The organism is Paenibacillus sp. FSL R10-2778, assembly GCF_038593035.1.
GTDB lineage: Bacteria > Bacillota > Bacilli > Paenibacillales > Paenibacillaceae > Paenibacillus_AQ > Paenibacillus_AQ odorifer.
On sequence record NZ_CP151956.1, the window covers coordinates 2,018,367 to 2,133,709 of the forward strand.

At 43.9% G+C, this 115,343-nt stretch carries 115 protein-coding genes (1 of these 115 only partly in view); 77 read left to right on the forward strand and 38 right to left on the reverse strand.

Annotation, left to right across the window (positions count from 1 at the left end; genetic code table 11):
- Positions 1–15 precede the first annotated feature (15 nt).
- Complete coding sequence (locus tag NST40_RS08590; protein WP_036684355.1) at positions 16–543, reverse strand: hypothetical protein; 528 nt, start codon at positions 541–543, stop codon at positions 16–18.
- A gap of 214 nt (positions 544–757) precedes the next feature.
- Here NST40_RS08590 and NST40_RS08595 point away from each other — a divergent pair, with 214 nt between their 5' ends.
- From NST40_RS08595 to sufB, 7 genes are all read left to right on the forward strand, one after another.
- A complete protein-coding gene (locus NST40_RS08595) occupies positions 758–1,060 on the forward strand; it encodes a DUF1805 domain-containing protein (RefSeq protein WP_036684352.1) in 303 nt (100 codons plus the stop codon).
- Between the two features lie 239 nt (positions 1,061–1,299).
- Positions 1,300–1,761: a Dps family protein gene (locus NST40_RS08600; protein WP_036684350.1), complete on the forward strand. Its 462-nt coding sequence runs from the start codon at positions 1,300–1,302 to the stop codon at positions 1,759–1,761.
- Positions 1,762–2,040: 279 nt separating this feature from the next.
- Positions 2,041–2,823, forward strand: a complete 783-nt coding sequence (gene sufC / locus NST40_RS08605; RefSeq protein WP_036684347.1) for a Fe-S cluster assembly ATPase SufC — start codon at positions 2,041–2,043, stop codon at positions 2,821–2,823.
- 26 nt (positions 2,824–2,849) lie between these two features.
- On the forward strand, positions 2,850–4,151 hold the full coding sequence (sufD, locus tag NST40_RS08610; protein ID WP_036684344.1) for a Fe-S cluster assembly protein SufD: 1,302 nt from the start codon (positions 2,850–2,852) through the stop codon (positions 4,149–4,151).
- Complete coding sequence (locus tag NST40_RS08615) at positions 4,148–5,374, forward strand: cysteine desulfurase (RefSeq protein WP_076219340.1); 1,227 nt, start codon at positions 4,148–4,150, stop codon at positions 5,372–5,374. Before sufD ends, NST40_RS08615 begins: the two co-directional genes overlap by 4 nt.
- On the forward strand, positions 5,361–5,792 hold the full coding sequence (gene sufU, locus NST40_RS08620; protein WP_036684339.1) for a Fe-S cluster assembly sulfur transfer protein SufU: 432 nt from the start codon (positions 5,361–5,363) through the stop codon (positions 5,790–5,792). The genes NST40_RS08615 and sufU overlap by 14 nt, the downstream gene beginning before the upstream one ends.
- 24 nt (positions 5,793–5,816) lie before the next feature.
- A complete protein-coding gene (gene sufB / locus NST40_RS08625) occupies positions 5,817–7,214 on the forward strand; it encodes a Fe-S cluster assembly protein SufB (RefSeq protein WP_036684335.1) in 1,398 nt (465 codons plus the stop codon).
- Positions 7,215–7,359: 145 nt separating this feature from the next.
- Here sufB and NST40_RS08630 read toward each other — a convergent pair whose 3' ends face one another.
- The gene (locus NST40_RS08630; protein ID WP_076191066.1) at positions 7,360–7,800 is read right to left on the reverse strand and encodes a hypothetical protein; all 441 of its coding nucleotides are present in this window, start codon (positions 7,798–7,800) and stop codon (positions 7,360–7,362) included.
- Between the two features lie 171 nt (positions 7,801–7,971).
- Positions 7,972–8,514, reverse strand: coding sequence for a hypothetical protein (locus NST40_RS08635; RefSeq protein ID WP_340977076.1), 543 nt, complete (start codon positions 8,512–8,514; stop codon positions 7,972–7,974).
- Between the two features lie 452 nt (positions 8,515–8,966).
- Here NST40_RS08635 and NST40_RS08640 point away from each other — a divergent pair, with 452 nt between their 5' ends.
- The 3 genes from NST40_RS08640 (at position 8,967) to NST40_RS08650 (ending at position 13,011) form a co-directional block, all read left to right on the forward strand.
- Positions 8,967–10,727: an ABC transporter ATP-binding protein gene (locus tag NST40_RS08640; protein WP_076219338.1), complete on the forward strand. Its 1,761-nt coding sequence runs from the start codon at positions 8,967–8,969 to the stop codon at positions 10,725–10,727.
- A gap of 26 nt (positions 10,728–10,753) precedes the next feature.
- Complete coding sequence (locus NST40_RS08645) at positions 10,754–12,592, forward strand: ABC transporter ATP-binding protein (protein WP_036684176.1); 1,839 nt, start codon at positions 10,754–10,756, stop codon at positions 12,590–12,592.
- A gap of 122 nt (positions 12,593–12,714) precedes the next feature.
- The gene (locus tag NST40_RS08650; protein ID WP_076277535.1) at positions 12,715–13,011 is read left to right on the forward strand and encodes a hypothetical protein; all 297 of its coding nucleotides are present in this window, start codon (positions 12,715–12,717) and stop codon (positions 13,009–13,011) included.
- Between the two features lie 13 nt (positions 13,012–13,024).
- Here the strand turns inward: NST40_RS08650 and NST40_RS08655 are convergent, their stop codons facing one another.
- The 3 genes from NST40_RS08655 to NST40_RS08665 all read right to left on the reverse strand — a co-directional run bounded on the left by NST40_RS08655 (position 13,025) and on the right by NST40_RS08665 (position 16,017).
- Positions 13,025–13,273, reverse strand: a complete 249-nt coding sequence (locus NST40_RS08655) for a hypothetical protein (RefSeq protein ID WP_076124783.1) — start codon at positions 13,271–13,273, stop codon at positions 13,025–13,027.
- A gap of 912 nt (positions 13,274–14,185) precedes the next feature.
- Positions 14,186–15,226: an HD-GYP domain-containing protein gene (locus tag NST40_RS08660; RefSeq protein WP_076219643.1), complete on the reverse strand. Its 1,041-nt coding sequence runs from the start codon at positions 15,224–15,226 to the stop codon at positions 14,186–14,188.
- Between the two features lie 77 nt (positions 15,227–15,303).
- Positions 15,304–16,017: a molybdenum cofactor biosynthesis protein MoaE gene (locus NST40_RS08665; protein WP_342410593.1), complete on the reverse strand. Its 714-nt coding sequence runs from the start codon at positions 16,015–16,017 to the stop codon at positions 15,304–15,306.
- 137 nt (positions 16,018–16,154) lie between these two features.
- Between NST40_RS08665 and NST40_RS08670 the strand changes: the two genes are divergently transcribed.
- The 14 genes from NST40_RS08670 (at position 16,155) to NST40_RS08735 (ending at position 29,266) form a co-directional block, all read left to right on the forward strand.
- Positions 16,155–17,594, forward strand: coding sequence for a bifunctional UDP-sugar hydrolase/5'-nucleotidase (locus NST40_RS08670; protein WP_076187091.1), 1,440 nt, complete (start codon positions 16,155–16,157; stop codon positions 17,592–17,594).
- A gap of 72 nt (positions 17,595–17,666) precedes the next feature.
- Positions 17,667–18,494: an undecaprenyl-diphosphate phosphatase gene (locus tag NST40_RS08675; protein WP_076124791.1), complete on the forward strand. Its 828-nt coding sequence runs from the start codon at positions 17,667–17,669 to the stop codon at positions 18,492–18,494.
- A 144-nt stretch (positions 18,495–18,638) separates the two neighbouring features.
- On the forward strand, positions 18,639–19,751 hold the full coding sequence (locus NST40_RS08680; RefSeq protein ID WP_076187093.1) for an HD-GYP domain-containing protein: 1,113 nt from the start codon (positions 18,639–18,641) through the stop codon (positions 19,749–19,751).
- Between the two features lie 221 nt (positions 19,752–19,972).
- Entirely contained in the window at positions 19,973–21,109 is a 1,137-nt protein-coding gene (gene yfkAB, locus NST40_RS08685) for a radical SAM/CxCxxxxC motif protein YfkAB (protein WP_036684078.1), read from the forward strand.
- 20 nt (positions 21,110–21,129) lie between these two features.
- Positions 21,130–22,488 carry a hemolysin family protein gene (locus tag NST40_RS08690; protein WP_076135925.1) on the forward strand — a complete coding sequence of 453 codons (1,359 nt, stop codon included), beginning with the start codon at positions 21,130–21,132 and terminating at the stop codon, positions 22,486–22,488.
- A gap of 164 nt (positions 22,489–22,652) precedes the next feature.
- Entirely contained in the window at positions 22,653–23,333 is a 681-nt protein-coding gene (locus NST40_RS08695; protein WP_341001880.1) for a response regulator transcription factor, read from the forward strand.
- Positions 23,330–25,084, forward strand: a complete 1,755-nt coding sequence (locus NST40_RS08700; protein WP_342410594.1) for a HAMP domain-containing sensor histidine kinase — start codon at positions 23,330–23,332, stop codon at positions 25,082–25,084. The genes NST40_RS08695 and NST40_RS08700 overlap by 4 nt, the downstream gene beginning before the upstream one ends.
- 42 nt (positions 25,085–25,126) lie before the next feature.
- On the forward strand, positions 25,127–25,651 hold the full coding sequence (gene pssA / locus NST40_RS08705; RefSeq protein WP_076219640.1) for a CDP-diacylglycerol--serine O-phosphatidyltransferase: 525 nt from the start codon (positions 25,127–25,129) through the stop codon (positions 25,649–25,651).
- Positions 25,652–25,658: 7 nt separating this feature from the next.
- Positions 25,659–26,153 (forward strand): DedA family protein, encoded by a 495-nt coding sequence (locus tag NST40_RS08710; protein WP_076100017.1) that lies wholly within the window; start codon positions 25,659–25,661, stop codon positions 26,151–26,153.
- A 47-nt stretch (positions 26,154–26,200) separates the two neighbouring features.
- A complete protein-coding gene (locus NST40_RS08715) occupies positions 26,201–27,226 on the forward strand; it encodes an AI-2E family transporter (protein ID WP_076277533.1) in 1,026 nt (341 codons plus the stop codon).
- A 208-nt stretch (positions 27,227–27,434) separates the two neighbouring features.
- On the forward strand, positions 27,435–27,653 hold the full coding sequence (locus NST40_RS08720) for a spore coat associated protein CotJA (protein WP_036684070.1): 219 nt from the start codon (positions 27,435–27,437) through the stop codon (positions 27,651–27,653).
- A 3-nt stretch (positions 27,654–27,656) separates the two neighbouring features.
- Positions 27,657–27,923, forward strand: a complete 267-nt coding sequence (locus NST40_RS08725; protein WP_036684069.1) for a spore coat protein CotJB — start codon at positions 27,657–27,659, stop codon at positions 27,921–27,923.
- Between the two features lie 50 nt (positions 27,924–27,973).
- A complete protein-coding gene (locus NST40_RS08730) occupies positions 27,974–28,543 on the forward strand; it encodes a manganese catalase family protein (protein ID WP_036684067.1) in 570 nt (189 codons plus the stop codon).
- A gap of 114 nt (positions 28,544–28,657) precedes the next feature.
- Positions 28,658–29,266 (forward strand): hypothetical protein, encoded by a 609-nt coding sequence (locus NST40_RS08735; RefSeq protein WP_076219041.1) that lies wholly within the window; start codon positions 28,658–28,660, stop codon positions 29,264–29,266.
- Between the two features lie 200 nt (positions 29,267–29,466).
- Here the strand turns inward: NST40_RS08735 and NST40_RS08740 are convergent, their stop codons facing one another.
- A complete protein-coding gene (locus NST40_RS08740; protein ID WP_076219042.1) occupies positions 29,467–30,096 on the reverse strand; it encodes a LysE family translocator in 630 nt (209 codons plus the stop codon).
- Positions 30,097–30,364: 268 nt separating this feature from the next.
- Between NST40_RS08740 and NST40_RS08745 the strand changes: the two genes are divergently transcribed.
- Together NST40_RS08745 and NST40_RS08750 are read left to right on the forward strand one after the other, a co-directional pair.
- A complete protein-coding gene (locus tag NST40_RS08745; protein ID WP_076135812.1) occupies positions 30,365–30,745 on the forward strand; it encodes a metalloregulator ArsR/SmtB family transcription factor in 381 nt (126 codons plus the stop codon).
- Between the two features lie 6 nt (positions 30,746–30,751).
- Complete coding sequence (locus tag NST40_RS08750) at positions 30,752–31,345, forward strand: NAD-dependent epimerase/dehydratase family protein (RefSeq protein ID WP_076219044.1); 594 nt, start codon at positions 30,752–30,754, stop codon at positions 31,343–31,345.
- Positions 31,346–31,461: 116 nt separating this feature from the next.
- Here NST40_RS08750 and NST40_RS08755 read toward each other — a convergent pair whose 3' ends face one another.
- Complete coding sequence (locus NST40_RS08755; protein WP_076124810.1) at positions 31,462–31,797, reverse strand: potassium channel family protein; 336 nt, start codon at positions 31,795–31,797, stop codon at positions 31,462–31,464.
- Between the two features lie 218 nt (positions 31,798–32,015).
- On the opposite strand from NST40_RS08755, the gene NST40_RS08760 reads away from it, so the two are divergent.
- The gene (locus NST40_RS08760; protein WP_076277531.1) at positions 32,016–32,354 is read left to right on the forward strand and encodes a hypothetical protein; all 339 of its coding nucleotides are present in this window, start codon (positions 32,016–32,018) and stop codon (positions 32,352–32,354) included.
- Positions 32,355–32,370: 16 nt separating this feature from the next.
- Here NST40_RS08760 and NST40_RS08765 read toward each other — a convergent pair whose 3' ends face one another.
- Positions 32,371–33,060, reverse strand: coding sequence for a Crp/Fnr family transcriptional regulator (locus tag NST40_RS08765; protein WP_076277530.1), 690 nt, complete (start codon positions 33,058–33,060; stop codon positions 32,371–32,373).
- 80 nt (positions 33,061–33,140) lie between these two features.
- Between NST40_RS08765 and NST40_RS08770 the strand changes: the two genes are divergently transcribed.
- Positions 33,141–33,893 carry an HAD-IIB family hydrolase gene (locus NST40_RS08770; protein WP_076277529.1) on the forward strand — a complete coding sequence of 251 codons (753 nt, stop codon included), beginning with the start codon at positions 33,141–33,143 and terminating at the stop codon, positions 33,891–33,893.
- 321 nt (positions 33,894–34,214) lie between these two features.
- Here NST40_RS08770 and NST40_RS08775 read toward each other — a convergent pair whose 3' ends face one another.
- The 3 genes from NST40_RS08775 to NST40_RS08785 all read right to left on the reverse strand — a co-directional run bounded on the left by NST40_RS08775 (position 34,215) and on the right by NST40_RS08785 (position 37,176).
- The gene (locus tag NST40_RS08775; protein ID WP_076104606.1) at positions 34,215–35,414 is read right to left on the reverse strand and encodes an MFS transporter; all 1,200 of its coding nucleotides are present in this window, start codon (positions 35,412–35,414) and stop codon (positions 34,215–34,217) included.
- Between the two features lie 66 nt (positions 35,415–35,480).
- A complete protein-coding gene (locus NST40_RS08780) occupies positions 35,481–36,098 on the reverse strand; it encodes a sugar O-acetyltransferase (protein ID WP_076277527.1) in 618 nt (205 codons plus the stop codon).
- A gap of 37 nt (positions 36,099–36,135) precedes the next feature.
- Positions 36,136–37,176, reverse strand: a complete 1,041-nt coding sequence (locus NST40_RS08785) for an ROK family protein (protein ID WP_256719068.1) — start codon at positions 37,174–37,176, stop codon at positions 36,136–36,138.
- A gap of 171 nt (positions 37,177–37,347) precedes the next feature.
- On the opposite strand from NST40_RS08785, the gene NST40_RS08790 reads away from it, so the two are divergent.
- From NST40_RS08790 to NST40_RS08830, 9 genes are all read left to right on the forward strand, one after another.
- Positions 37,348–37,659, forward strand: a complete 312-nt coding sequence (locus tag NST40_RS08790) for a sigma factor (RefSeq protein ID WP_342410595.1) — start codon at positions 37,348–37,350, stop codon at positions 37,657–37,659.
- A complete protein-coding gene (locus NST40_RS08795) occupies positions 37,595–37,753 on the forward strand; it encodes a sigma factor-like helix-turn-helix DNA-binding protein (protein ID WP_256721863.1) in 159 nt (52 codons plus the stop codon). Before NST40_RS08790 ends, NST40_RS08795 begins: the two co-directional genes overlap by 65 nt.
- Before the next feature lie 778 nt (positions 37,754–38,531).
- Complete coding sequence (locus NST40_RS08800; RefSeq protein WP_076219050.1) at positions 38,532–39,062, forward strand: RNA polymerase sigma factor; 531 nt, start codon at positions 38,532–38,534, stop codon at positions 39,060–39,062.
- Positions 39,059–39,883 (forward strand): hypothetical protein, encoded by an 825-nt coding sequence (locus NST40_RS08805; RefSeq protein WP_076277526.1) that lies wholly within the window; start codon positions 39,059–39,061, stop codon positions 39,881–39,883. The genes NST40_RS08800 and NST40_RS08805 overlap by 4 nt, the downstream gene beginning before the upstream one ends.
- Positions 39,873–40,736, forward strand: coding sequence for an ABC transporter ATP-binding protein (locus tag NST40_RS08810; RefSeq protein WP_076187118.1), 864 nt, complete (start codon positions 39,873–39,875; stop codon positions 40,734–40,736). The genes NST40_RS08805 and NST40_RS08810 overlap by 11 nt, the downstream gene beginning before the upstream one ends.
- Before the next feature lie 5 nt (positions 40,737–40,741).
- Complete coding sequence (locus NST40_RS08815; protein ID WP_342410596.1) at positions 40,742–41,878, forward strand: hypothetical protein; 1,137 nt, start codon at positions 40,742–40,744, stop codon at positions 41,876–41,878.
- Between the two features lie 190 nt (positions 41,879–42,068).
- Positions 42,069–43,292 (forward strand): S-layer homology domain-containing protein, encoded by a 1,224-nt coding sequence (locus NST40_RS08820; RefSeq protein ID WP_342410597.1) that lies wholly within the window; start codon positions 42,069–42,071, stop codon positions 43,290–43,292.
- A gap of 143 nt (positions 43,293–43,435) precedes the next feature.
- Complete coding sequence (locus NST40_RS08825) at positions 43,436–43,927, forward strand: RNA polymerase sigma factor (protein WP_036684055.1); 492 nt, start codon at positions 43,436–43,438, stop codon at positions 43,925–43,927.
- Positions 43,924–44,925 carry an anti sigma factor C-terminal domain-containing protein gene (locus NST40_RS08830; protein WP_076219054.1) on the forward strand — a complete coding sequence of 334 codons (1,002 nt, stop codon included), beginning with the start codon at positions 43,924–43,926 and terminating at the stop codon, positions 44,923–44,925. The genes NST40_RS08825 and NST40_RS08830 overlap by 4 nt, the downstream gene beginning before the upstream one ends.
- A gap of 661 nt (positions 44,926–45,586) precedes the next feature.
- Here NST40_RS08830 and NST40_RS08835 read toward each other — a convergent pair.
- Positions 45,587–45,931: a helix-turn-helix domain-containing protein gene (locus NST40_RS08835; RefSeq protein ID WP_036684053.1), complete on the reverse strand. Its 345-nt coding sequence runs from the start codon at positions 45,929–45,931 to the stop codon at positions 45,587–45,589.
- Positions 45,932–46,105: 174 nt separating this feature from the next.
- Here NST40_RS08835 and NST40_RS08840 point away from each other — a divergent pair, with 174 nt between their 5' ends.
- From NST40_RS08840 to NST40_RS08860, 5 genes are all read left to right on the forward strand, one after another.
- Positions 46,106–47,038 (forward strand): aldo/keto reductase family protein, encoded by a 933-nt coding sequence (locus tag NST40_RS08840; RefSeq protein WP_038569620.1) that lies wholly within the window; start codon positions 46,106–46,108, stop codon positions 47,036–47,038.
- 31 nt (positions 47,039–47,069) lie between these two features.
- The gene (locus tag NST40_RS08845) at positions 47,070–47,918 is read left to right on the forward strand and encodes an NAD(P)-dependent oxidoreductase (protein ID WP_076191106.1); all 849 of its coding nucleotides are present in this window, start codon (positions 47,070–47,072) and stop codon (positions 47,916–47,918) included.
- Between the two features lie 35 nt (positions 47,919–47,953).
- Positions 47,954–48,976, forward strand: coding sequence for an SDR family oxidoreductase (locus tag NST40_RS08850; protein WP_076219055.1), 1,023 nt, complete (start codon positions 47,954–47,956; stop codon positions 48,974–48,976).
- A gap of 152 nt (positions 48,977–49,128) precedes the next feature.
- On the forward strand, positions 49,129–49,788 hold the full coding sequence (locus tag NST40_RS08855; RefSeq protein WP_342410598.1) for a class I SAM-dependent methyltransferase: 660 nt from the start codon (positions 49,129–49,131) through the stop codon (positions 49,786–49,788).
- Positions 49,789–49,872: 84 nt separating this feature from the next.
- On the forward strand, positions 49,873–50,925 hold the full coding sequence (locus tag NST40_RS08860) for a CapA family protein (protein ID WP_256719067.1): 1,053 nt from the start codon (positions 49,873–49,875) through the stop codon (positions 50,923–50,925).
- A 597-nt stretch (positions 50,926–51,522) separates the two neighbouring features.
- On the opposite strand, the gene NST40_RS08865 is transcribed toward NST40_RS08860, so the two are convergent.
- On the reverse strand, positions 51,523–52,356 hold the full coding sequence (locus NST40_RS08865) for a carbohydrate ABC transporter permease (protein WP_036684045.1): 834 nt from the start codon (positions 52,354–52,356) through the stop codon (positions 51,523–51,525).
- Positions 52,356–53,246 (reverse strand): sugar ABC transporter permease, encoded by an 891-nt coding sequence (locus tag NST40_RS08870; protein ID WP_036684044.1) that lies wholly within the window; start codon positions 53,244–53,246, stop codon positions 52,356–52,358. Before NST40_RS08870 ends, NST40_RS08865 begins: the two co-directional genes overlap by 1 nt.
- Before the next feature lie 197 nt (positions 53,247–53,443).
- On the opposite strand from NST40_RS08870, the gene NST40_RS08875 reads away from it, so the two are divergent.
- The 4 genes from NST40_RS08875 to NST40_RS08890 all read left to right on the forward strand — a co-directional run bounded on the left by NST40_RS08875 (position 53,444) and on the right by NST40_RS08890 (position 60,589).
- Positions 53,444–55,306 (forward strand): histidine kinase, encoded by a 1,863-nt coding sequence (locus tag NST40_RS08875; protein WP_342410892.1) that lies wholly within the window; start codon positions 53,444–53,446, stop codon positions 55,304–55,306.
- Positions 55,299–56,945 (forward strand): response regulator, encoded by a 1,647-nt coding sequence (locus NST40_RS08880; protein WP_342410599.1) that lies wholly within the window; start codon positions 55,299–55,301, stop codon positions 56,943–56,945. Before NST40_RS08875 ends, NST40_RS08880 begins: the two co-directional genes overlap by 8 nt.
- Positions 56,946–57,066: 121 nt before the next feature.
- The gene (locus tag NST40_RS08885; protein ID WP_342410600.1) at positions 57,067–58,377 is read left to right on the forward strand and encodes a sugar ABC transporter substrate-binding protein; all 1,311 of its coding nucleotides are present in this window, start codon (positions 57,067–57,069) and stop codon (positions 58,375–58,377) included.
- Between the two features lie 130 nt (positions 58,378–58,507).
- A complete protein-coding gene (locus NST40_RS08890) occupies positions 58,508–60,589 on the forward strand; it encodes a glycoside hydrolase family 36 protein (protein WP_076276446.1) in 2,082 nt (693 codons plus the stop codon).
- 66 nt (positions 60,590–60,655) lie between these two features.
- Here NST40_RS08890 and NST40_RS08895 read toward each other — a convergent pair whose 3' ends face one another.
- Entirely contained in the window at positions 60,656–61,447 is a 792-nt protein-coding gene (locus NST40_RS08895; protein WP_081387445.1) for a GHKL domain-containing protein, read from the reverse strand.
- A complete protein-coding gene (locus NST40_RS08900) occupies positions 61,444–62,193 on the reverse strand; it encodes a LytTR family DNA-binding domain-containing protein (protein WP_342410601.1) in 750 nt (249 codons plus the stop codon). Before NST40_RS08900 ends, NST40_RS08895 begins: the two co-directional genes overlap by 4 nt.
- 182 nt (positions 62,194–62,375) lie before the next feature.
- On the opposite strand from NST40_RS08900, the gene NST40_RS08905 reads away from it, so the two are divergent.
- From NST40_RS08905 to NST40_RS08940, 8 genes are all read left to right on the forward strand, one after another.
- Positions 62,376–64,103: an ABC transporter ATP-binding protein gene (locus NST40_RS08905; protein WP_076219788.1), complete on the forward strand. Its 1,728-nt coding sequence runs from the start codon at positions 62,376–62,378 to the stop codon at positions 64,101–64,103.
- A gap of 77 nt (positions 64,104–64,180) precedes the next feature.
- Positions 64,181–64,360, forward strand: a complete 180-nt coding sequence (locus tag NST40_RS08910; protein ID WP_036684027.1) for a CLI_3235 family bacteriocin precursor — start codon at positions 64,181–64,183, stop codon at positions 64,358–64,360.
- Positions 64,361–64,400: 40 nt separating this feature from the next.
- A complete protein-coding gene (gene ccpM / locus NST40_RS08915; protein ID WP_218640429.1) occupies positions 64,401–65,858 on the forward strand; it encodes a Cys-rich peptide radical SAM maturase CcpM in 1,458 nt (485 codons plus the stop codon).
- 11 nt (positions 65,859–65,869) lie between these two features.
- Positions 65,870–66,979: a TIGR04066 family peptide maturation system protein gene (locus NST40_RS08920; RefSeq protein WP_076276435.1), complete on the forward strand. Its 1,110-nt coding sequence runs from the start codon at positions 65,870–65,872 to the stop codon at positions 66,977–66,979.
- A 16-nt stretch (positions 66,980–66,995) separates the two neighbouring features.
- The gene (locus NST40_RS08925; protein ID WP_036684022.1) at positions 66,996–67,280 is read left to right on the forward strand and encodes a hypothetical protein; all 285 of its coding nucleotides are present in this window, start codon (positions 66,996–66,998) and stop codon (positions 67,278–67,280) included.
- A gap of 1 nt (position 67,281) precedes the next feature.
- Positions 67,282–67,917 (forward strand): DUF6033 family protein, encoded by a 636-nt coding sequence (locus NST40_RS08930; RefSeq protein ID WP_076219791.1) that lies wholly within the window; start codon positions 67,282–67,284, stop codon positions 67,915–67,917.
- Positions 67,918–68,010: 93 nt separating this feature from the next.
- Positions 68,011–69,531, forward strand: coding sequence for a S8 family serine peptidase (locus tag NST40_RS08935; RefSeq protein WP_081387442.1), 1,521 nt, complete (start codon positions 68,011–68,013; stop codon positions 69,529–69,531).
- Between the two features lie 597 nt (positions 69,532–70,128).
- Positions 70,129–70,386, forward strand: coding sequence for an AbrB/MazE/SpoVT family DNA-binding domain-containing protein (locus NST40_RS08940; RefSeq protein ID WP_036684015.1), 258 nt, complete (start codon positions 70,129–70,131; stop codon positions 70,384–70,386).
- 104 nt (positions 70,387–70,490) lie between these two features.
- Here the strand turns inward: NST40_RS08940 and NST40_RS08945 are convergent, their stop codons facing one another.
- Both NST40_RS08945 and NST40_RS08950 read right to left on the reverse strand, forming a co-directional pair.
- On the reverse strand, positions 70,491–71,000 hold the full coding sequence (locus NST40_RS08945; RefSeq protein ID WP_036684013.1) for a PadR family transcriptional regulator: 510 nt from the start codon (positions 70,998–71,000) through the stop codon (positions 70,491–70,493).
- A 96-nt stretch (positions 71,001–71,096) separates the two neighbouring features.
- Positions 71,097–72,260, reverse strand: coding sequence for an ABC transporter permease (locus NST40_RS08950; protein WP_076276434.1), 1,164 nt, complete (start codon positions 72,258–72,260; stop codon positions 71,097–71,099).
- A gap of 193 nt (positions 72,261–72,453) precedes the next feature.
- Between NST40_RS08950 and NST40_RS08955 the strand changes: the two genes are divergently transcribed.
- Entirely contained in the window at positions 72,454–73,179 is a 726-nt protein-coding gene (locus tag NST40_RS08955) for an HAD hydrolase-like protein (protein ID WP_076276445.1), read from the forward strand.
- A 697-nt stretch (positions 73,180–73,876) separates the two neighbouring features.
- On the opposite strand, the gene NST40_RS08960 is transcribed toward NST40_RS08955, so the two are convergent.
- The 5 genes from NST40_RS08960 to NST40_RS08980 all read right to left on the reverse strand — a co-directional run bounded on the left by NST40_RS08960 (position 73,877) and on the right by NST40_RS08980 (position 80,935).
- Positions 73,877–74,428 carry a glutathione peroxidase gene (locus NST40_RS08960; RefSeq protein ID WP_076276432.1) on the reverse strand — a complete coding sequence of 184 codons (552 nt, stop codon included), beginning with the start codon at positions 74,426–74,428 and terminating at the stop codon, positions 73,877–73,879.
- A 390-nt stretch (positions 74,429–74,818) separates the two neighbouring features.
- Positions 74,819–76,351: a DUF3502 domain-containing protein gene (locus tag NST40_RS08965; protein ID WP_076276431.1), complete on the reverse strand. Its 1,533-nt coding sequence runs from the start codon at positions 76,349–76,351 to the stop codon at positions 74,819–74,821.
- 141 nt (positions 76,352–76,492) lie between these two features.
- Positions 76,493–77,377, reverse strand: a complete 885-nt coding sequence (locus NST40_RS08970; protein WP_038569639.1) for a carbohydrate ABC transporter permease — start codon at positions 77,375–77,377, stop codon at positions 76,493–76,495.
- 12 nt (positions 77,378–77,389) lie between these two features.
- Positions 77,390–78,370 (reverse strand): ABC transporter permease subunit, encoded by a 981-nt coding sequence (locus NST40_RS08975; RefSeq protein WP_081383729.1) that lies wholly within the window; start codon positions 78,368–78,370, stop codon positions 77,390–77,392.
- 321 nt (positions 78,371–78,691) lie between these two features.
- Positions 78,692–80,935 carry a helix-turn-helix domain-containing protein gene (locus tag NST40_RS08980; protein ID WP_076276430.1) on the reverse strand — a complete coding sequence of 748 codons (2,244 nt, stop codon included), beginning with the start codon at positions 80,933–80,935 and terminating at the stop codon, positions 78,692–78,694.
- A gap of 202 nt (positions 80,936–81,137) precedes the next feature.
- On the opposite strand from NST40_RS08980, the gene NST40_RS08985 reads away from it, so the two are divergent.
- Both NST40_RS08985 and NST40_RS08990 read left to right on the forward strand, forming a co-directional pair.
- Positions 81,138–82,703, forward strand: a complete 1,566-nt coding sequence (locus NST40_RS08985) for a glycoside hydrolase family 43 protein (RefSeq protein WP_076276429.1) — start codon at positions 81,138–81,140, stop codon at positions 82,701–82,703.
- Positions 82,704–82,722: 19 nt separating this feature from the next.
- A complete protein-coding gene (locus NST40_RS08990; protein WP_076276428.1) occupies positions 82,723–84,177 on the forward strand; it encodes a glycoside hydrolase family 28 protein in 1,455 nt (484 codons plus the stop codon).
- Between the two features lie 7 nt (positions 84,178–84,184).
- On the opposite strand, the gene NST40_RS08995 is transcribed toward NST40_RS08990, so the two are convergent.
- On the reverse strand, positions 84,185–85,066 hold the full coding sequence (locus NST40_RS08995) for an AraC family transcriptional regulator (protein WP_076179655.1): 882 nt from the start codon (positions 85,064–85,066) through the stop codon (positions 84,185–84,187).
- A 73-nt stretch (positions 85,067–85,139) separates the two neighbouring features.
- On the opposite strand from NST40_RS08995, the gene NST40_RS09000 reads away from it, so the two are divergent.
- From NST40_RS09000 to NST40_RS09010, 3 genes are read left to right on the forward strand one after another with little or no spacing between them, the layout of a single operon-like run.
- The gene (locus NST40_RS09000) at positions 85,140–86,030 is read left to right on the forward strand and encodes a pectinesterase family protein (RefSeq protein ID WP_076276427.1); all 891 of its coding nucleotides are present in this window, start codon (positions 85,140–85,142) and stop codon (positions 86,028–86,030) included.
- Entirely contained in the window at positions 86,005–87,066 is a 1,062-nt protein-coding gene (locus tag NST40_RS09005; RefSeq protein WP_256718967.1) for an alpha/beta hydrolase family protein, read from the forward strand. Before NST40_RS09000 ends, NST40_RS09005 begins: the two co-directional genes overlap by 26 nt.
- 47 nt (positions 87,067–87,113) lie before the next feature.
- The gene (locus NST40_RS09010; RefSeq protein ID WP_076219910.1) at positions 87,114–88,241 is read left to right on the forward strand and encodes a glycoside hydrolase family 88 protein; all 1,128 of its coding nucleotides are present in this window, start codon (positions 87,114–87,116) and stop codon (positions 88,239–88,241) included.
- Positions 88,242–88,308: 67 nt separating this feature from the next.
- On the opposite strand, the gene NST40_RS09015 is transcribed toward NST40_RS09010, so the two are convergent.
- Positions 88,309–88,629 carry a cupin domain-containing protein gene (locus NST40_RS09015; protein ID WP_076276426.1) on the reverse strand — a complete coding sequence of 107 codons (321 nt, stop codon included), beginning with the start codon at positions 88,627–88,629 and terminating at the stop codon, positions 88,309–88,311.
- Between the two features lie 26 nt (positions 88,630–88,655).
- The gene (locus NST40_RS09020; RefSeq protein ID WP_076276425.1) at positions 88,656–91,196 is read right to left on the reverse strand and encodes a heparinase II/III family protein; all 2,541 of its coding nucleotides are present in this window, start codon (positions 91,194–91,196) and stop codon (positions 88,656–88,658) included.
- Between the two features lie 236 nt (positions 91,197–91,432).
- Here NST40_RS09020 and NST40_RS09025 point away from each other — a divergent pair, with 236 nt between their 5' ends.
- From NST40_RS09025 to NST40_RS09045, 5 genes are all read left to right on the forward strand, one after another.
- Positions 91,433–92,329: a sugar ABC transporter permease gene (locus NST40_RS09025; protein WP_076219913.1), complete on the forward strand. Its 897-nt coding sequence runs from the start codon at positions 91,433–91,435 to the stop codon at positions 92,327–92,329.
- A gap of 87 nt (positions 92,330–92,416) precedes the next feature.
- On the forward strand, positions 92,417–93,238 hold the full coding sequence (locus NST40_RS09030) for a carbohydrate ABC transporter permease (RefSeq protein ID WP_254847647.1): 822 nt from the start codon (positions 92,417–92,419) through the stop codon (positions 93,236–93,238).
- A 45-nt stretch (positions 93,239–93,283) separates the two neighbouring features.
- Entirely contained in the window at positions 93,284–95,053 is a 1,770-nt protein-coding gene (locus NST40_RS09035) for a sensor histidine kinase (protein ID WP_076276424.1), read from the forward strand.
- Positions 95,054–95,060: 7 nt separating this feature from the next.
- Complete coding sequence (locus NST40_RS09040; protein ID WP_256717495.1) at positions 95,061–96,677, forward strand: response regulator; 1,617 nt, start codon at positions 95,061–95,063, stop codon at positions 96,675–96,677.
- Positions 96,678–96,770: 93 nt separating this feature from the next.
- Positions 96,771–98,156, forward strand: a complete 1,386-nt coding sequence (locus NST40_RS09045; protein ID WP_038569657.1) for a sugar ABC transporter substrate-binding protein — start codon at positions 96,771–96,773, stop codon at positions 98,154–98,156.
- Positions 98,157–98,232: 76 nt separating this feature from the next.
- Here the strand turns inward: NST40_RS09045 and NST40_RS09050 are convergent, their stop codons facing one another.
- From NST40_RS09050 to NST40_RS09075, 6 genes are read right to left on the reverse strand one after another with little or no spacing between them, the layout of a single operon-like run.
- A complete protein-coding gene (locus tag NST40_RS09050) occupies positions 98,233–99,363 on the reverse strand; it encodes a YheC/YheD family protein (RefSeq protein ID WP_076276423.1) in 1,131 nt (376 codons plus the stop codon).
- Positions 99,345–99,863: a GNAT family N-acetyltransferase gene (locus NST40_RS09055; protein ID WP_076124882.1), complete on the reverse strand. Its 519-nt coding sequence runs from the start codon at positions 99,861–99,863 to the stop codon at positions 99,345–99,347. The genes NST40_RS09050 and NST40_RS09055 overlap by 19 nt, the downstream gene beginning before the upstream one ends.
- 26 nt (positions 99,864–99,889) lie before the next feature.
- A complete protein-coding gene (locus NST40_RS09060) occupies positions 99,890–101,002 on the reverse strand; it encodes a YheC/YheD family protein (protein WP_076124884.1) in 1,113 nt (370 codons plus the stop codon).
- On the reverse strand, positions 100,999–102,372 hold the full coding sequence (locus NST40_RS09065) for a YheC/YheD family protein (RefSeq protein ID WP_036683976.1): 1,374 nt from the start codon (positions 102,370–102,372) through the stop codon (positions 100,999–101,001). Before NST40_RS09065 ends, NST40_RS09060 begins: the two co-directional genes overlap by 4 nt.
- Positions 102,373–103,539: a YheC/YheD family protein gene (locus tag NST40_RS09070; RefSeq protein ID WP_076276422.1), complete on the reverse strand. Its 1,167-nt coding sequence runs from the start codon at positions 103,537–103,539 to the stop codon at positions 102,373–102,375. It lies immediately after the preceding gene.
- Between the two features lie 10 nt (positions 103,540–103,549).
- Positions 103,550–104,917, reverse strand: a complete 1,368-nt coding sequence (locus NST40_RS09075) for a YheC/YheD family protein (RefSeq protein ID WP_036683975.1) — start codon at positions 104,915–104,917, stop codon at positions 103,550–103,552.
- 305 nt (positions 104,918–105,222) lie between these two features.
- On the opposite strand from NST40_RS09075, the gene NST40_RS09080 reads away from it, so the two are divergent.
- Positions 105,223–105,561 (forward strand): YlbF family regulator, encoded by a 339-nt coding sequence (locus NST40_RS09080; RefSeq protein WP_036683973.1) that lies wholly within the window; start codon positions 105,223–105,225, stop codon positions 105,559–105,561.
- Positions 105,562–105,716: 155 nt separating this feature from the next.
- Here NST40_RS09080 and NST40_RS09085 read toward each other — a convergent pair whose 3' ends face one another.
- Positions 105,717–106,292 (reverse strand): hypothetical protein, encoded by a 576-nt coding sequence (locus NST40_RS09085; protein ID WP_076124891.1) that lies wholly within the window; start codon positions 106,290–106,292, stop codon positions 105,717–105,719.
- Positions 106,293–106,488: 196 nt separating this feature from the next.
- On the opposite strand from NST40_RS09085, the gene NST40_RS09090 reads away from it, so the two are divergent.
- Positions 106,489–106,770, forward strand: coding sequence for a hypothetical protein (locus NST40_RS09090; protein ID WP_036683968.1), 282 nt, complete (start codon positions 106,489–106,491; stop codon positions 106,768–106,770).
- A 564-nt stretch (positions 106,771–107,334) separates the two neighbouring features.
- On the opposite strand, the gene NST40_RS09095 is transcribed toward NST40_RS09090, so the two are convergent.
- From NST40_RS09095 to NST40_RS09110, 4 genes are all read right to left on the reverse strand, one after another.
- Positions 107,335–107,931 carry a hypothetical protein gene (locus tag NST40_RS09095; protein WP_179086995.1) on the reverse strand — a complete coding sequence of 199 codons (597 nt, stop codon included), beginning with the start codon at positions 107,929–107,931 and terminating at the stop codon, positions 107,335–107,337.
- A gap of 530 nt (positions 107,932–108,461) precedes the next feature.
- The gene (locus NST40_RS09100) at positions 108,462–109,661 is read right to left on the reverse strand and encodes a site-specific integrase (protein ID WP_341120748.1); all 1,200 of its coding nucleotides are present in this window, start codon (positions 109,659–109,661) and stop codon (positions 108,462–108,464) included.
- 18 nt (positions 109,662–109,679) lie between these two features.
- Positions 109,680–110,567, reverse strand: a complete 888-nt coding sequence (locus tag NST40_RS09105) for an ImmA/IrrE family metallo-endopeptidase (protein WP_341120750.1) — start codon at positions 110,565–110,567, stop codon at positions 109,680–109,682.
- A 78-nt stretch (positions 110,568–110,645) separates the two neighbouring features.
- Positions 110,646–111,056 (reverse strand): helix-turn-helix transcriptional regulator, encoded by a 411-nt coding sequence (locus NST40_RS09110; RefSeq protein ID WP_341086010.1) that lies wholly within the window; start codon positions 111,054–111,056, stop codon positions 110,646–110,648.
- Positions 111,057–111,221: 165 nt separating this feature from the next.
- Between NST40_RS09110 and NST40_RS09115 the strand changes: the two genes are divergently transcribed.
- From NST40_RS09115 to dnaB, 10 genes are all read left to right on the forward strand, one after another.
- Complete coding sequence (locus NST40_RS09115; RefSeq protein ID WP_076316753.1) at positions 111,222–111,476, forward strand: helix-turn-helix transcriptional regulator; 255 nt, start codon at positions 111,222–111,224, stop codon at positions 111,474–111,476.
- A complete protein-coding gene (locus NST40_RS09120) occupies positions 111,477–111,776 on the forward strand; it encodes a hypothetical protein (protein WP_081384393.1) in 300 nt (99 codons plus the stop codon).
- 129 nt (positions 111,777–111,905) lie between these two features.
- Positions 111,906–112,421, forward strand: a complete 516-nt coding sequence (locus NST40_RS09125; RefSeq protein ID WP_076316754.1) for a helix-turn-helix transcriptional regulator — start codon at positions 111,906–111,908, stop codon at positions 112,419–112,421.
- A gap of 9 nt (positions 112,422–112,430) precedes the next feature.
- Positions 112,431–112,721, forward strand: a complete 291-nt coding sequence (locus NST40_RS09130) for a hypothetical protein (protein ID WP_342410602.1) — start codon at positions 112,431–112,433, stop codon at positions 112,719–112,721.
- Positions 112,718–112,990: a hypothetical protein gene (locus NST40_RS09135; RefSeq protein WP_076316756.1), complete on the forward strand. Its 273-nt coding sequence runs from the start codon at positions 112,718–112,720 to the stop codon at positions 112,988–112,990. Before NST40_RS09130 ends, NST40_RS09135 begins: the two co-directional genes overlap by 4 nt.
- 112 nt (positions 112,991–113,102) lie before the next feature.
- Positions 113,103–113,408 (forward strand): hypothetical protein, encoded by a 306-nt coding sequence (locus tag NST40_RS09140; protein WP_342410604.1) that lies wholly within the window; start codon positions 113,103–113,105, stop codon positions 113,406–113,408.
- Between the two features lie 13 nt (positions 113,409–113,421).
- Entirely contained in the window at positions 113,422–113,610 is a 189-nt protein-coding gene (locus tag NST40_RS09145; protein ID WP_036679404.1) for a hypothetical protein, read from the forward strand.
- A 19-nt stretch (positions 113,611–113,629) separates the two neighbouring features.
- Entirely contained in the window at positions 113,630–114,622 is a 993-nt protein-coding gene (locus NST40_RS09150; protein ID WP_342410606.1) for a hypothetical protein, read from the forward strand.
- Positions 114,600–114,950, forward strand: a complete 351-nt coding sequence (locus NST40_RS09155; protein ID WP_341120765.1) for a hypothetical protein — start codon at positions 114,600–114,602, stop codon at positions 114,948–114,950. Before NST40_RS09150 ends, NST40_RS09155 begins: the two co-directional genes overlap by 23 nt.
- A protein-coding gene (gene dnaB / locus NST40_RS09160; protein ID WP_341120767.1) for a replicative DNA helicase crosses the window boundary here: on the forward strand, positions 114,916–115,343 show its start. Its footprint extends 922 nt past the window's final position; only the first 428 of its 1,350 coding nucleotides appear in the window; its start codon is at positions 114,916–114,918; its stop codon lies off the right edge, out of view. The genes NST40_RS09155 and dnaB overlap by 35 nt, the downstream gene beginning before the upstream one ends.

A 115,343-nucleotide genomic window follows, 5' to 3' on the forward strand; every position in this document is an offset into this window, starting at 1 on the left:
TTGTAACGCATGCGCTTACAGAAACTCGTCGATTTCATTTAGATTAAAGCTGTACACCTGCTTCTCATCCACATGGTAGACACTTATAGAGTTGGCTGCTTCATCAAAGTTTAAAATACGACAGGGCATGGACACTTGTTTCCCGTACCGGTTCGCTCGTAAACGTACCAATTGATTATTCTGAATATACTGACGAATCTTCCCGTATGCATCAGCTGGCGTCTCAATGGCCGTTTGCTGTGCAGGCGTTTCTGCCTGTTTTTTTATCGGTGTATCCAGCTGCTTCTTCGTAGATTTTGGAGGCAGCTTTAATGAAATGGGAGGAGCAGAGTTTTGATTCAAAGCTAGTTTAGCGGAGCGTAGCAAGCTGTCAATGGTTCTCCCTAATTCAAGACCGGAATTAATGTTGAAATCTGTGATATGGTCATTATTGTTCAACATTTCGAGCAGAAATTGCAGTGCAAGCGGGTTGGTACGGGCATTAATCAGGATGTCGACGTTAAATAAATAATTGCCGTCTGTGCGTTGTAGTTTCTCGTCCATAAATCCCCCAGCTTTTCGTTTAGAACATCTCTGAATGGTTACAGGAATGTAATTAACTATAACATTAAACATGCAATATTCATATACCCAGGACTACTGGAATAGGGACTATTATACTGCATTTTATACTAGGCATAGGACTACCGTCAGCACACCCACAGGAAAATTAGCATACATATACAACGTGGATAGTGAAAAAAAGGAGGTGCTGCTATTGGTTACTATGGAGCCTATTACAGTAGGTGAACATACGCTGATCGGGGTAGAGGTTAAGCTTCCCAAAACTACACTGCTCTCTATCAGCACGAACCGAGGTTATATTATGTGCGGTGCACTGGATGTCGGTCTCCTCAATGAAACACTTAGTGATCGGCATATCATCGCAGCTCGTGCGGTGGGTGTACGGACGCTTGCCCAGCTTTTAGCTGCCCCGTTGGAGTCTGTAACGATAGAAGCAGAGAGTCTTGGCATCGTACCAGGTATGACGGGTGCGGAAGCGTTACTTCTTATGGTCTGACCGGAAAATTTAACAATTCCAAACAAACGGGGCTTAGGCCCTTTTTGTTTGTGTGCAAGTATTCACATTTAAGCATAATCGGGTGTGTCTTTGCTAATGCTAGAACAAATAAAGGTGTTATGGAAGGCTTCTCCTTGTTTCGTATTACAGGTAAAAGGGTAAATTAAGAATAGACAAGTTACTACCGGACGAAGGAAATAGTAACCGGTAAATATAATGGATAAGGTAGGGATCATCTCATGGCTAAAGCATCGAATAAAGTAAATACAACTTCACTGGAACAGATCATGAATCGTCAGGTTGCTAACTTAAATGTCCTGTACGTAAAAATTCATAACTTTCATTGGTATGTCAAAGGAGAACAGTTTTTCTCCCTTCATGTGAAATTTGAGGAATTATATAATGAAGTAACCCTTCACATGGATGAAGTAGCAGAACGCTTGCTAACCATCAAAGGCAGTCCGGCAGCAACATTGAAAGAATATTTGGAATTAGCTACCATTCAAGAAGCTACAGGTAAGGAAGATACACGGGGAATGGTTCAGTCTCTGATTGAAGACTTCGCCACCATCTCTGAAGAGCTGACAGAAGGCATCGAGCTTGCCGAAGAAACCAAGGATCAGCCAACCTCAGATATGTTCATTAAAATCCGTAGTGATCTGGAGAAACACCAATGGATGCTACGTTCGTTTCTTAGCTAATCATTAAGCAGTTTGAATAAGGCTTCCTGCGGGAAGTCTTATTTTTGCGTAGTCTTATGTTTAATGAAAATCTTCTCTGAGTCACAAGTGATTAGCTAAAGAGAAATTTGTAAAAAAACAAGGTTTGATATAAAATTAGTGAGAATCATTGATAATCATTGTGATTCAATTTATAATAATTATAATGTGATAGAAAATCTAATTGTGCTGGGAATCAGGATTATCCTGTTTCAATACAACTTTTGATTTCGCAAATCGATCAATGGAGGGAATAATATTATGGCAGCAGAATTTGTCATTGAGGGTCTTAAAGCGACGATTGAGGGAAAAGAAATTTTGAAGGGGATTAACCTTCAAATGAAAGGTGGCGAAATTCACGCCATCATGGGACCAAACGGTACAGGTAAAAGTACTTTGGCTTCGGCGCTAATGGGTCATCCTAAATACGAAGTAACTGATGGAACTGCAACTCTTGATGGTGAAGATCTTCTGGAGATGGCTGTTGATGAACGCGCACGTGCAGGTCTTTTCCTTGCAATGCAATATCCAAGCGAAATCTCTGGAGTAACTAACTCCGACTTCTTGCGTTCTGCCATTAATTCCCGTCGTGAAGAGGGAAGCGAAATCTCGTTGATTCGTTTTATTCGCCAAATGGAAGCAAAGATGAAAGAACTAGATATGAACCCTGAGTTTTTACACCGTTACTTGAACGAAGGCTTCTCCGGTGGTGAGAAGAAACGTAATGAAATTCTACAAATGATGATGCTGGATCCAAAAATCGTGATCTTGGACGAAATTGACTCCGGTCTTGATATTGATGCTTTGAAAATTGTAGCTGAAGGCGTAAACTCCATGCGGAGCGAAGAACGCGGCTTCTTAGTTATTACCCACTATCAACGTCTTTTGAACTACATCAAACCTGATTATGTTCACGTTATGATGCAAGGTAGAATCGTGAAATCCGGTGGTCCAGAGCTTGCACAGCGTCTGGAAGCAGAGGGTTATGAATGGATTAAAGAAGAACTCGGAATTGAAGATGAAACTGTAGGGCAAGAAGCGTAAGAAACGCCAGGAAGGAGGAGACCACTATGACGACACAGACCATTCTTCCGGTGGATGCCGAACGCTTGAGCGAATTATCGCACAGCAGCGGCGAACCGGGTTGGCTGAAAGAAAGCCGCTTGAAGGCACTAGAATTGGCAGCTACTCTGACACTGCCTAAATTAGAGAAGACACGGATTGATCGTTGGAATGTCAATAATTATGGTAGCTATAAAGCAAGTGAACCTTTTGCTTCGCTAAGTGATGCACCTGCATCTATTTCTTCCTTGATCAAGGATCAGGAGGAAGGCAGCCTGATTATTCAACGCAACTCCGGTGCAGTATATACACGTATCGCTCCTGAGCTTGCAGAACAGGGTGTTATTTTTACAGACCTACAGACAGCTGTTAAAGAACACGGAGATTTAGTTCAACGTTACTTGCATAAAGCCATTCAGCCAGACGAACATTCTATCGCAGCGCTTCATGCTGCATTGTGGAATGGTGGAGTATTCCTCTATGTTCCTAAGAATGTTGTTATTGAAACTCCGCTTCAAGCAGTGCTGTTAACGGATGATGCGGAAGCTACTTTTGTTCCACACATTCTGGTCGTAGCTGATACTAACAGTTCCGTAACCTATGTAGATAACTACGTATCGGATAAAGAAGAAGCTGGACTACACAATGGTGCGGTAGAGGTATTCGTGGGCGCTGGCGCTAAAGTTCGTTATGCTACAGTGCATCAGCTTGGTGTAGATACTACAGATGTAACTTATCGCCGGGCGGTTGTTGAGAATGACGGAGTCATCGAATGGATTGTTGGTGAGATGAACTACGGAGATACTGCGAGTGATACCAAGTCTGTGCTTAAAGGCAACGGTTCTAGCTCCGATGCTAAAGTAATTGCAGTAGGTACGGGATCACAGAAACTGAATTACACCACTCAAGCTCAGCATTTTGGCAAAAGCACACCAAGTGACATGATCACTCGTGCAGTTATGCGTGATTCTGCTACTTCTATCATCAACGGAATCACCAAGATTGAGAAAGGTGCTACTAGAGCGGACGGCCAGCAAACGGAAAAAGTATTGATGCTGAGTCCAAAAGCCCGTGGTGACGCCAATCCGATCCTGCTTATTGATGAAGATGATGTTACAGCCGGCCATGCCGCTTCCGTAGGACAGGTCAATCACGAGCAAGTCTTTTACCTAATGTCCCGCGGAATTACACGGCATGATGCAGAGACTCTGATCATCTACGGCTTCTTGGCTCCTGTTGTGTCACAAATTCCACTGGAGGGACTGCGCAATCAGCTCCAATCTCTTGTGGAAAGGAAGTTAGTGCAATGATTAGCAACGCCATCCGGGAGCAATTTCCCATACTGAACCAAAATGTGAACGGACATCCACTGGTCTATCTGGACAGTGCTGCTACTTCACAGAAGCCTCGGAAAGTAATTGAGGCGGTCAAGTCGTATTATGAGTGGGATAACGCCAACGTACACCGTGGCGTCCATACTTTAGGCAGCCGAGCAACCGATGCCTACGAGGGAGCCCGGGAGAAGCTAGCTAAGTTTATAAACGCCCGCAGCACTAAAGAAATTATCTTTACACGCGGAACAACTACAGCCTTAAATCTTGTGGCCTCTTCTTACGGACCCTCTGCTGTGGGTGAAGGCGACGAAATCGTCATCACCTTAATGGAGCATCATAGTAATCTGATTCCATGGCAGCAGCTCGCTAAGAAGACAGGTGCTACATTAAAATATATACCGTTGCAACCTGATGGAACGGTTACGTTGGAAGCTGCCGAGCAGACGATTACGGATAAAACCAAAATCGTTGCTATCGCTTATGTATCCAACGTTATGGGAGTAACTCATCCTATTAAAGAGCTTGCGGCTATTGCTCATCGTCATGGTGCAGTAATTGTCGTAGATGGTGCACAAAGCACACCACATATGAAGGTCGATGTGCAGGATCTGGATTGTGATTTCTATGCACTATCTGGTCATAAAATGCTCGCACCCACCGGAATTGGCGCTTTGTATGGCAAGAGAGCACTTCTCGAAGCCATGGAGCCCGTCGAATTCGGTGGCGAGATGATCGATGATGTGGGTCTTTATGAATCCACATGGAAAGAATTGCCTTGGAAGTTTGAAGGCGGTACTCCGATCATAGCTGGTGCTGTTGGTCTAGGTGCAGCCATTGATTTCTTACAAGAAATCGGTTTGGATGAGATACACCGCCATGAGAAAGCTCTTGCAGCGTATGCAGAGCAACGTCTGTCAGAGATCGAGGGTCTGAACATTTATGGTCCTCGAAATCGTGAAGTCGGCGTTGTCACCTTTAATCTGGGTGACGTTCACCCGCATGATGTCGCTACAGTGCTAGATGCGGAAGGCATTGCCATCCGCGCCGGGCATCACTGCTGTCAGCCGCTGATGCGCTGGCTGGAAGCCAGCTCTACAGCACGTGCAAGCTTTTATCTGTATAATAACGAGCAGGATGTAGATCGACTGGTGGACGCTTTAATCAAGACAAAGGAGTACTTCAGCTATGAACTTGGATGACTTATACAGACGCGTAATTATGGATCATTATAAAAGTCCTCGAAATCGCGGTTCATTTGAAGATGATGCTCTAAAAATTGAACTGAATAACCCAACCTGTGGTGACCGGATTACTCTTCAGCTTAAGGTAGAGGATGGAATCGTAAAGGATGCCCGTTATAATGGTGAAGGCTGTTCGATCAGTATGTCATCGGCTTCGATGATGACTGAGGCGATCAAAGGACAAACGGTTGAACGTGCGCTTGAACTGGCCGATAACTTCTCCTTACTGATGAAGGGTGAAGACGTGGATTTTGGAGATTACGAAGACATTGAAGCCCTGTCGGGTGTGAATAAATTCCCTGCGCGGATCAAATGCGCAACACTGGCTTGGAACGCACTTCGTAAAGGAATTGACGAAGAAGAGCAACATAAATAACAGTAGAACAAGGAGGCTGACACCATGGCTAAGAAAGCGCCTGATATGGAAGAATACCAGTACGGGTTCCGTGATGAGCATAAATCGATATTCCAGTCTGGTAAAGGTTTGACGGCCGAAATTGTTAAAGAAATTTCAGCAATCAAAAATGAACCACAGTGGATGCTTGACTTCCGCTTGAAATCTTTGGAGCAGTTCCGTAAAATGCCAATGCCTACATGGGGCGGCAATATGGATGATCTGGACTTCGAGGATATTCAATACTATGTAAGACCTTCAGAGAAGCAAGGGAAGACTTGGGAAGAAGTTCCTTCCGAAATCAAAGAAACCTTTGATAAGCTGGGAATTCCGGAAGCGGAACAGAAGTTCCTCGCCGGCGTATCGGCACAATATGAATCTGAGGTAGTCTATCACAGCATGCAGAAGAGCCTTGAAGATCAAGGGGTTATTTTTACAGATACCGACACTGCATTGCGTGAGCACCCAGAGCTTCTGAAAAAATATTTCGGGACGATCATCCCTCCAACCGATAATAAGTTTGCCGCACTTAACAGTGCAGTTTGGTCAGGCGGCAGCTTCATCTATGTTCCTAAAGGTGTGAAATGTGAAGTTCCTTTGCAGGCTTACTTCCGTATTAACTCCGAGAACATGGGACAATTCGAACGTACTTTGATCCTTGCTGATGAAGACAGCTTCGTGCACTACGTAGAAGGATGTACTGCTCCAATCTATAGCACGAACTCTCTACACAGTGCGGTTGTTGAAATCTTGTGTATGAAGAATGCCCGCGTTCGTTATACCACAATCCAGAACTGGGCTCCAAACATCTACAACCTCGTTACGAAACGTGCGGTTGCAGAAGAGAATGCTACTATGGAATGGGTCGATGGTAACATCGGTTCCAAGCTGACCATGAAATATCCTGCGGTTGTTCTTAAAGGCCGTGGTGCTAAAGGTTCAGTACTATCCATCGCGGTAGCAGGTAAAGACCAGCATCAGGATGCGGGTGCCAAGATGATCCATTTGGCTCCAGATACAACATCCACCATTGTATCGAAATCCATCAGTAAACATGGCGGTAAAGTAACTTACCGTGGTCTAGCTTCCTTCGGCCGTCAAGCAGAAGGTGCGAAATCGAACATTAAATGTGATACGCTGATTTTGGATAATGAGTCCACTTCGGATACTATTCCTTACAATGAAATCATGAACGATAACATCGTTCTTGAGCATGAAGCAACCGTGTCTAAAGTTTCTGAGGAGCAACTGTTCTACCTGATGAGCCGTGGCCTCACAGAAGCAGAAGCGACTCAAATGATCATCATGGGCTTCATCGAGCCGTTCACAAAAGAACTGCCGATGGAATATGCGGTCGAAATGAACCGTCTGATCAAGTTCGAGATGGAAGGTTCTATCGGTTAATAAGAGCGCTTATGAATGGAGGCTTGTCCTCCCAACGCTTATATTTCTTCAAAGCATCCGTAGATATTTTTCTACGGATGCTTTTTTATTGGCACAATTGAAAAAATCCCCGAATGCTCCGGGGACACACCTTTAATATTTTCAATTATCCATTTCCGGCAACGGCAATTCCACTGAAGGATCTGGCTCCCAGAGATGCCGTTCTAATCGCTGATGCTACAATGGTGTATTGGATCTGGCCGGTAAGCACATCGGTTGAAGGCGGATAGTCGACAGCGGTGATTCCAACCATTTCATATTGGGTCGTTGTATTATTAATGTTTCCGGGGTAGGTTGTACTAAAAATTAATATATTATTGCGGTAAATACTAAAAGTAACATCATTCTGAACTATAATGCTGACATCAACACTAAGTCTGGCAAAAGCATTCAATGTGACTCTCACTAAGCCTGCATTTGCAGGTGTAACATTTACTGTCTGAAGTCCAATGTCACCGAAAATTGCACTTGAACGAACTAAATTAAGACTTTGTGCATCCATAGTGCTGCCCTGTGAAATTCGCATATCAAGAAACTGTATACTCATCCTATTCACCTAACCTCTCATTGTAGATTTTATATTTTATGAGAGAAAAAATAGAATGGTGTGTAAGATACAAACAGATAGAGGGTTGATTATATGAAACGCTGCTGAAACCCAATTATAAACAGAACCCCCGCCAATCACTTGGCGGGGGTTCTTATATGGTATAGGTTACTATTTTGCCAGATCATTCACTTCTTTACTAAAAGCCTCTGAATATTGATTAAATTTACCTGCATCAAGTTTTAAGCTGTTGTCGTTTGCTTTTGGAGGTGTCTCCTGAATCTGTTTATATAAAAGATCAATTTCTGGGGAAAGCTTGGCCCATATTTTTTTTATAGAATCATACTTAATATCTAACTCGTTCATATATGTATCGTATTCTTTTTTCTCTTCCATGGCTTTGCCAAGCTGTTCAATGGTAAAGTCAATGTCCATGCTCGCTCCTGTACTGCTTGTACCACTTCTAGTATATGAGATAACATCTACAAACCCAACATTCCAAATGTCAGCAATAACAAAATTGCTTATTTCTCTTAGCATTTTTTCAGGTGAGGGTGCTGTATCAGTTTTTGAGGAGATTTCCCCGAAATTAAACAAGTTTTTAGATTCGTTGATCGCTGTGTTTGCGTCCGTAGGGTTATTGTTATTTGTATTGCTACACCCTGAAAGAAGGATAATGGCGATAATACAAGATAAAACAAGCTGCTTTTTCAATATAGTTCCCCTCCATAATATAAGTAAAAAGTGTTGTATTACTATATTACGGTAAATTGTGGTAAAAGTTTTACATCTGAAGCAAATTTAAGACGGCGAAAAAGTGAACTCTTCGTATCCCGGAATAAATTCCAATAATTATGCAAAAAACCGAATAAAGGTCCTCCTAATATTACACGATGATTACAATAATCATGTAGATTCTTAATTCATCAGGATTAAGGAGGAAACACGAGCATTTTAAGATAACGAGGGTCCTTTATATCATGTAGATGCTGCTTTTTTCCGAAATAACCGCAAAAACGCGCAATTCTCCCCTTTGCCGCATTAAATTATGGATGATACACTGCTTAAAGTCACTAAATTGTAAGCGCTAAAAAAAGCTAGCTTACGATGTAACATTTGCTTTATACAAAAAATTGCTTACTAAGTAAGCCTTAAGGAGGAGAGATATGGATGTTCTCAGGCAACTGCGCGGTTATTATCGGGAGAAGCTGCATTTTCTGATTCTTTCGATTATATGTTTGGCCGCTGCAACTGCAGTGGGGCTGATTACCCCCAATTTGTTAAGAAAGCTGATCGATGAAGTTATTGTGCCACTTAAGTTTACAGAGGTGCCAGTGCTCGCATTGAGCGTGTTAGCTGTAGTAATAGTAAAAGCATGCCTGCAGTTTGCACATGGATTTTTTGGAGGACGGCTAGGTAACTTTCTTGCATACCGGCTGCGTAATGCTTGTTATGAGAAGCTGCAATTCCTATCTTTCCGTTATTATGATACCGCGAAAACGGGAGATTTGATGTCCCGGCTAACCGGAGATTTGGAAGCGATTCGTAACTTTATCGGTTTCGGTTTTGCTCAGCTGCTGAATGTCTTTTTTATGGTCATTTTTGGTTCGATTATGATGTTCTCACTCAATTGGCAGCTTACTCTAGTAACTTTGATTACGATGCCCATCCTGGCGTTTATTGCGCTAAAATTCGAGTCTAAGATTCACCCGGCCTTTCAAGAGATGCGTCTTGCACTCAGTTCTCTGACAACGGCTGTACAGGAGAATATCACGGGTGTGCGCACCGTCAAATCATTTGCGAGAGAGGCTCATGAAGTAGAGAAATTCTCACACCGCAACGAACGTTATAAGAATAACCAGATTTTTGCCGCTGAGCTCTGGAGTAAGTTTTTTCCGGCGATGGAGTTTTTAGCATCGATCAGTGCAGCTATTCTGCTTGGAGTAGGCGGAACGTTAGTTATTAAGGGGAAAATGTCACTAGGTGAACTGGTTGCTTTTTTCAGCTTAATTTGGTACATCATTGGACCGATTTGGGGTCTTGGATTCCATATTAATAACTATACACAGTCCAAAGCATCGGGAGAACGTGTATTGGAAGTACTTAATCAGAATATTGATGTGAAGGATAAAGAGAACGCCCGTGAACTGGTACCTTCTGAGGTTAAAGGAGATGTAGCGTTTAATCACGTCACATTTGCTTATGGGAACAAAATGCCTGCGGTTACAGACATTGATTTTGAGGCCAAATCTGGTGCGGTTATAGGGTTCCTTGGAGGTACGGGCTCTGGTAAATCGACCATTACACAGCTGATGATGCGTGCTTATGACGTTAATGAAGGCAGCATCACACTGGATGGGATGGACATCAGAGAATACAATGTTCGCAGCTTGCGTTCACAGATTGCAACGGTCTTTCAGGAAACCTTCCTGTTCTCCTCCTCAATTCGCAACAACATCTCCTATGGGTTGAAAAATGTAAGCATGGAAGAAATTATCCGAGCTGCACAACTTGCCAAAGCCCATGATTTCATCATGGAGATGGAAGACGGTTATGACACTGTGGTGGGTGAGCGCGGAATGGGTCTTTCCGGTGGACAAAAGCAACGGATTGCCATCGCTAGAGCCCTGCTTAAGAATCCGCGGATTCTTATCCTCGATGATGCGACCAGCGCTGTCGATATGGAGACGGAGCACGAGATTCAAGCCGGATTCCAAGAGGTCATGAAGGGGCGCACTACACTTATTATTGCCCATCGGATCTCCTCCTTGCGCCATGCGGATCAAATTATCGTCATGAACGAAGGTCATGTACAGCAGCGTGGTACCCATAAAGAGCTAATTGAAGTGCCGGGTCCTTATCAGGATGTATACCGGATACAGTATGCTGATTATCTGGCCAGAGCGACCGGAAGAGGGGAGGAGTGAGGCATATGAAACTTGAAGCCAAACCAATGACCGCTACGGGAGCAAAAAATAAAGCAGCCGAGCAGCAAGAGCTGGATGAACGTTTTGTATACAAAGATGATGATGTCATCGATAAGGCTTTTGACTGGAAGCAATTCACCAGACTGTTCGGGTACATGAAGCCTTATGCAAAGCAGATGCTTCCATTGGTGTCCATCATGATGATTCTGGGAACCATCACGAAGTTGACCGTCCCGTTCCTAACAAGTTTAGCCATTGACCGTGCAATTGCGCCAAAGGTAGGGAATCCCAGCTTATCACTGCTTTATTCGCTTACAGCAGGGGTAATCGTCTTATATCTGATTCAATGGATTGCGGGAGTGTACCGGATTAAATATACGAACATCATAGGCCAAAGAGTGATTTATGATTTGCGCTCAGATTTGTTCAAGCATATTCAGAAGCTCTCCTTTAACTTCTTTGATAAACGTCCGGCAGGCTCGGTATTAGTACGGGTAACCAATGATATCAACTCTCTGCAGGATCTGTTCACAAACGGGGTTGTCAATCTGATGATTGACTGCGTGCAGCTTATGGGGATTACCATTATTCTGCTAGTGATTAACTGGAAGCTAGGTCTTGCAGTAATGGTTACGGTTCCTATTATGTTCTTTGTTTCAACTAAGCTGCGCCAAAAGATTCGGATCGCTTGGCAGGATGTGCGGATGAAGAACTCCAGAATTAATTCTCATTTAAATGAATCGATTCAGGGAATCAGAGTCACACAAGCCTACACCCAAGAACAAGAAAATATGAATTATTTCGATGTTATGAATACCGACAGCAAAAAATCCTGGAACAAAGCCTCTGCGATGAACCAGGCGTTCGGTCCGATTATTGAGGTCACAGGTGGTTTTGGAACAATGATCCTCTTTTGGCTGGGGGCTTATCTGATCCAATCTGGAGAACTCACAGTAGGTATGCTGGTAGCATTCAGTTCTTATGTCAGCAACTTCTGGGACCCGATTAATCGCCTTGGGCAGATGTACAATCAGCTGCTTGTGGCAATGGCTTCCTCGGAACGGATCTTTGAATATTTGGATGAGCAACCGGCGGTGCAAGATAATCCTGGTGCTAAGCCAATGGGAACGATTCGTGGGGATATTAACTTTGAAAAGGTCATTTTTGAATATGAAAAAGGCCGGGCTGCACTAAAAGGTATTGATCTGGATGTAAAAGCAGGACAGTCGATCGCGCTCGTAGGTCATACAGGTTCTGGTAAAAGTACGATCATTAACCTGATTGGCCGATTCTATGATATTAAGAGCGGCCGAATCACGATAGACGGTGAAGATATCCGCGGAGTTACATTAGACAGCCTGCGAAGGCAGATCGGAATCGTGCTGCAAGATACCTTTATTTTCTCGGGAACGATTCGGGATAATATCCGTTTTGGCCGTCTGGAGGCTACAGATGAAGAAGTGGAAAATGCCGCAAAAGCCGTGGATGCCCATGACTTTATCATGAAGCTGCCCGGAGGGTATGAGACTGAGGTGGAAGAGCGCGGCAGCGCATTGTCGATGGGACAACGTCAGCTGCTCTCCTTCGCCCGGGCGCTTTTGGCAAATCCGCGGATACTAATCCTGGATGAGGCAACTGCCAGCATTGATACGGAGACGGAGCTGAAGATCCAGGAGGCACTCAAAATCCTGCTTCAAGGCCGAACCTCCTTTATCGTAGCGCACAGACTCTCTACCATCCGTCATGCGGATAAAATAGTCGTCCTCGATCACGGAGAGATTAAAGAAGAAGGAAACCATCATGAATTGACATCCCGTGATGGGGTATACAACGGTCTGATCGAAGCGCAATTCCGCTTCCTATAGACCGACAGAACAGAACAGAACAGAACAGAAGAGAACACGACAGAACACAACAACAGCTCATTCCCTTTGCTTAGGCAAATGGGGGTGAGCTGTTTTTATAGGGATATAGGATGTAGAAAATAATGGTTGGTAGATCAGAGAAGAACGGAAGAACGGAAGAACGGAAGAACGGAAGAACGAAAGAACGGAAGAACGGAAGAACGGAAGAACGGCAGAACAGCAGAACGGCAGAACAGCAGAACGGCAGAATGTCAGAACGGAAGAACAGCAGAACAGCAGAATGGCAGAATGGCAGAATGGCAGAACGGAAGAATGGAAGAACAGCAGAACAGCAGAACAGCAGAACAGCAGAATGGCAGAACGGAAGAACGGAAGAACGGCAGAACAGCAGGACGGCAGAAAATAATATAGCAGGGTAAGATTTCTATTCAGTTACTTAGGGCGTTTGGATACCCTGCCCGTCACACGCAGCTCAAACATTTGTGCACAAATATCTTGATGCCATTGTAGATCAGCTGTCTGTTCCGCTAATAGGATTTCATTTTGTAATCGGGCCATCTCATAGCAGTAGGTAGCGTTAATTTGCAGGCACTGCTGTTGCTCCGTTTCCTCAGCAGCAGTAAGCTGCCGTCTACGGCTTAGGGTGAACAACTCGGCAAGGCGTTCATGGACAGGAAGCATGCTTTTTTCCTCCTACAGCATTTTAAAACCACATATTAGTCTCGCCATGAGAAGAGAAATTCAAACGTTACGTCAGATAATGAAATTGAGGGGCCTTACTATGTTGAGGGTAGAAGGAACTATCTTCGAAGTCAGAAGGAAACAATAGAGGTGAGAGAGGTGAGAGAGGTGAGAGAGGTGAGAGAGGTGAAAATCGAGGAATGTTTAGGAGTAATCTGGAAACCAATCTTTAGTTGCAGTTTGTACAATAGAAACCATCATTCTCGTTATAAAAATACTGTTAATTGCACTTTGTGCAGCTATTTTCGAGAAATGTGCTTATAAAGAGCATTTTCCTTAATTCTAGTTGCACAAAGTACAACTAAATCACAATTCAGCTCGCTAGACGTGGATTTAGTTGCACAAAGTACAACTAAATCACAATTCAGCTCGCTAGACGTGGATTTAGTTGCACAAAGTACAACTAAATCACAATTCAGCTCGCTAGACGTGGATTTAGTTGCACAAAGTACAACTAAATCACAATTCAGCTCGCTAGACGTGGATTTAGTTGCACAAAGTACAACTAAATCACAATTCAGCTCGCTAGACGTGGATTTAGTTGCACAAAGTACAACTAAATCACAATTCAGCTCGCAAGACGTGGATTTAGTTGCACAAAGTACAACTAAATCACAATTCAGCTCGCAAGACGTGGATTAGTTGCACAAAGTACAACTAAATCACAATTCAGCTCGCAAGACGTGGATACTGTTGCACAAAGTACAACTAAATCACAATTCAGCCTGGTAGACGTGGGTTCTGTTGCACAAAGTACAACTAAAAAATCCCCCGTAGTCAAACCGGGGGATTTAGTGTACGAACAGCAGCTCTTAACCTTCTGCTAAGCAACGCAGGACCTCAAGAAACGCCCTAGTCCATGTAGATTTCCACAATCGTAACGTTACGTTCGCGGGCTAGATCGACAAATAATCCATCGATCTTTACCAGCGGACGGAAAATATCAACTGGATTGTTCATGATAATCACACCTGTATCACCCGTGTTCAGTAATACTCGCTTGCCGATAAAGTTGGGCATTAAATGCTGTATAAAGGCTTGAACCGTTCTGCCGTTCAGCTTACCAAAGCTGAGGTCATTTAGTTCACGTAGGACAGAAATAAGCTCTTGCTTGGACTGATAGACGCGTTTAGAAGTCATCGCACTATAGATGTCAGCTACAGCAGCAATTTGCGCATAAGGATGAATCTCGGATTTGGTTAGCTTATTAGGATAGCCAGAACCGTCCTCACGTTCATGATGCTGTAGGGCTGCCAAGGCTGTATGTGAGTCATCCATCGAATTGCGGATAATTTCGTAGCCGTACTTAGTATGTAGTTTAACTTCTTCGAATTCTTCCGCGGTTAATTTTCCAGGCTTATTTAATAGAGCAGGTGAGATTCTACATTTTCCAATATCAATTAAATATCCAGCTCGTCCAATCTCATAGCATTCTTGTTTGGAATACCCAAGCCAGATTGCAATATAATAAGAGAGCATACCTACCTGCAAAGAGTGGTTGTAGGTATAATTATCTTCGCGATCGAGCAGAAGCAGCAGGGAGACTACATCCTTTTGCTTGTCCAACGATTGAAGCGAAGGCTGAAGAATGTCGTTAACCACGGATTGGTTAAAGCTTCCTTTTAATAGTGCTTCCATATAAAGATTCTCAAAGCCGTCAATCATGGTATCAAAACTAGTGGTCACCGTCTGAATAATTGAAGGTCTGCTTAATGGGGCAGGTTCTTCCACTAACGTCTGGATATCAACATAATCAACTCCATGCTGCATCAGCTTGGCGATATCATCTATCTGGAGCAGCGATCCCTTTGGTAATACATGCAGACCTCTTGAACTATAAGCGTCTGAGTTGAGGTGATTACCAGGTTTTAGATCCGAGACGTGTACTCTCAATGCCTATGCCACCTTTTATCCGATTTTATCCAGAATATCAACAAAGTGCAGATTTTTCAATGAAAAAGGAGTGAAGATTAATTGTAGAGGGAATCGGCAGCCTTTTGTTGAGAGCCTACCCAGTGCTGGCCTGATTCATTGATGTCTTTTTTCCAGATAGGGACGGTCTGTTTCAGCAGTTCAATGGCCAGACGACTAGCCTCGTAACAGGTATCGCGATGAGGGGTGGAGACAGCAATGATAACGCTTGCTTCCTTAAGACCAACAAGCCCAATGCGGTGGGAAATCGCGCAGCGTGCATTCAAGCGATTCTGTACCTCATCACCAATTTCTTTCAGCTTATTTAAGGCCATAGGAATATAGGCTTCATAGTCTAATGCTGTTGTGCGTTGTTCTCCGGTCATTTCGCGTGTAGTTCCTACAAATAATAGGGATGCTCCATGATTGGCATCGAGGACGGCATCCAGAAGCTTCTCAGCATTTAATGGCAGATCCGTTATGCTATAGAGGCCGTCAGGAGTGCTCTCATATAAAGAACCATTCTCTCCCCCGGAAACGGGAGGGATTAATGCAACTTCGGCAGACTCGGTGATGAGGGCTTCATCAGGTGCATATTCCCGGTCAATAGCGACCAAAGAAGTTCCAATTAGGGATGCTGCATCCGGATAAGAGGTTGAAAGGAGTTCTTTTAACTTCCCAGCGGTTAAGGGATTCTCCGTCGCATGAAAGGTCAGAGAAGATGAACCGATAATCTCAGCCAAACCCGCGAACAGGCGGATTGTGATATGCATACTTATTCACCTCTGAAATATGTTGTAATGTCTACAATATACCATAATGAGCCTGAAAATGTTATGCTAGGCTCTATAAGATCATGCATCGGCTGCGTCATTAAAGAGCGGCTCAACAGGTAGGAGGAATGTTGCTAATGGGGCATGTGCCGCAAAGACTGACCATACTTCATACCAATGATATACATAGCCATTTCGAAATGGTGAGTCCATTGGCAGCAGAAATCGGGAGACAAAGAGCTGCAGCGGGAGAAGAGCCTGTGCTGCTGCTGGATATTGGCGATCATATGGATCGTGCAGCCGTAGAGACAGAAGGAACTATGGGTCAGGCTAACATTGATGTACTTAATTTAACAGGATATGATGCTGTAACCATCGGTAATAATGAGGGGTTAACATTCTCACAGGAGATGTTATCCTCTATTTTCTCCGGGTTACAGTGTCCAGTGGTATGCTGTAATTTTGTGGAGACTGCAACAGGGGAACCTCCCCACTGGATGAAGCGTCATGCCATCTTGGAGAAGGACGGAATCAGAATAGGAGTGACTGGAGCGACAGCGGCATTTACTTCGTTTTATTCCTTGCTGGGCTGGGATGCTCTGGATCCCGAGACAACCCTTCGGGAACAATGCCTTCTTCTAGCTCCTCAGGTGGACATTCTAATCATCCTTTCTCATTTGGGGCTTCCCGCAGATCGAATTCTGGCAGAGCGGCTGGAAGGTGTGCATGCTATTCTAGGTGGACATACACATCATATGCTGGAAGAACCGCTCATGATTAACGGAACAGCTGTATGTGGAGCCGGGAAATTCGGGCGTTACCTCGGGCGGCTTCAATTTGAGCGGAGAGAGGGACAACCTGGATTCAGCCTGGTGGCGGGTGAATGTATTCCGATTGACCCAGGACTGAAGGAAGAGATTGTAGGTCCTGCCGCTACTATTCATTTGGAGCGTGGTCGTGAGGCTCTTCAGCAGACCGTTGCGATCACAGATCGTGAGCTTCCTTTGAATTTGCAGGGAGAATCCCCTTTTGGCAATCTTTTAGCCCAAGCTGTACGTAGATTTACAGGCACTAGTTTGTCGATAGTTAACACAGGTCAGCTTCTAGGACCTTTGCCTGAAGGGGAGGTTACAGCGGGAATGCTGCACGCCCTATGTCCTTCTCCCATTAACACCTGCGTAATCAAGCTGAAAGGCCTAGATATTCGCATAGCTTTGGAGCAGAGTCTTACTGAAGAATTTTATAATAAGGTGATTTTTGGGTATGGCTTTCGCGGGAATTATCTGGGCAGCTTAGCAGTAGATGGGATAAAAATCTTGTACGATCCGCAGAAGATACCGTATGATAACAATATTGCAGTTTTTGTCGAAGGAAACCCGCTGGAGGATGATAAAGAGTATAATGTTGGTACGCTGGACATGTTTACTTTCCGTGCAGGCTATGAGACGATCGCCAATGGGAAGGATCCTGTATTTTTGCTGCCTCATTTTTTACGCGACCTGCTTGGGATGGAATTGCAGCGTCCGGACAGTCTTGATGAATGCATGCTCACTCGGTGGGAGATCAAGTCTGAGTAAACCTGCAGCTCAAAGATATACTTTTTGATTCCATTTAAACAGTGCTAGATTCCCGAAAAATAGGAGGAGATTATGGACACGATTACAGCTATTATTTTAGCAATTGTCGAAGGGATCACTGAATTTATTCCTGTTTCTTCTACAGGACACATGATCTTGACCTCGAAGCTTCTGGGCTTTGATGAGCAGGATTCGATTATGAAGACTTATGAAATCGTTATTCAGCTAGGGGCAATATTGGCGATTGCGCTTGTTTACCGCGAGCGTGTGCTTAATTTGCTGGGCATTGGGCGTAAGAACTCAGGAAGAGGCGGTGTGATGCCGGCGTCTCGTTTGAACTTAATCCATGTAATACTTGGGATTGCCCCAGCACTAGCTGTGGCATTTTTTGCCCGCGATTTTATAAAAAGTCTCTTTGGAGCCACGACTGTTCTTTGGGCGCTTGTCGCCGGCGGGATTCTAATGATTATCGCAGAATGGGTAAACAGACGCAAAATTAGAATTACAGCGCATGAGCTGGACGATCTTTCTTACGGACAGGCGCTGGCTATCGGGATGTATCAGATTATTTCAGTGCTGTGGCCAGGATTTTCCCGTTCGGGATCTACGATCTCCGGAGGGATGTTAAGTGGGGTTAGTTATAAAGCTTCTGCGGATTTCTCCTTCCTTATAGCCATTCCTATTATGTGTGCGGCTTCCGGATATGAAATGTTGGATTCTTATAAGAACTTTACTAGTGAAACGATTGGCTATTTTGTAATTGGATTTCTGATTTCTTTTGTAGTGGCTTATGTAGTGGTTATTTTGTTTATGAAATTGATTCAAAAGATTAGATTGACGCATTTCGCGATCTACAGATTTATTCTTGCTGCTATATTCTGGTTGTTTATTATGCGTTAATGCCCATAGGCAAAGACCTAGACACACCCGATGTTCTTCATGGTGCACCTGTCTGATCTCTACATAAACGGTATAGACAAAGCGTGTGACCCAAGGATTTCAAAACAGAATAGCATTTTACCGTTAAAGGCAGGAGTGAGCTAAGTGCGTTTAGTATCCGTGAATCAGCTTCAAGCAGGCATGAAATTAGGTAAAAAAATATATAATGATGAAGGTCTAACTCTCCTCGCGGATGGGGTGGAGCTTACTGATGCATTGATCAAGAGGCTTTCAAGAATTGACATCGGTTATATTTACATAGAGGACTCTGTCACGGACGATGTTGAGATTATAGGTATGCTTCAAGATGAGACACGTAATCAGGCACTGAAGGTGATTCGTAATCAGTTTCAGCAAATGACAGGCGCTTCAGGAATAAGCAAGGGATTCTACCATCTGGATAAAAAATTCTCAAAGATCATGGATAGCATCCTGGATGATTTGTCTTTACAAGAAGATCCGATGATCATGCTGCTTGATATGCACACCGCTGATAACTACTTGTACGTCCATTCCCTGAATGTCTGCTTGTACACTTTGGTGCTTGGCATTGCGCATGGGTACAGCAAAGAGGAGCTTCGAGTGATTGGTCTGGGTGCGCTGCTGCATGATATTGGCAAGACCCAAGTCCCGATAAAAATCATTCAAAAACCTGGTAAGCTCAGTGAAGATGAATTTCGCCATATGCAGGCACACACCGAGATCGGGTATCAGATTCTCAAGGAAGAACCGAATATCCCGCTGCTCGCGGCTCATTGTGCGCTTCAGCATCATGAACGCATTGACGGATCCGGATATCCGCGGGGATTAAAAGGACCTCAAATTCATGAATATGCCAAATGGTTGGGCGTGGCTGATTCCTACGATGCCATGACCTCCAACCGGGTCTACAAAAAGGCTATGCTGCCACATCAAGCCGTTGAGGCGCTTTATGTAGGTTCTGGTACATTGTATGAGCAGAAGCAGCTAGAGTTATTTAGAGATCGTGTGGCTATCTATCCTCTTGGTCTTACGGTGAAGCTCAGTACGGGTGAAAGTGGAGTTGTTGTCAAAATAGACCCAAGTACGCCTCACAGACCGATTGTACGTGTGCTTACAGGGCCTGAAGGAGAAAAAGTCGTACCGTTCGAAAGGGATCTAGGAAAAGCCCTCTCCGTTGTTATCGTTGACGTCGCAGATCAAGGCGATTCTGTGGGAACGCCAAAATATTTATCATAGCAGCGAAGAGAGAAGATTAGGCTTGTCCGCATAACTCGCGGAAGCCTATTTTTCGTCTCGCTGCTATTATTTTTTACAGTGAAAAAGCTTGTAAGGACAGTCTGAAAGACATCCGAAGTGCAGTTTTTCTGACTAACGTGGTATGATATAGGATAAGACACCGTTCAATCTTCATGATTATGGGTTAATAATAGGAATAAGATTTAAAGGAGCTAGTACAAATGAATGTTTTAAGACCATTAACATCTTCACCGAAGGAGCTGTCGCCAAGCTACGATCCGTGGGATCCCATTACTTCTTTACGTAAGCATGGACGCCATGTGCTAACGAGTGTGGAATTCACAGTAACCAATTTATGTAATATGCGGTGTGAACACTGTGCGGTAGGTGATAGTTTAACCTCTAGAGAAGGGGATATGCTGCCGCTTAAAAATATGTTGGACCGTTTAGATGAAGTAGAGCATCTGGAGACGATTAGTATTACTGGCGGAGAGCCTATGTTCTTGGCTGGTACGGTGGATAATATCATAGTGCCGCTCTTAAAGTATGCCAAAGAGCGGGGGATTAGATCGCAAATTAATTCTAATCTGACGATGCCGTATGCTCGATATGAAAAGCTGCTTCCGTATTTGGACGTTATGCATATTTCTTTTAATTATGTGAACGGAGACGATTTTCATGAAGTTGGTTTTGCCAACAGCGGGCATGCAGTTTCAAAAGAAAGTGCATATCGGTTATATAATGCAATGATTGAGAATTCTCGACGGCTAAGTGAGGATGGTATGCTAATTTCTGCGGAAACTATGATTAATTACCGTACACATACTAAGCTGCCTGAAATTCATAAGTTGATTCTCGATATGGGCGCCAAACGGCATGAGGTACATCCTATGTACAACTCCAGTTTTGCTTCGGCTTTGCCAGTGTTGTCCTTGAATGAAATGCGGACGGCAATCCATAAACTACTGGATACCCGTGATCCGGAGATTTGGATGCTGTTTGGGACCCTTCCGTTTTTTGCTTGCAGCTTCCTGGAAGAAGATCAGAAGCTGATAAGCAGAATGCGCGCCGAGAAGAATGTTACCCTTCGCAATGATCCGGATGGCCGGAATCGAGTGAACGTAAACATGTTTACTGGCGATGTTTTTGTTACAGATTTCGCTGATATCGCAGCCTTTGGCAACATCGAGAACCAAAAGCTGGATGATATATTTATCGATTGGCAGACTAAACACCCGCTGAACCAAAAGGTGAACTGCCACTGCGATGCAGCAGGCTGCTGCGGACCTAATCTGTTAGTGGCTGATATGTATTATCCGGAAGTTGACTTCAAAACTAGAAAAGCGATCAATCTGTAGAAATGAGGCGTTGTTAAGTGGTGCATACGGAATTTGAAGTAGGGAGATTATTGCTTAATCTTTTGCTGGTTCTGGTGCTCGTATTATTGAACGGTATTTTTGTAGCAGCGGAATTTTCATTAGTTAAGGTCAGGCAGTCCCGCCTGACCCAACTTGTCAGTGAAGGTAATAAAATGGCTGGATATGCTCTGAAAGTAAATAAGAGACTGGATTCCTATTTATCCGCCACTCAGTTTGGGATAACACTTGCGTCGCTGGGCTTAGGTTGGGTTGGAGAGCCTGCGATTTCTGAGTTGTTGGTCGAACCTTTAATGTACCAGATGGGGATCACCGATCATACCCTGATTTCTACCGTATCTGTGATTATTGGATTTTCGATCATTACATTTTTACATATTGTACTTGGGGAGCTTGCTCCTAAATCGCTCGCGATTCAAAGAACAGAAGGTTCGGCACTGTTGTTATCTGCACCCCTGATGTTCTTCTATAATGTGTTCATGCCTTTTATCTGGGTGCTGAACGCTTCAGCCAACGCGTTGCTTCGGTTAGTCGGTGTGGAGCCTGCAAATGAAAGTGAAGCAGCACACTCGGAAGAGGAAATACGTATTCTGATGAATCAGAGCGCCAAGAGTGGTGTCATTGACAAAGATGAAATGAAACTAATGGATAATATCTTTGAATTCTCAGATCTGCTTGCACGTGAAGTCATGCTGCCTCGTACAGATATGGATGTGCTTTACAGCAATCTTTCGTTAGAAGAAAATATGAAGATTATTACCGAAACGAGACATTCGCGTTATCCGGTTGCCCTGGAAGATAAAGACCGTATTATCGGTTTTATTCATATTACCGACCTGTTGTTTGCTCCCCCGGAGCAGCAGAATGACCTTACAACTCTGGTTCGGCCTATCCTTAACGTTCCGGAATCGATGGAGATCAGCCATACTCTTCGTTTTATGCAGAAGAATAAGGCTCAGCTGACGTTAGTTGTCGATGAATATGGCGGCACAGCAGGTTTGCTGACAGCAGAAGAGATTTTGGAAGAAATCGTAGGTGATTTACATGACGAGTTCGAAGATGAGCGTCCAAGTGTGGAACATAATGGGGAGTATATCTCTGTTGAGGGCCGGATGCTGATTGAGGATGTCAACGATCTTACGGGTGTTGTGATTGAAGACGATGAGGTGGATTCCATCGGCGGTTGGTTGTTTAAGGAGCTGGAGGGTAATCCAACCAAAGGAAAACGTGTCAAAGTAGAAGATGTTATTTTTGAAGTCGAGGAATCAACAAGATTGCGTATCACTAGAATTAATATCCACCGGGAACCACGTGTCGAGGACGAAGAAACCTCATCAGAACTGAATGAGGATAAAGAATAACCTATTAAAAATTGTAACGTATTGTTCCGGTTGATCAGGGATATAATGAACTCCTCCTGCAAGAGCTGTATGGCTCATGACAGGGGGAGTTTTTTGTGGACACATAAAGGACATAACGCTCGTCTATGCTAATGTATATTAATTGTTTGAAAGCGGGGTCTAGATTGAAAAAGAAACTTCTTCTCGTTGAGGATGAAATTCGTATTCGTGAACTGGTATCTGATTATTTCTTACAGAATGATTGGGAGGTACTTGAAGCGGATAATGGAAGAGATGCATTGGTTTGGTTTGATTCACTGCTGCCGGATCTGCTGATTCTGGATATCATGATGCCTGCTATGAATGGCTTCGAAGTGTGCCGTGAAGTTCGTGAGAAATCAGCGGTACCCATCATTTTGTTAACCGCCAAGTCTACAGATGACGACAAAATCTACGGTTTTGAATTAGGAGCCGATGATTATGTTACAAAACCATTTAGTCCAAAGGTGCTAGTAGCCCGGGCAAATGCACTTATGAAACGGGTTGAAGGCACCCATCAGCCTGAATCTAGCATAATAAAATTTGGTTCCGCGATGTTTAATACCTTGGCTCATCGGTTGGAGGTAGAAGATGCGGAAGTGGAGCTTACCCCTAAGGAATATGATCTTTTATGGCTTTTAATACGAAATAAAGGGATTGTTATTTCAAGGGATACGATCCTCAGTCGGATCTGGGGAATTGAATTTGAAGGAGATTCCAGAGTTGTGGACAGTCATATCAAAAAGCTGCGAAGTAAATTGGGTTATGAATCACGTTTTATTCGTACGGTAATTGGCACAGGATACATGTTCGAGGAAGAGGCATGAGAAGACGGGGAATTACTTTTAAACTGTTTGTGATGACCGTTATCTTTTTCCTTTGCTTCTATGGCATGGTGATTCTAAGCCAATTGCTGTTGTTTGACAATTTCTATCAGAAGCAAAAAGAGCACCGTGTGGAGAAACACCTTAAGAGCTTTGCGGCAAGATATATTAGCGAACCATGGGGAAGCACTAGAACCTCTCAGGAGCTTGTCCGGTTTATGCTGCGGAATAAAACACAAATGGTTATTTTGAAGCTGGATGGAAGGATGAATTCAGAAGATCCATTTCATATAAAGCTAATCGATGATGACGGGAAGAGTATGGTTGTTTCTTTATCCCTATTCATGAATCAGTACGGAGATTCACTGAGAGCAGCAAACATTAAAGTAGATGATCAGTTGAGCGTGGAAGGCGAACTTCTGGATGAAGACAGTGCTTCACCCGTTATACTCTACCCCATAAGCATTACAAAAAAAGGGGGCGGAACCATAGGGGAGACGGGAGAGACTGGGACGATTCATGCATCTGGTACTGTTGCAGAAGTTGTACTGCCTGATTTAAAAATATGGAATCCACGCCAGGGAATAATGTTTGAAGCTCTTGAGGAATGGTTTCCTTTGACATCAGCGCAGATAGAAGACTTTAAAAATTTGAAAATACAGAAACGAGACTGGGTTGCTCCCTGGAGTGGGAGTCGCAATTCTGTGGTTATTCTGCCCTTGAAGCAAAGTAACGGAGAAATTGAATTACTATTCACAGTCACTTCATTACAGGAAGTTAAGGATTCGAACGATGCGTTACGCTGGTTCTTCTTATATCTGGGAATGGGTGGCTTTGTCCTGATTCTGGTGCTTTCTCTCTTTTTCTCGAAAATGGTAACGCGTCCGCTAATTAAGTTAAACAAGATAGCAAAACGGATGGTTTCTCTGGACTTTACAGGGGACACATCGATTCGGCAGAAGGATGAGCTAGGCAGCCTTTCTAACAGCATGTTCACCTTATCACTAAGTCTGGACTCTGCTTTACGGGAGTTAAGAGAGGCCAATCAGCAGCTAGTTGAGGATATGGAACAGAAGCAAAGAATGGAGATCATGCAGCAGGACTTTTTTGCCAACGCCTCCCATGAATTGAAGACGCCCCTCAGTATTATCAAAGGTTTTGCTGAAGGCTTGGAAGACGGCGTTAGCGCCGGCAAGCAGGATCACTACATTAAAGTGATTATTGAGGAAGCCGATAAAATGGAGTTTCTTGTTAAAAATATGCTAGATCTAGCGCGGTTGGAGTCGGGCACGATTAAACTACGGAAATCTTCCTTTATGTTAAGTGAACTGACGGAAAAGGTGACGGACAAGCTGGTCCACTTGCTGAGTGAAAAACATTTGGAGGCCATCATTATTCCTGCAAATGAATTACCAATTTATGCTGATATGAACTGGATCGAACAAGTTGTGCTAAATTTTATGACCAATGCTATTAGGCATGCGGAAGAACGAAGTTCTATCACCGTCAATATTGAGAGTCATGCCCAGACTATTGTATTCACTATTCAAAATATAGGAGAATCAATCCCTGAAGATCAGCTGGAGCAGATCTGGGAACGGTTCTATCGGTCTGAGCCATCCCGCAGTCGAATGACAGGCGGTACGGGTCTTGGGCTTTCCATCGCGAAGCGAATACTAGATATGCACGCTTGTCTCTATACAGTGAAAAATACGAAGAACGGTGTCAGCTTTACAGTGACCTTTGAAGGTTAAACCGAATCAACAGAAATACTGCTATGAAAGGGGTGAAATTGTATGAAATTGAACTGGTTGCCTTCAACGTGCACACTCGGAAATTTGGGACTAGGATCACTATCCTTGTATTTTACGATTCAAGAACGATATAGCCTAGCTTTATTAATGATAATGCTCGCGGCAATATGTGATGTACTGGATGGATTACTGGCAAGAATATTGCAATGTACTAGTGAATTCGGTAAACAATTGGACTCATTGGCGGATATTATATCATTTGGTTTAGCGCCTACCTTCCTTATCTTGTTATATAGGTTAGAAGATGCCGACTGGATTGGACCTGCAGCTGCAGTTTTCTTTTTGATTTGTGGCGCACTTCGTTTGGCCAGATTTAATCTGTCGGCGCCTTCCAAAGGGTTCGTGGGGATGCCCATTACTGCTGCTGGAGTCATTCTGTCGATGATTTCTTTACTAGATGAACGGATGAAACCAGGACTGGTCATCGGATTAATGGCATTGCTGTCCGTAATGATGATCAGCCGTATCCCATTTCCGTCCCTTAAAAAATCCTTCAACAGGAAGTGATACACCCATGCCTTGGATTATAGAGTTCATTTCACAATACGGATATTTAGCCATATTTGGCCTTATGGCACTTGGGATTATCGGACTTCCTGTGCCTGATGAGGTGTTAATGCTGTTTGTAGGCTATTTATCCTCCGTTATGGTTTTGGATTTTTCACTTTCCGTATTGGTTTGCTTTATGGGATCCATCACAGGAATGCTTATCAGCTATACCATTGGTCTAAGGCTAGGACAACCTGTGGTAGCAAAATTCGGCAAGTGGGTTGGCCTTACACCCAAGCGTTTTGCCAGTATGAAAAGATGGTTTTTGCGGTTCGGAAACTGGGCGATTTTCATTGCTTATTTTATTCCCGGTCTGAGGCATGTATCAAGCTATATCTCTGGTATCAGTGCTATGTCTTTCAAAAAATATATACTAATAACGACTGCAGGAGCGCTAACCTGGTCACTTCTTTTTGTTTCTATCGGCTTTTTTGTGGGGGCTAAGTTTTCCTTTTTATAGCCTTTGAAGTTTAACATTATTAATCGCAATTGAATGGAGCAAGATCAATGAATGTATTCAAGCGATTCTACACGAATATTACTACCAGACGCTTTTTTATTCTCGCACTTATCGGGTTGCTGCTGTACATGGTTCGAGGGATGCTTAATCTGGTGCTGCTGACGTTTCTGATTGCTTTTGTCATGAACAGCTTTCAGATTGTGCTCAGTAAGCGAATTGGTAAATTTATGAAGGTTAACAGTAAGGTGATTATTGTCATTTTATACCTTGCTTTAATCGCATTGATTGTACTGGCCCTTGCAAAATATCTTCCTAAAGTATTAGAGCAGATTAAGCAATTAGCCATCTTCCTCACCAATCTCAAGTCAGAGGACCTTCCGCAGAACAAGATTACATTATATTTGTATGATATGCTCAGGGACCTTAACTATCAGTCCTATATCAAAAGAGGCATCGATTATGTGCTGCAGGTTAGCAACTGGGGTGCAACTTTCGTAGTATCAACCATTCTAAGCTTTGTGTTTATTCTGGAGAAGAACCGGGTCGTCAGTTTCACTTCTAGGATGAGAGAGAGCAGGATTGCCTGGTTTTATATAGATCTGGAGTATTTCAGCCGAAAATTCATCGTTTCCTTTGGGAAAGTAATTGAAGCGCAAATTCTCATTGCCATGTTCAACACCTGTCTTACTGTTATTGGCTTGTGGCTGCTTAACTTCCCGTATTTATTTGCCCTAGCGATTTTGATTTTTCTGCTCAGTCTCATCCCGGTGGTTGGTTTTTTGATTTCGCTCATTCCGCTTTTAATAATTGGTTACAACATCGGCGGTCTGATGACAGTTACTTATGTGCTGGCGATTATTGCGGTGTTGCATTTTATCGAAGGCTATTTCTTGAATCCTAAGTTGATGTCCACAAAAATGAATTTGCCGATGTTTTTCACCTTTAGCGTGTTGTTGTTCTCTGAGCATTATATGGGTGTCTGGGGACTTATTCTTGGTATTCCTATCTTTGTATTTATGTTGGATATCCTTGAAATTACCCACGAAGATTCGTTCAAAAGAGCGAAGCTCTAAGCTGAATACTAAAAAAACCAAGTTATAAGCTGTTTTCGGTACTTTTCCGGAGACAGCTTATTTGTCATGCACATTGCACAAAAAAAATTGCTAATGGGCTTTTTTTGTGAATAACGTTTTATATTGTGTCCTGCTGTCATAAGTTAGCTAAGGGAGTAATGTTCAGAGTCTTTAAAGAAGGAATAGGAACAAAGGAGGTACAAAAAAGATGGAATCACAGCTGCGGAGGTATACCCCCTTTAGGGGCCCGTTTGATCCTTGCCCACCGGTGCCGTTCAAGACGTATGTAGTTCCACCCAATCAATTTATCACCTTTCAGCCGCCCGATTTGCCACAGTTTAGTTTGCAGGAGGCTCTGAAGTATGGAACGCTCTGGCCAGCACTATTTAGTCCGTATGAATCCAAGTGCAAAGGAGGAGGGAAATAGACTATGGAGGCAAATCCTTGCGACCAACGTTATTATGAATTGCTTGAACAGTTGCAGACCCTTGATTTTGCCTTAGTGGAGTTGAACTTATACCTAAATACGCATCCTGACGATCTGAGAAGTATTGAACAATTTAATCAGCTTACGCTGGAACGAACTAAGCTAGCGAATCATTTTCAGGAGTTATATGGTCCGCTGCAGAATTTTGGCCGCGCTTATTCTAAATGTCCATGGGAATGGAATCAACCCCCTTGGCCTTGGCAGGTGTAAGAGGAGTATAACCGTAAGGAACTATTTTTCTAGAGGAGGGAAGTTCCCGAATGTGGATATACGAAAAAAAACTGCAATATCCGGTACGGGTGGGTAAATGTGATGTCCGGATGGCGCGTTATTTGAGTGAGCAATACGGAGGCGCAGATGGCGAGCTCGCCGCTGCACTACGCTATATGAATCAAAGATACACGATTCCAGATAAAGTTATTGGCGTGTTGAACGATATTTCTACTGAGGAATTTGCTCACCTTGAGATGATTGCCACGATGATCTACAAGCTGACGAAGGATGCTTCGGTATGCGAATTAGAGGAAGCGGGATTAGGGCCACATTTTGTAGCGCATGATCATGCCCTGTTCTACACGGATGCTAGTGGAGTTCCATTCACCGCAGCCTATATTCAAGCTAAGGGAGATCCGCTGGCAGACCTTTATGAAGACATTGCGGCTGAGGAAAAAGCCCGGGCTACATATCAGTGGCTGATTGACATGACGGATGACGTGGATCTGCAGGATAGCCTTAAGTTCCTGCGGGAGCGGGAGATTGTGCATGCATTACGGTTTAAGGAAGCGGTGCAGATTATTATTGATGATCGGAATCAGAAGCGGGTGTTCTGACTCAAGAAGAAGTCGCCATTTTGGCGGCTTTTTTATTTTTCTATTAGATAGTTACTTGGTTGGTTAAAATTTACTGTGTTAATATTAGCGAATATAACTAGAGGAGGAAAATTATTGAAAAGTAAAAGAATTTATACCTTATTAGTATTAATACCTGTATTTCTTGTACTGGCAGTTTGCAGCAGTGGTAATGCTAAGGTCTATAAGATGGAGCCCGATACTTTCTCAAAACAGGATATGGCCATTTACAAGGTAGATAACAGCAGGGAAAGAGTCAGCTATGGCATGAGTCGTAAGAATGCGGAGAAGGTTCTGGGGACTGGAAATGAAGGAATTTCCAATTGGTATACATATGATTCAGGAGTGAGTGTACTCTACAGATATGATAAGGCTGTAGCCATAACATTGGGAAGAGAATCTCAGGGGGCATATAAAACTGCCCGAGGAGCTGAAGTTGGTACGAACAAAGAGAGAATTAAAGAGTTATATGGAGAGAAATATGCGATAGAGAATGCTTCGGAAAGTATGAAATCTTTTAAATATTTGGAATATTATTACGATACAGAAACAAAGAAACTAGTAAAAGAATATACATCAGATTTTAAATCGCTTTCCAAAAAAGAACTCAGAGCCAAATATCTGCTTTCAACAACCTATGATGAGGACGGAAAGATTGGGTTGATCATACTGGCGGATGCGCAGGCAACTAACACTTTTGAATGATATGGAGATTTATTAATATTCTCTTCCAAAAGGGTACGAACGATGTTAGCAGAGAGATTAGGATTCGGAAATTTGATACAGTTCTGTATTAATTAATTATGGTAGCCACCTATCGGGTTTAAGGAAGCGGGTGTTCTAAGGATTTCTGTGAAAAAGACATTTAAAGCCGTTCTCTTTTATAAGAGAACGGCTTTTTTACGTTAAAAAATATGGAGGCTCCGCAGGAATTGATAGAAGAAATACCCCCCAAAGCCGATTAATACAAAACCTGCGCTGATAGTCACCCATTTAATAGCTGTCCGATTCATTGCTTTTCGTGTGGTGGATACAATCGTCATCAGGCCAATATCATGGAGTAGGATACCAATCAGGATACCTAATCCCACTAGCAAAAAGCTGCCCGTATTAGTACGGTCAAAGGAGTCGGACAATACGGTACCAAAGACACTTACCCAAAATACCAGGTTTCCTGGTGAGATCGCTACTAGCAAACCATTTTTGTAAGAAGAGAACAGCGATTTGGACGTCTTCTCACCTCCAAGGGAAATATCATGATCTGCATTCTTGATGCTGTCATAGCCAACGTAGCACAGGAACAGAGCCCCAACTAGCCACATGATCACTTGTATGATAGGCATGGAAAGAATAGAGGCTAGACCCAGGTATAAGCCTAGAATTAGGAAGAGGTCGATGGTCATTCCCCCGAGGCCAACAATCCAACCATGCATAAAGCCATTTTTCAAGCCTTGTTTGGTCATTTCAATGGTAATGGTACCTACGGGGAGAGCGATGGAGAAGCCGAGCAAAACGTATGTAAGAAATAAAGTCATTAAAATTAAAAGCCCCCTTTATCAAATTAAACGAAAGTATATTTTACACCATGAAGTAATAGGGGGCAATTCTTTTGAGTGAATTTATCTATTACAAATTTGCTCTATAATTTTCGACCGCTCTAATAGAGAGGGTCTTTTTTATTTATTTGAGGATCGCCAGAGATGAATATTAATGGTCTCGATTTTCTTTACCGATGAATTATTGGTCGAAAATTAATATACAATAGTTCATATGATTAAACCATTAAACCCAAAGGGGCAGCTTATGGACAGACAAGAACGCTTAAAAAATCTGGCTGAAGAATTTGGTGAATGCAGTAAAGCTCTTGCAGCCATTGGAGATGAGACACGTCAATCCATCATCATTGCTTTGATTGAAGGTGAAAGTGATTGCGAAAAAGGAATCAGAGTTGGTGAGCTGACACAAAGGACCAATTTATCCCGTCCAGCCGTATCTCATCATTTGAAGGTATTAAAAGAGGCTAATTTGATTGGTTTTGATCAGGAAGGCACCAAAAATTATTATTATTTGGATGTACTTAAAAGTGATATTTTCAGACTCAAAAGGCTGTTTGACCATATTGATGAGTTCATCAAGGATTCTGCAGAATCAGATCCTAAAACTATAAATGATGATGAAGGGTGACATGAGATGAAAAATGTGATTTTGTTAGGTGGAAGTGGTTATATCGGAACACATTTGTCGGAAGAATGGTTAAGAAAAGATCCTCAGGTGCAGATCATCAGCGTATCCCGAAACGGAAAGCCTGGAAAGTTATTACCGAGCCTCGTTAATCACAATCGGATAAAATGGATGTCTGTCGATATTTTTGATATCGATTCTTACATTAGTAAGTTACCTCAACAAGCGGATGCCATCGTTGATTTGGTCGGCACTGCTACAGCAAACAGCAAGGAGGATTTCGAAAAGCTAAATGCTGAGCCGGTAAACATTATGGTTGAGCTTATGAGTAGATTGAACATTCCCAAGGGATGTTATATTTCAGGACGGATGGGAATGCCCTTTAAAAATAAACAATTTCTTGAATCCAAGCATAGAGGAGAGCATATCGCCCTTACAAGCGGCAAAAATATCGGCATTGTAAAACCAAGTCTGGTTTACGGGGATCGTGCTGATGCGGTTGTCATGGTTCCTTTTGTACAAGCCGTAGGTCTTTTCAACAAGGATCTAAAACCCATTAAAGTGAATCAGTTGGCTCAGCAGATTATACAAATATGCATTTAATACTATAATATTAGTGATTTATGGACTAGTATATAAGCGATTAATTGAAAAAAAAGAGCCTCATTAGCTTCGGCTAACAAGGCTCTTAATACTGTCATGAGTTTGGATTTCATTATTTAATTGTTATCTTTATCGGTTTGTTTGATCAGTTCATAAGCGATATACCCGATCATTCCCAAGAACAACCCTGTGCCTGCAATAATGTAAACAATCGTAAATATTTTTCCTAGTGCTGTCTGAGGAACGAACGTTGGATGACCTAATGTACTAAGCGTTGCAACGCAGAAATAAATAGCATCCAGAACAGACAAACCTTCCTGTTTGACATAAAAAATGGTTCCAGACAACAACGTCATCAAAACTAATAAGAATAATGCTTGGAAATTTTTACGTTTGAGCGCTTTCCATAAGCCCGAGAATAAACGTTTTAAAGTTAGTAAAAATGATAACATGCAGCTCCACCCTTCATTTATATTAGAGCATACATAACAAATTAACGTCAAATTTAAAATAGATTTGCAGGAAGAAACTGAGGAGGTTGTGGGGAACTTAAATTTCTAGCATTCAGAGCTGAAACTGGTCACACTCCATTCAAAGCTAGTCTAAGCTATGTTATTATTACCTTATATTTTCCTATAAATAACAAATTATAGAGTTTGGAGGTTTAAGAATGAAAAGTAAGCGTAACTTGATAATGCTGTTATTGTTTGCTTTGACGATTATACTTTCAGGATGTAATGATAAAAAAGCTGCGATATTATCCATGGATGAAATACGAGATCTAGCTCAGCAAGGCGAGGCGTTGTCGTGGAAGGATTTTGAAGGTCATCCCTTTGATGACGTTGGTTCAGGTTTGTACATCCGTAAATATGAAATTAATGAAAACTACCATGTGCTGGTGGGTGGCGGAAGTGTTAATGCAGCTCCTCTGTATATAAATCTTGTCAAAAGAAACGGAGAAAAGATCGATATCCGTTATGATGACATCGATCATTTTATCCTCAATTAAATGAGGGGTTTTTAGGCTATTCAAATCTTATTCCGTTAGATAATTCATCCAGACGCTCCCAGTCGAGTACAATAATTTCTTGCTTAACTTTATATAAAATTCCCATGTCGGTGAGCCGCTGAATGACACGGTTTAAATGGCGGGGAGTAGTCCCAATCAAAGAGGCTATATCTGGGATATAGGGTGTCTGAATTTCTTTTCCAAACTCACGTTGGAGTTGAATGGTCAATAAATAACTTGCAAACCTTTCTTCTACAGAGCCCAGCAAGTTCGTTCGGGATGCGGATGTGCAGGTAAGAAGCTTGTAGGAGAGATGTTTCAGCAACAAGTCTTTAAACCTGTGGTTATCCATTAGGTCAGACTCAACCTTTTGTTTCGGGATAAATAAGAGGCTGGTTTGTTGTACCGCTTCAACTTGGGATTGGATCACAACTTCCTGCACGTATTCAATATCCCCGAATAATGACAAGGGTGAGCAGAAACGTAATAACAAGGATTTTCCCGTCCCCACACTAGAAGAAACCTTGGTACGCCCCTCCACTTGAAAATAAATTCCGTCCAGCTCATCCCCCTCACGCAAAATGATTTCATTCTGCTCATAGACAAGTAACTGGATTAAAGCATGTGTTGACGTTGTGAATACTTGGTCTAGATTAAATTGTGTAATGTAATGTGATATCAGATTTGGATCGTGAATAGATTTCATCGTTTACTCCTTTTTGGACATCGGTCCTTTCCATTATATCTGAACTCGTTATTATAGAGAAAAAAGGGAGGATATAAACGATGAAATTTATTTTTGATTTAGATGGGACGATTTGTTTTAGCGGCAAACCTTTGAGTAAATTTATTGTACAAGCCTTGGATTCTCTAATTGAAAAAGGACATGAGGTTATTTTTGCGTCAGCCCGGCCTATTCGTGATTTATTGCCTGTGTTGCCTGCTCATATGCATCATTTTTCTATGGTTGGCGGGAATGGCGCGTTTATTGCAAAGGGTGGGGAGGTTATTTCGACGATACATTTTGACCCACAGACTGCGGACAACCTCCTGAATTTGATTGAAGAATTTGATGCAACTTATTTGATTGATAGTCATTGGGACTATGCATATTCGGGTTCTGCAGACCATCCCATCCGGAGAAATGTAGATCCAGAACAACGCGCCAAAAATGTAACTCCGTCGGAGCTGGATGAGATTGTGAAGGTAGTTATTTTGAGCAGTCTGAACGGGGAACAACTTATACATAAGCTGCAAAATCTGCCGATTGTGATCTACCAGCATGGACAAGAAGATATTATGGATATAAGTCCACAAGGTGTGAACAAATGGACAGGACTAAAGAGGTTAGGCATAGAACCGCAGCAATTTATTGCTTTTGGTAACGATGCTAATGATATAGAAATGTTTAGACATTCCGCACATTCGGTTTGTGTTGGCGATCATATATCTTTGGGAGAAGTTGCAACGGAAAAGGTTAGTAGCGGTGAAGAGCAGATTGTTAGAAAAATAATGGAGCTGGTGGGAGGTCTGCGATAATTGATGGGATGGGATGGGATGGTGATCACCAGCTCAGAGGTCATTGTTGCGGACTGTATAGTCGCTATTTCGGGATTTAGCTTCATTAGGCGGAGTGTTCGGACTCAGGAGGCGTTATCTGGTCAGAAGACAGCGGTTTTTGCACAAAAACAACTCAATAACGACTATGGGGTCCGAATAACCTCATTTCTGTCTATTTCGAAGCCAATAAGGACATTTGAGTCCGATGGTAGGAGGTTGGTCGCTATTTGCAACAAAAAACCTGCCATAAAATCAGCAGGTTTTTTGCATGGATGAGCAGAAATAAGTGCGATAACTATTCTAGATAAGTTCTTGGCGGCGATTTAAATAACGATATAAAACACAACCGGATATCGCGCATATAGCTGCACACAAACCGATAAAACCATACCCAGCTTGAAGACCACGTAGCAAGCCAGTTTGTGTTTCTGCTCCGTAAAGCCTCTTTACACCTTCGATTACTGCACCTATGGCATAGTTGCCAATCACGCTACCGACTCCCATTAGTGTAACTGTAAAGGTGATGGCAGTGTCACTGCCATGCGGATACCTTTTTGCGATAAACGCCATGACGGTCGGATAAATCATAGCGATACCTATGCCTGCTGCTGCGAATAGAAACGCGAGCTGTTCCCCACCCAAAATAGCAGCAAACGTACATAAGGCAGAGAAGGCTGAAAAAATGATAAGCGATAGATTGAAACCAATCTTATCTGTAACCGGCCCCAGCAGGAGCCTTGCTAGCGAGAAGCAGAGAAAAAAGGTGGACAACATACCAGAAGCTGTAACTGTATCCCACAAGTATGCTTTTTCCAAAAAATTCACTAGCCATCCACCTACTGCAAGCTCTGACACTACACCGAAAGAAAGAATAAGCACCATCAGCCATAAAGCGGGATCGCGGACCAGTGTTTTTAATGGGATCCGGTCCTCTTGCGGAAGATCGTCACCCGGAAATGTACTGCGCAAGGCAGATAGAATAGGCAGTAAAGATAAGCTTAGCATAATCAGATACATTCCGCGCCAGTCGAGTGGATGGCCAAATATACTTACCGACATGAGTCCTGTTGCCAGCAGTGGAGCTAAGGTTGAACTAAATCCGTAGAAAAAATGGGATAAGTTCATCATCGTCCCGGTATTTTTTACGAAGATGCGTGCTCCCAAAATGGCAAGACCAATCTCCAGCATTCCGTTTCCGATGTACATCAGGAAATAAGAAGCTGAGAAAAAGGGGTAGCTGTGGGAGATATAGATTAACACTCCTGAGAATATCATGGATGCAAAAGCAATGATACTGACAGCCTTGATCCCCCACTTCCGAACCAATACAGCTGTAAAGGAGCAGGCGATCAAATAACCTAATGCATTTAGGGATAAAAGGGTGCCGAGCTGTTTCTCGTCCAGATTAAAGTCGAATTGGATTCGCGGAATGGCAGGTCCCTTAATATTTTCCGATATGCCAAACACTATAAATCCTAAAAAGATGGTTGCCAATTGCATGGCGTAAATCTTGTTAAATCCCCCGAAGCGCTTTTTCAAATTGAGATCCTCCCAGAACGGGTTACTTTATTGCTCAATGTCTCTGTAATACTCTTCTTTAAGTTTTTCCCAGTGTTGCTTATCTTCGTCGGTGATTGCTCTTAATACCTTGCATGGGTTCCCCACCGCAATTACATTGTCAGGGATATCCTTAGTCACGACTGAACCTGCACCGATGATTACATTGTTGCCGATTTTTACCCCAGGATTGATTACTGCGTTTCCACCAACCCACACATTGTTTCCAATGGTAATCGGTGTACCGAATTCAAGCATACTAATACGCACATCCGCATCTATGGGGTGACCGGCAGTATATACGCCTACTCTAGGTCCAAAGAGAACATTGTTACCAATCGTTACTTTAGCTACATCAAGGATAATGCAGTCAAAATTAGCGTAGAAGTTATTGCCAACGGTAATATTACTGCCGTAATCACAACGGAAAGGAGGTTCAACATATAATGACTTTCCTGTAGACTCAAATAATTGCTTGAGTAGTTCTACTCTATATTCACCTTGTTCTTCCGTCGTATTGTTAAATAAACGAGTGAGCATTCTGGATCTTTTGTTATCCTTTGCTAATTCTTCACCGCCTGCCATATATAGCTTTCCTGCAATCATGTTTTCTTTGTTTGTTGCCATTCGTAGTTCCTCCTGAAGTGTATGTTAGTTTTATGTTTTACCGGCGCTTCTCAACCAGCTGCAACGAGTAGGTTAAGCTTTCCAGTGTGATCGCAATTAATCCGTTCATGTAATGATCATCAGGTTGATCCAGCACAATTAAGTGAGGCATATGCTCCTCTGGAATCACTTCCAGACAACGTTGATAAATCGGCCGCACATTCTCTTGTTTGACTTGTTCTCCTGTGAGAGCTATGGTCTCTGGATTAATAATTGCAATCAGGGACGATATAGTGTGAGCCGCCAAAGGGATGAAGGTATCCGTGTGGTCCAAGCTACTCAATTGCTGTTCACGCGAGATTCCAAACGGTAAAAAAGAGACTTCACCAGCAAATCTGGTATTACCTTTGTGGATATGCCCGTCGATCATCATCCCGGCGCCTGGAAAAGCACCTTTGATAAAGGTCACTACGACAATGGTTTTATCCTCTTCATAATCCTGCTGTTTATAGAACCCGTAAACGGTCAGATTCATATCATTTTCAATCGTGACTTCAAGCTCGTATTTTTCTCTGAGCAGTGATTCTAAGGGAGCATTCATTAACTCTTTAATGTCACAGATATTAATGACACCTTGGTGAGCAAGGCCGGGAATCCCAATCCCTACTGCCTTGATATTGTTATATTGTTGGATAAGCGTATCCAGCAGATGGTCGATGGCTGCAGCATCTACGTACTCTAATTCCATCCATCCATGATCCACACGATCACCAACTGAATTGGTCACCGCATAGGTTATGGATTTCTGGCCATCTTCAATTTTGGCATAGATACATGCAATATAGGAAAAATCAGCGTTATAGATAAATCGTCTGGCCGGTCGGCCTCCATTTGAAGCCTCCAGTTCAGTCTCAATGACTTCACCAGTCTCCAGAAGCTCATTCAGGATATTTCCGCAGGTAGCAATACTTAATCCGGTGGCACTTGCAATCGTGGATTTGGTTCCTTCCTTCATCGATTTCAAGGCTTGCTTGATAAGCTCCTGATTTATCTTTTTCACACGAATAGAATTGTTTGCGATTTGGTTTATTTTATTCACCTCTAGACTTTTGAAAATGGTTATTAAAAGTATTATCAATACTATAACTTGGCTCTATATAATTGTCTAGCAATCGACAGTTTTTTATAATGGATTTTTTTGAACGGACATGTGGCTTTCAATCAACCTGCGGTGTCTAATTAAATGTAAGGTCAAGAGGAGGTTCTTACAATGTCTGGAGCTCATGACAAATCCACTGGTTATCCGGATGAACAGGGAGACAAGCAAAGCTTTGAAATCACTTATAATCAATATCGCGAAAGAATCCATAAATATCTTTCGTTGAAAGTAAACTCGGGTAGCGCGGAAGACTTAACGCAGCAGGTTTTCTTAAAGGCCTTGGAAAAAATTCATACATTTAAAGGGAATTCGAGCTTATTCACTTGGATCTTCAAAATCGCACAGAATATTGTGAAAAATGAATATCGGGGCTTTTATTTCATTGCGCTTTTTTGTAGACTGCACCTTGTTAGAGATCTCTAAGATTGTTGGAATGCGAGAAAGTGCGGTTAAGAAACGATTGTACCGAGCATTAGAGAGATTAAGAAGTGAACTTAAAGAGCTGTTGGTGAAGTAGACGCTCCTAATTGGTTCATGGGCACTTTTGAGGGAATAAAATTGAAAATTGTTTCTCCTTTGAATCCAGGACCAGAGCATACTATGAAACTATTCTTAAATCCACGCTGCACTTGTTTACAATGTGGTTAATCGGTGACCTTAATTCACTTGCTCCTAAATGGCTGTGTCAAGGGATTGCGGGATACGAAGTAAAACAAATGCCTGATGAGTTCATTGAAAATTCGACTTCAGAGCAAATTTATAATCTTGTTATTCCTACTTTTCAAACATTAAATTCCGCGGGCTGGGATTTCGAAACGATGAATGGCTTTCAGTTTTCTTATTTAATCGGTGAATTATAGTTTTTATTATAAGAGGGTCACATTTGCCATGTATTTGAGGCTGTTGTGACCCTTTTAAATGTCGGGCTAGAAACTATTAAAAGAATAGACAGCATCATTTGTTTCATCGAACAATAATCCACCATTTACGAAGATTTTCACAAAAAGACCAATTGTAATGGATGTACACTATGGAAATTAATAGAATCAATGTTATATAATTCACTAAGATACAAGCTAAAAATGTTCACTCATAATTTGAACCGGGTACATAATCTAATCAATATTCGGCCAGCCAGAACCTTCTGGTTGGTCTTTTTAATGTGATGCGTCTACTTTGTAGGCGATTTCGTTATATTTAGTAGATTGGTAGATTGGTAGATTGGTAGATTGGAGGGGAATTAAATCGGGGAGGACAAATGGGTCACAGAAGCGCAGCAGGGCAATGAGGCAGCGGTGGAATTATTAATTCGGCATACCTATAGTGATATTTATCGATTCATCAGATGGAAAATACATAATGACGAATTGGCCTGGGATCTTGCACAGACAGTGTATGAAAAAGCATGGGCCAAGCTTGACAGCTATCAAAATAAACAGGGGAGTTTCCGAGCTTGGTTGATGGCGATCGCGCGAAATGTCTGCATTGACTATTTTCGCAGCAAAGGTGCTCGGCAAGCAGAGTTGAATCAAAGCTTATCTGATGAAATCACAGTCGAAGGAGATTTTCTTGAAGGAATATTACTTCGTGAAGAGGTTAAGCAGGTATACGCCGCGATTTACTCACTGCCAGAGGAACAGAGGGATGCGCTCTTGTTAAGGTATAAATATGAATTTACGTTTACAGAAATAGCTGCCGTAACTGATGAACCTGAATCTACTGTGAAGTCAAGGGTAAGCCGATCGCTGATTAAATTACGTGATTTACTAAGGTATTCCAAGCAAGAGGACATATCCCAACCCCTAAAGAAAGGAGCAGGAAAATGAGGGTTAAACGTAACCATCAAGATTACCTCAATCTGAATTTACAGGATGAGATGACAGCAGAGTCTGTAGAGGAGATCGTGAATTATATCAGGTGCATTCCTGAACCGCCACGCCTTGACGGTTTTGCAGAAGAAGCCATGAGCAGGTGGAGAAAATCCAAGCGGGCTTTACCTGCGCCAGTACCACCCGTTCCTCTATTTGCACGGCAACAGCTGAGGATTCTTTTTTCACAGGGATGGTGGAAAGAGGTTGTGCTTGGTGTGATCTTGTTTGTAGTAGGATATTTGGTGCTGAGTGTTATGCAGATTGTTAGCCCTATGTTCATTCTGTCCATCGTGGGTTGTATTCCTTTACTGGTGGTCGTCTCTCATACGGCTCGGAATACGCTCTGTGGAATGGGAGAACTCGCACGTAGTTTTAGAATCCCGTTGCATCGGTATGTGCAAGCTCGGTTCCTTATGGCAGGGGTGATCTCACTACTGATTAACGTTAGTGTAACTGCTATGGTAACCCCGGTAGGGGGAACGGAGTTTATGCTGCGTATGACCCTGCTATGGTGCATCCCGATCCTAAACAATGCGGCGGTAGCGTTAGTATTATCCACGCTGATACGTAATTTTAGACAATTAATGACCGTACTCTTCATGTTGCCTCTCTTTTGGATGATTTTATTTTCCGGAGAATTTGCAGTGAGATGGACGATGTCGGTCGAGTTATTTTGGTTAATGGGACTGGGCGTTCTGTCGGCAGTGGTATTTAGCCTAGCCATGAGGTTTCAATCCAGAATATTGAGCAGGGGAGGGTTTCTGATTGGAGCTTAAACTATGTAATATTGTACATGATTTCGGCAAAAAGCGAATTTTAAATACGATCAACCTTTCTATGTCACCTGGTGTGTATGGTCTTCTAGGACCTAACGGAACAGGAAAAACGACATTGATGCGTATTGTTGCAGATATTCTGTATCCGACTCGTGGAAATGTACTTTTAGATGGACAAAACAAGGATGATATGGGGGATCAGTACCGGGCTCAGATAGGTTATTTACCGCAGGAACTGGGGATGTACAATCATTTTTCAGCTCGCGATTTCTTGTATTATGTTGCTGCCCTAAAGGGGTTGACCAAGAAGGAGGCGAGTGATCGTATAGAGGTTCTTGCTCAAATGGTTAATCTATCCGGAGAAATGGATAAAAAATGTGGTAAGTATTCCGGCGGGATGAAACGTAGACTCGGTATCGCTCAAGCATTGCTTAATAATCCGGGCATCCTCATTCTGGATGAGCCCACAGCAGGACTTGACCCCTCGGAACGCGTAAGATTTCGAAATTTAATTTCTGAAATATCAAATGAGCGCATCGTTATTTTGTCTACTCATATCGTTTCTGATGTTGATCATATAGCTAAACAGGTGCTACTGATGGGGCGAGGAGAGTTACTTCGTCAAGGAACAATTAAGGAGTTGACCAATGAATTGCAAGGAGAGGTTTGGGAGGCACATGTCCCCGGGCGGTTGCTGGCTCAAATCGAAGAGAATGGAACTGTAGTGAATGTGCAGCAGACAGATACTGGACTAGTGGTTCGGGTAGTCAGCAAGACTTTGCCAGTTGAGAATGCACTGATGGTGAATCCTTCATTAGAAGATGTATATATGCATTATTTTCGGAGGGGATGACACACATGAAACGTCTGGTGATGTTTGAATTACGTAAAATTATGATTCCCAGAGTCTGGATTTCTATAGCTGGAAGTATTGCATTAGCCATTTTTTGTTTTGTTAGTTTCTACCCATCCGGTACGGATAGTCTATTGGTTGTAAACAAGGAAAAGCCTGAAGCTATCGCCGCTCATCTAGGACCGATTCAACCAGATTTAGCTTTGAAATACGCACCTAGACTCAAAGAAGAATATGCTGAAGACAGCGCTTGGCCCAAAGAGGAGAAGATGAAACGAATTCTGGAGCAACACTATGCTGGTACAGCTTATATGGTAGATCAATTCAACAGAAATTTAACAGAGCTGAGAGAGCAGAAGGTTTTAATGGAGAGGCAAGAACCAGGATCTTATGCGCTAAGAGATGTTACTAAAAAGCTCTCCATGCTGGAGGAGGGAAAACCACGGGGGTTTTATGTAACTGAGGACTGGGACTTATTACATATATTTTTTTCGAGCTCGCCTGGCGTCGGGGATCTTTTGATCGGTCTTATTCTAGTATTTGCACTGGCCTCCCTGTTCTCCGGCGAGGAAAACTATAGAATGGATGCACTTATTCTATCTAGTAAATACGGAAGGTTGAAGATTGTTGCGGCAAAACTATTAGCTGGATTTATAGTTACGTTTGTCTGGGTTACTCTTTTTTACGGGATTTGCACATTGCTGGCCTGTTTACCGTTCGGCTTCGTGGGCTGGAATGCCCCGCTGAATAGTTACTTTTATTTTGATGAGACTCCATATGCCTTAACCCAGCTGCAGGGATTTGCCCTGAAATATGCTGTAACCTTGCTGGCTGCATGTGGTCTATTGTTATTGACGGCGCTGATATCCGCTTTGTGTCGGAGTAGCTTAAGCAGTCTTGGACTGGCAGCATTCGTAGTTATTCTTCCCCTTTTCTCTTTGCCTGGAATTTTGGGCAAAATAATCTCTTTTTTGCCGTCAGGTGTAATGGTCAGCAGATCCTTAATCGAAAAATATGTATCCTATAACATTTTTGGCATCCCTATATTACATCTACCCTTGTCAATCCTTTCGGTGATAATCATAGGTATACTTGCTATAATGCTTATCCCCAAAGCTTTCGAACGTCGATTAAAGGTCTAAGTAGTAGATACGTCCAGATCGTTCCCGCTATGAAGTGGGGCGATCTTTTTTTGTTCTTCTTGTGAAAAAGGAGAGCAGTATATTTACGAATTAGACATTTCACCCGATAGTTAAGACAAAGGGGAATCACGATAAACCTGGCAAAGAGAGCAGGAACCCCTTACCGATAAGAACGAAAGGGATTATTAAAATGAAGATAATGAAGCTATTGGTACTAGGTCTTATCTCAGGGACAATTGTGACATGCGGCAACGTAAGTTATAGAGTTCATGCTGACACGACAACGTACGAGAATACAGAGACATATGAAGAAGTGGACGAGGACGTTGAGGAGGATCCGGGATCTTCACTGTTCACTGACATTCAAGGTCACTGGTCCGAGCCTTGGGTGCGTTGGGCGTTGGACAACCAATTGATGGTTGGTTATGATGATGGGAGCTTTCGACCGGATCAGCCGATTACGGAAGCGGAATTTTTGAAATTATTTTATCTTTCTTTCGGCTATCCAAAGGCTACTAGCATAGGCGAAGAATGGACAGCAGCACCGTATAGAATGGCTAAGTGGTGGAATCATCCAGTTACTGGACTACAATATCCAGTGGCAAGATCGGCTCCAATCACCAGAATGGCCGCCGCAAGGTTAGTTGCATCAGGTCTAGGGATGAATTACAACGACACGGATTCCGTGGTTTATTTGCTGGGTAACTCTCTACTTCCACTTCCCGGAGAGCCAACTTTAGTAGGTTTCAGAGGAAATCTCCCGCTTACAAGAGCAGAGGCTATACAATGGATGAGAATGCTCAAGCTTAAGGGAATATATACTGTGAATTCTCGTCCAGAAGGACGATCGGATCGGAGTCACTTACCGTCATTACCGGAACAGGGTACAGGTTTGAAGGATTTTATAGCGGTTCCGGTTACCGATCGTGATTTCGGAATAGCGGATAGTGGACGTAATCTTTTTATTGATTTTGGGAGTTCAAGAATGTTAGTAGGGGAACATTACGGGGATTCAACAGGTCAAGATGTATTCAATAATGAAATGTATAAAGAAGTATCTGTACATTATGATACCGAAGGTCGGCTGAACGCTTGGAAAATAGACAAAGATAATGAGCGCATTGATCCAATCCATATAGGTACATTGAACAATATTCGACCTGGGATAAGTACATTGGAAGATGTGCTAAAGGCATACGGTACATACGTTGCAGTGGATAACGAATACGGGATTATAATGAGTTACTGGTTTGAGAACAAGGGTGGAGTGTATGAGCCCCGATTGTCACCTTTTGAAATGGATAATATGGAGGGTGGGTTCTATATAGGCTTCATTATTGACAAACAATCTCTGAAAGTTCAAACCATACTCATATCTACAGCTCAGCAGGCAATGAATCCTACGGATATATAGGAATTGTACTGGAACCTTATTCATTCTTTAAAATGTGACGGCATGTCTTTCTGAGGCAGCCGTCTTTTGTTTTATAATTTTTTTCACCTCATAAGCTAACATTCCGAGAACTTTATCGTTATACATACGAAGGGAGGTGCAGGATGAAGCCCGGGCAGCTACATCAGATACTTCAACCTAAAATGTTAGAAATTCAAAAATACTTGATTCGTCTCGGGGCACCTGCAGCCGACGCTGAAGATATCGTACAGGATACGGTTTATAAGGCTCTTTTGTATATTGATTCCATTGATGAGAACAAATTCAGTGCATGGTTATATAAAGTAGCGATCAATCGCTACTATGATCTGTGCCGCCGCCGCAAGCGGATAGTCATTCCTATTGACTATGTAGATGTGCCGGATATGGAATTGCCAGAGGATCATGTGCTGTTAAAAGAGAAACGGGAAGACATCGAAAGAGTGTTGGATGAGCTTCTACCGCTCCATAAACAACTCATTATTATGAAGTATGAGCTGGAGCTGTCCTATCAGGAGATAGCTGAGCTTCTGGGAATTACGACAGATACAGTGAAATCGGCATTGTTTCGTGCCCGCAAGCAATTTCAAAAAAAGTATAGAGGTGAAGCGGAATGACAGCTCCATGGGAACAAAAGGATGATCAGAACCTTTCAAAAGTAATTAAGAAGGCAAAACGAAAAACAATGATTCGAAACACAATCATTTCTCTAGTGGTGACGGTTATAGTATTATTCGGCGGGATGCTGGGTAACGCCCATCTGACAAGCTGGTTGGCGATGCGTGGTTTGGATGAAGAGAGGATCATGATGAAGATTAGCAGTCCTAACCTTCAGGAGTTGAGAACTGAGCTTGATTTAGGGTTTCTATCGGGTAAAGTTGAACTGAGCACTTACAAAGTTGTTGAGGGTGTGCCCATCGTATGGGATACTAAAAAACTGTATTTCGATATGGGCAGCCGGTTTTCTCTGCTTAATAGGGGATACTCTAGTATAAATGTTCCTGACCCGGTAATGACACAGCAAAATTATGAATACTACCGAGGATATAACAGTCAAAATGGTCAGCGGGAAATGATGTTTTATGTGCCTGGAGTGAATTATAACGAAAAAGTGCTAAATGACCTGCCTTCACTCGAACATATGGAACCTGGCAAGCTCGTAGAAATGGCTGTTTCTTTTGATAAAAGCTACACTCAGGCAGAGGTAGAGAAGATGCTGCCGGCGGGTTTGTCACAGACTTGGTATTGGGTAGATACGTATGACAATAAAAAGAACCTTGAGTTTATTAGGAATGACAGCAGCCCGAATAAATATGCCTTACCGGAATCTGCTAGACAAGTATATGGCTACGGTGGGGAATGGGAAGGGTTATTTAAGCCGAAACCAGAGGATTTTTTACAATCCTTAACCTATGGGCTTCAGATGAAGGGCAAGCATTACGGAGAGTTTGAGCGAATCTCGAATTACTTGAAAAAGGATAAAGCGGCGCCGGACGCCAGTGATGTACAGCTATTGGGAGTTGTCGTTACTGGAACTGCGAAAGAGCTGCAAAGCCTCAAAGGAAAACCCTATGTAAATACGGCAGTTCTCGGCGCGATTGTGGATAAATATTAGATCAATATAGTAAAAATGCTGGAGGGGTTATTCTATATGTGGATTTTCTACGAAAAGAGACGACCTCTCCTTCATTTTCAAAAATGCAAGGGTCAAAAGAGCAGCGTTTCATCCTATTGGATCTTCGCTGCTCTGCGTTTTTGATTATCCGCGATCTGCTTCAGTAGTAGATTGAGGGCAAGGCAAAGCCTGCTGACCTTAAGCGGCAATTTGTCTATGACGTGATCGCAGAAATCGCTGGTATTTTCAATTGTTTTCAGATGTCCAAATACGCTTCCGACTCTATAATTAGGGGATTTCTCCCTATAATTCTTAGATATATGGTCATCTAACTTATAATTAGGGAAAACCTCCCTGTAATTTACCTGATTTGGTGAAAAATAAAGGAATCACCTCGATTTTTAGGGAGAAATCCCCTCATTATGCTTTTTTTTAGCGAATTTCGGCTATTTTTAGGGAGTATTTCCCCAATTCATACATCGCACACCGCACACCGCACACCGCACGCCGCACACCGCACACCGCACACAGCACATATCCCATGGGTTAAGTAAGAATCCATCCATTGTATAGCCAATTTTTTTTAAAAAAAGCCGCCCTATAAGTAGAATTCTCTACTTTTTGGACAGCTTCTTTTTAATCAGTTCACAACCTGCTCAAGCTAAGTCCATTTCGCGGACCAAAGCTTCATTTCCTTCAAAATTTGATGTAAATCCTCACCTTTGGGAGTAAGCGAATATTCTACCGTAACAGGAACAGTCGGAAATACGTGACGTTCAAGCACACCATGCTCCTCCAGATGGCGCAACGTAGTGGTTAGTGCGCGGGGAGAAACATTAGTGATTTTTCGTTGCAGTGCCCCAAAACGCTGCGTGCCGTCGAATAGCTCTCTGAGGACAAGAAAGGCCCATTTTCCACCTAATACTTCAAGTGTTTTTTCAACATTACATTCAATAGTAACAGGGGTTTTGGGGATATAATTATTAGTAGATTTAGCTGTCTTCAAGGTATCTCCTCCTGTTTGTGAAGCTACTATACTCTAGTATAGTAACTACACTAGAGATCATATAATAAACTAATTTTCACTTCTTTCTATTATATACAAACTATTCTAGAATGAATATGAGTGCTAAGCAACCTGCCAAAATCAAACACGGAACTATGGAGAGGAGCAGTTATTATGAAATATCGCAGATTAGGTGGAACCGGTTTAAAAGTTAGTGAGATTAGTTTGGGAAGCTGGCTGACATACGGAGGCTATGTGGAAAGAGATAATGCTGTTAATGCCATTGAAACCGCTTACGACTTAGGCGTGAATTTTTTTGATACTGCGAATGTTTATGAAAAAGGTGCTGCCGAGAAAGTACTAGGTGAGACTTTACGTAACTACTCTCGTGAGTCCTATGTATTAGCTACTAAAGTATACGGGGAAATGGGCTCGGGACCTAACGACCGTGGACTATCCCGCAAACATATCACGGAACAGTGTCATGCTAGCTTGAAACGTCTCGGAGTAGAATACGTGGATATTATGTATTGCCACCGTTTTGATCCGGAAACTCCAATTGAAGAGACCTTACGTGCGCTAGATGATCTGGTTCGGCAAGGCAAGGTATATTATGTCGGTGTTAGTGAGTGGACGGCGGCGCAAATGACCGATGCGTTAGCTGTAGCAGACCGCTATTTGCTAGATCATATTGTTGTTAATCAGCCGATTTATAATATGTTTAACCGTTATATTGAGAAAGAGATTATTCCGCTCGGCGAGCGCCGTGGGATTGGACAGGTGGTATTTTCTCCACTGGCTCAAGGGCTGTTAACTGGAAAGTATAACACGGACATCCCTGAGGATAGCCGTGCTGCTAAGCTGGATCGATTAAAAGATTCGATTACAGAAGAAAAGATTGAAAAAGTCCGCCAATTGAGTGGGATCGCCACGGAACTGAATATTTCAGTTGGGAATTTGGCTTTGGCTTGGATTTTGCGTCAACCTAATGTAGCTAGTGCGCTGGTGGGTGCCAGCCGTCCGCAGCAGGTCGAAGAGAATGTTAAGGCTTCAGGTATTGAGCTTTCGGAAGAGATTTTGAAGCAGATTGAGGAGATTCTGGAGTAGTTGTTAGCTTCATAAAAAAGGAGACATACTCATGGCGAAAGTAGTTGTTACAGGCGGCAGTGGAATGTTGGGCAGATGGGTGGTCCGGCATTTTGTAGAGCAAGGGTATGAGGTTGTGAATGTAGATACGCAAAAATCCGCAGATTCTTTGTGCCAAACGATGATTGCTGATTTGAATAATTTGGGTGAAGTATATGGTGTGCTCGCAGGCGCTGATGCAGTTGTACATTTGGCTGCAATCCCAGCTGCAAATATAAAGACAAGTGAGGTTACCTTTCAAAATAATGTAGTATCTACCTATAACATTTTGGAGGCTGCAGCGGGTCTCGGGATTCGGAAAGCAGTGATTGCTTCCAGTGAATCCTCTTACGGAATCTGTTTTGCGGTTAATCCTTTGGGGCCGAAGTATGTGCCTATGGATGAGGAGCATCCACAGTTACCTGAAGACAGCTACGGTCTGTCTAAGGTTGTGAATGAGCAAACCGCTGAGATGTTCTATCGCAGAAAGGGTATACAGGTCGTTTCCCTAAGAATCGGAAATGTTATTGATCCATCGGCGTATGAACGTTTCCCTTCCTTCATTCATGATCCGGCGCAGCGCGATCGTATTCTATGGAGTTATATTGATACACGGGATGTAGCAACAGCTTGCCAATTGGCAATCGAAACGGATGGATTGGAAGCGGTTGCTCTTAATATATGTGCAGATGAGACCAGCATGGCTGTTCCTAGCAGAGAGCTAATGGCCGCACGTTATCCAGAGGTGACGGATTTCCGCCAGCCGCTGGAGGGTCACGAGTCGCTACTCAGTAATGAGAAGGCCAAAAAGCTGCTAAATTGGCAGCCGAAGCACGTATGGCGAGATTATGTTAACCAGTAAATAACGAGCCGGATTCACTATAAGGAGCGTGCAAAATGAAGGTCTTATTTATCGGAGGTACGGGATTAATTAGTCAGGCTGTATCCCCGTTGGCTGTAGATCAAGGAATCGAGCTGTATTTGTTCAACAGAGGACAGCGGGATGAATTCGTTCCAGAAGGTGCAAAAGTAATTAAAGGAGACATTCGTAATCCGGCAGAAGCCGCATTAGTATTACGAGATTACGAATTTGATGTAGTGGTAGACTGGATTGCTTTTACACCGGAACATGTGCAGGCAGACATTGACCTGTTCACAGGTAAAACGAAGCAGTACATTTTTATCAGCTCAGCCTCTGCTTATCAGAAACCGCAGCGTAATTATGTAATCACAGAAGAGACACCGCTGGAGAATCCTTATTGGGAGTATTCGAGGAATAAAATTGCGTGTGAGCAGCTGTTGATGGAAGCTTACAAGGCGAACGGATTCCCGGTTACGATTGTTCGTCCTTCCCATACCTATGGAAATACAGCCATCCCTGCGGCACTCACAAGTGGCCAGCATCCTTGGTCACTGATCGATCGTATCCGCCGCGGCTTACCTTTAGTTATACATGGAGATGGAACCTCTTTGTGGACACTGACACATAATTCGGATTTTGCCAAAGGTTTCGTTGGGTTGCTTGGACATCCGGAAGCGATAGGCGAGGCCTTTCATATAACTTCCGACGAGGTATTAAATTGGAATCAGATTTACGCGGCCATCGGACAAGCGGCAGGTGTGGAAGCTAAAGTGGTGCATATCTCCACAGACTTTATCACAGCCTTTTCCCCTCCAGGGACAGCGGATGGTTTGGTCGGTGATCAAGCGGTAAGCAGTGTTTTTGATAATAGCAAAATCAAACGTTTCGTGCCTGACTTCCAGGCTACTGTGCCTTTCTGCGAAGGGATCAAGCAGTCGGTTGCTTGGTTCGAGGCTCATCCTGAGCAATGTACGGTCGATGCGGAATGGTCTGCGTTACTTGATAAGTTGATCGAGAGACATGGAATTGAGGCCAAACCTCTTTCATTCTACGCATAAGGTATATACAGTTATATTTAAAGACGGTCTGTTCCTAAGGGAGCAGCCGTTTTTTTAGGTTTGTCTCGTTCAATGTAAGGTTATGGAATGAATCAGCAAATCATGAATATACTCTCACTACCTAAAATTCCGTTGAAAAAGGAGTCCTGGCCATGCCAACCCATCCCTTTGTCTCGCGTTTTTTCGTAAATTCAGATGCACGTCGTGAGAAGTTAATTTATGATCTGCCGGAATCATGGTGGAGCCGTCCCTTTGAATATGAGTGGTGTATTAACTTTATTTCTCCGCATGGTGTTGTGCTGGATGCAGCCTGTGGGATTCCTCATCCCTTGAAGTTTTATTTGGCAGGGGTTTGTGCAGAGGTCTATGCCTGCGATATGGACAGTAGGGTTATTTACCCAAAAGCTATCCAAGAATGTATTGAGAATGAGATTGGGGAAAAAGCGGCGAAGCAGGTTATCGCTAGAAGAACAAACAATCTGCATTTCGCTCAAGCTAATCTGACGGATCTGCCTTATGAGGATGAAAGCTTTGACACTGTTTTTTGCATATCGGTATTGGAGCATTTGAGCTTTGAGGATACGGTCGGTACTTTACGGGAATTTCACCGGACGTTGAACGAAGAAGGATTATTGGTATTGACATTTGATTATCCAACGGTAAATCTGAGTCTTATGAATGACCTGCTGCTGCAAACTGGATTTCAGTATTGGGGGGAGACAGATTTTGAATTGCCTGCGGATGCTGTGCATACGGATGCGTGGGGTGGATTAAATTGTTTTAGAGCCGTTCTAAAAAAAGTAAAGGAATAACAGGTCTTTCTACTCTTAATTTAGTAACCTCTTTCCAGTATGCTAGGATCATAGCTAACAAAAGATGAGAGGAGGCTGTATTTTTTGAGATTAGGATCGAAGGTTTTGCGTAGAATAGCACTCATTACACTTATGTTATCACTAATAGTTCCTGTGACATCTGCTTCCAGTGCAGCTTCACTATCTTCAGATCCTATAAAGCTTGCTTTTGCGGGTGATATCCTTTTGGACGGTTTTGTTGGCGATCAGATTGCTAAATATGGGGTGAACTTTCCGTTTGTAAAGGTCGCACCTACGCTGCAAAAGGCTGACATCGCCTTCGCCAATCTGGAGACGCCTGTGTCTATCCGAGGGAAAGCGGCAGAGAAAACCTTTGCCTTCAGATCCAAACCAGCAACGTTGGGCGGCTTAACCTATGCAGGGATTGATGGAGTGTCCTTGGCGAATAATCATATTTTGGATTATGGAAAAGACGCTATGCTCGACACGCTGATCCATTTGGATCGAAACAAGATTGGCCATACAGGCGCTGGCAAAGATGAAGATGAAGCGTTCAAGCCTTATACTAAGACGGTAAAAGGGAAAAAGATCGCCATCCTTGGTGTTAGCCGTGTGCTTTCAAATCCTTCATGGTATGCCGGCAAAAACAAACCGGGAGCCGCTTCAGCTTACACCTCGCAGCCTATGCTTAGCGCCATTCAGAAGATGTCCAAGGAGAATGATTTCACGATCGTATATATTCACTGGAATGAAGAGTTTAAGGATTTCCCTGAAAAGTACGCTCGCACACTAGCTAAACAGATGATTGATAGCGGGGCGGATTTAATCCTTGGCGCACACAGTCACTGCCTTATGGGCATCGAATACTATAAGCACAAGCCCATTTATTATTCACTTGGGAATTTTGTGTTTAATCGCTCCACACGTGGTGGGGAAAAAACACTTAATTCTATGCTATTGAACGTTGAGATTAAGGACTCCAAGATGACCAGCAAGATTACCCCTGTCAAAATCATTGGCGGACAGCCCAATTTTATGGATGATTCCTACAATAGGAAGACGATTAAGCTCCTGAACACCCTATCTTTTAATGCCAACATAGATGCTAACGGCAGGGTCACGGAAAAGCAGCTTTAATAAATACAAACTCTGATTAGCTATTCACGGATCGCGCTCGATCTCGTTTGAATGCGAAATGTGTGGAGTAACTGTGGAGTACCTATGGATTACGTATGGGGTATGTATGTAGTATGTATGATGTGGCGTATAGAATACCTATGGAATACCTATGGAGTGACTATGGAGTATGATGTGGCGTATGGAGTACCTATGGAATGCCTATAAAATCACCGCTGTGTTTGTGAAATAACTGTATTCTATACACCTATTTTATATGTAAAACGGACCATTTTGCTTTTAAGTGTATTCTATGCAACTAAAAACTAGAAAATCGACCTAGAGGGCAATATATCAACAAAATAGTTGCACGAAATACAGCTATATCCATCAGCCGAGCGAGTTGCAGAGTTATAGTTGTACAAAATACAGTTAAACTGCTAGTTAGTATTGGAACGTCTGCATCAAAAGCTGACTGCAGCAGTGTGCAAAGTATTGGAACGTCTGCATCAAAAGCTGACCGCAGCAGTATGTAGAGTATTGGTACGTTTGCAAAAAGGGGGAGATCCATATGGATCTCCCCTTTTTTATGCAGAAGCTAGGTTTGGAATCAGATAATCAGCCCTTCACCGCCCCCGCAACAACACCCTTAACGATGTACTTTTGCAAGAAGATGAATACCACGATCGATGGCAGCACCGCCATGACCATAGCTGTCATCGCATATTGCCAATCTGAGGTATATTGGCCCACGAAGGTGTAGGCAGCCAGTGTCAGCGTTTTGGTATCTGGGGAGCCGTTGACCATGAGCAGCGGGAGCAGGAAGTCATTCCAGATCCACATTACGTCGATAATGACAATGGTTGTTGTGACCGATTTCAGCAGTGGGAAGATGACACTGAAGAACAGGCGGAAGCCGGATGCTCCATCAATCGTGGCACTCTCATCAATTTCAACCGGAATACCCTTGACGAATCCATGGTAGATAAACACGGCGAGTGGAGCACCGAAACCCCAATATAACAACCCAAGTCCCCAAGTACTCTCAGAGAGATTTAAGGTTTTAGCGGTTTGCAGAACGGTCAGCATGATCGATTGGAACGGAATCAGCATCGGCATAATGCAGAGGAAATAAATCACCCCGCTCAGTCTGGATTTCGTCCGTGCCAGCTTGTAGGCTGCTATGGATGAAATGAACACAATACCCAGAAGACCTACACCGGTAATGACAAAGTTGTTCAGGAACAGCTTCGGATAGTTGATAAACTTCCACACGTAGGAATAGTTGCCGAATACCAGATGTTTCGGCAGGGCGATGACATCCGTCATGACTTCGCTAAAGCTTTTTAACGAGTTGATAATCGTCAGAAATAGCGGATATAGAAACAGAAGAGAGAGGATGACCATAACAACCTCTAGAATAATTCGGCCTGCTTTGCGGTTTGTATTCATTATGCCTCAACCTCTCTTCGTTTGAAGAATGCTAACTGGAGAATGGTTACCACCAAGACGGCCAGGAACAGGATAAGCGCTTTCGCTGTACCGTATCCATACAGATTGTTCTGGAAGGTATCCCGGTAGATATCGTAAGCGATACTGTAGGTAGTTCCGCCAGGTCCGCCCCCGGTTAATGACAGGATGACATCGAACACCTTGATCGAATTGGTCAGTGCCATGAACACAGAAATCGTAATGGATGGAGCGAGCAGCGGCAGTGTAATACTGAAGAATTTTCTCATGGGACCAGCGCCGTCAACTGTGGCTGCTTCTTTGAGATCCTCAGGTACAGATTGCAGACCGGCAATATAAATGACCAGATAAAAACCAATCGACTGCCAGATGGAGACGGCCAGTATGGAGACGAAAGCAAGTCCCGGCGTCCCTAGCCAGCTTAGACCAAATATGGACCAGCCTGTACTTTCTCCGAGTGAGTTGAAACCTTGCATAAAAATAAATTTCCAGATAAAACCGACAATGACAAGACTGAGGATATAAGGAATAAAGAAAGCGGCTCTCAGCCAAGGGGTGCTCTTCAGCTTCATGTCCAGAACCAGTGCGAGCAGAATGGCCAGCACGTTAACGAGAACGATGTACAGAATCGCATACTTTATGGTGAACCAGGCTGAATTGGCGAAGTTGGTGTCGCCCATAAAGATTTGTTTGAAATTATCAAGTCCGACAAACTTAGGGTGTTTCGAAATTCCGTTCCATTTGGTCATCGAATAGCGGATAGTCATGGCAAACGGAATGTAGAATGCTACAGCGATACAGATGAGGACTGGGAGAGTGAATAATCCGAATTCTGTTTTCTCGCGCCATCTTTTGCCGAGTGATTTTAACATGGATGCACCTCTTCTTGATTTGTTGGGTGGTAATATCGACTAGGCTTGCCACACATAACCATTCCGGTTAGTCTATATTGTGTATTATAGAGCAGTACCCTATACTCAAAAATGGATTTAAGAGTACAGTTAGGGGTAAAAAGGTGAACTGAAATATTTATAATTAAGCCTGTAAATCGTGGGGGAGGTTGCCGGTCATTATTAAAAAGTGGATCATAAAGCGGTTTGAACCCGTGCTGGAGCTTGTCTCACGCAGGTTGGCGAACAAGCTTATTTTGCTGTTTACAATCATCATTGTGTTGGTGGTGACCTCACTGACATTCATTTCATACGGCATGCTGCGAAAAGAATCGGTGGATAACAGCATCGCCAGTACGAGCAACAATCTGTTGCTTGTCGGCCGGAATCTGGAGAGTTATTTGGACGGCATCGAGCAATTATCCCTGCCGCAAATATCGTATGACGAGATCACCTATGCGATTTTGCATGAATCGGAGGATTATGCCTCGAAGATGTATGTGGAGGACTACTTGAAGAACCTGTACTTCTCCCGCAATGATCTGGAAGCTATCTACCTGTATGTGATCAAGGAGCACAAGTATTATTATGTCACCAAAGAGAACTACAATATTACCGTGCGGGTCGCCGAGCATCCGTCGATTGAGAATCTTTCCTGGTATAAAAAAGCGCTGGCCAGCCCGTTTAACCGTTCTTACCAGTCTTTTGTAAAAAACCAAACCTCGATGATCAATAGCTCCGACTACCCTATAAATAAGGATAAAAGCTTCATGGGCTACCATCGATTGCTGCGCTCTATAGTCTCCAGGGAACCGCAGGCGGTGCTCTCCCTTTATTTCAATTCCTCGGTTACGGACGAGATTATGAAGGATATTCCCTTCAGTAAAGGGCAGCACCTAATGTACGTCAGTCCCGATAATGAACCTTTTGTGGTGGATGACCCCGGGTTTTATCAACAGAGTGAACAAGCGGGACTGCTTAAGGAGCTGACACCAGCCTCAGGAGGACGCGTGACGTGGTCGGATAAAGAAGAGAAGTATCTAGTGATTTATGACATCAGCAAAAAAGAAGGCTGGAAGCTGATTAAGCCGATTCCCTACAAAAAAATTTATGAAGCGGCCACGACAACACGCAAATTGAACTATTTCATAGGACTGTTATTTTTAATCGTTTCGGTCATCTTGGTCAGCTTTATTTCGAACAAAATAACAAACCCGCTAAAGAATCTGTCGCTGCAGATGAAACGGTTCAGTACAGGCAGCTTTGACGCTGAAGCACAGGTTGAAGGAAAGGATGAAATTGCCTATCTGTCTCGCCACTTCAATAAGATGGTGGAAAAGACGAATGAGCTGATCAATGAACGGTACAAAATGAAAATTGTCGAGAAAAATGCTGTACTTAAAGCACTGGAAGCTGAGATCAATCCGCATTTCTTATATAATGCCCTGCAAGCCATTTCCACCAAGGCGCTGAAAAACAACAATGATGATATTGTCGATATGGTCGATAATCTTGCTATGACGCTAAGATACTGCATTAGCGGTAAAGATGTGGTCCATGCCAGAGAGGAATTAAAGCATATTGAACGTTATTTAGCGCTGCAGAAGGCCCGTTTCGGAAACAGAATGCAGGTGGCCTACCAGTGGGAAGACCCTTTGCTGGAGCTGGAGATTCCGAAGCTGTCCATTCAGACCCTGGTAGAAAATTGCATCAAGCACGCGCTGGAAAAAGTGTCCACAACGATCACAATTACCATTGAAGCGCATATGACGCCCAGCCATACGGTTATTTCAGTGACGGATGACGGGCAGGGGTTTAGCGGGGAGCGGCTGGAGCAAGTGAGAAGTTCTCTTCAAATCCAGTGGGAAGATCAGGGCGGAGAGAACGCTGCTGAAAGTGACACGGAAAGCATCGGACTGAAAAATTTGAACACGCGGCTGAAGCTTTTGTATGGTGAGGCTGCGGGTTTGGCCATTACCAGTGATGCTGGCGGAACAAAGATGGATATGCGGTTACCGCGGGGAGGGATTAACCATGTATAAAGTATTGATTATAGATGATGAGGAACCGTTGCGTGAGGCGATCAACATCCTGGGAGACTGGAAAGGACTAGGTGTCGATCAGGTACTGGAGGCTACGGATGGAAGTATGGGCCTAGCCATGCTGCGTGAGCAAAAGATCGATCTCGTATTGGTCGACATGAAGATGCCGGAGCTGAACGGAAGTGAGCTGCTGCAGATCGTGGAGAAGGAGTTCCCGGAACTGCTGACGATTGTAATCAGCGGCTACAATGATTTTGAATATACCCGCCAGGCTATCCGTTCTAAGGTAGTTGATTATTTGCTGAAGCCGGTCAACCGGGGGGATTTGAATGCGGCCTTACGTAAAGCTATCGATGTGCTGGAGGCTAAACGCAAGAAAGAAAGCGAGTTCATCAACAGGAACATTACGCTCAACATGTCTCTGCCGAAGCTAAAAGAGAAAATCTATCTGTCGATCATTGAGCGCAGCTTCAAAAATCAGTCCAACGAGGCTTTTCTGCCGTTGATCGGCGCCGATACGACCGGAAACTATTTTGCTGCGGGTGTACTGCGGGTGCTCAATTTGGAACAAGTACGTCGTAATCGCTTCCATGAGGACCGGGATTTGCTTCATTTTGCCGTCACAAATGTGATTAATGAGAATAGCGATGAGCATTTTCAGGCCTTCAGCTTCGCCAGCCATAAGGGAGAACGCGAGTTTATCGCCATCTTCACGATGAAAGGCGGCTATGAGGAGGACGCAACTTTCCGCTCTTTACATCATATGAAGAAGTTAGTCTCGACGCTGAAAGAGCTATTTGGAATTGTTGTTGCCGGAGGAATCGGACAGCCCTATGGTGACATCATGGCGCTTGCTCAATCCTATGAGACTGCCAAAGCCTCTCTCGACGGGATTGACCTCCTGACGCTGAAGGGAGCGATTGTCACAAATAGCAGCAACGATACTTCCCAGGGAAAAGATAATCCTTCCTTGACGGGGCGCATGCCCTTGATTCGCAACGCACTGGAGAGCGGGAATATCAATCATGCCAAAAGTATTTTAAGCGAATTCACTAAGAAATGGGAGGCTTCCGGACGTTTTAATCTGGGCGAGGCTGACCGGCAGATAGAGGAATTTATTATTTTGCTGAACGATATTGCCACGGAGCTGGATTCGATCCCCGAACGTATCCGTGGTGGTAAAGATAAAGGATTGCGTGGGTTAGGCATCGGGAGCGATTTTGCTTCCTTTGGCGAATTTGAGCGGGTGCTGAGCGGGATTCTAGATTGCTATGGCAATGAAATCAGCAAAAGCCTTGCTGGCAATCGCCCCAGCGTACTGGAAAATATTAAAGCATACATTGATAATCACTATTTTGAGAATATTAAAATATCGATGTTCACGGATAAATATTTCCTGAGCAGAGAATACTTGATGAAACTTTTTAAAGGGCAATATGGTTATGGCATACATGAGTATGTACAAAAGGTAAGAATGGACAAGGCAAAGGAGCTGCTATCCACCCCCGACTTGAAAATCCAAGACATTTCCGAGATGTTGGGATACAAGGACAAAAATTATTTCAGCAAGGCGTTCCGGAATTATTATGACTGTTCACCTTCTGAATATCGGGTTCTGCTATTGAACGGGGAGGAGTGAAGCGGTTACATGAACACACTTTTTTACCCTAATAAGTTCACTTATGTACATTCTTATCCTTTTTCTTTTTCTTTAGAATTGTCTCAAGACCACTAGATGCATAGGAAAAGGGGGCAACATCATGTTAAAAAGATTTATGGCTTTATCTGCGAGTCTGCTGCTCGTCGGCGGATTACTGGCGGGTTGCGGCGGAAACAACAATGCCGCTAACAATAGCGGAACAGGGAATACTCCTGCCACAGATTCTGGCAAGCCGGTCACGATTAATATGTTCACCGCATCACCCGAGTACACTGATGCTTTTAACGCTTATATTGCCGAGTACAAGAAAGTTAAACCGAATGTGACGATTAATCTGGAGATTATGCAGGCTGACTACAATACGGTGCTCAAATCGAAGATTGCTGCGGGAAGTACACCTGACGTATTCCAGACCACAGCGGGCGGAGATATTGATACCTTTGCGGAGTATAGTGCTGACCTAACTAATGAGCCACTGGCTGCGGCGATGACCGATGCAGTGCGTTCTAACATGAGTTCTTCGGACGGTAAAGTGCTCGGTCTTCCGGTAAAAGGAAATCTATTCGTCCTGATGTACAATAAGAAACTGTTGGCTGACGCTGGGATTACAGAAGTTCCTAAGACAACAGCCCAAATGGACGATGCGATTACTAAGCTTGAAGCTAAAGGCATTACACCTTTTGCCAACGCTTATAAAGAGTGGTGGGTATGGAAACACATCTTCCAACACTTCGTAGATGCGGCAGCCCAAGATGCAGGTACGGATGCTAAGACACTAGTAAACGATTTTATTGCCGGAAAAACCACGATCAAGGATCACCCGGTGCTGTACAATAACTTCTTCACCTTCGTTGATACCACTGTTAAACATGGCACAGACAAACCGCTTGAACGGGACAGCAATGCTGAAGTCAGCGACTTTGCATCCGGCAAAACAGCGTTCATGACGGGTAAAGGCGCATGGGATGAAGAAGCCATTAAGAAAATTACACCGGACTTCGACCTGGGTATTATGGGTTACCCAGTCAGCGACAAGGCTGAACAGTCCCAGATCATTACTGGTGCGGATCAAGCCCTGCGTATCAATAAGGATTCTGCTGTAGCTGCTGAGACTATTGAATTCTTCAACTGGCTGTATACTTCTGAATACGGTAAGAACTGGTTCTCTACAGTAGCTAAGGTTATTCCTCCAATTAAGGATGCTCCTATGCCTGACCTGCAAATGCCAAAAGAAATGGAAGAAATCCTCAAAACAGAGAAATCCGGCGACCTGTCCGTGAACTACTCTCTGGATACCTTCCACCAAAAATTTGGTGAGCTCATGCAGGCTTACATCGGCGGCAGCAAAACTAAGGATCAAGCCATCGATGAAATTCAAAAAGCTTGGATTCAATTCGGATCGGCAGAATAATTAGGTTCAGATCAGGGGCGGGCTCCAAGGTAAGATTCACTTACTGGAGAACCGTCCCTTTTTTACATGTTATATAATCATAAGAAGATACTGAGACAAAGTCAGGAGGTACATTATTGTGAATAGCAAAATGATTGAAATCATTGAAAATGGACTATATCTTACGATTGAAGTTACGGAAGATCAGGATGTTCGGCTGTTGCATTTTGGAGCGGCACCTTTGGAAGCAGCCATAGCGGATAAGAACAAGCAAGGCTTCCGGCTGCTGGAGCTGCAATTATCGGGCGAAGACCGCGCCGAATATCACGGGCGTACACACCGAGCATCCTATCCGGGTCTTCGGATGGTATATGCGGGGCACAGCGATAAAGTGAATGCGCTCGGACGTAAACTGGAGTTTAGCTTGGCTGATCCGATTTCGGGAATCCAGGCAGTGCAGCATTTTCAGTTCTACAAGGGTGTGCAAATCGTTCGAAGCTGGACAGTGCTAAAGAATGCTGGAGAAGCTGAGGTGGCAGTGGAATACATCTCCTCCTTTGCTCTTACAGGTGTAGACAAAGAGGGAGGCGGGGAGCGCAATGATAAGATTGAAGTATCCCTTGCTCACAGCGGATGGCAGAGTGAACTTCAGTGGCGGACCTACCGCCTGCCTGAGCTCGGAATGTATCATTTGGCAGACCGTGGCTCCAAACGAATTGCCGCAAGCAATACAGGCTCTTGGTCAGCAGCGGAACTTCTGCCGATGGCGGTTTTGCATAATAAGGAGAGCGGGACAAGCCTGTTCTGGCAGATTGAGCATAACGGCTCCTGGCATTGGGAGCTGACGGATCAATACGATCAGCTTACACTGCTGGTCAGCGGACCTACAGAACATGACAACCATTGGTGGCTGAAGCTAGCTCCCGGTGAAGAGTTTACCTCGGTGCCGGTAGCCGTGGGTGCTGTGCAGGGAGGATTCCAGGGCGCGGCTGAACAGCTTACGTCATATCGCCGGATGATCCGCAGACCTAATGAGGATAATGAGCTGTTGCGGATTATTTTTAATGACTATATGAATTGCCTATGGGGAAGCCCAACGACTGAGAAGCTACTGCCTTTAATTGATGCTGCCGCAGAAGTAGGTTGTGAATATTTCTGTATTGATGCTGGCTGGTATGCACCCGGAGAGTGGTGGGATGGTGTAGGCCAGTGGGAGCCTTCCAGCGAACGGTTTCCGGAAGGAATTAAATATGTGCTCGACTATATCCGCAGCAAAGGGATGATTCCCGGACTATGGCTTGAGCTGGAGGTTATGGGCATCAACAGCCCGAAGCTTGCGGAGACTGATGACAGCTGGTTTTTCATGCGGCATGGTAAAAGGGTTAAGGACCGTAGCCGCTATCAGCTAGATTACCGCAACCCGAAAGTCATTGATCATGCAAACGGTGTTATTGCGCGTTTGGTTGAGCAGTACGGTGTAGGATACATTAAAATGGATTACAACATCAATGCAGGCATTGGGACAGAAACGGATGCGGACAGCTTCGGAGATGGGCTGCTACAGCATAACCGCGCTTATCTGGCTTGGTTGGACAGTATCTTTGTTCGTTATCCGAAGCTTGTTATCGAGAACTGTTCCAGCGGGGGAATGCGCATGGATTATGCGATGCTCAGCCGACACAGCATCCAGTCAACTAGCGACCAGGAGGATTATGTACAGTATGCGGCCATTGCCGCAGGTTCTCCGGCAGCACTGACACCGGAGCAGTCCGCAGTTTGGTCTTATCCACTGCGCGAGGGGGACGATGAGGAAGTCATCTTCAATATGGTTAATGCGCTGTTGCTTCGTGTACACCAGAGCGGTCATTTAGCGGAGCTTGAACCCCACCGCAGAAGTCTAGTTAAAGAAGCGCTGGATTATTACAAAACCATTCGCAGTGATATCCCACACGCCACACCTTTCTGGCCACTCGGCCTGCCGGACAGTGAGGGCGAATGGGTCAGCCTTGGCCTGCGGCGCGGCGAACGACGGTATGTCGCGGTATGGCGGATTGCCGGAGAAGCTGCAAATGTCCAATTGCCGATAGAAGAGCTGAAGGGACTTGAACCAGCGATCGCCTGTGCCTATCCTCAGCAGCATAGCTCAACCTGGAATTGGGATAAATCGGCAGGGGTTTTGACGGTGGCGCTCCCACCAGGAAAAACAGCGAGATTGTTTGAGATTACTTCGTAAAGCTTGCAGCGGGCCTGCTCCCCTTCAGTCTACTGTTGGGGAGCGGCTGCTGTAACTTGGCTTTTTTCACTGCCTTTCTACTTCGGTCAGGTTTGGCCTAGCTGCTGAAAGTATATTTAGAAAAGGCAATACAATGATCGTTTCGAATTCATTATTTTGAGCGTTGGTAACCAGATGACCTCCGTATTTTTCGGTGACACTTTGAATATTTGTTAAGCCGAATCCGTGAAAAGCGGGATTCTCTTTAAAATTATGCTGCACTATAGTACTATAATTGTTCCGTGAGTTGGTGACTTGGATAAACAATGAAGTATCGGTAGTGAAAATTAGCAGCTGAATGAATCTATCTTCTTTTTTGGGAACTCTTGCAGCGGCGTTTAGAGCATTATCTAGCACATTCCCGATTACGGTACATAAGTCAAACCGATCAATATCAATAGCTTCGGCGTGTATATGAATATCATACTTCATAGCAATTTTGTGTTCACAAGCAATATTTAGCGCGTTGCCAATTAAAGAATCAATTACCAAATTACCTGTTGATAGTTTTGGAGAAGGCTGATGAATTTGACCGAGCATTGAATTGATATGATGGATAGATTCCTGAATCTCATTGTTCTGAATACAAGTCCGGACATATACCAATTGCTTGTTCGTATCATGGATTACTTGTTTGATGCTTGTAAGGGAATGTGCGGTTTTTTCATAGCTGATGTGTTGATAATCCATCTGTTTATGTAATTGCAGATTCTCTTTAGTCAGTTTGGTGTTTTCATTAATTTTACCGAATAAAAGGATGGTTTCTCTAATTAGCAGAATAAGCAACATCACGATGACCATTGATAGATAAAGAGTCATCCTCGTTCTTTGAATTGTGCAATCATATAATAGGCGTAGGCTTCTTTAACCTCTTTTGCCTGAGTACGGCCAATAGGAAACTGCTCTTGATTGTGCATGACTACGGAAGTAGCTGTAAACTTATGGACATGTTCTAGATTAACAATAACGGAACGATGAATAAGCATAAATGGACGGTTTAGTTTACTTATATATTCTGAAATTGTACCTGAAATTATGTAATGCTGCGTTGAGGTAATGATCTTTAGCCGGTTTTTAGCCAAGGAATGTTTGATTTTAACAATCGCAATAATGTCAGAATTTTTGATCACCATATGTCCATCTTCAGTTTTAAACATTAGAAACCTATTTACAGAAGAAACGATATAGTTACATAGCTTTATTATCTTTGCCTCTAAACACTCATAGTCTACCGGTTTAATCAAATAATGGAAGGGTTGCACATCAAAGCTGCTCATTACGTACTGCGGATAGTTTGTCAAGAATATAATTTGAACCTCTCGATCCGGAAATGCACGGATTTTTTTTGCAACCTCGATTCCATTTAATCCTCTCAGTTCAATATCCATTAGAAGTATATGAAAAGGATAACTACTCTGTTGATTATAATAGTGAAGCAATTCCTCACCGCAGGTAAAATATTGAGTCTCGAAAGAGTAAGCCGTGCTTTTCATAAGTCTTGGGAGATATTCCTTTAGCAAATCGTGTTCCTTTTTCTCGTCATCGCATACGGCTATGCGTAACAAAGCCATTCCCCCCATAATTTAATTTGTTAATCTTCAGAGATACCAAAACCTGACACGAAACGTCATTCAGCCTCCTATTCCAACCATTAGCTACCAAATTACCCCAAATATTCTTTTATATGATATATTGATAGCGTTATCAATGTCAAACCGAAGCTTGAAAGTAGAAGAGGATATATTCTATGAATGATAAGGATACCCTTAAAAAACTTATCGGATTATTTAAACCGCATAAAAAGAATTTATGTTTTATTTTTCTGCTCTTAATATTTTCTACTTTGATTAGTTCCATTTTGCCGATGTTCAACAAAATTATTATTGATGAAGGATTTATGAAATCAGATGTTAGAATCATTATTTCAACGGCAATCTACATCTTTCTTTTGTCAATGTTCAGTAGCTTTTTAGATTTGCTCAAAGAAAAACGAAGAATAAAAATAGCTTCAAATATTATCTACTCCTTGCATAAAGCTGCATTTAATCGACTTATGAAAGTAAAAGTGAAATATTTCACTGATAAAAACTGCAGTGAAATTTTAAATCGCGTTAGCACCGATATATCGAATATTTCGCAAATAACGGATGGTAGCATGCTTTTTATTGTTAGTCAGTGTTTTAGTTTGGTAGGAGGAGTTATTGGACTTTTTATCATAAGTTGGGAACTTACACTCATTGTGCTTTTTTTAATCCCTATAGAATATTTAATTTTGAAATCGTTTGCTAAAAAAAGAAAGTCTCTTGCGGAGAAATACATCACGAAGGATGGAGAATATTCGCATTGGTTTGAGGATAGTTTGAACGGTGTGAAGGAAACAAGGCTTTTTAATTTATTCATTTTCAAAGAAAAAGAATTTGCAGACAAGCAAAATCAAGTAATAACCTCCCATATGGGAATCAGTTTATTGGATAATTGGCGGATTACTGTGGAGAGATTTCTAATTGGAGGACTAGTTCTTCTTATATATGCTTCTGGATCGACGATGATATTAGATTCAAAGCTTTCGGTAGGAAGTATATTTGCATTTATTACCTATAGCGCTTATGTGACCACTCCTATCTCATCGATGTTGAATATTGGATACTTATTGTCGGGAATAATGCCTTCTGCCCGAAGGTATTATTCATTGCTTGAGGAAGAAATCGAAGCTTGTGATGTAGAATCCGCCAACTATGATGTGAAGCTACTCAACCCTTTTGGGAGCATTCAGTTTGAGAATGTAAGCTTTGCATATGATACTGAACTGATCTTGTCAAATGTGAATTTCACGATTGGCAGCCATGAGAAAGTGGCCATTGTAGGAATGAATGGTTCGGGGAAGTCTACAATCCTAAATTTAATCCAGAGGTTTTACGAACCACTTACAGGACAAATTTTATTTGATGGAGTGGATATTAAGGCTATTAATTTGAATGAATATCGGGAATTAATTTCGACTGTTAGTCAAGAGATATATCTTTTTGACACAACCATCGAAAATAACATAAAACTTTACAGTGAAAACCATGAGGAGCAGTATAGACAGGCTATTGAGGCTACCCAATTCTTAGAGAAGGATACAAGCCGGTTTGAGGATTATGTCGTAGGTTCTAATGGGAACAAGTTGTCCGGTGGACAAAAACAAAAAATCGCGATAGCCAGAGCATTAATAAAAAGCAGGCCTATGGTGATTTTTGATGAAGCGACCTCCAACCTTGATCTTCACTCTGAACAAGCCATCAACCATCTATTAGATACAGCACTCAGTAACAATACAGTGATTATAGTCAGTCATAGGCCGGAAATTCTGAAGCATGTGGATAGAGTAATCTTTTTAGAAAAAGGTCAGGTCTCCGCTATTGGACTTCATGAGAAGTTGTCTTATACAAATGAAAGGTATCGGCGCATCACACAACAGCATCAATTCGTTTAATGGGTTTACCCTTCGAGTGATTTAAATATCAAATATTGATATTTAGATAAATACGATTTGAAAGGAGGAATAGGCATATGAAACAACTTGTAAAAAGAACAAATGCAAATTATGAAACGTTGGAGGCATATGCAGCTTGCAGTGCATGTCCTTGTTATGCATGTACATGCAATGCCAGCGGATCAAACAAAGCAGCCATGAAACAAGTAACCTATACTGGTAACTCCATGAAGATGACTGCTATTGGAATCGGGTAGTAAGTGCAATCTTAAGTATAGCTAAGAGCAGGATGGCTAAATGGCTTTATTAAAAAAGCTGTCCTGCTTCACTTTTAGAGTGGGGGGAGTTCAGATGCCAGTATTTCATTTATTTGAAACGGTAACGGGAAAATATATGTTCGATGCGAATGCAAATACATTTCTTAAATTAAATGAAAGATCTTATCAGGCTTTGTTGAACTATAGAAATTCAAACTTTGAACAAGTGGAACCGGAGATTCAAAACTTATTTGATTCCGGTTTTTTGGCGGAGAAACAGGATTTTGAGATGATTCATCCCATGAGCGACTCTTTGCAGCACAATTTAAGCAGAAGCGTTGGCTCGATAACTTTGCAGATCACGCAAAACTGTAATTTAAGATGCAGCTATTGCGCGTATTCAGGGAGCTACTTACACAGAGTACATACCAATAAGAGAATGAAAAAAGAGGTTGCTTTGAAAGCAATTAAGTTTTTGATTGAGCACTCCGTAGATTCTCCAATTATTAATATTGGATTTTATGGAGGAGAGCCCTTACTGGAAATGGACTTAATAAAAGCTTGTGTTGCTTATGCCAGAGAACAAAGTGAGGGCAAAGAACTAACGTTTAACCTTACTACAAATGCAACTCTAATTACCGACGAAACCTTAGAGTTCTTATCTTCTAATGATTTTAATTTAACGATCAGCCTGGACGGCGATGAAGTCGCGCATGATAGAAACCGAGTTTTTGCGGTAAATAATAAAGGCAGTTTTCAGACTATTATGGATAATATTGAAAATATCAAAAACAAAACACCAGACTATGTTAATAAAGTGATGTTCAATGCAGTAATTGATCCGAATTCGGATTTTAGCTGTTCCACAAACTTTTTTTCCAACTATGAGACCGTAAAAGACTTTGCTGTTATGGCAAGTGATATAGCAAGTAGCTACAAAAAAAGTGAGTCCTTGATCAATGACAGTTTTATCAAGATGTATAATTACGAAGTTTTCAAATTATTTCTTTATAAATTTGATAGGCTTAAGAAAAAGGATGTATCCAAGCTGGTGATGGAAAGCTTTGATCAAATCCAGGAGAATGTCCATAACAGGCTTAGAATCTCTTTCTATGATGTAAAAAAAGATCATCATTCCGGACCGTGTGTTCCAGGAGTACAACGATTGTTTGTGAATGCTGATGGTGCTCTGTATCCCTGTGAAAGAGTTAGTGAAGCATCTAGTGTAATGAGGATTGGGCATATAGATACAGGCTTTGAATTAAATAATATCCGGAACATACTAAACATTGGAACAATAACGGAGAAAGAATGCAAAGAGTGCTGGGCCTTTAGATATTGCACTTCTTGTGCAATGGCCGCCGATGATATCAGTGAGTTTTCTGCTGCCAAAAAGTTAAGTATCTGCAATAAAGTTAGAGAAAACACTGAGAGTTTGTTTAAAGATTATTGCGTTCTAAGAGAGTTAGGCTACGACTTTGATAAAGAAAAAGTGTAATGGGGGAGACAATGGTGAAAAAAAGAGCAATTGTTTATCCATATCATGCAGATTTCGGTCCGGTCGTCAGATTCTCCAATTTACTGGGCAACTATGAGTTTGTTTCATTAATGGCACCTTTAGGTTTTGGACTGAATGAAAAAGATGCAGCGTACAGCTATTATGGTGAGGATTTGGGTATAAAAGTTAAAGATTCTTTTTCAGATGATGAATTTGATGTGTTAATGATTTGTGAATTTGAATGCAGTTTTGAAAAAGTGGTGTTCCCGACAATTATCAAAGCCGCAGAGATGGGGAAAGATATTGTTCTGCTTAACAGATGTGCTGATCATGAAGTTGAAATGGTAAAGAAGGTATGTCTGAAAAATAATGTGGAACTCACATGTTTTTTTGGAATTGACATTGACAGAACGAAAGTAGAACTTGTTGAGAAAATACTGCTGGATATTAATGTTCCGATAATCTGCGTGGCGAGTCTGATGGAAAAATCCAATAAATTTGATGTTCAGCTTAGCCTAAGGGACTATTTCTTGAAAGAAGGGTACAAAGTAAGTCAAATTGGGACAAAATCTTATTGTGAGATTATGGGATTTCATTCTTTTCCTGATTTTATGTTTAATCATAAAGAAGCGGAGATAGATAAAATATTTCTTTTTAATCACTTCTGTAAATATATTGAATTGAACGAACGACCTGATGTAATGATCATCGGAATTCCAGGCGGGACAATGGTATATAATAATCTGTTTACCAATAGATTTGGCATTACTGCATTCGAGGCGGCTAGTGCAATCCATCCGGATGTCGGTATTATGAACTTGACCTATGATGATTTTAATAGAGAGTTTCTCGATAAGATATGTGTGTCAACAAAGCATAAATTAGGTTTTGATATTGATTGTTTTAATATGTCAAATCATAAATTTGATACGGGCAGAAGCAAACAGGATAAAGAATTGAAGTTTTTTACGGTTGATTCTAAGTTGGTTGATGAAAAAATTGCACAAATATCGCTAGAGTCAAAGGTTCCTCTGTTTAATTCGTTAAATGGGACAGACACTTTGAAATTAGCAGAATGCTGTGAAGCTCTATTGTTACAGGAAAATATGCAAATCGTATAAAAGAAGGGTGATATTTATGGATCTGGATCAAGTGCGTGAACAGATAAACGAAATATTATTCGACGTAATGGGAATGGACAAGATCAAGCTTAATGAAAACTACTTCTATGAGGATTTATTGGGCGAGGCCATGCAGTTCTCACCACGGGATTTGTTGGTTCTATTTGTACATATTGAGGAAAAACTAAAAATACAAATTCCGGAAACCGATATATTAAATGGATGCTTCAACAGCCTAGATCGAATTAATAATACAGTTTGCCGCATTCTACAGGAAAAAAGAATAAGGGAGTTGGTTTAAGTTGTTGAATGTAGCTTCACTCAGTAGCCTGAATCGTGCGGGGGCAACAATGGTAATCCAGAAAAATAAGAGCTCAGAGATTTCATTTCAAGACGCGCTATCGACATCGAGTTCGGAAGCGGTTTTGACGGAATTGGAAAAAAAATTCGACATTAAAATCAATGTGCAAGCCATACCAAAGAGCAATGAAGCAGTGAAAAGGGTATACTCTGGTAGTGTTGGCAAAGGAAATGTAACCATTGCTCCAAATATACTGAATCAGTCGGCAACAGATCCACAAATGCATAAAAGGGTAGAAGCAATTATTCAGGATCATTTTGCTTCCAGCGCTAATGATAAACCCGGTGATGCCAGTGGCGTCATTATACATCCGGATGGAACAGCTACTTTTTGGGTGATTGGTGATTATTTAACACCTGCCGAGCGGGAGAAGATTAATAAAGAAGCAGAGGCAGATAAAAAGAAAATGGCGGAGCAGTTGGATTCGTTGAGTAAATTAAGTAGTAGCACTAGCCTATCACAATCCGGGTTATTTATTGAGAACTCCAATAATGACGAAGCAGATAGCAAGTATTTAAATAGTGTGCTACAAGCTAGTCTGGATTCGATGCTGCGGAAAAAGAATCTGTTTAATTAAATGATTAATAACTTCTTTAATCATGACTACCGCCTGGGTCAATGGATTTGTGACCAATGAGGCGGTTTTATTTTTATCGCTTTGTAAAAGGAGATGATGAACATCAAAGCTAAAGTGAAAATTGCCGTGATAGATGATGGTATCAACGAATATTTGCTTGGAGAACCTGTTGTTCAACAATTGATCTTCAATGATGATTTCACAATAAACAATTATACAATAGACAGACCCGAAAGAATAACTCACGGCACCATCTGTGCAGGCATAATTAAGCACTATTATCCGGAAATCCATATGTATAGCTTGAAGATATTGTCAGAGACCTTAAATGGAAACATTCAGAAGCTGTATAGTGCGCTGGAATGGTGCGTTCAAAATGATATTCAAGTTGTAAATGTCAGCTTGGGAAGCCATTGCTCAGCGGATTTATTAGAAACGCAGAAAGTCATAAACAAGGTTGCAGGTCAAGGCCTAATTATTGTATGTGCCGCAAGTAATCATGATTATATTACATATCCAGCTTCTTTCTCAAACGTTATTGGCGTCAAGAGAGAGGTAAGCGACACGCTACTCGAAGGTGAGTTTTATCTCAATGGTAATATCATCGACGGTATAGAATTTACGGCTTTTGCTAGACACAAATTGAATGGTAAAGAGTGCAGCAACTCGAACAGCTTTGCCGCGCCCATGATTACAGCCAAAGTATGTGAACTCATTGGTAAATCTCACCTAACTAACCTGCAGCAAATAAAACTCATGTTGTCGAAAATGGCAAATAACTATAGGGACGATAAACACTTGTTTATTTGCTATGCTGACCCTGATTGGATGAGTGATATATTAGTATGCTATGTGAATGGAAAATGCAAAATGGACTATCGGAATCTTTGCGTTAACATACACGGTGAAATTGTCGTTCCCTCTGATTTGTCTTATGATGCTGTTGATGTAGCCCTATTGGCTTACAATGAAAATATTGAGACTCTCGTTGTGATCAGCAGAGATCTTTGTCCTGATGATTATGTTGAATTACAGCGGATTGCATCGAGATACAATAAAAATGTAGTGTTTATTGACAATTACCAAGGAAAAGATATGAATAAGATAGTATACAATCAGTGTAATAATATTAAGTTATGGCATAGCGTATTCAAATTACATAACATACACACACTTAACAGCAACCCATTGCTGATCGAAGAACCAATGGTTTCTATTTACATCCCTGCTGACACTGACTTTGAAGTTATTATCTGGTTAAAAGGGCAATTCAAAAATAATAACTATAACAGTTATTTTGCATCGAATCACCCTATCGGAGTTTTATACGGAATAGACTATGTTCCCGAGATAAACTCAGCGCAAACATCTTCCTACTTCTCCTTAATTCTGAACAAGAAAACTTACGATATCGCGATATATGTCTTATTTGGCTATGATATTTTAGATAAAATGGAAACAGATATTGAAATAGATATTCAACCCTTAAATGCTTGCTTTCAAGTAACTTTTGCAGTAGATGGCTTATGTAAGGAACGTATTATCAGTACTAAACAGATTGATGAAACCTTTATAGGAGAACTATATAATTCTATAGTTAATTTACTCTCTTAATGGGGTACAAAAATCATCAAACACTTTGAATACTCTCCATCAATAACATCTTTGCTAGTCCCTCGTTAGTCGACTTCCGGATTCATCGTATTTACACTACAGCGATATCATCAGCCTTGTAATACATGACGACTCGATACACACTTCTCATAGCAAAAAAATCTACTGATATACCCTATTTAAGTTTGACTTACTAAACATCTGGGTAAATGACGGAGTAGCGTTCTTGCTAGTTTTCGACAATTTCCTACTTACTGTGATTGCGGATAAGCGGAGTGACAAGATTTACAAATAGATTAATGAAGGTATTTTAGGGTAGAATTGTCATCAAGTAGGGTTACATTCTGGGCGGATTTTAACATTCCCGAGAATCCCCTATTTTTTTGTGTTCTGACACGGCTTCAAATCTTGGGGCTCAACAGATATCATACATTGTCGAAATTTTGTCGAATAATATCATATAATGTAGAAAAATAATTGACAGGAAATGAATAGAACTTTAGAATTAGGTAGTAGCGTAATCATTACTATCATATAGAAGCGTACATAGCTTTTAGCAAGAATGATTATAAATGTGACTTCAAGGGAGGATGTACGATGATGAAAGCAACAGGCATAGTAAGAAAAGTGGATGAATTGGGACGTATCGTAATTCCTATTGAACTGCGTAGAACAATGGGAATCGACATAAAAGACCCGCTCGAGATTTTTGTAGACGCTGAAAAGATTATCCTTAGAAAATATGAGCCAACTTGTATCTTCTCCGGAAGCTCAGAAAACCTGATCAATTTCAAAGGTAAAATGGTAAGCAAAGATGTTCTTGATGAACTTATTGCAAGCTTTGATAGAGCATAATCCATATACCACATATGATTTCAAAAAAAAGAACCGGTATTACAAGCACAAGATGTGCATGTAATACCGGTTCTTTTTTTATGGTGTACTTTCGAAAGCAGGTTTTATTTAGACTCTAGCACACTTTGGATTTTTTTGATAAAAGCATCATATTGTACGAGGCCTAGCTCCATGCACAACTTCTGGTAGGAAGATAACTTGTAATCTAGCTGGTTCAACTTCTGTTCCAGATCGTCGTACATTGCCTGCTTTTCTATCAATGCTTGCCGAAGCAGATTATCTATGTTCTCTTTGTCCGTCTTTTCTCCAAAATACAGGTGCATAAAAAAGTCAGAACGCAGAACATCTTTTTCGGCTGGTGATTGTAGATAAGCGTGGAACTGATCCAAGCCGGCAGAGGTAATGGTGAATACATTTTTGTCAGGTTTGCCTTCCTGTCGCACAGATTCTTTAGTGATCAGATTCAGCTTTTCCATTTTGCTTAGGGTAGGATAGATCGTGCCATAGCTGGCATCGAAGAAAAATGAGAAGTATTCCTCGAAATGTCGTTTTATCTCGTAACCAGAATGAGGTTTTTCGCTTAAAATCCCCAGAATAACATCTTGTATGTTCATAAATCATTGCCGCTCCTTTCTTTCACTTCCTACCATATCACAACTGCATATCGCTCTCAATTTGAAATGGCATAGCCGGAGTGGCAAACTGTATAATTACGCGTTTACTGGCACGGGCTCTTGTTCTCGTGAGATCCGAGTTTCTTTACGGAGGAAAGTGACAAGTACGCTTAATACAGCAATTGTTGCCCCAATACAGAGTAAATAGAACATATCCTTCCATACCCCGTTACCCCCGATAACCAGGTCGAGCATACCATTAACTGCATAGTAAGCGGGCGAAAAGGGACCGATCCAGTTATAAAAAGGTGAAAGCACATCGCGTGGAATAGTTGCTCCGGACGCTAACATTTGCATGGAGAGAAGGGCAATATTTAGCCAGCCGCCAGCATCCCCGAGGAGCAGCAGACTAAACTGAGCAAGGATCATACAGGAGAGAATTACCGTGAACTCGAACAGCCACATAAGCAGAAAGCCACGATTAGAGTGGATACCGAGTGAGTTAACCATGATAGTTCCCACTAGTGAGATAAGCACGGCCGTTCCACCCATAATGACAAATCGGGCTGCAAAGCGATTCCATTTACTAAATTGTCCAGACAAGTTGGAGGAAGCTTTATGGAGATTCATCGCGAGTAACATAGCACCGGTAAATGAGGCGGTAACGATCATTAAGGGAACCATAGTTTGTGCAAAATTAGTTGTAGGGTTAATGATTTCGACGTTGGCGGAAATGCGGCTGCTTGCAGCACTTTTGATGATCTCCGCTTGTGCTTGCGGCAGATTCATAGCTTCCAAGGTGTGGCTTAGTGCTGAATTACTGCTTTGAGTGTTTATTGCTGCCGTGACTTTAAGTGCTACCGACTGCATCACATTGCTGACCATCTGCGGATTAGATTCATTTAAGAAGTAGTGGAGTTCAGTCTTTGCAGATGGATTACTGATCTGTCCAGTGAACCCTTGGGGAATATTGATAATCATGCGGATTTCTCTATGCTCAAGTGCTTCTTTTGCATTTTCTAGTTGGAGATCCTGTCTGGTTACGAACTGAAGTGATCCTGCAATCCCATCGACTATAGGCTGGCCATTTGTACCATCCTCATTAACAATAGCAATGGGCAACTGATCTACCCGATCCGTTACATGATCGTACCCTGTAATCCAAATTAAGCTGAAAAAAACTTGGAACAACAGTGCAGTTATAATTCCAATGATGGTAGCAGGCTGCTTGAGGAAGCGCATGATTAATGGATTTGACATGGTTATTTCTCCTTTATATTTCAAACTATAATATTACAGATTGAAATATAGCATAACGAAATATAAACTGCAACAGAAAAAGTTAAGAGCATGGACATTACAAAGCGATTTCATATATCATAGGGCTTGTACTGGAAATATCGCACAGATGAATGTCTTACCTGAAGCTGAACAGAATGGGGAGGAACAACAGATGAGTAACGAAGTACAAGGAACGGAACAAAACGCGGTTCATGCGAAACTGAACAAGCCAGAAGCGATTGTATTTGATATGGATGGAACATTGTTCCAGACTGAAAGTCTTTTATTGCCTGCATATCATAAAATGTTCGATATTTTGCGGGAAGAGGGACTATACGTAGGACCTACACCACCAGAAGAACGTATTCTAGGCTGCTTAGGGATGTTGCTGGCAGACATTTGGAAGAATGTTATGCCTGAAGCAGATGAAGCCGTGCACCGCCGGGCGGATGAATTGCTCCTGCAGCTGGAGATTGAAGGGCTTGAAGCCGGAGGCACGCTACTGTATCCACAGGTGGTTGAGACACTGACAGCGCTTAAAGAGCGTGGAGTGAAGCTGTTTGTGGCTAGCAACGGGCTGGAGGATTACATTCACAGCATCGTTGTGGTGCATGAGCTTAAGGAGTTGTTCGAAGGATTGTATAGTGCGGGAGGTCAAGGCACTGCGACTAAGACCGAGCTGCTACGCATTCTTTTGGATAATCATGGTATCAGCAGTGCCTGGATGGTTGGGGATCGTTCTTCAGATGTTCAGGCAGGTAAAGGAAATGGCCAGACCGTAATCGGCTGCGCCTATGCAGGCTTCGGCCGTCAGGATGAGCTGAAGGGCTCTGATGTCATTATTACCTCCTTCGACGAATTGGTTGACTTATACGACAACGCAACGATTAGTGAATAAGAACTTACGATGGGGAGTTTGCTTAGCTTACAAGCAAGCACTTGATCACATAAAAGACAACCTTCTTGAAGAAGGTTGTCTTTTTATTGAAGTCAAAAAGATGGTGCTTCAGTTGAAAGAAATCGGTATCGTCGTCAGGCAGCAAAGATATATACATAAATAAAGGGAGTAATCCGATAAAAAATGGAGAAGGAAAATCTGGAAGCCGAGAAGCGAGCCAAGGGAGCATAAATATGGTAATGAGTTTCTTTTTTATTGCTTTAAGTGCTGCGATTGGAGTGGGGATGTGGTTTTTAGTTATAGGTATAGTCTTTTCTATTGGTGGAGGGAGCCTATTTGTAACTCATTATGATTCCTTGTTTTTTTATAGTGCTGTTCTTTTGTTGTGCATTGTAAGTTATCTATGGTTTATAAAACATCTATTTGAAAAAAAATTGGAGCTATTGCTCCTTATCTGTGTGGGTACCACAATGCTCTTTTTTTTCCTTACAGGTTGGCTTAACTAATCATATGGGGGGAGGACAGGCAATTTATCTTATCTTATTAATACAATTTATTCTGACTTAATATTAATTAATCAAAGTAAGAAATGAAATTTAAATAACATAAAGGGTTCTAAATGTTTTGCATGCCTAATATGTAAACCCTTCATGTTAAACTATCGTTCTCTGTTGGTTAAATTACCAATCGGATTCATTTAATTTAAAAGAAGTGATTCAATAAATGGCTCTATGTCAAAGGGTTCAGTCGTTGTTTCGTATCTACCGTATACATGACCGTTTCTATCGATTAAAAACTTCGAGAAATTCCACTTCATCCCATTGCCGGCATATATGTCCGGATACTTTTCCTGCAGAAAATCCTGCATCCACTTACCGCCTGATGTCTCAGTATCGAATCCTTGAAATGGTGCTTGCTGTGTTAGATATTGAAATAAAGGATGGGCAGAGGGACCCCTAACCTCAACTTTCTCAAATAACGGAAACTTAACTCCAAAGTTGCTCTCACAATATTCATGTACTTCCGAGTTGCTTTCTGGCTCCTTCTCGTTGAATTGGTTACAAGGAAAACCAAGTATTTCAAACCCTTGCTCATGGTGAATTTCGTAAAGTTTTTGAAGATCAGGTAATTGGCGAGAATAGCTGCACCTACTGGCAGTGTTCAAAATAAGCAGAACTTTTCCATGATAAATGGACAATTCAACAGGCTCACCATGAATTGACTTTGCTTGAAAATCATAAATAGACATCAGATCATCCCTCCACGTAATTATTATAAATCACATAATAGCGCTATAGGCGTTTATTGGTCTAGTATATAATAGGAATAATATTTATAGTATTAACCTATAATGAGTATGTCTCCACTATAAAAAGCCGCTTGAATTTTTATTTTTGCGCTTTTAACCAATGAGCAGTTTCCCTCTTATCCTTCAGGTTACTTTGAAAATAATTCTAAGAGTATCAGCAACGAAAATTCCCCAAACGTAATCATTTTGATTGAATTATCCTGCTCGCCGTCGTATTGATTCAAGGTTGGCCATTATACCGCTTTCACCACGGCGTTCGAAGACTAAAAGAAGCGTGCTCCTTAATGGAGACACGCTTCTTGACCTGTATGATAATTGCCGCGGCGGTACTTACTGCTGCTTGGCGTACCATTCGGAAAATTGTTTTTGGTATTCAGCGATATATTTGTCTATTCCCGCTGCTTTTAGTCTGTCTAGCGCTTTGGGGAAGGCGGTGTCATAATCACTGAAGCCGCTTCCGATCGGAGCGAGGTATTCAGTGAATACGCCGTTCAGCTTCGTTTCTTCATTCTTGACGGGTGTATTGTCAAAGTTGAAGCCGGCACCTTTGGAAATGATGGCTCCATCGTCCCAAGCTTTATATTCTGCAATAAACTCATCCGGTACCGTGTTGTCGAAACGCATGAAGTTTTTGTTCATCAGCAGCCAGTCGGGGATCAGCGAATCAGTAGTTATTTTGGTCAAACGCCCGTTTTCATCCAGCGTATAGTCTGTTCCTTCTATCCCGTAGGCGAACAAGTCGTACAGCTCCTGGTTTTTTTGCAGCAGATTGAAGAACATAATATAACGTTCAGGGTCTTTAGCTGCGGTGGAGACAAAAAAGGCGGTGCTGTAAGTGCCGCGGCTGATTTTTGGACGGCCGCTGCCGAGGAAATAGTTGACCAGTTTGGCATCAGGCACTGCTTGTGAGATGGTTGCCGCACCTTCGAATGGGCGTGCTGCTGTGCCGGCCCAGAACATCGCTTTTCCGGAGTTCCAGTCAGACTGCAGCTGTGGGACATTGGTGGCGGCATATTTTGGAATGATTCCTTTTTCATACCAGCCGTGCATAAGGTTCGCATAACTCTTGAACTCTTCGGTTTCAAACCAGCTAATAATTTGATCATCCTTCACAGACTCATCCAGGGCAATAAAATCATTTTGCCAATAGAGGTTTTTGTCCGTGTAATCATATTGTAGGAGTCTGCGTGCATCGGTGTTAGCGTACCCGATCAGTTCGGGATGAATGGCATGGACCTTATCATAGAACTGCTCTAGTTCTCCCAGTGAAGTGACCTGTGTCATGCCGGCTTCTTCAAGCAAATCCTGTCTAACTAGCGCACTGTAGAATTCCGCAGAATTCGGTTTGTTGCCGACGGGGATCGCATACTGCTTGCCTTCCAGCTGAAAGGCTTTGAAGGAGGCCTCGTCCACATTTTTACTCAACTCAGCGGCTGCATCGGCATACGGAGTGAGGTCGGCATAAAGCCCCTTTGCCACAGATTTTACCATGTAATTGGCATCTGTATAAGTTGCGAAGTCTTCTCCCGTAGACAGCATTAAATCAGTTTTACCGCCGCCATATTCGGTCCAAGGAAGAAACTGAAATTCAACCTCAGCATTGATTTCTTTCTTAATAGTGTCGTAGAACGATGTCTTCGCTAGTTCCTTCATCCGGTTGGACTCATCCCCGTACAGCACAATTTTCAATTTGGCAGGAGCCAAGGCGCTGCCGTCTTTACTACCGCTATCCGTAGAGGAAGAGGTACCTTCATTTCCAGTTCCAGAACTATGGGGAGCGCTTTCATTGTTGCCCTGAGCACAGCCGCTTACCAAGAACACCGCAGCGAGGAGCAAACTTAACCAACCTTTTTTCTTTTTCATGATGAACCCTCCTGAAATAGAATCATAATGTTTGAGGCATCTATTGCAAAGGCCGTGCTCCCTTAAGTCCCATTGTACATCAAGAAGTAGGGGAGCATAAACCCGGTGCAACCGAACATAATATGGCATCTTTGCTGGAAATTAGCCTTTTACTGAACCTACGATAATGCCTTTGACAAAAAAGCGCTGGAGAAAAGGATATAATATGGCGATTGGCAAAACGGTCAGACAGGTCATTGCCATTTTGGCTGTCTCCAGTGGCGGTGCGATGATAGCTCCACCAACTTGAGCAGCATTGCCGGAAGCCAGGAACTGAATGTTCGCCATCATGTTGTACATCAAATATTGGATCGTATAGAGATCCTGATCGGATACCAGCATTAGTGGCAAATAGAAGTCGTTCCAGAATTGCAGTGCGTAAAAGAGCGAAATGGTTACCAGTCCGACGCGGCCCAGCGGAATCATAATGCTGAAGAAGATCCGCAGATGTCCGGCACCATCGATTTGCGCAGATTCCACGATTTCATGCGGGATGCTGCGGAAATAGTTAGCCATGAGAAACATCAGAAAGACGCTTAGCACATAAGGGATGAACAGGCCGATGAGCGTATCGCCCAAATGATAATATTTGGTGCTAAGCAGATACCATGGCAGCGTTCCTCCGCTGAACAGCATTGTAAAATAGGCGAAGAAGGCGAAGAAATTTTTGAGCCGGAAGCTTTTAACGGAAATGACATAAGCGTAAGCGGTGGTCACCAATACGGCCGATACGGTACCCAGCACCGTAACGATCACCGACATGGAATACGCCCGCAGAATCTGCTGTGCCTTCGAGCCAAACAGGAATTCATAGGTTTCAAAGGTAAAGCCTCTGGGCCAGAACGAATAGCCTTCCGCGGCGATTCTGGATTCGGTAGATAAGGAGCCGGATACTGCCAGAATAAACGGCGCTAGACAGATTACGGAAAATACGGCAATACAGATGTAAAAGAAAATGAGCAGGCCTTTGTTTTCGGTAGTTTGCATCTTATCAGTCTCCTAAAATAGTTTGCTGTCTTTGTCATACCAGCCGGCTAATTTGTTGGCCACCAGCACCAGAATGAAACCAAAGACGGATTGATAGAGCGTGATGGCAGAAGCAAAGCCGAATTCTCCGGAACGGATGGCTGTGCGGTATACATACACATCGATAATGTCGGTAGTCGGCAGAAGCAACGGATTCAGGAACGTTACCCCCATAATCATACTGAGGTCGCCTTTCAGCATGCCCCCGATGCCCAGCAGCGTCATCAGAATGATCGACGGAATCAGCATTGGCACCGTAATTTTGGTGATAATCTGCCATCTGGAGGCACCATCGATTCTTGCAGCTTCATAATAGGAAGTGTCGATGCCTTGCAGCACCGCATAATAGATGATGGCGCCGTAACCAGCGCTTTTCCAGATATTCGCTAGCACGAGAATGATTACGAACAGCCAAGGGCTGGAATACCAGTCAACCTGGGAGAAGCCGAATGTCTGGAGCAACTGGTTCATAATGCCTTTGTCGTAATCCAGCAGGGAGAACAGAATGGCTCCGATAATAATCCAGGAAATAAAATACGGGAAAAACATGACGCTCTGCGTGATTTTGATAAACCATTTGCTGCGCAGCTCATTTAGAATAATGGCGATGGCCACTGAAAAAAACGTGCCGGTTAGCATATACAGCGCATTTAACATCACCGTGTTGCGTGTAGCCCTAAGAGAATCTTCCATACTAGAGAAGAAAAACTCGAAATTAGAGAAGCCGGCCCACGGGCTGCCGAAGATTCCGTCGTTGAAGTTGTAATTTTTAAAGACGAGAATCAGACCACTCATCGGCAGATAAGCAAAAAGAATTAGAATGATGATTCCCGGAAGAGCGAGCAAATAAAGCGAGCTGTCCTTCCTTAGGGATTTACGGAAGCTCTTGGCTTTGGCCGTCCTGATTCCCGGACTTGGCATTCCTTGTGTCTCCGATGTAGCCTCTTGCATCATTAACAGTCCACTCCTTTATACTAGCGTTGTCATTTCCGTCCCTTGTTTTAGGAGAACGCTTTACATGAAAATCATAAATCCACCCGGAATGTAAACGCTATCATAATAAACGGAAAAAAGTTAAAAAAAGCGGAAAAGGGCAGCTTAAAAAAACGAAAAAGACAGAACTTTTTTGTTTTTAGGGTGCTCAAAAGCCTGATTTAAAGAGGGATTTCATAGTATAGGCCGGCGCGAGGGCTATTCATTGAAAGTCAAAAAGGGGATGTCTCCGGCTATGAAAATGCTGCCGGGACATCCCCTTTGTTCCTTACTTTTAGCGGGTCAATCAGGAAGATTCTGTTTCTGCAAAATATGATTCATTCTCCATTTAGAAGGTGTAACCCCATAACGCTTTTTGAACTGGGTTGTAAAATAGGTGCTGCTGTTGTAGCCCACTTTCTCGGCAATTTCCCGGATATCCAAGCCAAGCTCAGTGACTAATAACATCTGCGCCTGCTCCAGACGCAGCAGGTTAACGAAATCGGGAAAGCTGCAGTTTACTTCGTCGGCAATAAGTCTACTGAGATAAGCGGGACTTAGCGATAGCTTGTCAGCAAGGGCATTAAGGGAGAGCCTGGAGTCATCATAATGATCTCTGATATAACAAATGGCTTCACCAGCAAAGCTCTTGGTCTGTACAGCGCTCATGCTGGCAATGCGCTCGTGGGCGGTATAACAGCTGTCTACAATCCAATTCCATAGCTTGTCATAGCTTTGGATCTGCCAGATATGCTGGTAATTATCTAGAAAGCCGGAATGCTGGACGTCTGCATTAAGCTCAGCCGTGCGGCTGAGCTCAAAGACCAGTCTCGATAAAGCGATGGTGGCAGGCTCGACGCGGTAACTGCAGGCTACTGCCAGCAATCTCTCCACTGCCTGCGGAATATGGTTCGAGAGTTCCGTCTGCTTAACGGCTTGCAGTACCGGTTCAAGGGCACTGTCGGGCATTGGGCTGCTGTTCAGGTGGATCGTATCATCGGCAAAGATGATGTTCTGCTGCACATGAAATTTAATATATTGCAGACAGTCCGCAGCCTCATTGTATTTAGCCCTCAGTAGGTTTAAATCATCCGTCAGCCCGCTGATTCCGAAGGCGCAGCAGGCTCCGGAAAGCTGTAGCTGAGCGGCGGTTTCTTCCCATTTGCCGCGGTACAAAGCGTAATCGCCGAAGCTGCCGCTGTGAAGCTCGCTCAGAATAAGTACAGCAGTGCCCTGATGCGGGCGGAAGGATTGAATGGCTGCAAGTTCACAGAAGGCATGTTCAATCTGTTGTATGTTTTCCTCAAAAGTATGCTGGAAGTCGGAGTCTTCAGGTTGTTCGGGCTCCAGAGCGGTCAGCACGCATACACAATATGCTCCCCCAGCAGCGGCTATGCTCATCAGGGGTGTCCCGCTGTTCTCCGGTGTTCTCTGCGGGGAAAGCAGCCACCGCATCAAGGCGCTATCATCGCTTTCTTTTTTTAGCTGCTCCAGCTTAACGCCAATCTGTTCGAGCTCCTGGCTTACGGTATCGAAATCGCCACCGGTTTTCAGCGCTTCTTCATTGCCAGATAGATGAGCGATATTGCCGAACAACCGGCCGATTGGCTTATACATCCGCCGCGAGATCAGGTTGGCGGTTATAGATGCGGCGGCAATCAAGGCCAAGCAAAGGCCAGTCATCAGATTACGGGCATTGGAGATATCACGGATGCTATCCTTGTAGGAAGTTTCCGACACAAACCACAGCTTGTCCGCTGCAGAATATACATAGGTAATCAGCTGTGGCTCTTCACCTCCCTTATAGACAAAAGAGCCTCTTTCTGAGGTGGAGGACACCACCTGCTTTAACATGCCCTCTTCCAGAGGGATGTCAGATAATGCACTGTGCATGAGCACAGATGCTTTTCCGTCAAGCACAGCGTAACGGGTGGCTTCGCCTTCTTTTTGCGTAAACAGATTATTCTGCAGCTTTCCCAAATTGACGGTCAGTGCTACCGCACCATTATATTCGCTATTCACAAACGCCCGGTCATTATAAAACACGGTGAGCAGGGTAATGGGGGTACCGGTATTCAAGGTTGCCTCCCACAGAAACGGTGATTCAACAATGATGTTATCCCGCATTCTCGAGAATAGCTCCAGCTTGGATTCAGGGCTTAGTGGAAGGTTTTCGAACATGGCAACAGGCTCATCCACTCCCATGATGTAGGCGTTCTCCATATATTGGTTCACAACCAATGCTCCGCGGATTTGGCTTAAGGCACTGTACAACTGGTCGCTCCAGCTGGTATCGCCATTCATCATGAGCGCGTTGATGTTTGGATTCCTATAGAAGTCCATAGCGTAGTTCTGGACGATCTCTTCATAGTTTGTAAAAACGGTTTCAGTATTCACCAGTACATTTTGGTTCGCCTTGTTGACATTATCTATCGTAATATTCCGGTACCAATAAAAGATCACTACAGCCAGTACTAGAATACAGCAAACTGAAATCGCGGTTAGGCTCATAAAAAAGCGGGAGTACAATTTCTTTCTTTTTCCCAAGCTGCTCACCCCTTCAGGTAAATCCTATTACACCCATTCTAGAGGGAAAGGCTATTAGCTGACAAGGAGTGAAATATGGGCAATATAGCATGAAAGTATAAAAATGAAGAAATAGAACATAGAAAATACAAGAAAGTTAAACTTATACGAACTATAATTGGTGGTGCTTACATTTGAATTGTTTTGAGGAGGATTACTTTTAATGAGAACATTCCGCAATCCAGTGCTGCCGGGATTTTATCCTGACCCTTCCGCTATCCGTGTTGGTGAAGATTATTATCTTGTGACTTCAAGCTTTGAATTTTTCCCAGGCGTTCCTATCTTCCACAGCAAGGATCTGGTCAATTGGCGCCAGCTTGGCCATGTACTGGACCGCCCGTCCCAGCTCAATCTGGATCACTCGATTCCCTCCATGGGCATTTGGGCACCGACGCTCCGCTATCATGAGGGAGTTTTCTATATGATTACCACTTTTATTGACAATGACAAGAACCAGCATAATTTCTATGTAACAACAACCGATCCGGCCGGAGACTGGTCTGATCCTGTATGGCTGGAGGATGCACCCGGCATTGATTCCTCTTTGTTCTTCGATGAAGACGGCAAGGTGTATTATACCGGCAACCGTGTTCCGCCGGAAGGGCAGGATTATCCGAAGCATATGGATATCTGGCTGCAGGAGATTGATCTCAGCCAAGGGAAGCTAATCGGTCCGAAGCATAGTATTTGGCAAGGCGCACTCAAGGTAGCTCATGCGCAAGAGGGACCGCATATTTATAAGATCGGCGCTTGGTATTACGTGCTGATTGCCGAAGGTGGAACCGGGCATACTCATGCGATTACGATTGCCAGAAGCAAGAGTGTGACAGGTCCTTATGAAGGCCATAAAGCCAATCCGATTCTAACGCATCGCCATCTTGGCAGAGCGTATCCTATTGTTAATGTGGGTCATGGAGAGCTGGTAGAGACTCAGCATGGTGACTGGTGGATGTTCTGCTTGGCTTCACGAACCAGTGGTGGTTATTACCGCAATCTGGGACGTGAAACCTTCCTGACACCGGTAATCTGGGAGAATGAATGGCCTGTGGTCAATCCCGGTAAAGGGGTGCTGGAATTTGAGACGGAGGCTCCGGATTTGCCAGAGACAAAATGGCCGGAATTGCCTGCGCGCGATGAGTTTATAGGTAATGAGCTGGAACCGATCTGGAATTTCTTGCGGACACCGCGGGGTGAATTCTGGAGTCTTACCGACAAGCCTGGAGTTCTGCGGCTTCGCCTGAAGCCAGAACGGCTCTCGGAGATTGCCAATCCATCTTATATCGGTAGACGCCAGCAGCATTTGAACTTCAGAGCGGCGACGGACATGACGTTTAGTCCCGCTGCAGAAGGGGAAGTAGCTGGTCTTGTTCTCCTCCAAAATGCGGATCACCACTTCCGTTATGAACTGGGGCTAGAGGCAGGCGAACGTGTATTACAGCTGATTCATCGGATGGGTGGCAGCGAGCAGCTGCTGGCGTCAGTGCCCTATCCACAGGATCAGGTACAGCTTAAGGTGGAAGCCAGGGGACAAGAGTATAGCTTCTATTACAGAGCTTCTGAAGCCGCCAAGTGGACAGCCTTCTGCGAACGGACGGATGGCAGAGTGCTCAGCACCGATCTGGCCGGAGGATTCACAGGAGCATACCTCGGGATGTACGCAAGCTCTCAAGGTGCAAAGAGCGAAAGCTATGCCGATTTCGACTGGTTTAGCTATGAAGGACTTGAGTAATAGGAGGAGGTGAAATTCAATGAGCAGCAATCTTGTAACTAACACGTATCCGATTCCCGAGCTTCCCCAGATTCCCGAACGGACTTTTGCAATCACGGATTATGGGGCAGAAGAGGGGGGATTAATGCTATGTACCTCTGCTATTCAGGCTGCACTGGATGCCTGCGCTGCGGCGGGCGGCGGAAAGGTTGTTATTCCAGCTGGCATCTGGCGCACAGGACCCCTTACTTTGCATAGTCGAATTAATCTGTATGTAGACAAGGGAGCGTTGGTGCAGTTTGACCCTAATCATACCTTGTATCCGTTACTTTCTTCCCATTATGAGGGGAATGCCGGCTGGCGCTGTCAGGCTCCGCTCGATGGAGAAGGTTTAAGCGATGTGGCAATAACCGGTGAGGGGATATTTGACGGCAGTGGCGAAGGCTGGCGCCCAGTGAAGCGGTTTAAGATGACCGAGAAGCAATGGGAGCGTTTGATCGAATCTGGAGGAGTGCTTGATCCGCAGGGCGAAGTATGGTGGCCTTCCCGGGAAGCCATGGAAGGAGAGGACTTCTGCCGGAAGCTGTGGGATAAGGGAGAAACTAGTATGGAGGCTTATCTGCCTGCTCGTACGTATCTTCGTCCGACGTTGCTTAGCCTGCGCAATTGCCGGCGGGTGCTGCTGGAAGGGCCGACCTTCCAGAATTCACCTGCTTGGTGTCTTCATCCCATTGGCTGCGAGCAGATTACCGTACGAAATGTTCAGGTACGTAATCCTTGGTATTCGCAGAATGGGGATGGCCTTGATTTGGAATCCTGCACGCATGCTCTAGTTGAGCACAGCAGCTTTGATGTGGGTGATGACGCCATCTGTCTCAAGTCAGGCAAGGATGAGGAAGGCCGTAAGTGGGGAATGCCCTGTCAGTATATTACCATCCGGAATTGCACGGTATATCACGGACATGGAGGCGTTGTGATCGGCAGCGAGATGTCCGGAGGTGTCCATGCAGTTCGAGTTAGCGACTGCCTGTTCATCGGCACGGACATTGGCCTGCGGTTCAAAAGCACCCGGGGAAGAGGCGGTGTGGTGGAGGATATTGTAATGGAGAATATCAACATGACTGGCATCATCCATGAAGCTGTATCCTTTCATATGTTCTATGCAGGGGTTGAAGGATCGGAAGGGTATGACGAGCAGTTATTTTCGGTTACAGAGGAAACTCCGCAATTTCGGAAGATTACCCTGAAGAATATTGTGTGCCATGGTGCGGCAACCGCTCTACTGGTTAACGGGCTGCCGGAGATGCCGCTTGCTGATCTAACCATCGAAAAATTCCACGCAGTGAGTGATCGGGGAATTGTGCTGCGGCATGCCACGGGGCTCACGCTGGATCGTATCCGGTTGCAGACTTCGGAAATGCCGAAGATAACAGCGCATAGATGCAGCCACGTCACGCTCACTCATTCCGAAGATTTGACGATTACAGATAGATAAAAAAATTCTATGGATGATGGAAATCCGTCTTGAACTTCCGTGGGTGTGACCTTGCTTCTTTTCGGTATTGGAGCGGGGTCAAACCGGTTGATTTTTTGAATGTTTTATTGAAATGGGAAAGATGTTCAAATCCGACAGCGGAGGCGATCTCCTGGATTTTGCCTGTAGATCCGACAAGCAGCCGTTCGGCTTCCCTTACGCGGACATGAACGATGTATTCCCGAAAGTGAAAACCCGTCAATCGGTGAAATACACGGCTCAAGTATGAAGGACTAATGTAAAAATTACTCGCAGTCTCTTCCAGAGTAAGGGCCTCACGGTAGTGATCACGGATATAGGTGGCTACATCCGTTACTAGATGATGGAGCGGATGTTTCGTCCCTCCAGCTTGTGAGATACTCTCTGAACGCTGGAGGAGAATCATCAGCTCGGAGAATAAAGCGATTACGCTGGTTTCGTAATACGGGCGCTGCAACCGGCATTCTTCCAGCATCCGGTTCATTAGAATTTCCGCTTCGTCCTGCTCGCGCAGGGTCAGCTTGAACAAGCGGTACCCGCGGTCATGAAACCAGATGGCTTCATTCTGCAGGGATGGCGGTAGAAGAGCAGGATCATAGTTGATCAGAATCCGCTCGAATTCGGCTACTTCCGAGCTTGCTGTGGAATGAAGCTCCCGGCCGGAGATAAGAATAAGCTCACCCTTATGAACCGTAATGACTCGGTCGTCCACAAAGTATACCCGCTCCCCTTGTATCAGATAGTACAGCTCGGCTAAGTCATGGCTGTGGGGACGTGGCATAGCAGTGATGCCTTTACGTTTCATATGCTGGATGCTGTAGCGGTCTTCTTCAATATGATATTTGTGATTGGGGCTAGTCAGGCTAGTCATAATTCTCCTCTTCTCTTACGAAGCGTTACGGTTATTATAGAATAAACTCAGGTTGATAGGAAAGGAGCCGCAGATGTTAATTACAGTCTCTAAGAGTATCGACGAAGGATTCAGTAGTCTACAGGCAGCGTTGGATTCAATTCCACAGGAACACAAGGAAGAAGTGACGATTCGGATCAAACCCGGCATTTACGAGGAAAAAATTACAGTGAAACAGGGAACGCCTCCGGTTCTGCTACTGGGGGAAGACACGAATTCCACCATCATTACGTGGTCAGACAACGCGCACACTTTAGGTCCGGACGGAGAGCCGATTGGCACGTTCAAATCCGGTACCCTGAATGTATTCGCTGAGCATTTCACCGCTGAAAATCTGACCATTCGAAATGCATCAGGTCCCGGCACTGGTCAGGCGGTGGCTGCTTTTGTTGATGCTGGTCATGCTGTATTCCGGCGTGTACGCCTGCTGGGTGATCAGGATACTTTGTATACAGGGCAAGGAAAGCAATATTATAACGAATGTTACATTGAAGGCGATGTGGATTATATTTTTGGCGCGGCTACGGCTTTGTTTGAACGTTGCCGGCTGCATAACAAACGTTCCAGAGGATATATAACAGCCGCATCAACGCCTGAAGGCGCACCGTTTGGTTATGTATTCCTCGATTGTGAAATTACTGGCGGTCAAGGTGTAAGTGAAGTGTATCTTGGCCGACCTTGGCGCCCTTATGCACATGTGGCTTTTATCCGCACGGTCATAGACAGTTCGATTATCGGCGAAGGCTGGCATAATTGGGGGCAACCGGACAGGGAGGAAACTAGCCGCTATGAAGAATATGGCAGCAGTGGACCGGGAGCCAATCCCGAAGCCAGAGCTGCATGGTCGCGGCAGCTGATTCCACAGGAAACTGCGGAGTATAGGGTGCTGTCCGTGCTTGATGGCTGGCATCCTGAAGGATATTAAGGAAGGAGCACTTCGGATGGAGCCTCTGGAACAATACATGAAAAAACTAGCTGGTTCAGCTCAGTGCAAATCGGCTTTCAGCAAAGATCCCTTTCAGCAATGGCGTGAGGAGCTTACCACAGCATTTACAGAGCGATTAGGTGGCTTTCCAGAAATAGCTGAGGAGCTGCAACCGGTTCTGCTGGAACGTACAGTCTGCACCGGGTATACCCGTGAACGTATAGAGATAACTACCTATGAAGGGTTGCGCATGCCGCTGTATCTTTTGATCCCGGATCAGCCGTTCTCTACCCCTGCCTCTGCCGTTCTTGCCATTCATGGACATGGCTATGGAAGCCGGGAGATCGTAGGCTTGAACCCGGACGGATCGGATCGGCAGGGAGATCCCGGGCTGCACAAAGACTTCGCTGTTTCACTGGTAAAACAGGGCTTTGTAGTGGCAGCCCCGGAGCTGCTCGGCTTTGGCGACAGGCGACTGGAAGAAGACCTAACAAGCGGGGAGCCTGGACGTAATTCCTGCTTCCGCCTGTCATCCGCATTGTTGATGGTTGGGAAGACGATGGCCGGCTACCGTATCTACGAAACCATGCGGGCACTGGATTATTTGCAGACAAGAAAAGAGGTTGAGAGCGAACGAATTGGAATTATGGGTATTTCCGGCGGGGGACTGGTGGCTGGCTTCACAGCTGCACTTGACGAACGAATCGCTTGTGCGGTCGTAAGCGGGTATGCCAATACTTTCGCAGACAGTATTCTGACACGCAATCATTGCCTTGATAATTATATTCCAGGGATTTTGCTGGAAGCGGAGATGCCTGACCTACTGGGCCTCATTGCCCCTCGTGGTCTGTTCCTCGAATCGGGAGATGCCGATCATCTGTTTGGCCCGCGCGGAACAAAATTAGCTTTAACCCAGTTGCAGACGATTTACAGGTCGGCGAATCATATCGGACAGGTAGAAGCGGACTTCTTCACCGGAGGTCATGAGATTCATGGTGAACCAGCCTTTGCCTGGCTGCGCAAGCAGCTCAACTGAGCATAAGATTAGACTTCATATGGATGACAAACGAAGGAGGAATAAGGATGTCTATAACTGAAGCAACAACCGTTCGCTTGTCCAGTAAAATTGCGAATACGATTCTTGGAGGGTGCAACAAGCAGGGAGAGCATGAATATGTGCTGGAAAGATGGGCTTATGTTCCGGGCATGCTGCTGATGGCAATGGCCCGGGCGGGTGTTCAGCTCGACCAGCCTGAGTATGTCTCCTTTATGGAGCGGCATATGGACACATTTATTGGAGCGGATGGTTCCATCCGTACCTACAGGCTGGAAGAATACAATCTGGACCAGATTAACGAGGGGAAAAACCTGTTCTTGCTATACCAGAAAACCGGAGAAGAACGGTATGCTGAAGCAGCCCATTTGCTGGCCGCACAGCTTATTGGACATCCCCGCACCTCCGAAGGGGGATTCTGGCATAAGAAGGTATACCCTTTCCAGATGTGGCTGGACGGGCTGTACATGGCATCGCCATTCCTAGCGGAATACGGCAAGGTTTTTCAACGACCTGAACTGATTGACGAAGCGGCGCATCAGCTGCTGCTGGTTGAGCGGCGGACCCGCGATCCACGGACCGGCCTGCTCTATCATGGCTGGGATGAATCCAAAGAGCAGGAATGGGCTGACTCGTCTACCGGATTGTCCTCTCATTTTTGGAGCCGGGCGATGGGCTGGTATGCGATGGCTGTGGTTGATTGCCTGGAGCATTTTCCGCTCACTCATCCGCAGCGGGGGACGATCATTGGCATTTTCCAGCGGATGTGCGGCGCGCTTCTGGAGGTTCAAGACAAGGAGACTGGCCTTTGGTACCAGGTGTTAGATCAAGCGGGGAGAAAAGGCAATTATCTTGAAGCTTCCGGCTCGTGCATGTTTGTTTATGCGATGGCTAAGGGACTAAGATTAGGTTATCTGGAATCCTCTTTTATAGAGGCGATGTTGCAAGGGTATGAAGGCATTTTGACGCATTTGACTGAAGAGGATGAACAAGGTGTGCACTTGCACCAGATCTGTCATGGAGCGGGTCTGAGCAAAGACCGTAATGGCTCATACGATTACTATATCTCTGAGGACGTATTGTCGGATGTGCCTATGGGCGTCGCTCCATTGTTATTAGCATCACTTGAGGTGGAACGGTACCAAGCTGAAAAATAACAGAAGCCCAATCATTCCCTCTGAAATGGAATGATTGGGCCTTTTTTTGCTGCCAGATATATATTTATTAGCGTTTCAGCAGATCCTCGCGGATAGGTGTGAAGACATCGAGCAGCGCAGAGTCTGCTTCCAATGCGGTTACACCGTGCTTTGCATCTGGCGGTATGGCAATACTTTGCCCCGCGGTTACCGTATGCTTCTCGCCGTCAATACGAAATTCAAAGCTTCCACGCAGACAGTAGCTCATCTGCTCGTGAGGATGGCTATGCTCATAGCCCTCGGCTCCCTTTTCGAAATGAACCTCCATCATCATCAGACTGGCTGCAGCGTTCAAGATACAGCGTTTAACTCCCGGTTCTGCTGGTTCCCATACTCCAAGATTGCTCATGTTCTAATCTTCCTCCTTGTATATAGTTATCGGGGCATGGCGATGTGAATTCTGCCTGCCTCAATTCTTAATTGGGTTGCTTCAGGTTGCCCGGATGTTGACTCAGATTCTCCGAGCAGCCTAAGCGGTCCGGGACCCGGAACAGTAACAAGGTGTTCCTCCTTGGTGCCGTTGATGGCGGCGATAAACCATTTTCCATCCGTACGGGATATCCTGTACAAGCGTACTCCTTCGACAGCCTCTTCATAATCAAGCTGTTCAAGCTGTAGTGAAGAAGCATCTTCTGTCCGGGGATGAAGCAGAATGACGTAATCGCTTGTACCACCATAAACACGAAAATGTTGCTGCTCTGCCAGCGGATAATTCCCGGCTACAGCGCCTTCTCCCATTGTAATCACTGGAAGTTCTGGTTCGGCGATATAAGCGCTTAGGTGCTTGCCGTTTAGGCAAGCTGCATCAATGGATTGCTCCATTATACTTGCATCAGTACTGAGTGTATGCAGATTCCAGACGCTGTTCGATGCTCCCTCGATTCGATCCCATATCAAGTAGACGTTAAAGCCTGCTTTAATAAACAAGAAATTCCGCTCATATTCCCTGGCGTTAGCCTCTGGAATAAGACTGCTGGCATGATCTAACTCTTCTGAAAAGCGCACTTCCTTGCATGTGCTTTGCAGTGGCCCATTGGCAAAATTTCCGAATGAATCGGTAAATTGAACAACATTATGAGCTGCGCTGGACACATACCAATGCCGATCTCCGTTATAGTAACCGCCCGTTCCAGAATCAAGGGTTACTGGAACACCATCTGCCCAGATGGAGAAGTGCCCTTCATCATGATGAGCGTGATAAGTCAGCGGAGAAGCCTCGTAGATTGCATAATGCTGAAGGTTCTGTTCTCCGTTGCGGAAGATGACATAACCGATATCGGGATAATGTACGGAGTCGAGTGCAGGCCTTTGTTCTGCTAAGTCGGGCTGTGGATATAACAGCGCGACCAGAGGCAGAGGAAATGCGCCATTATCCTCAATCGGTTCTCCGCCGTGCTTCCACGTCCAGAGCATTTCCCCGGCAAGCTGGGGGTCTTCGTCCATATAGAATGGGGCCGCATATCCGAGCAGGCGAAACCATTTTTCCTGCACATTGGCATCGCCGACCGCTGGTGTAAGCAGTATGGGGGAGCCAGAAGAGCCGCCTTGAATAATATCTGGTGCAGTCACTGTGCCGATTAGGAAACGGTACATGCCCTTTACCTTTTCATGCTTGAAATAATCATTGCCCTTCAAACGCTTTAATAGGACGAAGAAGAGAAAATAGCGATGCAATACTGCGCCATGGTAGCGAATATTTTCTGGCCACGCGCCGTCTGAATCCACCACTTCTGCCAGCTGCCAGTTGATGACTGAGAGGGCATGATCAAGATATGCCTCACTTTGTTTTTCATTGGGAAAGAGGAGGGCATATACACCCAGTCCGGTTGCCCGGTCGGCATTCCAATTACTGCGTTTTCCTCCCTTTTCATCTGGGAAGGTCTCCAGATCAAACCGGTAGTAGTGGGTATCCATCATCATGTCTGCGATATAGCGGAAATGAGCGAGAAGTTCGGTTTCTTCTCCAGTGAGGAATACACTGCTGCCAGCAATCTGATCGTAGATTACCGAAGCAGCAGCGAGCCCCCTCCCGATATGCACCGCGCCGTAAGTATCATCGTCATGCCAGCCGTCTCTACGGAAAATATCCATGCCTACCCGCATATCGGCAAGCATGTACTGGAGCTTTTGCTTGGCTCGAACCGCAAATTTACTTTCACCCGTGGTCATATACATATTGGCGTCCGCTCCCGTAGCCTCCAGCAGGAAGGCCCAATTGGTAAGTGTCGGCCGATTAAAAAGCGGGGAGAGCAGCTCAGTTCCCAATGGCTGCCCCGCAGCATTTAGAAAATGGACCCCGATGCAGATTCCTTCGCCTAGAGGAGCTTCCAGACTGAGCACCGTCTGCACGCTGTAATGATCACCTTCGTATACAGGTATGGTCTCTCCATAATGAAGGATTGTCAATCCTATCACTTCCTCATTACTGATGCAGATACATTGCAAATCGTCTGCCAGACTAGCGACAGATGGGGTTACACCAGATGGCTGGAGACCCTGCTGCCAGCTGGCCAATTTCTCTAGATATACTGTGCTTCCGTTTTCTCGGTCTTGACTCCACCCCAGCATCCCAGATTCTAGACCGCCATTCGCTAGTTCAACCGGCAAGCCAAGCTGCGAATGAGTCAGACGCAAGCCCCCGATGCGCGCCGTGCCCTTTCCCCGAATCTGTACAGAAAGCTTGAGGAAGGCCGTTCTGGGAGGGGTTTTAAAAACAAAGGGTTCTACCCGGAACACCCCGAGTTTATGGAGGGGCGCAGCAGCTTCTCGGCTGGCAAATTGTTCAGACAGCTGTTGTTGTCTTTCGTACTCTTGCCGGACCTTGGGAAGCTGTTCGATTCTAAGGCGTATGCCCTCCAGCTCTCCTTCGGTATAACATCCGAAGGGGCGTGTACCGCCACCATATGCTGAAATCATCGGTAGTTCTAACCTCCTTGTAAAGTAGTCATGGTTCGTGGGTGAGCTTTCTCTTAATTAGTATAAACGTGGCTTTACGAAGGACGGGATAGATAAACAAATGAAGGAAAGGGGACAAAGCAACTGAAAAAGTGAAATTCTCCCCCAAGCGCAGTCGCTTTCTCCCTAACCGTTACGAACGGATAGAATTATCATTAAGGACATAAGCTTAGTCCAATGGACAGGAGGAACAATAAATGAATTTATCAAAACGTCAAATTAACGCCTGGACCTTCGTTGCTCCCAGTTTGATTCTGACGCTGGTTTTTGGAGTATATCCGATCTTTTGGGCTCTGAAGTACATGTTCTATGATTACCAGGGTTTCGGCGAACCCCTGTTTATCGGACTGGAGAATTTCGAGCGCTTATTAAGGGATAAGGAATTCTGGAAGTCAGTGGTCAACACCTTTATCTACGCAGGAGGCAAGCTGCTCATCACCTTGCCATTATCATTTTTACTGGCGGTTGTCCTCAATCGTGCTTTGAAAGGGCGGCAGCTGCTAAGAGCGGTTTACTTTATGCCGACCGTAATCAGTGCTTCGGTTATGGCCATCGTATTCTACGTTATCTTTAATTCATACAACGGGATGGTTAACCAGCTATTGGTCGGCTCTGGAATTATTTCCGCTCCGATAGATTGGTTAGGGCCGAAATATGCCTTACTAACCGCTATTATGATTGCGATATGGGGGGCTATCGGTAACTATATGCTGCTCTTTATCGCTGGTTTACAGAACATTCCTGAGGATCTCTATGAGGCGGCATCTATAGATGGAGCTGGACCTTTCAGAAAAATGTGGAACATCACCGTTCCCATGCTCGGACCTGTATTGCAAATGATCATTATGCTCGCTATTACCGCCTCCCTAAAAGGCTACGAGAGTATTATGGTGCTTACCGAAGGCGGTCCTTATGGCAAGACGGAAGTTATGTACCTGTACCTGTATAAGCTGTTCTTCCCTGTATCCAGTGGAGGTACAAGCATTCAGCAATTTGGCTACGGTAGTGCGGTTGGTTTTGCCACAGCAGTTATTGTAGGTCTGATTACCTTAGTCTACTTTTATGTATCTAAAAAGCTAAATGATATCTATTAAAAGAGAGGAGAATGAACAGTGAGTACATTACATGCGGAGACGAAGAACACTTCGGTCCAGCCTGTCCGGTCCTTCAAGACCCGAGCGGTGCTGTCCCGGACCTTGCTGTGGATTTTTCTACTTATAGTGGCGGCTTTTGCGTTGTTTCCGATTATTCTGGCTTTTTTTGGATCCCTTAAGACCAATCTGGAGTTGACGACAGGAACCACCTTGCTGCCTAAGTCATGGCAGATTGGAAACTACGCGCAGGCTTGGAATTCGGCTAACTTTGCCCGCTTTACATGGAACAGTGTGTTTATCAGTATCTTTACCACCTTAGGCACTCTATTCATTGGAACGATGGCCGCATATGCGGTAGCGAGAGTCGATTTTTACGGGAAACGTATATATGTTGTAATTCAGTCCTGCACGCTGTTTATCTCGATCGGTGCTGTGGTGCTTCGGCCGCAATTTGACCTTATGGTAGCGCTTAATCTACAGAAATCGTTATGGGGTGTCATTATTATTCTGATTAGTGCGCATGCCACGGCATTTTTTATGTTGATTGGTTTTGTACGAGCGATTCCGAAGGATCTGGATGAGGCTGCTTTTATTGACGGCTGTAATTTCTATAGCGTATACTTTCGAGTTATCTTACCGCTTCTGACGCCCGCCCTTGGAGTCACGGCGCTCTGGACCTTCCGCGGAGCATGGAACGAATATATTCTGCCGCTGGTTTTTACCATGACACAGCCAAAATTACAGACACTCACCGTAGGATTGGCGGGGCTAAAATATGGTATCGGCGATGCGGCGCAACCTCAATTGATGCTCGCGGGTGCATGTCTGTCCATGTTGCCAATGATTGTTGTCTATATTTTCGCTAATAAATCGTTCATGCAGATGACAGCTGGCTCTGTAAAGGGCTAAATTCGGGGCGGGCTTCGGACAGCTATTCAAGAAGGATGTGAATACATGCTGAAGGCCTGGGTTTATCGTACCTCTTTGAAGAAAAGAATATGGCTATCTTTTACCGCACTGACGGTATTCTGTATTTCTGTCACCGGTTTATTGGCTTACTCCATCGCTTCTCGGGCGATGGAGCGTAACTCTGTCGAGTTAAATCAAAATGTGCTGACTCAGTCAATCAATGTCCTGGACCAGAAGTTAAAGCAAATCATTGTGGCTTCCTCCACGATGATGTTGAGCGAAGCTTATCAGCAGACCATCCGGGATATTAAAGCTCATAATATGGAACGTTTTTTTGCCAATTTTTCTATGCTGCAAGCGCCCTTCACGCAGGTAGAGTTGACGGAAAACTCCATTGAATCTATCTTGATCAGTACGCCGGACGGGGATTTCTACTCTACCAGCAATCAGCGCAGAACCTTGACCCCATTTCTAGAATCTTCGCTGTACCAACGGATTAAGGAGAAACCTGAATCCAATTGGGTAGAGAGTCATCGGGACGAGCTATTTGCCGGGAAACACCATGTTATTTCCCTAGTCTTGCAGCCGCTTACAGACAATTATGTCCCTGATCTATTTTTGATTGTTAATGTAAAAGAGGACATTCTTGAAGATACTGTAAGTGGAGGCGGGAGTCTTGGCTCCGCGCGTTTTTTACTGATCAATAAAGAGGGAACAAGCGTCTTCGGAGACGGGAGACGTCCGGAATGGTCTCGGGACTCTGTGTTTTTGGACAAACTGAGGGAAGCGGACCGGGGTAATTTTGAATATTCTGCTGGGGATGGGCCAATGCTGCTCAGCTATGCCAGTTCAGGGTACGCAAAAGACTGGGTGTTGGTCAGCTACCTGTCCAAAAAGGAACTGCTGCAACCTGTTCGGAGTATTCAATGGCTGGTGTTGATGATCATGGCGGCATGTATCGTCATCGCGCTTTTCCTTGCAAGGTATCTGTCCGCTTTGCTACTGGGACCGCTGCTGAAACTGCAACGGACGATGTCTCGTGTTGAGCAAGAGGATCTCAGTGCACGCTTCCAGAGTCCTTTCCAGGATGAGATTGGGGAGGCGGGACGCAAATTTAACCAGATGTTAGACCGGATTGGTGAGTTGATTGTTGAAGTCAAGGATACAGAAAAAGAAAAGAGAAAAGCGGAGATCAAGGCGCTTCAGGCGCAGATCGAGCCTCATTTTTTATATAACACATTAAACACGATTTTCTGGAAATGTGAGATGGATGAATATGAAGATGTGAAACAGATGGTCATTTCGCTGTCTGCACTGTTTCAGCTGGGACTGAACAACGGGCAGGAAATTACGACCTTAGGCAAGGAACTGGAACATGTCCGCCAGTATCTAAACCTTCAGCAGCAATGTTACGAAGGGTTGTTTGACTATACAATTGATGCCGGAGTGGAACTGCTGGAGCTTCCTGTATTGAAAATTATTATTCAGCCCTTGGTGGAGAACTCAATCCTGCACGGCCTTAAGGAATTAAGGGGAGGGGGAGTGATCCGGATCTCTGTAGAAGTAGCCAAAAACACACTGCTCATCCGGGTTACCGATAACGGAACCGGCATGAATGCGGAGAAACTCAATGCCTGGCTGAAGGAGCCGAACGGCAGTGGAGGTTATGCTCTGTCTAATATATGTAGCCGACTGCAGCTGTACTACGGCAAAGAAGCCGGATTGGTCTTTCGAAGCAGTCCGCGTGTTGAAACCGAAGCTGTTCTATCCATTCCTGTGGAAGGGGGAATAAATCCTGAGCGCCCATTCAATTAAAATATGTATTGTTGATGATATTCCTGCAGTGGTCCGCGGATTGTCGCAGCGGATTCCTTGGGAGGAACATGGGATTGTGATCGCGGCCACCGCGGCAGACGGGGAAGAAGGTCTGGAGCAGATCCGCAAGCATCGTCCTGACATCGTATTGACGGATATCCGAATGCCTTTTAAGGATGGTTTAGAGATGATGCGGAGCATCCAAGCCGAGCAGCCAGGCATCAAACTGATTTTTTTGACGGGTTATTCTGATTTCACCTATGCCCAGGAAGCAGTTAAGCTGGGTGCCTTTGATCTGATTGTAAAACCGTATACCAAGGTTCAAGTGCTTGAATCCGTGTTGAAGGCCAAAGAAGTGTTGGAGCGGGAACGCAGTCAAGCTGAGCAGATGATGGGCATGGAACAAAAGCTGCGCGAGAGCTTACCTTATTTGCGTCAGGAATATATGCGTCTGCTCATCCGTTACGGAACTAGGCAGCAGCACTTGAGCCAGCAGTGGGATTTTTACAATATCGAGATGAATAACCATAACTTTTGCGTGATGGTAGCGGAAGTGGATTTTTTTGTGGAACGTACATCAGAACTTACGGTTTCCGAGGTGGAATTAATCCGCTTTGCCGTACAGAATATTTTGGAAAATACAATATCCGAATACACTCGGGGCATTGTGTTCCGGGAAAATGTGAATCAGTTCGTTATTGTGATGAACCCTCTGGCGGAGCCGAATATGGAGCAACTTGCAGAGAAATGCCGGGAAAATGTACATCGGTATACGTACCAGACGGTATCCATTGGACTGGGTGGAGAGGTGGAGGAGGTAGGGCAGCTTTCTGCTTCCTATGCGCAGGCGCTGTCTGCACTTGCGAACACCTTTCTAAATGGTGGGAACAGCGTGTACACCTATGTTGAAGATGCAGTCGTGAATGCCGTGCTACCCAGATACTCATATGACAAGGAGAAAGAATTGCTTTATTGTCTGCGTTCGGCGAATTTGTCCAAAGCAGAGGAGCAGCTGGATCATATTTGGCATGATTGGATTACTGCACCGGCAACGCCTAACCCGTCCATCGTTAAGACGTTATGTCTTGAACTGGCTCATTCTATCCATCGGATTTTTTCGGAAAAAGCAACGGATTCGGAAGTTAAAACTCTGGAAAATAAGCTTGCAGACATGAGCAGTGCAGTCTCTTTTGAAGATCTTAGCCGCCAGATTCGGGAATTTTGCCGTTTGGGCTGTACGTATTTGCAACAACGCCAATGCAGTGACGCGCGTATGCTTGTGGATCGGGCCATCACTCATATCAATGGAAATCTGCAGCGAAATCTATCCGTCGCGGACTGTGCACGGGAGGTGCATCTTAGTCCTAGCTACTTCTCCAATCTTTTTAAAAAGGAGACGGGGATGACACTCGCCCAATATATTATCGGGAGACGAATGGACAAAGCCAAGGAGCTGGTGCTGGAAGGCATACAGGTTCAGGATATTGCCATCTCTTTGGGCTATGAGGATCGACCCTATTTTACAGAGCAGTTCAAAAAATACACCGGAATGACGCCGACTGACTTTCGTGCAAAATATACCTTGCCCAAAGTGGAGGGAAACAGTGATTTCGTCTCCCATTGACAGTTGTTTTCTCCTTCACTGATAAAAGGGCAGTGGAATTATAATTTTCTTAAGAAATGAATGCGATTTCAAAAGAAAAGGGAGGCATTTTAGATGAAAAGAAATAAATGGATATTAGCTGGGGTTTCGCTGATGCTGGCTGGCTCGTTGGCCGCCTGTTCATCATCCGAATCTAATACGGAGGTAAGCAGCAGCAATACAAACTCCGAAAAAACAAAGTTGGTCTACTGGACCATTGATCGTCATGATTCTGATTTTATTGAGCAAAAGATCAGCGAGTATGAAGGTCTTAATCCCAATATCGAGATTGAAATGAAGGTTATGGCAGAGAACTATACGCAGTCGGTGGATATTGCCTTCTCCAGCATGCAGGCGCCTGATATTCTCCGGGTGGATACTTATAACGTGCCAACATGGGTCAAAAGAGGGTATCTGGAATCTTTTGATAGCTACATTTCACCAGAGATGAAGAGCCGGTTCGAGAACGTACTTATCAACGAGAAAAATACCGTTGACGGCAAAATATATAGCCTTCCCAATATCGGTCAGTTCTGGCGCCTCATTTATAACGTAGATTTGTTCGAGAAGGCTGGCATTACAGAGCCGCCTACCACACTCGCAGAGATGGTCGAGGATGCCAAGAAAATTACGGCAGCAGGAAAAGACATAGGCGCTTACGGCTTCGCGGGTAATTTCAAAAGTACCAGCGGATTTGAGCGTATCGCTTATCCAATAACAACACTTAGCAAGACTAAGGGCACAGAGGGCTTCGACTTCCAGACCGGGCAATTTGATTTTAGCGTATATAAAGAGGTTGCTGAGGCGCTGCGGCAGATTAAGGTGGATGGAAGCATGATGCCAGGATCGGAATCGCTTGATATCGACCCGCTGCGTGCGCAATTCGCTCAAGGCAAGATCGGCATGTATTTCAACCATTCCGTTGAGCCGACGGTCTACAAAACCCAATTCCCAACTGAAATTCGCTGGGCAGCTGCGATTCCTCCAACCATTGACGGGGAGCAGAAGGGTGTCAGCCAAGTTATTGCAGGAAGTTATTTGGCTATGAGCAAGGATTCTAAGCATAAGGAAGAAGCTTGGAAGTTTATTGAATGGATGTACAGTGATGATGTGCAGATTGCTTACCAGGAAGCAGGGTATGGGGTTTCGGTTATTCCATCGGTTGCTACAGTTGCCAAGGCACCAGACATTGCAGGGATTGAAGATTTTCTGCCTACGAAGTTAGACGGGATTTATCCAGCGACTCCGATGGTCATCAGTGAAGGACGTCTGGAAGGACTAAAGAAGGTTGATGTCTTCAATAGATATATTTTTGGTGGTGGAGATTTAGATAAAGAGCTTCAGGACTTGAATACTCGCTATAATGCGGCGCTTGAAAAAGCCAAAGCTGCAGGTGACACCGATATCGAAGCACAGCCGGACTTCGATGCAGGTTCCCTGCAGGGATCATTGGCCAAATAAATCGAAAAAGACGCCCCTTCGGCTTCGTATTAATACGAGCTCGGGGTGTCTTTTTTTAATGACTACTAAGATATTTTTATTCCTCAGTCGTTTTAGCTGTGCTCGGGGTTCCTTTGTTATTGTAGAGCCACAGCGCGTATTCCAGAGGGCGAATCAGGGCTTTGCGGTAAGTGGTTCCGTCACCTGATCTTGCGAACACTTCACGGGCGGGCTTTGGATTAACCTCCAGCACGTAAATTTTACCTTCGCGATCAATGGCGAGGTCCAATGCAAGCTCACATAAGGCTCCGTAACTTTCTTCCAGGAAGGCTGCGGCATCAAGGCCTAACCTCTCGGCAGTCTTCATGACCTTATCGGTTTTATCCTGACTACCCAGCCATTCCTTCAGCAGCGTTTCCGCTCGAACGGCATGACCACCGCCATGAAGATTGGAGGTTACACTCCGCGCTGCACCGACCCGTGCTGCCATACCTGTGAGTTCCCAGACACCTTGCCCATTCTTTTGAACGAGCATCCGGTAATCATGGAAACGTCCGCCCGGCAGACGTAATGGAATCCCCTGTTGGATAAGGAAACGTCCACCGATACACCATTGCCGTACGATGGAATCCAGCCGAGTAGAAGAGACTTTACGGGTGGGAATGATTCGGCGATCCTGGCGACGGCCTTGAATATCATATACCCCACGCCCATCCTTCATTCTCTCAATTCTGAGAATGCCACGTCCGCCTGTGCCGTTTGCCGGCTTGATATAGACTACTGAATTGGTTTTCAGCATCCGGCGCAGGTCGGCAGAGGACTGATAGAGTAAAGTTTCTGGCATATGTTGCCGGAAACGGCTTTTTTGTGAGAATGTTTGGTGAATGGTCCATTTGTTGCGCAGTGGACGATTCATAAATAACAGATGATTGTAGCGTTCTCGGAAACGAAGCAGTTGCTGAAAGCGTGAGCTGCGCTGAATACGGCAACGGTCATAAATCATGTTCGGAAAAGAACGCCATTTGCGTGACCATTTTCCGCTCTTGGGATCAAAGACAAGGGCATGGATCTGCTCTTTGCTGGGATGAACATCCATGGGGGTAAACACAAAGACATCCAAGCCAATTCGTTTGCCCTCGACGATCATTCTCCGGTACACGGCCTTTTCTTCAAGCTGCTTGGCTTCGTTAATATATAAAGTAAGAATGCCTAAGACGGGCTCTGGCACAGGAGTTCACCTTCTTGTGGAGAAATAGTAGTGCTGCCGGTATGATGGGGTGACCGGAGCAGTAATGTTGGCTTGCCGGTAGGACCAGTGGTAAGTGTGTCGGCAGCAAGGCCGATATTGAAGCACATCTTTAGGCTAGCAGTATTGTCGCAGGCAACACTGCATTGCAGATGCCCGAGGCGTTTCAGCTGGGCAGCCATTAAGGCAGTGCCGGTATGTCTATTCCGGTAGAAGGGGTGCACAGCGACAAGACAGGCTTCTGCACCGAAACCGGATACGAAGCTGACTCCTGCGAGCTGGCGCCCATTCTGACCGCGTACGGTAGCGACAAGCAGCGAGATACCCGGCTCTGACAACTGATCCGGTGTTAATCGGGCCAGTACTTTGCAAGCTTGGTTTGTGATTCGCTTCTCCCCATGCGCTCTTATAAACTCAAGCAGTCCAGCCAGCCGTGATTTCCACTGCTTGGCATTTGTGTCATAGATGGAGGATATCTGCATGCTGTGTCACATCCTTTTAATGATTTCTATTTAAACTGGCGCGCTAAATGCTGGCCGTAGTGAAAGATTCGCTCTAGGGACAGCTTGCGGATCGCGGGTTCATCAAATTTCATCGGCCGGGAGTTGGCCTCAAAGAACCAGAGTCCCCCATTCTCATCTACACCCAGATCCATCGACATCTCTCCGAGCATAGAATCAGAAGCTCTTTCAATTTGTCTAGCGATAAGAAGGGCGGTTGTAGGCACGCTCTTCAGGATCATGGCTGCTCTTTCGGTTCCAAATGTACTTTCCAGCATGCTGGCAGGCTCTTCAATACTACCTCCGCGTGGTACATGTGTCGTTATACTTCGGGCACCGGCGAGGCGTGCACCTATGCCAGTGACTCCCCAGCCGCCTCTGCTGTTTTTTTGCAGAAGCACCCTCAGATCAAACGGTCTGCCCCGATGAGTCGCCAGTTCAATAGCCTGCTGCACAATATAACGAGAGATCCCTTTTTCTTTTCCGATTCTTGCCCAGAGCCGGTCCATGGAAGCTGCTTTGTACGTCACATTTTTTTTGCCGCTTTGAATTTGGAGCCGGTAAGGCAAAGCGGTATCTGCACGATATTTTAGGCGCATAATTCCTTTTCCTGCTTTGCCATTCTCTGGTTTAAGGTAGAGGCTGGTATGCTGGTTCAGCATGGCAGTAAGGGTGTTTGCACTGCGTAATCGTCTCGTTTTTGGAACATGCTTTGAGGTGGAGTGCGAACCCCTTAACCATTCGAACAGACTCCATTTATTGAAAAAATATGGATTATATAGCTTAATGCCTGGATGTTCCAGGCATTGAGCTATTTTACGTACCACAGCAGGTTTTTCCTCATCCTCACGGGTGGGAATTCGGTTATAAATGATTTGTGGAAGAGGTACAGGAATGCTGTACCAGATTTTACCGCTGGACGATGGGACATATCCGTTCACCATCCGTTCCTCAAGCTTGAGGTCACGGACAGTGATGACGTAGACAAGAAATCCCATTTCTTTGCCTGTGCGAATAATGTCCCGGAAGTTGCTGCGGTTGCCATTAAATTGCCGTACTTTATCGCTGGTTGTCAGTATGGCAATAACAGGTTTTGTATCTTCCGGATTATGGGTGCTCACATCTCATCCCTCCTGCGGAATTTGCTGAGGTATAGACAATGCTCCAGAATGTGCTCGATGGAAGCTTTGCCCTCAGCGCGCAGGGAAGGGTGACGGAAGATGGAACGACCTGGTTTGGCGTTGGCCTCGAACATCCAGATGTCTTCATCCTGATCAATTCCGAGATCAAAGCCAATTTCACCGAGCAAATGACGATGCTGGACTTCTAGTGATTCTGCCAGCTTGATGGCTGTAGTCTTTGCACGCTGCAGTACTTCATCAGCTCTTGCGCCGAATACACGTCCGAGTGCTTGCTGAGGTGTAAGCAATGCTCCTCCATTTTTAAGGTGAGTGGTGACACTACCACGGCCGGCTTTTTTAGCGCCTATGCCGACTACAATCCACTGATTACTGCCGTTTTTATGCATATGGAACCGGAAATCAATCGGGCAGCCATCTATTTCAATGAGACGTATTCCCTGCTGAACTATATAATTTTGCAGATTTTGACCGTGACGCGAACGAAGCATACGCATAAGGGCTTCAAAGGTGGTAAAGCGTAAAAGAACGTTTTTTCCACCGCGGCGGTAGCGGGCAAAATACCCCTTTTTCGGGAGATAGGTAAGCCGATAAATGCCGTGACCCAGACTTCCCGCAGAAGGTTTATAGTATACAAAATGATGGTGATCCAGCATTTCTCTCATTTTTTCCGTGGACGGATTGCTGTGGGTTTCAGGTACATATCGATTTGCCGCCCCATCATTTTCTAAAAGCTTATAGATATCGGATTTATTGAAAAAGCTCCAGTTAAAGTATGGAATTCTTTTCCGCATAAATCGTTCGCGAAGTTGGTTGATATAGGGTGAGGTCTCAGCTCTCCGACTGGGCAATCGATTATAGACAACATCAGGCAGAGGGACCATTTTTCGTTCAAACTTACCGCTTGAAGTCAAAAAATATCCATAGACCTGTTCCTGTTGCCAGTTGATGTCACGCGGCATAAAGGCAAATATATAACATTTGTTGCTGCCTTCCCGCAGCAATTGCTTGATGAACCCTGTGCGAGAACCGAAGGGCTGAGACGAGGAAGCAGGACCATCGGACAATATGCCAACTAAAGGTCCTAGCTGCACCTCGTCATTCTGTAGATTGCGTAAATAGACACCACCTGATTTCGGAACCTTGATAGCGCTTTTTACGCCTGAGGCGAGATATAGGTGATTTCCGGCGCGCTTGATGGGCTTGATCATGGTCGGGGTGGCATCTTTACCGAGCCTTAAGCGTATATTTTTTTTCCCCGTTAACTTCAAGCTTTTCATCAGTGCACCTGATACATATACAACTCTTTGGGGCTGCTTAGTGAAATGCACATTGCAAAAAGTGAGACTCATTTATGAATCCTCCTTAGGAACCATTGTTATCATTCTCCCGTTTGTAACGGAGCTGCCCGTAGATAGGGATGGTATCCGTCGTTGTGTGAGCAGTAGATGGCGCGCATAAGACAGTGGATTCTCGGCGGCGAGCTTAGCAGCCCGGCGGTCGCCCGTCAGCCGGAATACCGTGCGCCCTGGCTTGGAATTTGCTTCTAGTAAATGAATCCGACCGCTCGAATCAATACCGAAATCAAGGCCGAGTTCTCCAAGCCTGCCGCATGCAGCCTCCAGTAGGGGAGGCAAGTATGCAGCTTCTGCAGCAAGCTCACGCATGATGTCTTTTCCACCCTGACCATATTCAGCAAGCAAAAAAGGCAGGGGAGAAACAGCTGTTCCGCCGCCATGCAGGTTCGAAGTCAGCGAACCTTGGTTACCCAGCCGTACGGCCATGCCGGTTAGAGTCCAGCGGCCAAGGCCATTCTTTTGCATCAATACACGCACATCGAACGGTTGCCCCTTACTATTCGTTAGGTGCAGGAAAGGCTGTATAATATAGCGGCGTGAGCCGATAAATTCATGAATCCAGTTCAGTCCTTCAGCCTGTGAGTCGAAAACATATTGAAAGGGTGTATTTGTTCCGTCACGCCCTCGTACTCTCATCCCTCTGTTCTGCAGTATGGCATGTAATGTACGTTTGCCATGGGTGCCGGCCTTGGGCTTTAGAAAGACTCCATATTCTCTTTCAGCAAGCATTGTACTTAACCTGCGGGTACCGGTATAGAGTACAGTTTCCGGCAGTATTGCCGCTGCTCTCCGGTCGCGCTTCAATATCTCATGTACACCCCATTTATCTGGCAAACCTCGAGACCAAGGCAGGGAACGATGAAGAGTAGAGAGAGCAGCGGAAGCTTCTTTTCTTTCTTTAGGACCTTCGTAAAAGCAGCGATTATAGACAATATCTGGCGGTGAAGAAGTAGTATTCTGCCAGCTTCCATCTTTCCAGGTATAGCCGGTAATGGAGGAACCGTCTGCCGCTACTCCGTCTGGATGAAATACGAGGACTTTTAGGTTGTATAGAGGAGCTGCCCGGCATAAATGACTGCAAAACTCTGGCTCGGCGATCGGTGGATTCCCGTTGCGGCGGCCTGTCATAATGCCGAGGAACCCCACTTCTGTTTCAGTCATCGTGTCCTCCTTATAAACCGGCCAAGTAGCGGCAATATAAAATCATTTGCTTGACGGACGGTCTTATTTTTTGATCGTTTAACGGTGTATTATCGTTCTTGGAGGGCTTGGAGTTAACCTCTAAGAGCCATATTCGTCCTGATTGATCCAGTGCCAGATCGATTCCGAGCTCTCCGAAATGAGCGGGGATAAAGGTTTCGACCCCTCTTGCAATGGCAAGTGCTGCTCTGGGCAGCTGAAGCTGAACGTTTTCTTTTGCGCCCGGAGGAAGACTGCTCTTGCTAACCGCTTCTTTTACAGTGCTGAGACTGCCACCTCTAGCTAAATTAGACACGAAGTGATTGCTTCCGGCGGTGCGGGCGACAATGGAGGTAACCCCCCATTTTCCGCTGCCATTCTTCTGAACAAGTGCCCGGAAATCTACAGGCCGCCTTCCTAGCTCCATCAAAGGCAATCCCTGCTGAATCTGGTATCGAGTAGTCTTCATTTTGGGAGCGATGGACTGGTACAATTTAGCGAGAGTGGTGTAGCTTTGCTTGCGTGTACCTATGGAGGTAGTAGACAACAGACGGTAACCTCCGCCTTCTTCTTTAGAGATACGAAGTATGCCTTTGCCGAGACTGCCTCGTACAGGTTTCAAAAATACACTTGGGTAATGGCTGCACATCTTCTTCATTACGGCAAAGCCGTTCAACGCATGCGACTCAGGTAAATACCGCTGCAGGGAAGGGTCTTGCGCTAAAGCTTCAAATACCTCTGTCTTGTCAAGAAATTTTTCGTTGAAGAAATGCGTTCCATATCGTGATTTTACATCCGCCAAAAAATGCTGTACGCTAGGTTTATTCTCCACCTTTCGCGTCGTTAACCGATTGTTGATTACATCGGCAATGGGCAGACTCATTTTTCTCCAACCCTCGTTGTATACCCAGCCCTGAATGGAAGAACTGCGTGTTTCCAGCGCTTCCGGGGTAAAGAAATATACATAGGCGCCTTGTGTGTGGCAGGCATTTGTCAATTCCCGGCAGAACATGGTAATGGGTCCAAACAACCTGTCGAGATTATCTGGATGGTCACGACTGACGAGCACGCCGATCAACGGTCCAAGCCGCAAGGTGCGGCTTACAGAGCTGTAAGAAACGTTGAGGGTTTGTCGGTGTTTCCATCCGGTCCGCCGCGCCAGTCCTTCGCTTACACGCAGGATGTCGGATTTGGGAGCTGAGATAATGGTAACCTCCTGCCGGAAAGAGCCGAATGCCAGCTGGAGTGTTCCGTGAGACGGGATTTTGAGTCTTTTCATGGATTTTTCGCCAAGCATTATAGCGTTTTCCTGCAGGATGCCCGAGTTGACCGTATGGACCGGGATCTTGAATTGGGACATCGTGGATCTCCTTCCGGTAGGCAGCATGATGCCGGCAATTTGGTAGCTAAGGGTTACATATCATTCATCATATGGAGACAGATGACCCTTGGTGATTGACCTAATCGCTAAAAACCTTGCCCAGTCATTTCATAAGCTCGGCCCAAGAAGCGAAACAAGTATGGAATGAGCGAATATTGGAAACTAAAGCAGCGTGAATTCAGGAAGCGGCTGCTAACAAAACTTAAGCGTATGTTTTCGGAGTGAGTTTTGTACGAAGACGATCTGAGGAGTGTACGCTAACAAAACTTTTAGGAGGAATCATAATGAGCATTCACGACAAAGCACATGAATTGGCGAAAGCCATTAAAGAGAGCAGCGAGGTATCGGATATCAGAAATGCCATGAAGGTCGTGGAAACAGATCCTGAAGCGAAAGCGATGCTGGACAATTTCCGCCAAGGTCAGATGGAGCTGCAACAACGGATGATGAGCGGAGAAATGCCTCCACAGGAAGAAATGGAAAAGATGGAGAAGCTGTTCGAGGTGCTTAACTTGAATCTTGGCATTCGTCGTCTGTTTGATGCGGAACGCCGTCTGAGCGTTGTAATCGAGGATGTAAATAAAATTATCACTGAGAGTTTGTCCCAATTGTACGGTGAATAAATTTCAGCAATGAAAATCAAAAGAGGGTGTTCCCGAAGCCGGTGGCTCTGGAAACACCCTCTTTCTTGTGGCTGTGACTATAGGGCTAGCCTAAGTTCAAGCTCGACCTCGACCTCAACCTCAACCTCAACCTCAACCTCAACCTCAACCTCAACCTAATCTTGTTTACCTTCGACTGCGCAGAGAAGAATACCAGCTGCCAAACCTAAGCGGCGATCAAGCTTGCCTTTTCGATCCTCCGAGAAGTCAGCCATAATTTTGGTGACAAATGGATTGAAATTTTGCTTGAATGCAGGGATCGTAGTATCATCCATCTCGATATTATATTTCTGCGGAATAATAGCGATGAAGCGGCGCAGTAGAGCCATCGCGGTGCTGTCTTCCTTGATTTTTCCGATTTCCTGATCATGACGGTCAAGAATAATCCATTCATCCTTCAAAATAGATTTGAGACCCTTACGTCGAAAAGCACCAATATGCTCACCGGACTCTGTATCGTGTACATCATAAGTAGCACTAAAATCGACCACGTTGCGGGCTTTTATGCGCAGAAGCTCCTTCTGCATGGACTCATCCGTATAAAGTGCAATGTCTTCTTTAAGCTTGAACGCTTTCATTTGCGAATAGAGCACAAGCTGCTCAGAGCTATCAAAAATATGAAGTTTCGCACCCATGATCGAAAATACTTTTTTTCGAATTATGTATTCGGTATGATTATAAGCTGCATTCAATTCAAAAACGCCTCCCCCAAATGAAATCATCATCTCATATATAAGCGTCTCTTGCTATATAAATGCTAACCTTTTATACATAATTTTGAAAAGGTATATATTTTTTAATGGACTTGTCTCATATTACGGGCCTCATGTTCATAGAGTAGAGATATAGATTCAATCGAATATCCTGTCTACGAAGGAGCTGTTATTAATGAGAAAAAGAAACAAGTTCAAACACGGTGTCTATCTGTTGCTGGCGTTGGCCATGCTTTTGTATGCACTGCCGAAGCTTTCGCTTGCGAATGGACCGAGCTGGGTGTTTGGTTTTGGAGTCGTCTGGTCACTTTTTGCGTTTATGGTCATTGCGGCACATTTGCATTTTATTATCGGGGTTGATGAAGAAAAGACCAAACGTTTGGAAGCTGTGCGAAAAGCAAAGCTGGAGCAATGGCAGACAAAGTGGAATGAAGAAACTAGAGTTTCGCAAAGATAATAGAGTTGGCATCGGATACTAAAAAGCTAGATTAGCTTCAGGTTTCTCGAATAAGCGCGGCAGTCGTGCAAAGAGGGGCAAAAATGCCTTAGAATATTGCGCAAAGCGTAGAAGTGGCGCAAAGAGAGGCATAAGTGCCTCAGAATGCCGCGGAAAGCGCAAAAGTGGGGAAAAGAGAAGTATAAATACCGTAGAATGCCGCACAAAACACCAAAGTAGCCAAAAGAAAGGTATAAATACCGTAGAATGCCATGCAAAACACCAAAGTAGCCAAAAGAAAGGTATAAATACCGTAGAATGCCGCGCAAAACACCAAAGTAGCCAAAAGAAAGGTATAAATACCGTAGAATGTCGCGCAAAACGCACAACTAGCCAAAAGAGAGGCATAAGTGCCTCAGAATGCTGCGAAAAGCGAAGAAGTAGCGAAAAGAGAGGCATAAGTGCCTCGGAATGCTGCGAAAAGCGCAGAAGTCGCGCAGAGAGACACACTCATACGAAAAAGCCCACTAGCCTAAGCCAGTGGGCTTTAATATGCCCCCTGCATTGCTTGCAGGGGGCTAAATGTTATTGTCTGCCGCTACCTGCTGCGAGTTGAACACTATTTTTGTCCACAGAAAGAGCTTCGTCCGGTCGTTCCTCACGAGGAAATGAAGCCATAACCTCTATCTCTTTGGGTGCATATGAGAACTCGAGTTCTACCCGATCACCGCTGATGGCTTTAGGATGTACCTTTTGTTTGGAAACCAATTCATCGTAAGAAGCCATATCCACACATACGCCTTTGCCATTGTCGTTCCAGCAATAAGAGCCTTGAATAGCCTCGAACCGCTCACCGCCAACAGTAACTTGAACACTTGGGGGCTGTGGGTTAGCAGTGTCTTCTGATGAAATCTTATCTTTAAAAGTTGATTGAAACAAGTCCAATAGATCTTTTTTGCTGGTATCTGACAGACGATAGTGGCCCATTTGTCCGGATTTAATGAGTAACCCACTGTTACTTCCGCCGATCCAAAAAGAGAACTCATAACTTATGCCATCCTTCATGTTCACAGTGGTGCTGTAATCGCTGGGGGCAATATCTAGTTGTCCTCTATCATATTCAGCAGTAGTTATGGCTTGAACGAAACGTTCAAACGAGGATGGATCCGAAATAGTGGCCATGGGCTGTTTTTTTTCAATTAAGTTAATAGAAACTATATTATTTGCATCCAGCTCAATCTGGCCTGCTTGTTTTACTTCGTTTCCCGTATTTCCACAGCCGACCAGTCCTATAAAAAGCAAAGTAATAGTAAGTAGTAATAAAGCGGTCTTGTTTATATCTTCAATGCTCCTTTACACATTCTTTAATTCTCAGACTATAAAAAAGAGGAAAAGGTTGCTAAATAAAGGAAGTGAATGTTTAAGGTCAGCTTAGAACGCATCAGAGATATTCAGTTTCAAAAAAATTCGATTTTAAGGTGGTTTTCAAACTTACTATGTGGCAATACCTACCTTAATCTTAGATTGTGTAAGGAGAGTGAAATTAGAATTCGAAGCTTATGAATCGGTTGTACTGAGCCATTCTATCCGTGTATAATAGGTACAATTATACACGAAGGATTAATAAATCCTTTAAGATACTGGTATTTCTAACTATTTTATAAATGAAATCATGTGATGAATAACGGATAAATAACATTTCTTGCAAAAAATTAAAAGTCCAGAACATTCCCGAACTTTATCTTCACCTTTTCTCCAGCACTCTGCTTCATTTTACTGGTGATATGAGTATATATCTTTAATGTCGTCTTTGGACTTTCATGACCGACTCTTTTCATAATGGTAGGCAAATCCACTCCGGCTTCAGTCAACATGCTAATGTGTGTGTGTCGAAATATATGAGGTGTAGCTGGCTTGGTGATGCTTGTCATTCTTAGTAATGTTTTCATTCTATCTAAGAAGGCTTTTTGAGTATAAGGATATCCGTTAGAACGACAAAAAATAAAATCTCCATTATGAAAATCTGAATAATGCTTTTTATATTCTCTGTGAATTTCATTTTGCTTTACTTTAAATTTTAATAACATGTCAATAATGGATGGGTCTAAATCTATAGTCCGAACTGATCCTTTTGTTTTGGGAGGGGTTAATCGGTAATCTAGCATATTGTTATGAGGATTGTATAACGTTTTTGTGACTCTGATTTCATTTGTATCTTTGTTAAGATCACTCCACTTCAATACACTTGCCTCCCCTGGACGTAGACCGCTAAAAGCCATCAGATAGAAAAACTCCTTATCTCGTTCCTTTCCATGTTCACGAGCAGCCTTTAAAAATTCTTCCAGTTCATGTATTTCTAAATATTTATCTTCTAATTTATTTTTCTCTATATCCTCCACCGTTTGAACTTTGGACGGTATTACAACTCCCGTGCAAGGATTGTCCAATCTAAGTTTATTTTTGATCGCGTACTTCATAATCTGATTAGCAGTACTATGTACACCTTCTATAGTGCTTCTTGTATAATTTTCATTAAATATTTTCTTAATCACTTTCTGGTAATAGGCATGAGTTACCTTTTCGACTACCAAATTAGCCATGTACTTATTCAGAATAGCTATCTGACTCTCTCGAATTCTAACGGTGCTTTCTTTAACCTCACCTAAAGCATATGTTTCCAGCCAGTCAAGAGCTATTGTCATGAATTTGGCTGATTTTGCTTTCTTTGCGTCTAGTCCAAACTTCAACGCCTCTACAGCGTCTTGAGCGCGCTTTGATGCTTCTCCTTTAGTGTCCGCACGGCGAGAAACTTGTCGTCGCTCACCAGTAGACGGGTCTGCTGGTCCTTCCATGACACACAGCCATTTGTATCCTTGTTTATTTTTTGCGGGTATTTTCTTTAAGTACGCCAAGAAAAAACGCCTCCTTTACTAAAAATTTATAGCATCTTCTATAGCTTCCATAGGTAGATACAAACGCGAAACTGCTGTTCCGTGGCGCCAAGCTACCCTAGACAGGTTAATGGTTACATATCCTCTGCGGCTAGGAATGGAGAGATCTCCAGTGAGCACAGTTGCAAATTCTCGGGAGGTGTGTGAAGGTAAGTCGCAGCTTTCATAATTTCTATCAACCTCAACGTCTAGTGGTTTGTCCCAGTCGAATCCCTCAGGATGTTCGATGATGAGTATTTCTGGACGGGAACAATCTCCATCCCAATTGTAATATGCTTGGATGCGAGTTTCTGATCCAAATCCATAAGTTGAGTTATTAGAACCTTCAGTTGATTCACAGAGAGTTTCTTCAGATGCAGAAATATATTTGAATGTGGACAAATATAGCCCCTGCCTTATTCGATCCTCAATTTGTTCAAATCTCTTCTTCGCAAAATTTAGTGGAACTTTAAATTCACGAGATAAATATCCAATTGCTTCGGCTCTATTTGAAGGAAGGCTTATTTTTTCGATCATAAAGAAAGGAATAGCAGCGTAAAAAATAAAACGATCTGCTTCAATCTCTTGTGCTTTTGTAAATTGTTCTGGCATCAATAATTGGTTTCCAGCATGTCGGAGTAAGTGACAGAGTTCATGAAAAAACTCAAGACGTTGTGATTCTTCCGAAAGGCGATTGTCAAGAAACATACTGTACACCCCATTAGAAACCTCGATTCCTTTGCTCTTCTTATTATGATAATGAATCCAAACATTGAATTTTTTTGCTAACAATTCAATAGATAAATGTGATGGCTCGATGATGTTATGGCTCTGATATAATTCAGAAATCTTTTTTTCAAGTGGGGGAGTTTGGTAGTTATTAATCATGTTATTCTCCTTGTATGCGATCATATGTTCTGATTTATATTAAAAAGAAAAGCCATTTCTGGCTAAAATTTCTTTTGGTCATTTTTCTCCTTGGACATCTCCAGGCTTACGGCCTTTCTCTTTATCCTGGAGTATTTTAAATATTTCCCGCATTTCTTCGCGTCGTTCTTCGGGGGCGCTTAAATAATCTCTAAAAAAGATACCATGTTCAGGGTTGTTAATGAAATCCTCAAACTTGGCTTGTTCTTTTTTTTCTAAATCACCCTTATCCAGAGAAGATCCTTTATTGTTTGTTCTTCCAAGGATGTAATCGCCCGAAACATCAAAGAAATCTGCAAAGGAGTTTATTTCACTGTCTGCTACAGGACGTCTACCGGATTCTATTCTCGAAAGAACACTGTTGTTAATGCCGATTCGATTAGCAAGTTCGATTTGGCTTAAATTTCTTTCTTCTCTCAATTGTCTAATGCGATCTCCTGAAATCGACATCCCAGCCACCGCCCTTTATTTCTGTTTTAGCAATATGATATTAACACTTTTCTAAAATAGAAAAAACATTTTTGCTAAAACAACAAAATATTATTGACATTGCTATTTTAGCAATGTATATTTAATGCAAGGCTTTGCTAAATCAGCAAAGAACGGAGGTGCAAGATGGGACATCTAAATCTATTATTTATAAAAAAACGCCGTCTAGAATTAAACTTATCACTTCAAGAAATGGCGGAGTCACTAGGTTTTAAAAATGCTTCAACATATATGAAATATGAGGAAGGTACTTACTCCTTTAAAGCCAACCACTTGCCGATTTTAGCAAATAAACTCGATGGAAAAATTGAAAATTTTTTTATTGATAACTTTGCTGAAATAGCAAAGTTAGAACATTCCGCAACTAAGGAGGTTGTCTAAGTGGCCATTGTTCTTATTGAAACCAATGAACTTGAAAAAATCATTAACAAAGCTATCTCTACTGCTTTAGAAGGCCAAAGTAGCAATAACTTACCTCCACTTCTAACCAGACAACAATTCATGGAATTGCTTGAGATAGGAGCAACGAAAGCCGCAGAACTTTTCAATCGGCCCGGATTCCCTGTCACACGGGAATTTGGTAATCCCCGAGTAATCACCCGCCTGCTTCTTCTGTGGGCAGAGGAAAACAGTGAATGGATGAGCCAGCATGCCAATGTAAGCTGGAAGTCAGCGATTTAAAACCCGCCGCGCCATAAAGGTTGCGGCGGTTGAGGGAATGTGGGCAAGGGGAATTGCTTAATAACAGCATACATCATTCCCTTGTCCAATAGCACCTAACTAATTTGGACAAATAAGGGGGCAATAAGTGTGGCAGTTGGACATTTTCCAGGAGCACTTCAAGAAGTGCTTAAAAGAACAGGCGATTCATATCAAAAGGCTGGACGAGCTGCACATGTTGACGGTTCGCAGATAGGGAAAATCATAAATGGTACTCGCAAGCCATCTAAACCAGTAATGCAGGCTGCGGTTAGACACTACGATGATATTCGGTTGATTATTGGCGCAGCAGAAGAGGTTACGGGTGGGGCATGTGTACCTTACTTAGATGGCGCTGACTTACATCCAAGTTCAACATACATAAAAACAATCGAGGAAATCCAAGAAGCATTACTGGCTTTACAGTCAATTCCAATCACTAAGAGATTAGACCAGTTGACGCCTGCTGATCATGAGAACGTCAAAAATGGACTAATGGAGCAAATCGAAGCCATAACGGCACTTACACATAATGCAGCAGTCCTTTGTCGGAAATATGATATTTCTTACCTTGGATTATGGGCTGATCATCGGAATGAACTGAGACAAAAAAAATATATGAATTGAGGTTTTTTTATGAGAATCGAAGATTTGGAAGATCAAGCGCGGTTTGAAGCTAAGAACGCTAAGCGTAATCTGAAAATGATAAAACGCCAAGCAGAACATATTGATCCGATCAAGTTAAAACGAAATATTCGTTGGCTAGAAATGCTGATCTGGTTGCATGAATGTGAAATGCATCATACTAAAGAACAGCATAAAAAAGCCCGCCTGGCACGGCGGACCTCATTGAGAACCCGATTAAAGTTTCTCGTTGCGTCTATTTTACGCGATGCCCCTAGTAAAAGCAAGGAGGGAACAGCTTGAGTGAACAAGACGAAATTCAATTTGCTAAAGCTCTTGCTGAATTGTATGTGAAACGCAGAAACGAGTGGTCATCTGCTATAGACCACGTACTGAAAACGGAGATTACCGCTGCAAACAATCAGGTCATGAGTTCTGTAGAAAATTTTTATCTTGCAGACAGGCAACAACAAAAAGCTTCGGGCAGGTGGAATCAGATTGTTGAAGTCGTAGAGTTTCTACCAATGAACATCAAAACACTCGTAATGCAAGAAATAGACAGGATCAAATGATGAAGGGCTTCGGCCCCTGTCTTGGAATGTCGGACCTTAGAAATAACCTTCCTCCGTCCGGGATTCCAAGATGCGGCTGACGCATCACAATTTAATTTGAAAGGGGAATGGCATGATACCTGATCACTTACTTCAGGATCGTTACTGGCGAGGGCTGCTTCATATCTTTATGAATCATAACAAGCTTAAACAATTATTGTCGAAACCGGAATTTGTTGATTTTGAAGAACTTACTGTCCACGTGGATGAATTGATTAAAGCTTCAAAAGGTTGGAGTCCTTCCGAGAGATTTATGCTCACATGTGCTCTTAATTTATTCAATGGCATCAACAAAATTGATCTTTCACAGGCAGACCGTTTAGATGACAAGAGTACAGCAATCCTGCGAGAAGCTCTGCAACTTCGCTTAGCGAGATAAGGAGGCGATTGATATGCTTCTTGTTCTCAAGGGTGATACAGTCCTAACAAGCTGTGGCCTGTCCGGTGAGGTACTGGATATATGGGGCATTGCCCGACCTTGGGCTAAGCTTCGAAAGGACAATGGAGAATTAGCATTCATCCTGCGTACGAATGTCACAGAAATTATAAATCGCCCCAAACCGAAGAAGGGAAAACGATGATTATAACAGAGGTGAGCTTATGCCAACAGATAGCTTTCCTTTTCCGATCTTCTCCGGGTTATTTTCGCCGCAACACTATGAAAAAATAGGATCGGCGATATGGCTATTTGCTTGGTGTGTTAGCTCCACGACTAAGGAAGTCGAAGAGGACGGAACAGTTTGGGGACTTGTCCTGGGTGGCAAGCCGATGAAGCTTTCTGAAATCGGTGAGAACTTTGGGGTTACCGATAAAAGCATCAGCAGATGGATAAATGATCTCCAGAACCACGGTTACATCCATATCACTAGAGCGCCCCGGGGTTTGATCATAAAGGTTAGAAAGTCCAAGAAAGGCATATTGAAGAGATCAGACAAAAATGTCCGTTCGCAGGATAATGATCAGACAGAAATGTCCGTTCACAGCGAAAGTGATCAGACAATTTTGTTCGATCAGTCCGACAGTGATCAGACATATTTGTCCATTCACAATGACAGTGATCAGACAGAAATGTCCGATCATGAAGCGATTTTAACGAGTGATCAGACAATATTGTCCGATGCAAAAGATATTAAAGATCTTATTACTACTACTACTATTTTAGAAAATGAGTTTTCAGAAGAAATTAGCCCAGATCCTAAAACGGACGGGATGATCGCAATTTTAAATGCTTATTGCAAATTGCATGATAAGTTCGACATTCACGTCTCCACAAACGATCGCGAAGCCATGGGTAAGATGGTCGCCGCAGGGATGCCAGTACCCTTTACCATCACAACTATGGAGAGCCAATACAAGGCAAAGCGAAAACGCGAGGGAGAAGATTTCGAGCAGCCAAACAGTTTTACTTATTACGTGAAAGGCTTGAAATCAGCATGGCGGAACGCTAACAAGACTACGAAGCCTAAAGCGTCAATAACCCAAACACTACTGCCAGCCCCGCCGCAGCGACTATCCAAGCAGCAGCAAGAGCTTGCAGACCTTAAACGTCGAGCAAAGGAGGCAAAGCAGCTTGAAGAGAGCACAAGTTATTGATCTACTCATTAAGCTTAAGGAAGAATACGCGCATCAGATTGATACCAGTGACACAGAAATAGACCGGCTCCACGAGCATCTTAAGGATTTTCCTTTTGACAAGGCTGTCGAGAACGTGCGGCAGCACATTTTAACAAACTCATGGCCTCCAAAAATCGCTCAGATACGTGGTGGGCAGGGAGACATGAAAGAGGATTTTCGGAGCAAAGTAGATGCTGCTCACATTTTGGCAGAAAGAGAAAACAGCCGTACAGAAGTGGTTCTGCCGCCTACAGGATGGAAGGAGTCATTATATGCAAAGCTTGGATACACGCGAACTACCGAATAGCCCAGCAGCAGAAGCAACAGTTCTCGGTGCAATCCTTATTGACAAAACAGGGGATGCCGCAGAGATTGCTTCCAGTCTACAGCCTGATACATTCTTTAATCCGGCACATCAGCAGATATTCAAGGCCATGCTTAACCTTCATAGAACCGATGATCCTATCGAGCTGCCGGCACTTGTCAATGAACTAAACGGAATGAAGCAGCTGGAGAAAATCGGTGGGGTTAGCTATCTGGCTAAGTTAGCTCATGCGGTGCCGACTGCCGCAAATGTTGGCTATTACATCGGCTTGCTTGAGGACAAGCACACTTTGCGAAAAGCCATATATGCGGCTGAACGGCAGATGCAGCAAGCTTACGAAAGCGATGATGCCGGGCTGGTTGTTAATAGCATGCT

What these genes read in the sequence shown, in the direction of transcription:
- NST40_RS08590 (WP_036684355.1), bottom strand. Translation starts at nt 543, where the DNA reads ATGGACGAGAAACTACAACGCACAGACGGCAATTATTTATTTAACGTC.
- NST40_RS08600 (WP_036684350.1), top strand. Translation starts at nt 1,300, where the DNA reads ATGGCTAAAGCATCGAATAAAGTAAATACAACTTCACTGGAACAGATC.
- sufC (WP_036684347.1), top strand. Translation starts at nt 2,041, where the DNA reads ATGGCAGCAGAATTTGTCATTGAGGGTCTTAAAGCGACGATTGAGGGA.
- sufD (WP_036684344.1), top strand. Translation starts at nt 2,850, where the DNA reads ATGACGACACAGACCATTCTTCCGGTGGATGCCGAACGCTTGAGCGAA.
- NST40_RS08615 (WP_076219340.1), top strand. Translation starts at nt 4,148, where the DNA reads ATGATTAGCAACGCCATCCGGGAGCAATTTCCCATACTGAACCAAAAT.
- sufU (WP_036684339.1), top strand. Translation starts at nt 5,361, where the DNA reads ATGAACTTGGATGACTTATACAGACGCGTAATTATGGATCATTATAAA.
- sufB (WP_036684335.1), top strand. Translation starts at nt 5,817, where the DNA reads ATGGCTAAGAAAGCGCCTGATATGGAAGAATACCAGTACGGGTTCCGT.
- NST40_RS08630 (WP_076191066.1), bottom strand. Translation starts at nt 7,800, where the DNA reads ATGAGTATACAGTTTCTTGATATGCGAATTTCACAGGGCAGCACTATG.
- NST40_RS08640 (WP_076219338.1), top strand. Translation starts at nt 8,967, where the DNA reads ATGGATGTTCTCAGGCAACTGCGCGGTTATTATCGGGAGAAGCTGCAT.
- NST40_RS08645 (WP_036684176.1), top strand. Translation starts at nt 10,754, where the DNA reads ATGACCGCTACGGGAGCAAAAAATAAAGCAGCCGAGCAGCAAGAGCTG.
- NST40_RS08650 (WP_076277535.1), top strand. Translation starts at nt 12,715, where the DNA reads ATGGTTGGTAGATCAGAGAAGAACGGAAGAACGGAAGAACGGAAGAAC.
- NST40_RS08655 (WP_076124783.1), bottom strand. Translation starts at nt 13,273, where the DNA reads ATGCTTCCTGTCCATGAACGCCTTGCCGAGTTGTTCACCCTAAGCCGT.
- NST40_RS08665 (WP_342410593.1), bottom strand. Translation starts at nt 16,017, where the DNA reads ATGCATATCACAATCCGCCTGTTCGCGGGTTTGGCTGAGATTATCGGT.
- NST40_RS08670 (WP_076187091.1), top strand. Translation starts at nt 16,155, where the DNA reads ATGGGGCATGTGCCGCAAAGACTGACCATACTTCATACCAATGATATA.
- NST40_RS08675 (WP_076124791.1), top strand. Translation starts at nt 17,667, where the DNA reads ATGGACACGATTACAGCTATTATTTTAGCAATTGTCGAAGGGATCACT.
- yfkAB (WP_036684078.1), top strand. Translation starts at nt 19,973, where the DNA reads ATGAATGTTTTAAGACCATTAACATCTTCACCGAAGGAGCTGTCGCCA.
- NST40_RS08700 (WP_342410594.1), top strand. Translation starts at nt 23,330, where the DNA reads ATGAGAAGACGGGGAATTACTTTTAAACTGTTTGTGATGACCGTTATC.
- pssA (WP_076219640.1), top strand. Translation starts at nt 25,127, where the DNA reads ATGAAATTGAACTGGTTGCCTTCAACGTGCACACTCGGAAATTTGGGA.
- NST40_RS08710 (WP_076100017.1), top strand. Translation starts at nt 25,659, where the DNA reads ATGCCTTGGATTATAGAGTTCATTTCACAATACGGATATTTAGCCATA.
- NST40_RS08715 (WP_076277533.1), top strand. Translation starts at nt 26,201, where the DNA reads ATGAATGTATTCAAGCGATTCTACACGAATATTACTACCAGACGCTTT.
- NST40_RS08720 (WP_036684070.1), top strand. Translation starts at nt 27,435, where the DNA reads ATGGAATCACAGCTGCGGAGGTATACCCCCTTTAGGGGCCCGTTTGAT.
- NST40_RS08725 (WP_036684069.1), top strand. Translation starts at nt 27,657, where the DNA reads ATGGAGGCAAATCCTTGCGACCAACGTTATTATGAATTGCTTGAACAG.
- NST40_RS08730 (WP_036684067.1), top strand. Translation starts at nt 27,974, where the DNA reads ATGTGGATATACGAAAAAAAACTGCAATATCCGGTACGGGTGGGTAAA.
- NST40_RS08740 (WP_076219042.1), bottom strand. Translation starts at nt 30,096, where the DNA reads ATGACTTTATTTCTTACATACGTTTTGCTCGGCTTCTCCATCGCTCTC.
- NST40_RS08745 (WP_076135812.1), top strand. Translation starts at nt 30,365, where the DNA reads ATGGACAGACAAGAACGCTTAAAAAATCTGGCTGAAGAATTTGGTGAA.
- NST40_RS08750 (WP_076219044.1), top strand. Translation starts at nt 30,752, where the DNA reads ATGAAAAATGTGATTTTGTTAGGTGGAAGTGGTTATATCGGAACACAT.
- NST40_RS08755 (WP_076124810.1), bottom strand. Translation starts at nt 31,797, where the DNA reads ATGTTATCATTTTTACTAACTTTAAAACGTTTATTCTCGGGCTTATGG.
- NST40_RS08760 (WP_076277531.1), top strand. Translation starts at nt 32,016, where the DNA reads ATGAAAAGTAAGCGTAACTTGATAATGCTGTTATTGTTTGCTTTGACG.
- NST40_RS08765 (WP_076277530.1), bottom strand. Translation starts at nt 33,060, where the DNA reads ATGAAATCTATTCACGATCCAAATCTGATATCACATTACATTACACAA.
- NST40_RS08770 (WP_076277529.1), top strand. Translation starts at nt 33,141, where the DNA reads ATGAAATTTATTTTTGATTTAGATGGGACGATTTGTTTTAGCGGCAAA.
- NST40_RS08775 (WP_076104606.1), bottom strand. Translation starts at nt 35,414, where the DNA reads ATGCAATTGGCAACCATCTTTTTAGGATTTATAGTGTTTGGCATATCG.
- NST40_RS08780 (WP_076277527.1), bottom strand. Translation starts at nt 36,098, where the DNA reads ATGGCAACAAACAAAGAAAACATGATTGCAGGAAAGCTATATATGGCA.
- NST40_RS08790 (WP_342410595.1), top strand. Translation starts at nt 37,348, where the DNA reads ATGTCTGGAGCTCATGACAAATCCACTGGTTATCCGGATGAACAGGGA.
- NST40_RS08795 (WP_256721863.1), top strand. Translation starts at nt 37,595, where the DNA reads ATGAATATCGGGGCTTTTATTTCATTGCGCTTTTTTGTAGACTGCACC.
- NST40_RS08805 (WP_076277526.1), top strand. Translation starts at nt 39,059, where the DNA reads ATGAGGGTTAAACGTAACCATCAAGATTACCTCAATCTGAATTTACAG.
- NST40_RS08815 (WP_342410596.1), top strand. Translation starts at nt 40,742, where the DNA reads ATGAAACGTCTGGTGATGTTTGAATTACGTAAAATTATGATTCCCAGA.
- NST40_RS08820 (WP_342410597.1), top strand. Translation starts at nt 42,069, where the DNA reads ATGAAGATAATGAAGCTATTGGTACTAGGTCTTATCTCAGGGACAATT.
- NST40_RS08825 (WP_036684055.1), top strand. Translation starts at nt 43,436, where the DNA reads ATGAAGCCCGGGCAGCTACATCAGATACTTCAACCTAAAATGTTAGAA.
- NST40_RS08830 (WP_076219054.1), top strand. Translation starts at nt 43,924, where the DNA reads ATGACAGCTCCATGGGAACAAAAGGATGATCAGAACCTTTCAAAAGTA.
- NST40_RS08840 (WP_038569620.1), top strand. Translation starts at nt 46,106, where the DNA reads ATGAAATATCGCAGATTAGGTGGAACCGGTTTAAAAGTTAGTGAGATT.
- NST40_RS08845 (WP_076191106.1), top strand. Translation starts at nt 47,070, where the DNA reads ATGGCGAAAGTAGTTGTTACAGGCGGCAGTGGAATGTTGGGCAGATGG.
- NST40_RS08850 (WP_076219055.1), top strand. Translation starts at nt 47,954, where the DNA reads ATGAAGGTCTTATTTATCGGAGGTACGGGATTAATTAGTCAGGCTGTA.
- NST40_RS08855 (WP_342410598.1), top strand. Translation starts at nt 49,129, where the DNA reads ATGCCAACCCATCCCTTTGTCTCGCGTTTTTTCGTAAATTCAGATGCA.
- NST40_RS08865 (WP_036684045.1), bottom strand. Translation starts at nt 52,356, where the DNA reads ATGAATACAAACCGCAAAGCAGGCCGAATTATTCTAGAGGTTGTTATG.
- NST40_RS08870 (WP_036684044.1), bottom strand. Translation starts at nt 53,246, where the DNA reads ATGTTAAAATCACTCGGCAAAAGATGGCGCGAGAAAACAGAATTCGGA.
- NST40_RS08880 (WP_342410599.1), top strand. Translation starts at nt 55,299, where the DNA reads ATGTATAAAGTATTGATTATAGATGATGAGGAACCGTTGCGTGAGGCG.
- NST40_RS08885 (WP_342410600.1), top strand. Translation starts at nt 57,067, where the DNA reads ATGTTAAAAAGATTTATGGCTTTATCTGCGAGTCTGCTGCTCGTCGGC.
- NST40_RS08890 (WP_076276446.1), top strand. Translation starts at nt 58,508, where the DNA reads ATGATTGAAATCATTGAAAATGGACTATATCTTACGATTGAAGTTACG.
- NST40_RS08895 (WP_081387445.1), bottom strand. Translation starts at nt 61,447, where the DNA reads ATGACTCTTTATCTATCAATGGTCATCGTGATGTTGCTTATTCTGCTA.
- NST40_RS08905 (WP_076219788.1), top strand. Translation starts at nt 62,376, where the DNA reads ATGAATGATAAGGATACCCTTAAAAAACTTATCGGATTATTTAAACCG.
- NST40_RS08910 (WP_036684027.1), top strand. Translation starts at nt 64,181, where the DNA reads ATGAAACAACTTGTAAAAAGAACAAATGCAAATTATGAAACGTTGGAG.
- ccpM (WP_218640429.1), top strand. Translation starts at nt 64,401, where the DNA reads ATGGCTTTATTAAAAAAGCTGTCCTGCTTCACTTTTAGAGTGGGGGGA.
- NST40_RS08920 (WP_076276435.1), top strand. Translation starts at nt 65,870, where the DNA reads ATGGTGAAAAAAAGAGCAATTGTTTATCCATATCATGCAGATTTCGGT.
- NST40_RS08925 (WP_036684022.1), top strand. Translation starts at nt 66,996, where the DNA reads ATGGATCTGGATCAAGTGCGTGAACAGATAAACGAAATATTATTCGAC.
- NST40_RS08935 (WP_081387442.1), top strand. Translation starts at nt 68,011, where the DNA reads ATGATGAACATCAAAGCTAAAGTGAAAATTGCCGTGATAGATGATGGT.
- NST40_RS08940 (WP_036684015.1), top strand. Translation starts at nt 70,129, where the DNA reads ATGATGAAAGCAACAGGCATAGTAAGAAAAGTGGATGAATTGGGACGT.
- NST40_RS08945 (WP_036684013.1), bottom strand. Translation starts at nt 71,000, where the DNA reads ATGAACATACAAGATGTTATTCTGGGGATTTTAAGCGAAAAACCTCAT.
- NST40_RS08950 (WP_076276434.1), bottom strand. Translation starts at nt 72,260, where the DNA reads ATGTCAAATCCATTAATCATGCGCTTCCTCAAGCAGCCTGCTACCATC.
- NST40_RS08955 (WP_076276445.1), top strand. Translation starts at nt 72,454, where the DNA reads ATGAGTAACGAAGTACAAGGAACGGAACAAAACGCGGTTCATGCGAAA.
- NST40_RS08960 (WP_076276432.1), bottom strand. Translation starts at nt 74,428, where the DNA reads ATGTCTATTTATGATTTTCAAGCAAAGTCAATTCATGGTGAGCCTGTT.
- NST40_RS08965 (WP_076276431.1), bottom strand. Translation starts at nt 76,351, where the DNA reads ATGAAAAAGAAAAAAGGTTGGTTAAGTTTGCTCCTCGCTGCGGTGTTC.
- NST40_RS08970 (WP_038569639.1), bottom strand. Translation starts at nt 77,377, where the DNA reads ATGCAAACTACCGAAAACAAAGGCCTGCTCATTTTCTTTTACATCTGT.
- NST40_RS08975 (WP_081383729.1), bottom strand. Translation starts at nt 78,370, where the DNA reads ATGATGCAAGAGGCTACATCGGAGACACAAGGAATGCCAAGTCCGGGA.
- NST40_RS08985 (WP_076276429.1), top strand. Translation starts at nt 81,138, where the DNA reads ATGAGAACATTCCGCAATCCAGTGCTGCCGGGATTTTATCCTGACCCT.
- NST40_RS08990 (WP_076276428.1), top strand. Translation starts at nt 82,723, where the DNA reads ATGAGCAGCAATCTTGTAACTAACACGTATCCGATTCCCGAGCTTCCC.
- NST40_RS08995 (WP_076179655.1), bottom strand. Translation starts at nt 85,066, where the DNA reads ATGACTAGCCTGACTAGCCCCAATCACAAATATCATATTGAAGAAGAC.
- NST40_RS09000 (WP_076276427.1), top strand. Translation starts at nt 85,140, where the DNA reads ATGTTAATTACAGTCTCTAAGAGTATCGACGAAGGATTCAGTAGTCTA.
- NST40_RS09005 (WP_256718967.1), top strand. Translation starts at nt 86,005, where the DNA reads ATGGCTGGCATCCTGAAGGATATTAAGGAAGGAGCACTTCGGATGGAG.
- NST40_RS09010 (WP_076219910.1), top strand. Translation starts at nt 87,114, where the DNA reads ATGTCTATAACTGAAGCAACAACCGTTCGCTTGTCCAGTAAAATTGCG.
- NST40_RS09015 (WP_076276426.1), bottom strand. Translation starts at nt 88,629, where the DNA reads ATGAGCAATCTTGGAGTATGGGAACCAGCAGAACCGGGAGTTAAACGC.
- NST40_RS09020 (WP_076276425.1), bottom strand. Translation starts at nt 91,196, where the DNA reads ATGATTTCAGCATATGGTGGCGGTACACGCCCCTTCGGATGTTATACC.
- NST40_RS09025 (WP_076219913.1), top strand. Translation starts at nt 91,433, where the DNA reads ATGAATTTATCAAAACGTCAAATTAACGCCTGGACCTTCGTTGCTCCC.
- NST40_RS09035 (WP_076276424.1), top strand. Translation starts at nt 93,284, where the DNA reads ATGCTGAAGGCCTGGGTTTATCGTACCTCTTTGAAGAAAAGAATATGG.
- NST40_RS09045 (WP_038569657.1), top strand. Translation starts at nt 96,771, where the DNA reads ATGAAAAGAAATAAATGGATATTAGCTGGGGTTTCGCTGATGCTGGCT.
- NST40_RS09055 (WP_076124882.1), bottom strand. Translation starts at nt 99,863, where the DNA reads ATGCAGATATCCTCCATCTATGACACAAATGCCAAGCAGTGGAAATCA.
- NST40_RS09065 (WP_036683976.1), bottom strand. Translation starts at nt 102,372, where the DNA reads ATGAGTCTCACTTTTTGCAATGTGCATTTCACTAAGCAGCCCCAAAGA.
- NST40_RS09070 (WP_076276422.1), bottom strand. Translation starts at nt 103,539, where the DNA reads ATGACTGAAACAGAAGTGGGGTTCCTCGGCATTATGACAGGCCGCCGC.
- NST40_RS09075 (WP_036683975.1), bottom strand. Translation starts at nt 104,917, where the DNA reads ATGTCCCAATTCAAGATCCCGGTCCATACGGTCAACTCGGGCATCCTG.
- NST40_RS09080 (WP_036683973.1), top strand. Translation starts at nt 105,223, where the DNA reads ATGAGCATTCACGACAAAGCACATGAATTGGCGAAAGCCATTAAAGAG.
- NST40_RS09090 (WP_036683968.1), top strand. Translation starts at nt 106,489, where the DNA reads ATGAGAAAAAGAAACAAGTTCAAACACGGTGTCTATCTGTTGCTGGCG.
- NST40_RS09095 (WP_179086995.1), bottom strand. Translation starts at nt 107,931, where the DNA reads ATGGCCACTATTTCGGATCCATCCTCGTTTGAACGTTTCGTTCAAGCC.
- NST40_RS09105 (WP_341120750.1), bottom strand. Translation starts at nt 110,567, where the DNA reads ATGATTAATAACTACCAAACTCCCCCACTTGAAAAAAAGATTTCTGAA.
- NST40_RS09110 (WP_341086010.1), bottom strand. Translation starts at nt 111,056, where the DNA reads ATGTCGATTTCAGGAGATCGCATTAGACAATTGAGAGAAGAAAGAAAT.
- NST40_RS09115 (WP_076316753.1), top strand. Translation starts at nt 111,222, where the DNA reads ATGGGACATCTAAATCTATTATTTATAAAAAAACGCCGTCTAGAATTA.
- NST40_RS09130 (WP_342410602.1), top strand. Translation starts at nt 112,431, where the DNA reads ATGAGAATCGAAGATTTGGAAGATCAAGCGCGGTTTGAAGCTAAGAAC.
- NST40_RS09140 (WP_342410604.1), top strand. Translation starts at nt 113,103, where the DNA reads ATGATACCTGATCACTTACTTCAGGATCGTTACTGGCGAGGGCTGCTT.
- NST40_RS09145 (WP_036679404.1), top strand. Translation starts at nt 113,422, where the DNA reads ATGCTTCTTGTTCTCAAGGGTGATACAGTCCTAACAAGCTGTGGCCTG.
- NST40_RS09150 (WP_342410606.1), top strand. Translation starts at nt 113,630, where the DNA reads ATGCCAACAGATAGCTTTCCTTTTCCGATCTTCTCCGGGTTATTTTCG.